This is a genomic window from Vibrio coralliilyticus (assembly GCF_024449095.1).
In the GTDB taxonomy this organism is placed as follows: domain Bacteria; phylum Pseudomonadota; class Gammaproteobacteria; order Enterobacterales; family Vibrionaceae; genus Vibrio; species Vibrio coralliilyticus_A.
This window is the reverse complement of sequence record NZ_CP024628.1, coordinates 634,387-749,729: the sequence shown is the minus strand read 5'-3', so window position 1 is coordinate 749,729 and position 115,343 is coordinate 634,387. Positions and strand designations below refer to the sequence as shown.

100 protein-coding genes, 3 tRNA genes and 1 pseudogene (2 of these 104 only partly in view) are annotated in these 115,343 nt (G+C 43.9%); 52 read left to right on the top strand and 52 right to left on the bottom strand.

Annotated elements, in window-relative coordinates; translation table 11 throughout:
- Positions 1-962 carry the 5' portion of a cobyric acid synthase gene (locus CTT30_RS18970; protein ID WP_252037535.1) on the bottom strand. 502 nt of this gene lie to the left of the window's left edge, so only the first 962 of its 1,464 coding nucleotides appear in the window; its start codon is at positions 960-962; the stop codon falls past the left edge of the window.
- Between the two features lie 167 nt (positions 963-1,129).
- Between CTT30_RS18970 and CTT30_RS18965 the strand changes: the two genes are divergently transcribed.
- On the top strand, positions 1,130-1,498 hold the full coding sequence (locus tag CTT30_RS18965; protein ID WP_239838945.1) for a YgiW/YdeI family stress tolerance OB fold protein: 369 nt from the start codon (positions 1,130-1,132) through the stop codon (positions 1,496-1,498).
- A gap of 97 nt (positions 1,499-1,595) precedes the next feature.
- Positions 1,596-2,114 carry a hypothetical protein gene (locus CTT30_RS18960; protein WP_239838944.1) on the top strand — a complete coding sequence of 173 codons (519 nt, stop codon included), beginning with the start codon at positions 1,596-1,598 and terminating at the stop codon, positions 2,112-2,114.
- A 34-nt stretch (positions 2,115-2,148) separates the two neighbouring features.
- Here the strand turns inward: CTT30_RS18960 and cra are convergent, their stop codons facing one another.
- Entirely contained in the window at positions 2,149-3,129 is a 981-nt protein-coding gene (gene cra, locus CTT30_RS18955; RefSeq protein ID WP_252037533.1) for a catabolite repressor/activator, read from the bottom strand.
- Positions 3,130-3,398: 269 nt separating this feature from the next.
- Between cra and fruB the strand changes: the two genes are divergently transcribed.
- The 5 genes from fruB to glgC all read left to right on the top strand — a co-directional run bounded on the left by fruB (position 3,399) and on the right by glgC (position 10,747).
- Entirely contained in the window at positions 3,399-4,535 is a 1,137-nt protein-coding gene (gene fruB / locus CTT30_RS18950) for a fused PTS fructose transporter subunit IIA/HPr protein (RefSeq protein ID WP_252037532.1), read from the top strand.
- 9 nt (positions 4,536-4,544) lie between these two features.
- Positions 4,545-5,495, top strand: a complete 951-nt coding sequence (pfkB, locus tag CTT30_RS18945; protein ID WP_252037530.1) for a 1-phosphofructokinase — start codon at positions 4,545-4,547, stop codon at positions 5,493-5,495.
- A gap of 17 nt (positions 5,496-5,512) precedes the next feature.
- The gene (gene fruA / locus CTT30_RS18940; protein ID WP_239874666.1) at positions 5,513-7,249 is read left to right on the top strand and encodes a PTS fructose transporter subunit IIBC; all 1,737 of its coding nucleotides are present in this window, start codon (positions 5,513-5,515) and stop codon (positions 7,247-7,249) included.
- A 233-nt stretch (positions 7,250-7,482) separates the two neighbouring features.
- Positions 7,483-9,384 (top strand): GGDEF domain-containing protein, encoded by a 1,902-nt coding sequence (locus CTT30_RS18935; RefSeq protein ID WP_252037528.1) that lies wholly within the window; start codon positions 7,483-7,485, stop codon positions 9,382-9,384.
- 100 nt (positions 9,385-9,484) lie between these two features.
- Complete coding sequence (glgC, locus tag CTT30_RS18930; RefSeq protein ID WP_255906946.1) at positions 9,485-10,747, top strand: glucose-1-phosphate adenylyltransferase; 1,263 nt, start codon at positions 9,485-9,487, stop codon at positions 10,745-10,747.
- Between the two features lie 170 nt (positions 10,748-10,917).
- Here the strand turns inward: glgC and CTT30_RS18925 are convergent, their stop codons facing one another.
- Entirely contained in the window at positions 10,918-11,805 is an 888-nt protein-coding gene (locus CTT30_RS18925; RefSeq protein WP_239874669.1) for an AraC family transcriptional regulator, read from the bottom strand.
- Between the two features lie 185 nt (positions 11,806-11,990).
- Between CTT30_RS18925 and CTT30_RS18920 the strand changes: the two genes are divergently transcribed.
- On the top strand, positions 11,991-13,139 hold the full coding sequence (locus tag CTT30_RS18920) for an iron-containing alcohol dehydrogenase (protein WP_252037524.1): 1,149 nt from the start codon (positions 11,991-11,993) through the stop codon (positions 13,137-13,139).
- Between the two features lie 72 nt (positions 13,140-13,211).
- Here CTT30_RS18920 and CTT30_RS18915 read toward each other — a convergent pair whose 3' ends face one another.
- Together CTT30_RS18915 and torS are read right to left on the bottom strand one after the other, a co-directional pair.
- Positions 13,212-13,736: a GNAT family N-acetyltransferase gene (locus CTT30_RS18915; protein ID WP_239838935.1), complete on the bottom strand. Its 525-nt coding sequence runs from the start codon at positions 13,734-13,736 to the stop codon at positions 13,212-13,214.
- Between the two features lie 8 nt (positions 13,737-13,744).
- The gene (gene torS / locus CTT30_RS18910) at positions 13,745-16,612 is read right to left on the bottom strand and encodes a TMAO reductase system sensor histidine kinase/response regulator TorS (RefSeq protein ID WP_252037523.1); all 2,868 of its coding nucleotides are present in this window, start codon (positions 16,610-16,612) and stop codon (positions 13,745-13,747) included.
- Between the two features lie 80 nt (positions 16,613-16,692).
- On the opposite strand from torS, the gene torT reads away from it, so the two are divergent.
- The 5 genes from torT to CTT30_RS18885 all read left to right on the top strand — a co-directional run bounded on the left by torT (position 16,693) and on the right by CTT30_RS18885 (position 20,428).
- A complete protein-coding gene (gene torT / locus CTT30_RS18905) occupies positions 16,693-17,694 on the top strand; it encodes a TMAO reductase system periplasmic protein TorT (protein ID WP_252037522.1) in 1,002 nt (333 codons plus the stop codon).
- Positions 17,695-17,716: 22 nt separating this feature from the next.
- Positions 17,717-18,172: a methylglyoxal synthase gene (locus tag CTT30_RS18900; protein ID WP_252037520.1), complete on the top strand. Its 456-nt coding sequence runs from the start codon at positions 17,717-17,719 to the stop codon at positions 18,170-18,172.
- Between the two features lie 284 nt (positions 18,173-18,456).
- Positions 18,457-19,083 (top strand): bifunctional 4-hydroxy-2-oxoglutarate aldolase/2-dehydro-3-deoxy-phosphogluconate aldolase, encoded by a 627-nt coding sequence (locus CTT30_RS18895; protein ID WP_252037518.1) that lies wholly within the window; start codon positions 18,457-18,459, stop codon positions 19,081-19,083.
- A gap of 330 nt (positions 19,084-19,413) precedes the next feature.
- Positions 19,414-20,175 carry an IS5 family transposase gene (locus tag CTT30_RS18890; protein ID WP_012126577.1) on the top strand — a complete coding sequence of 254 codons (762 nt, stop codon included), beginning with the start codon at positions 19,414-19,416 and terminating at the stop codon, positions 20,173-20,175.
- A 58-nt stretch (positions 20,176-20,233) separates the two neighbouring features.
- On the top strand, positions 20,234-20,428 hold the full coding sequence (locus CTT30_RS18885) for a hypothetical protein (protein ID WP_252037516.1): 195 nt from the start codon (positions 20,234-20,236) through the stop codon (positions 20,426-20,428).
- A 25-nt stretch (positions 20,429-20,453) separates the two neighbouring features.
- Here the strand turns inward: CTT30_RS18885 and CTT30_RS18880 are convergent.
- The 4 genes from CTT30_RS18880 to CTT30_RS18865 form a co-directional block, all read right to left on the bottom strand.
- Positions 20,454-20,527: transfer RNA gene (locus tag CTT30_RS18880), tRNA-Cys, on the bottom strand.
- A gap of 152 nt (positions 20,528-20,679) precedes the next feature.
- Positions 20,680-21,036: an MmcQ/YjbR family DNA-binding protein gene (locus CTT30_RS18875; RefSeq protein WP_239838929.1), complete on the bottom strand. Its 357-nt coding sequence runs from the start codon at positions 21,034-21,036 to the stop codon at positions 20,680-20,682.
- A 44-nt stretch (positions 21,037-21,080) separates the two neighbouring features.
- Positions 21,081-21,425, bottom strand: coding sequence for a HopJ type III effector protein (locus CTT30_RS18870; protein ID WP_252037514.1), 345 nt, complete (start codon positions 21,423-21,425; stop codon positions 21,081-21,083).
- Between the two features lie 210 nt (positions 21,426-21,635).
- Positions 21,636-22,409: a substrate-binding periplasmic protein gene (locus CTT30_RS18865; RefSeq protein ID WP_239864122.1), complete on the bottom strand. Its 774-nt coding sequence runs from the start codon at positions 22,407-22,409 to the stop codon at positions 21,636-21,638.
- 335 nt (positions 22,410-22,744) lie between these two features.
- Here CTT30_RS18865 and msrB point away from each other — a divergent pair, with 335 nt between their 5' ends.
- On the top strand, positions 22,745-23,881 hold the full coding sequence (msrB, locus tag CTT30_RS18860) for a peptide-methionine (R)-S-oxide reductase MsrB (protein ID WP_252037512.1): 1,137 nt from the start codon (positions 22,745-22,747) through the stop codon (positions 23,879-23,881).
- 51 nt (positions 23,882-23,932) lie between these two features.
- Here the strand turns inward: msrB and dbpA are convergent, their stop codons facing one another.
- On the bottom strand, positions 23,933-25,309 hold the full coding sequence (gene dbpA / locus CTT30_RS18855; protein WP_252037511.1) for an ATP-dependent RNA helicase DbpA: 1,377 nt from the start codon (positions 25,307-25,309) through the stop codon (positions 23,933-23,935).
- 111 nt (positions 25,310-25,420) lie between these two features.
- Positions 25,421-26,074: a GTP cyclohydrolase I FolE gene (gene folE, locus CTT30_RS18850; RefSeq protein WP_239838924.1), complete on the bottom strand. Its 654-nt coding sequence runs from the start codon at positions 26,072-26,074 to the stop codon at positions 25,421-25,423.
- A gap of 262 nt (positions 26,075-26,336) precedes the next feature.
- On the opposite strand from folE, the gene moeA reads away from it, so the two are divergent.
- Genes moeA through CTT30_RS18835 form a run of 3 tightly spaced genes read left to right on the top strand, consistent with a single transcriptional unit; the run spans position 26,337 to position 29,215 of the window.
- Complete coding sequence (gene moeA, locus CTT30_RS18845; protein ID WP_239874677.1) at positions 26,337-27,572, top strand: molybdopterin molybdotransferase MoeA; 1,236 nt, start codon at positions 26,337-26,339, stop codon at positions 27,570-27,572.
- A gap of 11 nt (positions 27,573-27,583) precedes the next feature.
- Positions 27,584-28,333 carry a molybdopterin-synthase adenylyltransferase MoeB gene (moeB, locus tag CTT30_RS18840; protein ID WP_252037508.1) on the top strand — a complete coding sequence of 250 codons (750 nt, stop codon included), beginning with the start codon at positions 27,584-27,586 and terminating at the stop codon, positions 28,331-28,333.
- Between the two features lie 51 nt (positions 28,334-28,384).
- On the top strand, positions 28,385-29,215 hold the full coding sequence (locus CTT30_RS18835; RefSeq protein ID WP_370689730.1) for a sulfurtransferase: 831 nt from the start codon (positions 28,385-28,387) through the stop codon (positions 29,213-29,215).
- A 47-nt stretch (positions 29,216-29,262) separates the two neighbouring features.
- On the opposite strand, the gene CTT30_RS18830 is transcribed toward CTT30_RS18835, so the two are convergent.
- Positions 29,263-29,682: a RidA family protein gene (locus CTT30_RS18830; protein WP_252037504.1), complete on the bottom strand. Its 420-nt coding sequence runs from the start codon at positions 29,680-29,682 to the stop codon at positions 29,263-29,265.
- Positions 29,682-29,972 carry a putative quinol monooxygenase gene (locus CTT30_RS18825; RefSeq protein ID WP_239864134.1) on the bottom strand — a complete coding sequence of 97 codons (291 nt, stop codon included), beginning with the start codon at positions 29,970-29,972 and terminating at the stop codon, positions 29,682-29,684. Before CTT30_RS18825 ends, CTT30_RS18830 begins: the two co-directional genes overlap by 1 nt.
- 113 nt (positions 29,973-30,085) lie before the next feature.
- Here CTT30_RS18825 and CTT30_RS18820 point away from each other — a divergent pair, with 113 nt between their 5' ends.
- On the top strand, positions 30,086-30,985 hold the full coding sequence (locus CTT30_RS18820; RefSeq protein WP_239864135.1) for a LysR family transcriptional regulator: 900 nt from the start codon (positions 30,086-30,088) through the stop codon (positions 30,983-30,985).
- Between the two features lie 47 nt (positions 30,986-31,032).
- On the opposite strand, the gene CTT30_RS18815 is transcribed toward CTT30_RS18820, so the two are convergent.
- On the bottom strand, positions 31,033-32,013 hold the full coding sequence (locus CTT30_RS18815; protein ID WP_252037502.1) for a sugar-binding transcriptional regulator: 981 nt from the start codon (positions 32,011-32,013) through the stop codon (positions 31,033-31,035).
- 453 nt (positions 32,014-32,466) lie between these two features.
- Here CTT30_RS18815 and tal point away from each other — a divergent pair, with 453 nt between their 5' ends.
- The 8 genes from tal to CTT30_RS18775 all read left to right on the top strand — a co-directional run bounded on the left by tal (position 32,467) and on the right by CTT30_RS18775 (position 41,221).
- Positions 32,467-33,417, top strand: coding sequence for a transaldolase (tal, locus tag CTT30_RS18810; protein WP_239838917.1), 951 nt, complete (start codon positions 32,467-32,469; stop codon positions 33,415-33,417).
- 82 nt (positions 33,418-33,499) lie between these two features.
- On the top strand, positions 33,500-35,491 hold the full coding sequence (tkt, locus tag CTT30_RS18805) for a transketolase (RefSeq protein WP_252037501.1): 1,992 nt from the start codon (positions 33,500-33,502) through the stop codon (positions 35,489-35,491).
- Positions 35,492-35,954: 463 nt separating this feature from the next.
- Positions 35,955-36,398, top strand: coding sequence for a PTS sugar transporter subunit IIA (locus CTT30_RS18800; protein WP_239864137.1), 444 nt, complete (start codon positions 35,955-35,957; stop codon positions 36,396-36,398).
- A gap of 16 nt (positions 36,399-36,414) precedes the next feature.
- Positions 36,415-37,815: a PTS mannitol transporter subunit IIBC gene (locus CTT30_RS18795; RefSeq protein ID WP_255906873.1), complete on the top strand. Its 1,401-nt coding sequence runs from the start codon at positions 36,415-36,417 to the stop codon at positions 37,813-37,815.
- Between the two features lie 48 nt (positions 37,816-37,863).
- Complete coding sequence (locus tag CTT30_RS18790) at positions 37,864-39,135, top strand: zinc-binding dehydrogenase (RefSeq protein ID WP_252037499.1); 1,272 nt, start codon at positions 37,864-37,866, stop codon at positions 39,133-39,135.
- Between the two features lie 58 nt (positions 39,136-39,193).
- Entirely contained in the window at positions 39,194-39,712 is a 519-nt protein-coding gene (locus CTT30_RS18785) for an MltR family transcriptional regulator (protein ID WP_239865367.1), read from the top strand.
- A gap of 10 nt (positions 39,713-39,722) precedes the next feature.
- The gene (locus tag CTT30_RS18780) at positions 39,723-40,457 is read left to right on the top strand and encodes a nucleoside/nucleotide kinase family protein (RefSeq protein WP_252037497.1); all 735 of its coding nucleotides are present in this window, start codon (positions 39,723-39,725) and stop codon (positions 40,455-40,457) included.
- Positions 40,458-40,474: 17 nt separating this feature from the next.
- Complete coding sequence (locus tag CTT30_RS18775; RefSeq protein ID WP_252037495.1) at positions 40,475-41,221, top strand: phosphatase; 747 nt, start codon at positions 40,475-40,477, stop codon at positions 41,219-41,221.
- Between the two features lie 60 nt (positions 41,222-41,281).
- Here CTT30_RS18775 and CTT30_RS18770 read toward each other — a convergent pair whose 3' ends face one another.
- Positions 41,282-41,752, bottom strand: coding sequence for an Lrp/AsnC family transcriptional regulator (locus tag CTT30_RS18770; protein WP_239835143.1), 471 nt, complete (start codon positions 41,750-41,752; stop codon positions 41,282-41,284).
- A gap of 151 nt (positions 41,753-41,903) precedes the next feature.
- Between CTT30_RS18770 and CTT30_RS18765 the strand changes: the two genes are divergently transcribed.
- Complete coding sequence (locus tag CTT30_RS18765) at positions 41,904-42,866, top strand: hypothetical protein (RefSeq protein ID WP_252037494.1); 963 nt, start codon at positions 41,904-41,906, stop codon at positions 42,864-42,866.
- Between the two features lie 29 nt (positions 42,867-42,895).
- Here the strand turns inward: CTT30_RS18765 and CTT30_RS18760 are convergent, their stop codons facing one another.
- On the bottom strand, positions 42,896-44,458 hold the full coding sequence (locus tag CTT30_RS18760; RefSeq protein WP_239864144.1) for a methyl-accepting chemotaxis protein: 1,563 nt from the start codon (positions 44,456-44,458) through the stop codon (positions 42,896-42,898).
- A gap of 240 nt (positions 44,459-44,698) precedes the next feature.
- On the opposite strand from CTT30_RS18760, the gene CTT30_RS18755 reads away from it, so the two are divergent.
- The 7 genes from CTT30_RS18755 (at position 44,699) to cqsA (ending at position 53,626) form a co-directional block, all read left to right on the top strand.
- Positions 44,699-46,228, top strand: a complete 1,530-nt coding sequence (locus CTT30_RS18755; protein WP_252037493.1) for a sensor domain-containing diguanylate cyclase — start codon at positions 44,699-44,701, stop codon at positions 46,226-46,228.
- Positions 46,229-46,338: 110 nt separating this feature from the next.
- The gene (locus tag CTT30_RS18750) at positions 46,339-47,034 is read left to right on the top strand and encodes a substrate-binding periplasmic protein (RefSeq protein WP_252037491.1); all 696 of its coding nucleotides are present in this window, start codon (positions 46,339-46,341) and stop codon (positions 47,032-47,034) included.
- Between the two features lie 284 nt (positions 47,035-47,318).
- Complete coding sequence (gene ylqF / locus CTT30_RS18745; protein ID WP_239835148.1) at positions 47,319-48,263, top strand: ribosome biogenesis GTPase YlqF; 945 nt, start codon at positions 47,319-47,321, stop codon at positions 48,261-48,263.
- A gap of 94 nt (positions 48,264-48,357) precedes the next feature.
- Entirely contained in the window at positions 48,358-49,335 is a 978-nt protein-coding gene (locus CTT30_RS18740) for a CobW family GTP-binding protein (protein ID WP_239836350.1), read from the top strand.
- 404 nt (positions 49,336-49,739) lie between these two features.
- Positions 49,740-51,140 (top strand): H(+)/Cl(-) exchange transporter ClcA, encoded by a 1,401-nt coding sequence (gene clcA / locus CTT30_RS18735; protein ID WP_252037489.1) that lies wholly within the window; start codon positions 49,740-49,742, stop codon positions 51,138-51,140.
- A gap of 118 nt (positions 51,141-51,258) precedes the next feature.
- Positions 51,259-52,227 carry a TDT family transporter gene (locus CTT30_RS18730; protein ID WP_239864148.1) on the top strand — a complete coding sequence of 323 codons (969 nt, stop codon included), beginning with the start codon at positions 51,259-51,261 and terminating at the stop codon, positions 52,225-52,227.
- A 217-nt stretch (positions 52,228-52,444) separates the two neighbouring features.
- A complete protein-coding gene (gene cqsA, locus CTT30_RS18725) occupies positions 52,445-53,626 on the top strand; it encodes an alpha-hydroxyketone-type quorum-sensing autoinducer synthase (protein WP_239864149.1) in 1,182 nt (393 codons plus the stop codon).
- 37 nt (positions 53,627-53,663) lie between these two features.
- Here cqsA and CTT30_RS18720 read toward each other — a convergent pair whose 3' ends face one another.
- The 4 genes from CTT30_RS18720 to CTT30_RS18705 form a co-directional block, all read right to left on the bottom strand.
- On the bottom strand, positions 53,664-55,721 hold the full coding sequence (locus CTT30_RS18720; protein WP_252037488.1) for a hybrid sensor histidine kinase/response regulator: 2,058 nt from the start codon (positions 55,719-55,721) through the stop codon (positions 53,664-53,666).
- Positions 55,722-55,840: 119 nt separating this feature from the next.
- Positions 55,841-58,882 (bottom strand): SbcC/MukB-like Walker B domain-containing protein, encoded by a 3,042-nt coding sequence (locus CTT30_RS18715; protein ID WP_252037486.1) that lies wholly within the window; start codon positions 58,880-58,882, stop codon positions 55,841-55,843.
- 9 nt (positions 58,883-58,891) lie between these two features.
- Positions 58,892-60,022: an exonuclease SbcCD subunit D gene (locus CTT30_RS18710; protein WP_252037484.1), complete on the bottom strand. Its 1,131-nt coding sequence runs from the start codon at positions 60,020-60,022 to the stop codon at positions 58,892-58,894.
- An 83-nt stretch (positions 60,023-60,105) separates the two neighbouring features.
- On the bottom strand, positions 60,106-61,194 hold the full coding sequence (locus tag CTT30_RS18705; protein ID WP_252037482.1) for a ketoacyl-ACP synthase III: 1,089 nt from the start codon (positions 61,192-61,194) through the stop codon (positions 60,106-60,108).
- Between the two features lie 175 nt (positions 61,195-61,369).
- Here CTT30_RS18705 and trxC point away from each other — a divergent pair, with 175 nt between their 5' ends.
- Together trxC and CTT30_RS18695 are read left to right on the top strand one after the other, a co-directional pair.
- On the top strand, positions 61,370-61,804 hold the full coding sequence (gene trxC, locus CTT30_RS18700) for a thioredoxin TrxC (RefSeq protein ID WP_252037481.1): 435 nt from the start codon (positions 61,370-61,372) through the stop codon (positions 61,802-61,804).
- 196 nt (positions 61,805-62,000) lie between these two features.
- Positions 62,001-63,161 carry an MFS transporter gene (locus tag CTT30_RS18695; protein WP_252037480.1) on the top strand — a complete coding sequence of 387 codons (1,161 nt, stop codon included), beginning with the start codon at positions 62,001-62,003 and terminating at the stop codon, positions 63,159-63,161.
- Positions 63,162-63,168: 7 nt separating this feature from the next.
- Here CTT30_RS18695 and CTT30_RS18690 read toward each other — a convergent pair whose 3' ends face one another.
- Both CTT30_RS18690 and CTT30_RS18685 read right to left on the bottom strand, forming a co-directional pair.
- Positions 63,169-63,558 carry a nitrous oxide-stimulated promoter family protein gene (locus CTT30_RS18690; RefSeq protein ID WP_239864156.1) on the bottom strand — a complete coding sequence of 130 codons (390 nt, stop codon included), beginning with the start codon at positions 63,556-63,558 and terminating at the stop codon, positions 63,169-63,171.
- The gene (locus tag CTT30_RS18685; RefSeq protein WP_252037478.1) at positions 63,558-64,073 is read right to left on the bottom strand and encodes a GNAT family N-acetyltransferase; all 516 of its coding nucleotides are present in this window, start codon (positions 64,071-64,073) and stop codon (positions 63,558-63,560) included. Before CTT30_RS18685 ends, CTT30_RS18690 begins: the two co-directional genes overlap by 1 nt.
- Before the next feature lie 104 nt (positions 64,074-64,177).
- On the opposite strand from CTT30_RS18685, the gene CTT30_RS18680 reads away from it, so the two are divergent.
- Both CTT30_RS18680 and CTT30_RS18675 read left to right on the top strand, forming a co-directional pair.
- The gene (locus CTT30_RS18680) at positions 64,178-64,615 is read left to right on the top strand and encodes a DUF4174 domain-containing protein (RefSeq protein ID WP_239874699.1); all 438 of its coding nucleotides are present in this window, start codon (positions 64,178-64,180) and stop codon (positions 64,613-64,615) included.
- A gap of 206 nt (positions 64,616-64,821) precedes the next feature.
- Entirely contained in the window at positions 64,822-67,152 is a 2,331-nt protein-coding gene (locus tag CTT30_RS18675; RefSeq protein WP_252037476.1) for a cytochrome c peroxidase, read from the top strand.
- Positions 67,153-67,196: 44 nt separating this feature from the next.
- Here CTT30_RS18675 and nirD read toward each other — a convergent pair whose 3' ends face one another.
- The 13 genes from nirD to CTT30_RS18610 form a co-directional block, all read right to left on the bottom strand.
- Positions 67,197-67,523 (bottom strand): nitrite reductase small subunit NirD, encoded by a 327-nt coding sequence (nirD, locus tag CTT30_RS18670; protein ID WP_252037475.1) that lies wholly within the window; start codon positions 67,521-67,523, stop codon positions 67,197-67,199.
- Entirely contained in the window at positions 67,520-70,003 is a 2,484-nt protein-coding gene (nirB, locus tag CTT30_RS18665) for a nitrite reductase large subunit NirB (RefSeq protein ID WP_252037460.1), read from the bottom strand. The genes nirD and nirB overlap by 4 nt, the downstream gene beginning before the upstream one ends.
- Before the next feature lie 10 nt (positions 70,004-70,013).
- On the bottom strand, positions 70,014-70,856 hold the full coding sequence (locus CTT30_RS18660; protein ID WP_252037599.1) for an ABC transporter ATP-binding protein: 843 nt from the start codon (positions 70,854-70,856) through the stop codon (positions 70,014-70,016).
- Between the two features lie 12 nt (positions 70,857-70,868).
- Positions 70,869-71,837, bottom strand: coding sequence for an ABC transporter permease (locus tag CTT30_RS18655; RefSeq protein ID WP_252037458.1), 969 nt, complete (start codon positions 71,835-71,837; stop codon positions 70,869-70,871).
- 61 nt (positions 71,838-71,898) lie between these two features.
- Positions 71,899-73,272 (bottom strand): CmpA/NrtA family ABC transporter substrate-binding protein, encoded by a 1,374-nt coding sequence (locus tag CTT30_RS18650; RefSeq protein WP_006960860.1) that lies wholly within the window; start codon positions 73,270-73,272, stop codon positions 71,899-71,901.
- A gap of 261 nt (positions 73,273-73,533) precedes the next feature.
- Positions 73,534-74,115: an ANTAR domain-containing response regulator gene (locus CTT30_RS18645; RefSeq protein ID WP_252037456.1), complete on the bottom strand. Its 582-nt coding sequence runs from the start codon at positions 74,113-74,115 to the stop codon at positions 73,534-73,536.
- Positions 74,116-74,208: 93 nt separating this feature from the next.
- A complete protein-coding gene (locus CTT30_RS18640; protein WP_039951997.1) occupies positions 74,209-75,165 on the bottom strand; it encodes a glycosyl transferase family protein in 957 nt (318 codons plus the stop codon).
- Positions 75,162-76,043 carry a uroporphyrinogen-III C-methyltransferase gene (gene cobA / locus CTT30_RS18635; RefSeq protein ID WP_006960857.1) on the bottom strand — a complete coding sequence of 294 codons (882 nt, stop codon included), beginning with the start codon at positions 76,041-76,043 and terminating at the stop codon, positions 75,162-75,164. The genes CTT30_RS18640 and cobA overlap by 4 nt, the downstream gene beginning before the upstream one ends.
- Before the next feature lie 11 nt (positions 76,044-76,054).
- Positions 76,055-78,652, bottom strand: a complete 2,598-nt coding sequence (locus CTT30_RS18630) for a nitrate reductase (protein ID WP_252037454.1) — start codon at positions 78,650-78,652, stop codon at positions 76,055-76,057.
- Between the two features lie 405 nt (positions 78,653-79,057).
- Positions 79,058-79,131 (bottom strand) — tRNA-Cys (locus CTT30_RS18625).
- Positions 79,132-79,143: 12 nt separating this feature from the next.
- Positions 79,144-79,230: transfer RNA gene (locus CTT30_RS18620), tRNA-Leu, on the bottom strand.
- 285 nt (positions 79,231-79,515) lie between these two features.
- Complete coding sequence (locus CTT30_RS18615) at positions 79,516-80,163, bottom strand: HAD-IA family hydrolase (protein ID WP_252037453.1); 648 nt, start codon at positions 80,161-80,163, stop codon at positions 79,516-79,518.
- A gap of 229 nt (positions 80,164-80,392) precedes the next feature.
- Positions 80,393-80,893 carry a flavodoxin gene (locus CTT30_RS18610; protein ID WP_239864180.1) on the bottom strand — a complete coding sequence of 167 codons (501 nt, stop codon included), beginning with the start codon at positions 80,891-80,893 and terminating at the stop codon, positions 80,393-80,395.
- Positions 80,894-81,042: 149 nt separating this feature from the next.
- Between CTT30_RS18610 and CTT30_RS18605 the strand changes: the two genes are divergently transcribed.
- Positions 81,043-81,513: a CreA family protein gene (locus CTT30_RS18605; protein WP_239835173.1), complete on the top strand. Its 471-nt coding sequence runs from the start codon at positions 81,043-81,045 to the stop codon at positions 81,511-81,513.
- A gap of 110 nt (positions 81,514-81,623) precedes the next feature.
- Positions 81,624-82,928, top strand: coding sequence for an inosine/guanosine kinase (locus tag CTT30_RS18600; RefSeq protein ID WP_239864181.1), 1,305 nt, complete (start codon positions 81,624-81,626; stop codon positions 82,926-82,928).
- Between the two features lie 35 nt (positions 82,929-82,963).
- Here the strand turns inward: CTT30_RS18600 and CTT30_RS18595 are convergent, their stop codons facing one another.
- Positions 82,964-83,569: a beta-phosphoglucomutase family hydrolase gene (locus CTT30_RS18595; RefSeq protein WP_252037452.1), complete on the bottom strand. Its 606-nt coding sequence runs from the start codon at positions 83,567-83,569 to the stop codon at positions 82,964-82,966.
- Between the two features lie 139 nt (positions 83,570-83,708).
- On the opposite strand from CTT30_RS18595, the gene CTT30_RS18590 reads away from it, so the two are divergent.
- Positions 83,709-85,472 carry a methyl-accepting chemotaxis protein gene (locus CTT30_RS18590; protein WP_252037451.1) on the top strand — a complete coding sequence of 588 codons (1,764 nt, stop codon included), beginning with the start codon at positions 83,709-83,711 and terminating at the stop codon, positions 85,470-85,472.
- Positions 85,473-85,532: 60 nt separating this feature from the next.
- Here CTT30_RS18590 and CTT30_RS18585 read toward each other — a convergent pair whose 3' ends face one another.
- The 3 genes from CTT30_RS18585 to CTT30_RS18575 all read right to left on the bottom strand — a co-directional run bounded on the left by CTT30_RS18585 (position 85,533) and on the right by CTT30_RS18575 (position 87,632).
- Positions 85,533-86,795: a DEAD/DEAH box helicase gene (locus CTT30_RS18585; protein WP_252037449.1), complete on the bottom strand. Its 1,263-nt coding sequence runs from the start codon at positions 86,793-86,795 to the stop codon at positions 85,533-85,535.
- Between the two features lie 36 nt (positions 86,796-86,831).
- Positions 86,832-87,407 (bottom strand): acyl carrier protein phosphodiesterase, encoded by a 576-nt coding sequence (locus CTT30_RS18580; RefSeq protein WP_252037448.1) that lies wholly within the window; start codon positions 87,405-87,407, stop codon positions 86,832-86,834.
- A 102-nt stretch (positions 87,408-87,509) separates the two neighbouring features.
- Complete coding sequence (locus CTT30_RS18575; RefSeq protein ID WP_006960927.1) at positions 87,510-87,632, bottom strand: hypothetical protein; 123 nt, start codon at positions 87,630-87,632, stop codon at positions 87,510-87,512.
- A 355-nt stretch (positions 87,633-87,987) separates the two neighbouring features.
- Between CTT30_RS18575 and CTT30_RS18570 the strand changes: the two genes are divergently transcribed.
- Positions 87,988-89,193 carry an aromatic amino acid transporter gene (locus CTT30_RS18570; protein ID WP_252037446.1) on the top strand — a complete coding sequence of 402 codons (1,206 nt, stop codon included), beginning with the start codon at positions 87,988-87,990 and terminating at the stop codon, positions 89,191-89,193.
- Positions 89,194-89,353: 160 nt separating this feature from the next.
- On the opposite strand, the gene CTT30_RS18565 is transcribed toward CTT30_RS18570, so the two are convergent.
- Genes CTT30_RS18565 through CTT30_RS18555 form a run of 3 tightly spaced genes read right to left on the bottom strand, consistent with a single transcriptional unit; the run spans position 89,354 to position 90,696 of the window.
- Complete coding sequence (locus CTT30_RS18565; protein ID WP_239874712.1) at positions 89,354-89,767, bottom strand: GFA family protein; 414 nt, start codon at positions 89,765-89,767, stop codon at positions 89,354-89,356.
- A 19-nt stretch (positions 89,768-89,786) separates the two neighbouring features.
- Complete coding sequence (locus CTT30_RS18560) at positions 89,787-90,182, bottom strand: GFA family protein (RefSeq protein WP_252037444.1); 396 nt, start codon at positions 90,180-90,182, stop codon at positions 89,787-89,789.
- Between the two features lie 10 nt (positions 90,183-90,192).
- Positions 90,193-90,696: a GNAT family N-acetyltransferase gene (locus tag CTT30_RS18555; RefSeq protein WP_252037442.1), complete on the bottom strand. Its 504-nt coding sequence runs from the start codon at positions 90,694-90,696 to the stop codon at positions 90,193-90,195.
- Between the two features lie 211 nt (positions 90,697-90,907).
- Between CTT30_RS18555 and dsdA the strand changes: the two genes are divergently transcribed.
- The gene (gene dsdA, locus CTT30_RS18550; RefSeq protein ID WP_252037597.1) at positions 90,908-92,215 is read left to right on the top strand and encodes a D-serine ammonia-lyase; all 1,308 of its coding nucleotides are present in this window, start codon (positions 90,908-90,910) and stop codon (positions 92,213-92,215) included.
- Between the two features lie 86 nt (positions 92,216-92,301).
- On the opposite strand, the gene CTT30_RS18545 is transcribed toward dsdA, so the two are convergent.
- From CTT30_RS18545 to CTT30_RS18535, 3 genes are all read right to left on the bottom strand, one after another.
- A complete protein-coding gene (locus CTT30_RS18545; RefSeq protein ID WP_252037440.1) occupies positions 92,302-95,454 on the bottom strand; it encodes an efflux RND transporter permease subunit in 3,153 nt (1,050 codons plus the stop codon).
- A 10-nt stretch (positions 95,455-95,464) separates the two neighbouring features.
- The gene (locus CTT30_RS18540; RefSeq protein ID WP_252037439.1) at positions 95,465-96,583 is read right to left on the bottom strand and encodes an efflux RND transporter periplasmic adaptor subunit; all 1,119 of its coding nucleotides are present in this window, start codon (positions 96,581-96,583) and stop codon (positions 95,465-95,467) included.
- A 102-nt stretch (positions 96,584-96,685) separates the two neighbouring features.
- Positions 96,686-97,246 carry a GNAT family N-acetyltransferase gene (locus CTT30_RS18535; protein ID WP_239835186.1) on the bottom strand — a complete coding sequence of 187 codons (561 nt, stop codon included), beginning with the start codon at positions 97,244-97,246 and terminating at the stop codon, positions 96,686-96,688.
- Between the two features lie 264 nt (positions 97,247-97,510).
- Here CTT30_RS18535 and CTT30_RS18530 point away from each other — a divergent pair, with 264 nt between their 5' ends.
- Positions 97,511-98,638 carry a fatty acid desaturase gene (locus tag CTT30_RS18530; RefSeq protein WP_239835187.1) on the top strand — a complete coding sequence of 376 codons (1,128 nt, stop codon included), beginning with the start codon at positions 97,511-97,513 and terminating at the stop codon, positions 98,636-98,638.
- Between the two features lie 355 nt (positions 98,639-98,993).
- Here CTT30_RS18530 and CTT30_RS18525 read toward each other — a convergent pair whose 3' ends face one another.
- Entirely contained in the window at positions 98,994-100,571 is a 1,578-nt protein-coding gene (locus CTT30_RS18525; RefSeq protein ID WP_239835188.1) for a BCCT family transporter, read from the bottom strand.
- 414 nt (positions 100,572-100,985) lie between these two features.
- On the opposite strand from CTT30_RS18525, the gene CTT30_RS18520 reads away from it, so the two are divergent.
- Positions 100,986-101,462, top strand: coding sequence for a MarR family winged helix-turn-helix transcriptional regulator (locus CTT30_RS18520; RefSeq protein WP_239835189.1), 477 nt, complete (start codon positions 100,986-100,988; stop codon positions 101,460-101,462).
- A gap of 78 nt (positions 101,463-101,540) precedes the next feature.
- Positions 101,541-102,590: a GGDEF domain-containing protein gene (locus CTT30_RS18515; protein WP_252037437.1), complete on the top strand. Its 1,050-nt coding sequence runs from the start codon at positions 101,541-101,543 to the stop codon at positions 102,588-102,590.
- Here CTT30_RS18515 and CTT30_RS18510 read toward each other — a convergent pair whose 3' ends face one another.
- Positions 102,591-103,046: an Lrp/AsnC family transcriptional regulator gene (locus tag CTT30_RS18510; protein WP_239835191.1), complete on the bottom strand. Its 456-nt coding sequence runs from the start codon at positions 103,044-103,046 to the stop codon at positions 102,591-102,593.
- A gap of 143 nt (positions 103,047-103,189) precedes the next feature.
- On the opposite strand from CTT30_RS18510, the gene CTT30_RS18505 reads away from it, so the two are divergent.
- Entirely contained in the window at positions 103,190-104,113 is a 924-nt protein-coding gene (locus tag CTT30_RS18505) for a DMT family transporter (protein ID WP_252037431.1), read from the top strand.
- A 388-nt stretch (positions 104,114-104,501) separates the two neighbouring features.
- Positions 104,502-104,810, top strand: a complete 309-nt coding sequence (locus CTT30_RS18500; protein WP_252037429.1) for a cysteine-rich CWC family protein — start codon at positions 104,502-104,504, stop codon at positions 104,808-104,810.
- A gap of 13 nt (positions 104,811-104,823) precedes the next feature.
- Here CTT30_RS18500 and viaA read toward each other — a convergent pair whose 3' ends face one another.
- Positions 104,824-106,269 carry an ATPase RavA stimulator ViaA gene (gene viaA, locus CTT30_RS18495; protein ID WP_252037428.1) on the bottom strand — a complete coding sequence of 482 codons (1,446 nt, stop codon included), beginning with the start codon at positions 106,267-106,269 and terminating at the stop codon, positions 104,824-104,826.
- Between the two features lie 11 nt (positions 106,270-106,280).
- Positions 106,281-107,945 carry an ATPase RavA domain-containing protein gene (locus tag CTT30_RS18490; RefSeq protein WP_252037426.1) on the bottom strand — a complete coding sequence of 555 codons (1,665 nt, stop codon included), beginning with the start codon at positions 107,943-107,945 and terminating at the stop codon, positions 106,281-106,283.
- A gap of 270 nt (positions 107,946-108,215) precedes the next feature.
- Here CTT30_RS18490 and CTT30_RS18485 point away from each other — a divergent pair, with 270 nt between their 5' ends.
- Both CTT30_RS18485 and ltaE read left to right on the top strand, forming a co-directional pair.
- A complete protein-coding gene (locus CTT30_RS18485) occupies positions 108,216-108,740 on the top strand; it encodes an NUDIX hydrolase (RefSeq protein ID WP_239864208.1) in 525 nt (174 codons plus the stop codon).
- 11 nt (positions 108,741-108,751) lie between these two features.
- Complete coding sequence (gene ltaE / locus CTT30_RS18480) at positions 108,752-109,756, top strand: low-specificity L-threonine aldolase (protein ID WP_252037424.1); 1,005 nt, start codon at positions 108,752-108,754, stop codon at positions 109,754-109,756.
- Here ltaE and CTT30_RS18475 read toward each other — a convergent pair.
- Complete coding sequence (locus CTT30_RS18475) at positions 109,719-110,003, bottom strand: hypothetical protein (RefSeq protein ID WP_252037423.1); 285 nt, start codon at positions 110,001-110,003, stop codon at positions 109,719-109,721. The genes ltaE and CTT30_RS18475 overlap by 38 nt on opposite strands.
- Before the next feature lie 349 nt (positions 110,004-110,352).
- Here CTT30_RS18475 and CTT30_RS18470 point away from each other — a divergent pair, with 349 nt between their 5' ends.
- A complete protein-coding gene (locus CTT30_RS18470) occupies positions 110,353-112,905 on the top strand; it encodes a glycosyl hydrolase family 18 protein (protein ID WP_252037421.1) in 2,553 nt (850 codons plus the stop codon).
- A gap of 38 nt (positions 112,906-112,943) precedes the next feature.
- Here CTT30_RS18470 and CTT30_RS18465 read toward each other — a convergent pair.
- Both CTT30_RS18465 and ppiC read right to left on the bottom strand, forming a co-directional pair.
- Positions 112,944-114,280: pseudogene (locus tag CTT30_RS18465) on the bottom strand (IS4 family transposase).
- 103 nt (positions 114,281-114,383) lie between these two features.
- Positions 114,384-114,662, bottom strand: coding sequence for a peptidylprolyl isomerase PpiC (ppiC, locus tag CTT30_RS18460; protein ID WP_239836236.1), 279 nt, complete (start codon positions 114,660-114,662; stop codon positions 114,384-114,386).
- A gap of 192 nt (positions 114,663-114,854) precedes the next feature.
- Between ppiC and CTT30_RS18455 the strand changes: the two genes are divergently transcribed.
- On the top strand, positions 114,855-115,343 hold the 5' portion of the coding sequence (locus CTT30_RS18455; protein WP_252037419.1) for a chemotaxis protein. 447 nt of this gene lie beyond the right edge of the window; 489 of the gene's 936 nt are visible here — the first part of the coding sequence; the start codon lies at positions 114,855-114,857; its stop codon lies beyond the right edge, outside the window.

The following is a 115,343-nucleotide window of genomic DNA, read 5'->3' as shown; positions in this document are numbered from 1 at the left end:
CTTGCAATGTCTTTGTCCCAACCTTGGCTGCGTAGATACTCCAGATCCGCTCTTACAGATTTACTCCCCGGTAAAATAATGAGATCGGCTTTATCAAGCTTCTCGCCTTTACCTACATAACGAAAGTGAATATCCGGATTCTGCCTTAGTACATCAAAATCGGTATGATTGCTGATTCTGGTTAACACAGGGACAACCACATTCAACTTTGCCGATTCACTAGAAGACTGCTCATTATTTATCGCATCCTCCGCCTCTAGGTCGAAACCATGCAGATAAGGAAGCACGCCAAGTACTAGCTTATTGGTTCGTTGTTCTAACCAATCTAACCCCGATTGAAGCAAAGATATATCACCTCTAAATCGATTGATTACAAAACCTACAACTCGGTTCTGCTCAGATTCAGAAAGAAGATCTAATGTGCCAACTAAGTGCGCAAACACGCCGCCACGATCAATATCGGCGATGATAATAACAGGTACATCGGCTTCTTCAGCAAACCCCATATTAGCGATATCGTTTTCACGAAGATTAATTTCTGCGGGGCTGCCAGCCCCTTCGATCATAACAGCCTCAAATTGTTCTTGAAGCACTGAAAACGATTCAAGCACAGTCGGCAAGGCCATTTGCTTATAATTCTGATAGCCAATCGCCTCCATATTACTTAGAGCCTTACCTTGTAATATGACCTGTGCACCTGTGTCTGAGTTAGGCTTGAGCAGAACAGGATTCATGTGCACAGTAGGAGCTACTTTAGCAGCCTTAGCTTGAACCGCTTGAGCTCGACCTATCTCACCGCCATCGGACGTAACAGCACTATTCAGTGCCATATTTTGTGGCTTAAAAGGAGCAACTTTTACCCCTTTTCTTGCCAAAACACGACATAACGCGGCCACGAGTACACTTTTCCCGGCGTCAGATGTGGTGCCTTGAACCATTAGTGCTTGTAATGCTGATTGCATAATCTATTAATTTTACGAGTCTTTTTTCGGTATTCTTTAATCATAGCCTCTTTGGCTTTGTTGACTCAATAAATGAATCGAATATGAATACTCTCCTCAGAGGTTATTCAAAATAGCTATGGCTTAATAGCACCATCAACAACGAAACTTTTCCAAAAGGAAATCATATGAAAAAAGTTATTTTGGCTACCGCTACTGCTCTAATTCTTTCACCTACTCTGGTACTCGCAAAGGCAGATCATACTTCATCTGGCATTCAGTTTAATGGTCCCGTTGATCTGTCAACTGTGGACTCTTTACTCGCAGACAGCAACATGTTTACAGAGAAGAACGTGGTCGTCGATGGAAACATTGTTCGTCAAGTTAAAGGCGATACGTTTGTGTTTTCTGATGGAAAGAGTGAAATTCAAATTGAGATCGATGATGATGTCCGACTTAACCAGGCGATAGATGCGACAACAAACCTGCGTATTTTTGGTGAATTTGAAGGTGGAAATACTCCAGAAATTGAAGTCGATCGTATTCAACTGCTTTAAAGATAAAGTAATTTATCTCCCACTGCGTTAAGATTTGGCTTGCTTATTGCAAGCCTTTTTTATAGTCAAAAACTTGATGCGAGTCGGAGTACTACCCTTGAAAAAGATCATCCTAACCAGTGCGTTCATCTGTGCTGGTTTCGCTGGCGCGGTAAATGCGAACAACTTTAACTATAACTTCTTTGAAGTACGCACAGCGGTGAACCCTGAAATGAGCGGTGTTGAATTCAGCACACTCTTCACTGACAACTCTCATTTTATCCTGAGAGCGGATACACAGTTCGACAACGACTACGATTTGGCTGGCGGTATTGGCTTTAATGGACCAATCAGTCAGTTTGCTGACGTATATGGTCAATTACTTGTACACCAAACTAAATTTACTGAAGAAGCTGGCGGTGACACCGATACTGTTGCAGAAGTCAATATTGGCTTTCGCATGTGGCTTGCTGAGCAAATTGAAGCAACAGGCCGCATTGGGCGCAATGATGACAGTTCTGTATTCCACGCCGGTGTACGTTTTCATTCCACGGAGCAGTTGTCTCTTTCCGCGGAAACTCGCAATAATGGCCTCTACGGACCTCAGATCACTATGTCAGTCCGCTTCCAGTATTAGCACAAAACTAAGCTCGGTCATTTACCGGGCTTACCTATTGTCTCACTATGATTTTTCTCGGCACCAGTTCAATCCCAGGTTGATAACGTTTGGCTGTGGCATTCAATGCCAAAGCAAGAGCACTATCAGCGATCAGTTCAAACTGCTGCGGTAAGGAATTGATTTTGAACGGCAAGAAATCCAATAACCTATTATCACCAAACGTCGATAGTTTCACGTTCGCCATAACGTCAGGTCTTTCCAGAAGAACATCTAACACTCCTTCTAGAAGCGTGTATGAGGTTGTGATGATAGCCTGAGGCACGTTACCTTCGGCAATCCAGCCTTCGAGAACTTTTCGACCATCTTGACGATAAAAATGTTGACCATACCCAACAACGGTATCTATTTGTGCTTTCTGAGCCACTGATTGAAAACCGAGTTCACGCTCTCGAGAAATATTCAGCTCAGGTAGTGCCCCGATCAATCCGACCTTAGTTACACCGTCACTTAAAACCGACGAGGTCAACTCATAAGCTGCACTAAAATCTTCACTAATGACACATGAAAAATGTTCATCATCCAAAGGTCGGTCTATTGCAATCACTGGCGTGCCTTTATTTTGCAATTCGAGATAAAAGTCACTGGCTTCTGGAATAGCACTAGCTACAAAAAGAGCATCTACTTTACGGCTAACCAATGCCTGAACAACGCTTTTTTCCGTCACCGGATCATCGTCCGAACAAGCAATAAGTATTTGGTATCCCGCCGCACGCGAGTTTTGTTCTAATAGCTTAGCCAAGCGGGCATAACTGGTGTTCTCTAAATCAGGAATAATCAAGCCAAATGAGCGACTCTGCCCTGCTCTTAACGTACTTGCAGCGAGATCTGGTCGGTAATTGTGTTCATCGACAACAGCCATGACCTTCTTTTGTGTCTTCTCACTGATTCGATACTTTTGTGCCTTGCCATTAATGACATAACTGGCTGTCGTTTTCGATACCCCAGCCAATTTGGCTATTTCATCAAGTGTCATATGAGCCTACTTATTCTGTGCATTGGATCAAAAATCCTAAATGATGATCCCAACAATATTTGCATTATAAACTGAAACGATTCAGCATAAAAGCTGAAAGGATTCAGCAAAATCGAAAATTTGATAAAGATTTGAGTTTTGAATATCACAGCAAGATAAAGCGACGCTTTTTGATTTGCTGAATTTTTTTACCAATTTGCTGAAACGATTCAGCTTGAAGTTGAAGTTAAGGACAACTGAATCGTATTAACAAACGAATTGAGGCGCATATGCTTAAACTAACAAAACACGATATCGCACTACAGCAATCGTTCTCGGATAAAAAAAGTGCCATTAGTTTTCTGGCTGAGTCACTGACTAATAAGGGTCTAGTCGATAATGGTTACGTTGAAGGAATGCTCAACCGCGAAAACCAGAATTCAACATTTCTCGGTAACGGCATTGCCATCCCCCACGGTACAACTGACACTCGCTCTCTTGTAAAAACAACAGGGGTAACCATTGCACACTTCCCACAAGGTGTTGACTGGGGAGACGGCAATACGGCCTACGTGGCGATTGGCATTGCGGCTAAATCTGATGAACATCTAGGCATCTTAAAACAACTTACCAAGGTGTTATCAGCCGATGGCGTAGAGGAAAAGATAAAACATGCTAAGAGTGAAGAAGAAATCATTGCCCTTCTCAATGGGGAAGCGCAGTTAGACATTGATTTTGATCCTTCATTGATTCAGCTTAACTTCCCAGCGAGCGATATGGTTCAAATGTCTGCGGTTGCAGGTGGGCTGCTGAAAAATACCGGTTGTGCCAATAGTGAGTTCGTGGCGAGCTTAGTGACGACTCCCCCTACTCATCTTGGCAATGGCCTTTGGCTAGTCAGCTCAGACCGCTCAGTTCTCCGCACAGGTATGGCTTTTGTTTCCACTGCCAACCACTGCGAGTACGAAGATAAGAATGTAAAAGCATTAATCGCATTTGCAGCTTGCAACGATAGTCATAAACCTCAATTAAACACTATTAGCCACATCGTGTTTGAAGGTAAGCAAAATACGTTAACAGAAGCGACGGCAGACCAATTACTCGCTTTATTCAAATCGAACGACATAGACTCCCAGCCTGTAGCGGATAGTGATAATAGCGCCGTCTTTGTGATTAAGAATGCTCACGGATTACACGCAAGGCCAGGCGCTATGCTTGTGGCCGAAGCGAAAAAGTTTGAATCCGCCATTAAGGTTTCAAATCTAGATGGTGATGGTTCAGCCGTGAATGCGAAGAGCCTGATGAAAGTCATTGCGTTAGGAGTAAAGAAAGGCCATCACCTTCAATTCACCGCAGAAGGTAGTGATGTAAAGCAAGCTTTAGCTTCAATCGGTGCAGCCATTGAATCCGGCTTAGGCGAGAGTTAAGGAAACGTCATGACAAATAAAGTTGTTACTATCACTCTCAACCCAGCTCTTGACCTCACTGGCAGCCTTTCGGGCCTTAAGCAAGGTTCAGTAAACCTTGTTCACGAAAGCTCATTCCATGCAGCAGGTAAAGGTGTCAACGTTGCAAGAGTATTGTCAGATTTAGGAGCTGACGTCACGGTCACTGGTTTCCTCGGAAGAGATAACCAAGAGATGTTTTGTCAGTTATTCCAAGATATAGGAGCTGATGATCAATTTATTCGTGTCAACGGTGCAACACGAATTAACGTCAAACTCGTAGAACAAAGCGGTGACGTCAGCGATATCAACTTCCCGGGAATAGCTATCGATGAATTGGCATTGAGTCAATTTGAAGCAAAACTGGAAGAGCTTACAGAACATCACGATTATTTTGTACTAGCGGGCAGCCTACCCAAAGGGGTCACTCCTGAGCGTTGTGCTTCTTGGATTTCCTACTTACAAGGAAAAGGCAAAAAAGTCCTATTTGACTCAAGCCGTGAAGCGCTTAAGGCTGGAATAGCGGCCTCTCCATGGTTAATAAAACCTAACGATGAAGAGCTATCTGATTATGTCGGCCGCGTTTTGACCTCCACACAAGAATGCCAATCTGTGGCAGAAGAACTGAACAAGCTTGGAATCGAGAATGTCGTCGTGTCGATGGGCGCTGACGGTGTGATGTGGTTAAACCAAGATGAATGGTTCCAAGCGCAACCTCCTCACATGGACGTTGTTAGTACTGTGGGGGCAGGAGACACGCTTGTTGCTGGTTTGTGCTGGGGACATATGGCATCGCTAGAGAAAACAGAATTACTGTCTTTTGCTACTGCACTATCCGCCTTGGCTGTGAGCCAAGTCGGTGTTGGTGTGCCAGACATCGAGCAAGTACATACCCTACAAAAACAAATCAAAATCAACCCGCTTTCTAAACCGAAAGCTTAAGGACAAAGGTCGAGATTATGAATATTGCAATCATTACCGCCTGCCCTAGTGGTGTCGCAAACAGCATCATTGCTGCAGGGCTATTAGAGAAAGCCGCTGATAAACTCAAGTGGAATGCGAAAATTGAGTGCCAATCAAATGTTATTGAAACTCAAATGTTAACTTCTGAGGAGATAAACTCCGCTGAAATAATAGTCATTGCGGCCAATACACAGGTTGATACATCACGCTTTGTCGGTAAAAAAGTATACCAAGCGTCAATTAATGACGTGACTGAAGACGCCGTGGCTTTTCTACAATCAGCAACAAATAAAGCCGTGCTCCTCAGCGCTGAGGACATAGTGTCAATCAACACCTCTACGACCAAAGAATCGAAAAAGATTGTCGCCATTACAGCATGCCCTACCGGTGTCGCACACACTTTCATGGCAGCAGAAGCACTTGAAGACGAAGCCAAGCGTCAGGGACACCAGATCAAAGTCGAGACACGCGGTTCAGTAGGTGCCAAAAACCAGCTAACCGACGCAGATATATCCGCAGCCGATCTTGTTATTGTCGCAGCCGATATCGAAGTTCCGCTTGACCGATTTAACGGCAAGTTGATGTATCGAACGAAGACAGGCCCTGCACTAAAGAAAACCGAACAAGAGATCAACAAAGCATTGGCTGAAGCAACGGTGTACCAGCACACAGGTTCAAGCGATAGTAATCAGATAGAGGAAAAGAAAGGCGTCTATAAGCATTTGATGACCGGCGTTTCTCACATGTTACCTGTTGTAGTGGCTGGAGGCCTGATCATTGCTCTGTCATTTGTCTTTGGTATTGAAGCGTTCAAAGAGGAAGGCACACTGGCTGCAGCCTTGATGACGATAGGCGGTGGCTCAGCCTTTGCGCTTATGATCCCTGTGCTTGCTGGCTTTATTGCCTTTTCCATTGCGGATCGTCCGGGTTTAGCACCTGGTCTAATTGGAGGCATGCTTGCGAGTTCAACGGGTGCAGGGTTCCTGGGTGGGATCGCTGCGGGTTTCATTGCGGGGTACTCAGCAAAATTGATTGCGGATAAAGTACACTTGCCTCAGTCAATGGAAGCCTTGAAACCGATTCTGATCATTCCCTTCATTGCTAGCCTGTTTACTGGCTTGGTAATGATCTACATCGTAGGCGGACCGGTTGCTGGCATTATGGCTGCGATGACTGAGTTTTTGAATAACATGGGTTCAGCAAACGCGGTTTTACTCGGTGTTATCCTTGGCGCAATGATGTGTTTTGACCTTGGTGGCCCTATCAACAAAGCGGCTTACACCTTCGGCGTTGGTCTACTGGCTTCCCAAACTTACGCACCTATGGCAGCGATTATGGCAGCCGGTATGGTTCCCGCACTGGGTATGGGGCTGGCCACATTCCTTGCAAGAGATAAGTTTGAAGCTAGTGAACGTGAAGCAGGAAAAGCATCATTTGTCCTTGGGTTATGCTTTATCTCAGAAGGTGCCATTCCATTTGCGGCAAAAGACCCAATGCGCGTTATTCCTGCATGTATGGCCGGTGGCGCATTAACCGGTGCTCTTTCAATGCTGTTTGGAGCAAAACTCATGGCACCACATGGTGGGTTATTTGTACTGCTTATCCCTAACGCTATAAGCCCGGTTCTTATGTACTTACTCGCCATCGCTGCCGGTACTGCGTTAACAGGATTTGGCTACGCATTCTTGAAAAATCGCAATAGCGAAAAGAAAGCCGAAACCGCGACCGCTTAAACAGAAACTGTTTAGCCAGTCCCCCCAATATCTGGCTTGGCGCTAGCCCTACTCTATGAGTAGGGCTTTTTTAGTTTTGCTTTTTAAGTACTTACAATAACCAAATGCATCATATTGCTCAGCATCAAAGTCGATATCATAGGATATTCCACACGGCTCACAGTAAAATTCATAAAAGCCCATATAATTATTCACAAAATTATTAGATAAATTTGTGACTTCGTTGGGGCGAAATGTTCAAACTAAATTTCCGCATTCTTCTACAATTCGCTCTCGTGTTTATCGCCCTAGCCTTTGTGCCAACACTTTACTTTGCCAGCGAACTATCAAAAGCAGAGGAAGAGGCTAGCCAACAAGTGGATCGTCTAACGCAAGCTAAGCTTGAATACGCTCGATTAGAGTTAAAGTCCCATTCGACCAAAATCTTAAAATCCGTCAAAACACTCTCTAGTAACAGCATCTTCCGCCGCGCTATTCTTGAGCCAACCCCAATAAATACAAGTGCATTACAAGACTTTTGGTTATTAGTTGCCCGCACGCAAGGCTACTTTTCTCAACTGCGCTATTTAGATAACGATGGACAAGAAATTGTACGTATCACCCACAATCAAAGAACCAGCGCTGTCACTTCTCCAAAGCTTCTGCAAAACAAAGCGCATCGAGACTATTTCTCTTTCGCTAGACAGCTTCCTACCAATACTATTGGCACCTTCGGGATTGATTTAAAAAAAGAGAACAATGAAATAGTAAAACCCTTAACGCCAAGTCTGCGTATCATTGTGCCAGTTGATATCAATGCCAAACGTCATGGATATTTTATTGCTAATCTTGACTTTAAATTTCTATACCAACGACTAACTTACGACAAATTTAATAATGAATTGCCTGATGTCTACAATGCTCAAGGCTATTATGTGATGTCTAAAAATATGACCAATATAATGGGTCATATCGCGAAGGAAAATTCCCAATACAAACTAAGCAAACTCTACCCTAATTTATGGCGTGAAATTCAGTTGAATCAACATGGCACGATTTTCGAGCAAGGAAAATGGCTCTCCTATGTTAAGACGGCTCTCAACACGCTCGACAGACCACTTCACTTCATTCTCGTGGCAGAAGTTTCCCAGCATGACGCAGATCAGTTGTACCTCTCGCGTAAAGATGAACTCGCAATCAAAGCCATATCGGTTTACATCATTATTTTACTCATTACCTTTAGTTTTATAGTTTGGAACTATAACCACACTAAAAACAGTATGGACAGTCAAATTGCTCGAGCGGCCATGAATGGTATGTCTGCCATGTTAATCACCGACCGGCAAAACAGAATCATTAAAACCAATGAAGAATTCACTCGGGTGAGCGGTTATACCTTTGAGGAAGTTAAAGGAAAACAGCCTTCATTTTTTGCGGCCAATAAGCATGAACAAGAGTTCTACATTAATATGTGGAAGATCCTTGAAAAAGATGGCTTATGGGAAGGTGAAGTGGTCAATAAGCGTCGTGATGGTTCACATATAACTGAAATATTACGCATCCAGACGGTAACTGATAAAAATGGTGTGATTCAATTCTACGTCGCCTCATTCGTTGACATCTCCCACCGCAAGGAGCTTGAAAATCGTTTGCGAGAAATGAGTGAGAAAGACGCCATGACCGGATTGTGGAATCGACGTAAATTTGATCAGGAAATGGCGGCGCAATGCCTACGCACTAAACGATATCACGATGCAGAGCCCACTTGTTTTGCGATTGTCGACATTGATCACTTCAAGCGCGTTAACGATCAATTGGGTCATGATGAAGGCGATAAAATAATAAAATCTGTTGGAGTTGTCCTCAGCGCTCACCTTCGAGAAACTGACTTTATTGCTCGTATTGGTGGCGAGGAGTTCGCGATCATCATGCCGCATACACGTCTTCAGGAAGCTGAAATTGTCACCAACCGACTTCGTACTTCAGTATCGCTCGAACACAGCGAGAAAATTACCGTCAGTGTTGGAGTTACCGATATGGATGGCTCCATTGAAAACACTTACAAACGTGCTGATGTCGCACTTTATGAGTCAAAGTCTTTAGGTCGAAATAGCGTCTCGATCCTAGCATCAGACGAAATGGACACGGTTGCCTGATTTTGGTGCAATGCCTTCTCTTGGTGCAATGGCCGTGAGTTAGAATTCTTACATTCCGTATATAATCAACAAGTTGGATATTGGCTCGAAACTTGTAGCTATTCCCTTAGGAAGCCATAAAGCGCACTCATTCAGGGAGAAAGGCATGCAAGATACACTAACGGTAGTCCTCGCCGGTGGTATGGGGTCACGACTAAGTCCTCTAACGGATGATCGAGCCAAACCCGCAGTCCCATTCGGAGGCAAGTATCGAATCATTGATTTCACGCTCACGAATTGCTTGCACTCTGGGTTAAGAAAAATTCTTGTATTAACTCAATATAAATCCCACTCCCTGCAAAAACATTTACGTGACGGCTGGTCTATTTTTAACCCAGAACTTGGCGAGTTTATCTCCGTTGTGCCTCCACAAATGCGAGGTGGCGGCAAATGGTATGAAGGCACTGCCGATGCGATTTATCACAATTTATGGTTGTTATCGCGAAGTGATGCTCAGTATGTGGTTGTGCTATCAGGTGATCATATCTATCGCATGGACTACGCCGCCATGCTCGAAGAACACAAGCAAAATAATGCTAAGCTCACCATTGCTTGTATGGACGTAAGTCGCGAGGAAGCCACCCAGTTTGGAGTCATGGATATTGACGATACAGGCATGATCACTTCTTTTATCGAAAAACCTCAGGATCCTCCATCTATACCGGGTCGGCCTGATCGCAGTCTTGCCTCGATGGGCATCTATATCTTCGATATGGATATGCTGCGCAATGCTTTGGATGACGATGCTGATTGTGCAGAGTCGAGCCATGATTTTGGTAAAGACATCATCCCTAATCTTATAGATACACAAGGTGTATATGCTTACGACTTCTGTAACGACAAAGGACGAGTGGCAAAAGATTGTTACTGGCGAGATGTCGGCACATTGGATTCTTTCTATGAAGCGAATATGGATTTACTCGAGCCAGTCCCTCCGATGAACTTATATCAACCCGATTGGGCCATAAGAACCTATGAAGCTCAATGTCCTCCTGCTCGAACAGTCTCATCTGCTACTGGCAATGAAGGGATTTTCATTAACTCTATTATCGCTAATGGCGTGATTAATTCAGGTGGCTCAGTGCAACATTCCGTTGTTTCACCAAATGTGCGTATCAATGACAGCGCAACGGTTGTCGACAGTATTCTTTTTGATGATGTCGAGGTAGGAGAAGGCTGTCAATTAGTCAATTGCATCATTGACAAGCATGTAAAAATCCCACCAAACACACAAATTGGCTTAAATAAAATTGAAGATGCTAAGCGTTTTCATATTTCTGAGAAAGGGATTGTCGTTGTTCCTGAGAGCTATCAGTTTTCATAAAAATAGCCCTCTTAATGTCTTAAGAGGGCTAATCTAAGAGACTGACTAGATCTCCTATAGGGGGATATAAAAAGAGTAAGGTGTTTTGTTCTTTTTACATAGCAAAGTATGCCAACACTAACGCTTTAAAAAAACAGTAATTTTTTAACCTCTGATTTCCTCTTTTCTTACTAGCTGGCCAACTTCAAACCTGTCGGTGTTTCGTTGAAGTGACGTTTATACTCACGAGAAAACTGGGAAGCACTGTTATAACCGACGAGCCTCGCCGCATCATTGACTTTCTTTCCTTCGAGCTGAATTAACTCTTTCGCTTTGTTCAGGCGCACTTTTTTGATGTATTGAATCGGTGACTCTAACGTAATCTGGCGAAATGCGCTGTGAAAAGCAGACATACTCATATTAGCTTCTTCAGCCAAATGTTGCACTGAAAGTGCTTCACTGTAATTCCGGTGAACCTTATCCAGAGCTTTCGCGACTCTGGCATATTGCCCCTCATGATGAGCTAAATCAAACAGCACATGCCCCTCACTACTAGTTAATGCACGGTAGGTAAGCTCCTCTTTAAGCGCATCACCGAGTAGTGCTAACTCTACCGGATTACAAAGTGCTTTCATGATTCGTATGCATACGTCCAACATAGAGGCTTCCATGCTGACCGATCTCAACCCACAGGTTTGATGCATATTATCTTTTCTCGGAGAAAAGCCCAATTCTTCTAGCTTATTCACTTGGCGGTGGAGCAATTGAGAGTCAATATCTATCGTTAAGCCCATTAACGGTTCACCATCAGTTGGAATGGCTTCACATTCAAGTGGCATAGGAACTCCAACAACAAGGTAATCGTTAGGCCCATACTGAACAGGTTGATTACCAATATGGATATTCTTATGACCTTGGCCTAGAACAATCACCCCTGACTGATAAACAAAAGGCTTACGAGAGTTACCTTTACTGCTGCGATAGAACCATATGCCGTCTAATTCGGTCTTCTTTACCCCCTCAAGGTCATTTAAGTTATGAGTATCAACATACTGTTGCATTAATTGAGCAAGTGTCATCTTACCTCCTACACCTTTTCTCTCAGAATATACAAAAAGTAGGATTAGGCAATAAAAACAGAGGAATCGATATTTTTAAAACCTCTTTTCAACACTAATATGCATAAAACAATGAAGCATCTCGAATCACGGAATGCTAAATCAGTCAGCCTAGCAGGCAATAAACTGAAGCAAGAGGAATGACAATGCAATTTACTTACGCTAACCCTACCCAGATTCTTTTTGGTCAAGGTCAAATCAGTTCTATCCAATCATCTGTTCAGCCAAAAGATAAAGTATTGATCATCTATGGGGGCGGTTCGATAAAACGTAACGGTGTTTACGACCAAGTTATTGACGCTCTAAAAAGCCACCAATGGGTTGAGTTTTCTGGCGTCGAGCCTAACCCAACAAAAGAAACCCTTGATAAAGCCGTGTCTATCGTAAAACAGCAAGGCATCGATTTTATTCTAGCGGTTGGTGGAGGCTCAGTGATTGACGGATCAAAATATGTAGCAGCAGCAGCGAAGTACGATGGTGATGGCTGGGATATTCTCACTGGCAAACATCAAGTTTCTGAAGCAACACCACTAGGAGCAGTGTTGACACTTCCGGCAACAGGCTCTGAATCCAACATGGGCGCGGTGATCACTAAAGCGGAAACACAAGACAAACTCGCATTCATGAGTCCATTCGTTCAACCGAAATTCGCGGTAATGGATCCAGACGTCATGAAGACGCTGCCAGAGAAGCAACTGATCAACGGTATTGTGGATGCTTGGGTGCACGTTTGTGAGCAGTACTTAACAACCAACCATGGTGCTATGGTACAGGATGGCTATGCGGAAACTCTACTTCGTACATTAAAATCGCTGGGTGAAGATTTTGACAATCGTGATGACGATGCTTGGCGAGCAAATCTAATGTGGTCTGCAAACCAAGCATTAAACGGTTTGATTGGTAGCGGAGTGCCACAAGACTGGGCAACTCACATGATTGGTCATGAACTGACAGCACTTTGGGGTGTAGATCATGCACGCTCACTCGCTATCGTTCAGCCATCACTGCTGCGCAACCAAATGGCACATAAACGTGCCAAGCTTGAGCAAATGGGGCTTAACGTGTTTGGTCTAGAGTCAGGGGAGGATTTAGCTGAGCGCACTGTAGACGCGATTGAAAGCTTTTACCAAACCATGAAAGTCTCTACTCAGTTAACTGAGCATGGTAGCAATAAACAAAGTGCTATCGATTCTGTGATTGACCAACTTGAGCAACACGGCATGAAAGCGCTAGGCGAGAATCAAACGATCACTCTCAAAGAGAGCCGAGAAATACTCACACAAGCGATCGCTTAACTCCCCCCTAAATAAAACAAAAAGCAGCAATTTTGCTGCTTTTTTCTTGGGGAATCTATTCGATTGATCAAATCAAACATGAAAGCGATAGATTAAATCGTCATAAAGTTTACCGCCAATCTGATAAGCATTTTCTTCGCGCTCTATTAGCTCAAACCCAGCTTTCTCCAGAACCTTACATGAAGCAATATTTCCGTCCGTCACGATCGCATTAATGTTCTTAACCGCTGGCAAGGACTGTTTGACGTGATCAATCAATGCTAGCAGTGATTCCGTGCCAATCCCTTTACCGTGAAATTCCGGCAGCAACAGATAACCAATCTCAACAGAATCATCCGATTCATCTTCAATGCATAGCCCCGTCACACCCACCGCCTTGTTATTGGTGTTATCTCGGATCACTAAACATAACCAATGTGCACTTCCCCATTGCCAAGTAGGAAGTCGAGATTCAAAGCGTTGACGAATGTCATTCAGCTCGGGCTGATCAAATGCGTAACGAATGACGTCTTCTTCTTGGTGCAAACGAAGAAACAAGGGCCAGTCGGTTTCTGTAATCTGACGCATTGAGAGTCGAGGAGAAGCAATTTCTATCATAGTGATACCTAGTCAACCAATTTATTGAGCGCTTGTTTTGATTCATCAATGAGTGTTTGAAGCTGAGCTCGGAAAGCCAAATAATCCTTTACTGGCTGCTGAGACTTCTCAATGTTTAAACAAACGTCGAACAATGCTAGCAGACCCAAGCTTCCTGCTGAACCTTTCAACTTATGCGCGAGTTGTTTTATTTGATTCGGGTCATCTTGCTCAGCGGCTATTTGCATAAAATTCAATGCTTCATTAGCCCCTGCAATAAACAGGTTAATGATTTCTCTCATTTTTTCACTACCTAAAACGAGGGAATCTTCTTCAACTACATTCGGATCAATCAGAACTAGAGGGGAAGTTTTCTCGTGCTCAGTTGAAACCAAACTCAAAGCTCGCCCTTCTAGGCTATCTTGGATCACATCACTAAGCGCATCTTTATCCAGTGGCTTCGGGAGATAGCCATCAAAACCAGCAGAGAGGTAACTTTGAACTTCCTCATTATAAACATGAGCAGAAATAGCAATCATAGGTGTGACAGCGTCACCATTTAAACACTTTAGCTCGTTCAATAATTCGACACCATTACAGTCGGGTAAGTTAATGTCGAGGAGAGCAATATCAAAATGGTAATCCGAATAAAGCTTTTGAGCCGTTAACCCATCCGTAGCAGTCATGACCTCGTGGCCTAAGCTTTTCAGGAACCCCTCGGCTACCATACAGTTTACAGGGTTATCCTCCACCAGCAGAACGCTTGCTTTAAGTGATTGACGAATGTTCTGTTCTTTGGGCTGAACTTCCGCACCTTGGCTCAGCGGTATGCTAAAGCTGAACTGACTGCCTTGGTCAAGCTCAGACTCGAGCATCAATGAACCTCCCATGGCTTCAACAATACGCTTACTGATCGCTAACCCGAGGCCTGTACCACCTTTAGAATGAAGTCCACCAGACGCTTGGGTGAATGCTTCAAATAACGTGCCTTGTTCGTCCTGACTGATCCCAATCCCGGTATCGGACACTTCAAACAATACATTCTCGGGGTTGTCTGGATCGTTGGTCACATAGATATCGACATGGCCTTGCTCAGTGAACTTGACCGCATTGCCTACCAGGTTGGTCAATACTTGATTAATACGAGTTGCATCTCCAAAGAAAAATTGAGCCACATCGCTTTCTATCAACACATTGAGCTCTATTTGCTTTTCCTTTGCCCGTCCTTCTAGCAGCTGCTTGACATCATCAACCATGTCATAAAGATTAAAATCCACGGCTCGAATTTCAAGGTGCCCTGCTTCGATTTTGGAATAATCAAGGACATCATTAAGTATGGCGAGCAATGTATTACCACTGCGATTAATGACATCTACGTAGTGTGCTTGCTGTTGATTCAATCCCGTCTCTTGAAGTAATCGAGCAGTCCCAAGAACACCATTCATAGGCGTTCTGATCTCATGACTCATCGTAGCTAGAAACGCAGATTTAGCTCGGTTGGCTTGTTCTGCTTGTCGACGTGCTTTAGCGTGATTTAACACCTCATGATTTAGACGCTTGTTGGTATCTTGTAACTGGTGAGTTCGCTCCGTCACGAGTTCTTCGAGGTGTTCTTTGTGTTCTTGTAGCTCCTGTTTCGCTTTCGTTTCACTTTCAGCGACCACCTTTAATGCTTGAGCGGTATTCCTGGCCGTGATGATCGCTTGCCCCATATGAGCAAGCTCATCGTTCCCTTTTACCGTAATGTCGACCTTAAGTTGACCTTGAGCAATAGAAAGCAAGGCGGATGAATACTCAGCTAAACGCTTAAGCACTGAAACATAAACCACTTTCCAAACGATCATAACCACGATCAACATCCCAAGCACAGTGATCAGTGTCAGGCTAAGTTGAGCATAATCCAGTGTTGTTTTTAACTTCTCGACTGCACGTGTTGTTGCTTGGTTAGAATCATCAACCAGCTTATTTACTGTGGTGTTCAAAGCCGTAAACTGTGTCAACGTGTCTTGCATCAGTTGTTGGGCTGTTTTCTCGTTTTGATAACGTTGTAGAAGAACGTCAAAAACCCTTTCACCATGCTTGAGCTGAATAAGCAATTCTTCCATTTGGATAGAACGGGTAGGATCTTCTACACCACGAACTCGGCGCTTCATGATGTCAAGATTATCCATGAACTCTTCTCGAACCGTTCGAATTCGTTCAATATCAGAAATCGTTCGCGTCTCTTCAATGTGGTTGAGCATCTTAAACGCGAGAAGGTGTAATTCATGCAGTCGCTCAGCGAGGTCCAAATCGACCTCAACCAAGGTATCTAAGGCTTGATATGCTTGCTCTGTTCGCTTCTCTTCTAGCAAATCATAGATGTGAGTCACATTGGCAACAGCGATAGTACTGGTATTCGCCACCTGAGTGCGTGTCAACTGTTCGAGCTCTGACGCCAACTCCCGCAATTCTGTGGTTGTCACAGCCAGTTGGTGATTAAGCTGTAGTCTTTTCTCTACCACAATACCTAGCTCCACTAAAGTATTGATCACTGTCTGGACATCCGCTTCCAATCGAGTCAGAAGTTCAGAGTCAAATGAGTCAGAGCCAAGCTGCTTAATATGTGTGAGCAAACTTTCCAATTGCGAAAACAATTCTTTGCCTGATTTCTGGCGTTGCACTTCAGTTTTGGCATTCGATAAGCTTTGTACGGAGGAAATAATTTTTGCACTCAGCTCAGAGACTTGACGCGCTTCGATCATGGAAGGAATGGCGGAATTTACAACGTTTCTTTCCGTTTTAGCGACAGAAGAAAAGCCAAACACGCCAATTAATGCAGAAATACATACCAGCAGCGCCATGGCAAGAAACGCGAACAGCAACTTTCGACCGATACTGGCTTTGGCAAGTAACATTAAGTAACGACACTTCTTTGCACTGAGAGAATACGCTATATTTTGCAGTGTTTACGTAACGATTACCAACGATATACCTCATGCTTTCAGCTTTCTCAGCAAAACGATTATTGATCTCAGCCATTGTAATTAACGCCTTTTCACCAATTTATGCATATGCGGAACAGGCTCCCTACCGACTGTGTGCTTTATACCCGCACCTTAAAGATTCGTATTGGTTGTCCGTTAACTACGGTATGGTTGATGAAGCCAAAAACCTTGGCGTCAATTTACAGGTCTTTGAAGCTGGTGGGTATCCGAATCAATTTAAGCAAAAAGAACAGCTAGGTAAATGTCTAAGCTGGAACGCTGATGCCATTATTCTCGGTACTGTAGCACCAGATTTATACATGAATAGCCTGCGTCAATACGCAGGAGTAACCCCTGTCTTCGCCAGTGTCAATCAGATGATCCTCGGTAGCCAATCACAAAAACTGCTTAAAGGAGAAGTCGGGGTAGATTGGTATTGGATGGGGTTCTACACCGGCCAATACCTTAAAAATAAACACCCGAAAGGCTCTGGTGAGATAAAAATCGTTTTACTACCCGGCCCTAATTCCAGTGGTGGGACAAAACCTGTGATTCGTGGCTTTCTTAGCGCTATCGAAGATAGTGACATTCAAATTGTCGAAACCTACTGGGCCGATAATGATAAAGAGCTTCAGCGTAATCTAGTACAAAAAGCGATTGAAATAGAAGACATCTCTTACCTAGTCGGCAGTGCTGTGGCCATTGAAGCTGCGATTAGTGAGCTAAGAAACGCAGGGAAAACAGAGAATATCGGTTTGGTCTCTACTTATTTGAGCCATGGTGTCTATCGAGGGCTACTAAGAAATCGCGTAGAATTTGCGCCTACTGACAAAATGGTTAAACAAGGTCGCTTATCTGTCAGACAAGCGGTAAGCTATCTGAAAGGTCAATCGTATGAAACTATTGAAGCTCCGATTATCGAAGCACTGACACCCAAAAACTTAAAACCAAAAGTTATAGCTGAATCCTTGTCACCATCGGAATACAGACCTACGTTTTACGTAACTAATTAAAAATATTAGGGAAAAATCAATAATGCAGAAAACAACTCGCACATTGCCTGCACACAAACATGTTGCTCTGGTTGCCCATGATAACTGTAAACCAGAACTCCTACGCTGGGTCACTGAGCATAAGGAAAAACTTCAACGTCACTTTCTTTATGCAACAGGAACCACAGGCTCAATGCTGAGTAAACAAACCGGACTCGCGATTAAGAGTATGATTTCAGGCCCTATGGGTGGTGACCAACAAATCGGTGCTCTCATTTCAGAAAAGAAAATTGATATGCTGATCTTCTTCTGGGATCCGCTCAATGCCGTGCCGCATGATCCTGATGTGAAAGCCCTACTTCGAATTGCAAGTGTCTGGAACATCCCTGTTGCAACCAACCGTGCTACGGCTAATTTCTTAATTGAGTCTGATTTAATCGAGTCTGAAGTAGAAATAGAAATCCCAGATTACGAAGCTTATCTCGCTGGTCGTACCTAAACCTTTATTGAGGGCTGATTCAAAGCCCTCTGTTTACTCTTTATCATTTAAAATTAGAACTATTCTAAACTTGCTTCATCCCCCTCAGTTTATTGACATTAAATCTAACCTGTCCAAAGTAGATATGATTTATATTAGTGGAATAGTCTTGCGATATTATCTGACGAAGATAGAGCCAACTTACTGACTCTGCTAAAATCCCTGCGAAGCAATTTTCGTCCTACTTTATGGCCACAAGACGATAATCACTCAGTACAAGCTGCGTATGAAGATAAGGTAAATCGATGTCACTTATTAACAAACAACTACACAAACTAAAAGTCATCCCTGTTATCGCGATTGACGATGCGAAGGACATTGTCCCTCTTGGTAAAGTTCTCGTAGAAAACGGATTACCGGCGGCTGAAATTACGTTCCGATCTGAAGCTGCCGTGGAAGCCATTCGTCTACTAAGAGAATCCCAGCCAGATATGTTAATCGGTGCTGGGACAGTCTTGAATAAAGAACAAGCAATAGCAGCCAAAGAAGCTGGCGCGACGTTCATCGTTTCACCAGGGTTTAATCCAAACACCGTTAAAGCTTGTCAGGAAATTGGTATTGACATTATCCCCGGAGTTAATAATCCAAGCACGATTGAAGCAGCTTTAGAACTTGGCTTAACCACTCTTAAATTTTTCCCAGCAGAAGCGTCTGGTGGTGTGCAAATGGTCAAATCACTCTTAGCACCTTACTCAGATGTTCACCTTATGCCAACGGGTGGAATTAACCCTAAAAACATTAAAGACTACCTTTCTATTCCTCGCGTTTTGGCGTGTGGCGGAACATGGATGGTTGAGAAACGCCTTGTTGAAGAACAGAATTGGCCAGAACTGGCAAAACTCACTCGTGAAGCGGTCAAGTTAGTAAGCTAAACTGAAAGTGAAAAGCTCCTCATATACATAGAGCAGCGTTTCACTTATAGCTTTTCTTCTAGATCTGTTTGTTTATAAAACAAGCCATAAATTTTATGAATTCACTCTCATAGTTAACGAAAACCATCCAAACAAAGCATATTTGAAAGAGTATTCAACTAGAATGTCATCGTATACAGATATTCTGGCTATTTGCATTATTAAACAATAATAAAAAAACCTTAGCTATAGAACATACCTAGGGTGTGTTGATCTTTCGTGAGTATTTTTTGAACAACATGGTAAAGAGTTATAATTTGCTTCGCCAAAAGTAAAACCATAACCAATACCATGCCAAGAACAATGCTAACTGATATTCGATGGGAACTGCTACTTCAAATTATGAAAAGTACAGGTCGTATTTACGATAAAACTGAACATCGAATGACATTTGAAGGAATACTTTATCGAATGAGAACAGGTATTCCTTGGCGAGATCTACCCTCTGAGTTCGGAGAGTGGAGTACCGTTTACAGACGATTTAATCTTTGGTCAAAGAAAGGGGTTTTAGATAAGCTTTTCAGAAGCTTATCTAGCATGGCTGATTTTGAATGGGTCTTTCTTGACGGCTCTATAGTTCGAGCGCACCAGCATAGTACAGGCGCAGCTACTGAAAGCTCAGAGCAAATAGGAAAAAGTTGCGGGGGCAACTCAACCAAAATTCACTTAGCTGTGGATAGTGGTGGCTTACCGATTTGCTTTGATTTATCAGAAGGTCAACGCCACGATATATTGCATGCCAAAAGCTTAGTTGAACAACTCGATGAAGTTAATACCATCGTTTGTGATAAAGGATATGACAGCGAAGCTTTCCGTACTTTTGTTAAGGAACATGGCGGAGAAACGGTAATTGCTAAACGCAATTATGGGCAAGATATAGACAAAACCAGTATGGATTGGTGTCTATACAAGTATCGTCATCTGGTTGAAAATGCCTTTGCGAGAATTAAGCATTATCGAGCTATTTCAAGTAGATATGACAAGTTAGAAAGGAATTATGCCAGCATGTTATCGCTGGCATTCATGTTAATGTGGTTACCGATGTATTGCTGAATACGAAATGTACAGCAAAGATCAACACGCCCTAGTTACTTTTGCTGCTGGAGCTTTCATGGAATCAAATCAAGACGACAAAGTATTGTGTTGCCTGCTGTGCGGCAGTGAAGAGTATTTTCTATCAGAAGCAGATAGTATGTTGTGCGCTCAATGCGGGGCTTTTTTTGAGGATATTAAACAAGTGGTTGTGACACAACCAATCGTAACGTCTAAGTTAGACAATTACGCCATTACAAAGTTAGTCATATAAGAGTATTCTAGCAGAAGAGGTCGAATGGAGGCGCGTCCCGGAGTCGAACCGAGGTCCACGGATTTGCAATCCGCTGCATAGCCACTCTGCCAACGCGCCTTTATTCTCGCGCTTTAGCTACCCACCGCCACGCTCAACGCACACTTTACGGATTGCAGAGAGAGAGTCAAATCAAAATATCCATTTTCTATTTGACTGCTGGTATTTACACCAAGTGGTTGTTTATTTGATCGATTAACTAGTCTTAAGATTCAATCGTAACCTAGTTGGACTCTTTGCCCTTTGGGCAATTTACTCACGACCAATTCATAGGAGCGCTCACAGAGATCCTGAATCAAGCCATCTTCAACGTCGCCAGGATAGTAAACCGTTACCCAGTGCTTTTTATTGGTATAGTAACCAGGTGTAATATCATTAAATTGACCAGTCAGAACCTCACCATCTTCCGGTTTTACCTTGACAGTGACATATTCACGCCCTTCTCTCTCGGATAAGATTGCAAACATTTTTCCTTTCACTTTATACACTAGAGCTTCAGGGCCAAACGGATGGCCCGATTCAACACTCATAAAAGTATCAAGATATTCAATAAGCTGTTTGTTGTTCATAGTTCTTTACCCATGAAAAAAGGAGCAATGCTGCTCCTCATTAATCATCGACGAATAAGCGCTTCTGACTCAAATTTGATGCCTTGCCAGCCCGAATTCATGAAGTTGCGAATGTTAGCATGATCATTACAATCAGGGTTTTGCAGCACATCTTCCCTATAAAAACGGCCAAAGCAGGCTAAGGTGGCTTGTTCTGACAACTGGTTAAGTTTCGCGAAAGCAAATATCTTGCATGAGCCGTTATTCTGATTGGCCTCATTCTCACTCTCACCATTTGTAAAAGCCGTTGGCGTAAAAACATAATGTGCGTCTATAACTGCCATCGTGTGTTCAAATTCAATCGACTCAGGGGCACGGCTTAATTGTTCAATGAATGTATTCAGATCCATTTGCTTAGTCTCAACAGTAAATATAGAGGTAGTCTATGGTATTGATTAATAATTACAATGATCTTTGCTCTGTTTGCAAAGTTCGCAAAGCAATCCATCAGTTAATTGCAACTGGTCTTTCAACACTTGATCGGAAGGAATATCAAAAGGAAAATTTAAAAGTTTTAAAATAACAGGCCGACCCTTTGCGAGTCGACCCATGTTTGGATGTCATTTGATAAAGTCATTCACTATTTGATCGACTTCACCACTCTCTTTCATTTCAGACAAAATCTTATGATATTGTGCTTTAAAATCCTCTTTATAGGGGAACTTGGCACCATCAGTCACGAAGCCTAAGAACCCTTGCTCCGAGCTGATAGTCGCGCCTTCAACAATACTTTGACCATCATACTTGCCTTCATTCTGCAGTTTTTTGAGTTCCCACTGGATTGAAAGAGCATCATTCATATAGCAATCGACACGGCCAGCAATAAGCTTAAGAAGGTTTTTAGGCGTGCCTTTGGTTTCGTTGAGTTTGATCTTGCCTGCTTTTACCGCTGCTCTAAATTCATCGCCACCCGCGGAAAACCCAGCGTTATTACCTATCGTAAGGCCCATATAGTCACCCGGCCAATTTGGTCTAGGGTTACTCAATACAGACTTCTGACACACAACGACAAGCTTTTCATCAAGTATTGGCATATCGTATTCCATGTATGGCCGCTGCTCCGGACGTTTGTACGGAGGATAAAGAGCGAAGATTTTTCCACCTTCAGCTTCAGATAACCCACGCTTCCAAGGCACACCTTTTATAGTCACGTTATAGTCCGGCATTTTAGAAAAAATTCGTTCAAGAATAACTGTATAAATACCTGTAACCCTGCCACTTTCGACATAAGAATAAGGAGGGTATGAATCGTCACCATAAACAGTGACATCGTTTTTTGCAAAGACCGAGGCAGAAGCCATAACCGCACAGAGCAAAGTTAAGGTTTTTTTCATAGTGATAACTCCAAACACTGTTCCATCAGTATTAAGTTGATGTTATCGGTAAGTAATAGTGCAAGACACTATTAAGTCAAGCTACTGCTATGAGTGAACGATTCCGTTATCTTGAACAAATTAAACTTAACTTATTAAAATTAAAGCAATTGTTAAACCAGTAATCAAACATATAAAAAGGAATCCTATGATGGGAAAAAGGTGATATAGGCACTCGTTTAATGTGGAAATATCCCTGTCATCGAAGAAAGTTTTCAAAAAATCAGATCTCATGCAATTTTTTCCTCAACTGGCCTTTCTTATTAATCAAAGACAAAACAATCGAAGAGGTTGATATGAAAATGAAGTCGAAGATAATTTTTTCCGCCATCATTCTGGCTGCTGCATTAGCGTCATTTTTTAGTACAGCAGGCAGCGATATGACGAAAAGCTCGACTCATGGAGAGTATCAGGTAGCAACGCTGGCAGGTGGTTGTTTCTGGTGTACTGAATCTGATCTAGAGAAACTACCTGGCGTCCTTGATGTTGTGTCGGGTTATTCTGGCGGTAAATTAGAGAATCCAACCTACAAGCAAGTTGCATCAGGTAAAACGGGCCACATTGAAGTCATCGAAGTGAAGTTTGATCCACAGGCCGTTAGCTACGAGCAGGTTCTTGATCAATTCTTCCGTCACATTGATCCTACTGATAACAAAGGATCATTTGTGGACCGTGGCCCGCAATACCGCCCTGCCATTTTCTATCATAACGATGAGCAAAAACGCATCGCTGAAAGCTTTATGACTGAAATCGAAGAATTAGGGATCTTTAAAAAGCCGCTCAAGACCGAACTCATTAAGTTCACTAAATTCTGGCCAGCAGAGAACTATCATCAGGACTACTACAAGCGGAATAAAATCCGTTATAACTACTATCGCTACGCGTCTGGCCGTGATCAATATTTAGATGACATCTTCGGTGATGATAGAGAAGAAAACCCGAAGACACTGCGTCAATTGATTGATGCACATAAGGCAGTAGCCAACGTAAAGCCATATAAGAGACCTTCTGAGCAAGAAATCAAAGCAAAACTAACAGACCTACAGTATTACGTCACGCAAGAAGAAGGGACAGAACGCGCGTTTAACAACGAGTACTGGGATAACAAGCAGCGTGGTATCTATGTGGATGTAGTATCAGGTGAGCCTTTATTCTCTTCTACTGATAAATACAAATCAGGCACAGGCTGGCCAAGCTTCACCAAACCCATTAATGAAGCCTACATTATCACGAAAACCGACTATCACTTGGTGTACCCAAGAACCGAGGTCAGAAGTCGATTTGCGGATTCTCACTTAGGTCATGTTTTCAAAGATGGACCGGCACCAACGGGTCTACGCTACTGCATGAATTCAGCCGCGATGAAGTTCATTCCCATCGATGAGCTTGAAGAAAAAGGCTATGGAGAATATCTGTATTTATTCGACAGTTAATCCATCCAACATGTCGAGATAAAGCCAGCCAAGTCAAAGGCTGGCTTTTCTTTATTTCATAACTCGAGCTTTAAAGTTTCGTCCTTTCATTTTACCCGTTTGAAGCTGCTTTAAAGCGGGCTTGACAATGTCATGCTCCACCGCGACGTAAGAAACCATTGGCAGAATATTTATCTTACCAATCTTGTTTCCGTCCAGACCTGCCTGTTTAGTGAGAGCACCCAAGATATCACCTGCGCGTACTTTCTGCTTCTTACCACCAAGGATCTGAATAGTTTGCATTTTAGGATAGAAAGGTTTCTCGATTGGCTTTTCAGGCAGCATCGCAGGAGAGATGGCAATGTCCATGTACTCATCAATTCGTGCGACCCGGTATTCCTCTTTCTCACTATAGAAACTGTATGCCACCCCTTTCGACCCGGCACGGCCAGTACGACCAATACGATGAACATGAACTTCTGGGTCACGAGATAACTCAAAGTTAAACACAGCATCAAGGTTATCAACATCAAGGCCACGCGCTGCAACGTCGGTCGCAACAAGAATCGAGACACTTTTGTTAGCAAACATAGTCAATGCCTGTTCGCGTTCACGCTGCTCCATATCACCATGAAGTTCGACAACGCTAAACCCACTGTGGCTTAGCTCATCGGTCACCTTCTGGACTTCTTTCTTGGTGTTACAGAACACAACTGACGACTCAGGTTTGTGGGTCAGCAGTAAAGCTTCCAGAGCCTCATCACGCTCTTCTGCTGTATTGAGTTTATAGAATCGCTGCTCGATGGTGGTTGTCTGATGCGTTGATTCCACTTTGATCATTTGAGGATTACGCATCACTTTAGATGCTAATGACTCAATGTTTTTCGGGAACGTCGCACTAAACAATAAGGTTTGTCTGTCTTGAGGTGCTTCGTCAATGATGGCGTCAATCGCCTCTTCAAAGCCCATTTCCAACATTCGATCAGCTTCATCCAGAACCAAAGTGTTCATCTCAGCTAGATTGATACGACCTTTAGAAAGGTGATCTAGAATACGCCCAGGCGTACCCACCAAGATATGCGCGCCATGCTCTAGTGAGCCAATTTGAGGCCCCATCGGCATGCCACCACACAGCGTGAGAACTTTGATGTTGTGAATACCACGTGCCAGTGTACGAACCTCTTTCGCTACCTGATCGGCGAGTTCGCGAGTTGGACACAGTACCAAGGTCTGAACACGGAAGCGTTTAACGTTCAGATTGCTTAGTAACCCAAGTGTAAACGCCGCAGTTTTACCCGAGCCAGTTTTACCCTGTCCAATCACGTCTTTGCCTTCAAGAACGATCGGCAACGCCTGTTGTTGTATCGGCGTCATTTCCGTGTAGTTAAGGCTATTCAGCGTCTCTATCAATTCACTTCTAAGATTCAGACTCTTAAATGAGGTTGTCACAAGTGTATCCTTCAAGGATGGCTAACGAATGTGGATCCGTCAGCAGTTAAAAAAGTAAAAACCGCTTCAACAAGGAAGCGGTTTTGAATAATTCGTAAATCGACTGACTGTCTAGCGAATTCCGTGAAGGAACTCGTGGCGCGTAGCTGGGTTGCTCTTAAAAATACCACCTAACGCAGTGGTGGTGGTTTCGCTTGTTGCATCCATCACTCCACGAGATTTCACGCAATAGTGCGTCGCATCAATAGTCACAGCAACATCATCAGACTCTAAGAGAGTTTGTAGTGCGACTAAAATTTGTTGAGTCATGCGCTCTTGCACCTGAGGGCGCTGCGCAAAGAAACGGACGATGCGGTTAATCTTAGACAAGCCAATGATTTTTCCGCGAGGAATATACGCTACAGTCGCACGGCCATCAATCGTTACTAGGTGATGCTCACAAGTGCTTGTGAGTGTGATGTCTTTAACACGCACCATTTCACTCACATTCATCTTGTTCTCAATCACTGTAATTTTAGGGAAGTTCGCGTAATCAAGCCCCGAGAAGATTTCGTCAACGTACATCTTAGCAATGCGATGCGGTGTTTCTTCGAGACTGTCATCAGTAAGGTCAAGCTCGAGTAGAGAAAGAATTTCACGCATATGGTGCTGAATCTTTTCCTTTTTCTCTTCGCGACTGATTTGGTTCGGTGACATTGGCGTCTCCAAACCACGGCTTTCTAGCGCATCTTTTACCAACTTCGCGGATTCGCTAAGACCTGACATTCCACTTCCTCTTACATCAACTTGCCGTACATGCTTCAATCGATTGAATTTGACTGAAGCCTCGACAAACTCTGGCTCAGTACTGAACAACTCAAAACACCCAGAAATCGAGGGATTTACCTCTTTCGGATGGCTGACAAGGATACTCGGATTTTTGAATAATTACACCCATATTTTATCCGTGGTCATTATTGCGACTACGATTTCTGTGATAAAGTGATGTTCATTAAACGCTAATATAATAATGATTTAGGACTGTATTATGGGTTGCTGTGACGCTCCTGGCCTGATGCCAATCGAAGATGCGATGGAACAAATGCTGTCGCCAATTAAACCAATCCAAACCACCTTACAACTGCCTCTTGCCGAAGCCATTGGCTATGTTCTTGCTGAAGATATACTTTCCCCTATTTTCGTTCCTCCTTTTGATAACTCAGCCATGGACGGATACGCAATTCGTATTGCCGACTTAAATAACAATAATGTTCTGCCTTTAGCGGGTAAATCTTTTGCAGGCCAACCTTTTGAGGGCGAATGGCCAAAAGGCACATGCGTTCGCATTATGACTGGCGCTCAAATTCCTGAAGGCTGTGATGCCGTCATCATGCAGGAAAACACTGAGCAGACTGAACAAGGCGTGCAGTTCAATCAGACCGATGTGAAGCCGCAGAACAACATTCGTCCTACAGGTGATGACATTCGCAAAGATGACGTCGTATTACCTAAAGGAGCGCGCCTTACCGCCCGAGATATCCCAATGATCGCAACTTTGGGTATTAGCCACGTCACTGTCGTTCGTAAGCCTCGTGTTGCCTTCTTCTCAACAGGTGATGAGCTAAAGCCTCTTGGAGAACCACTCAAAGCTGGCCAAATATACGACAGCAATCGTTATGGCATAAAACCACTGATCGAGAACTTTGGTTGTGAACCTATTGATCTTGGTATTATCCCTGACTGTCCTGAAGAGTTAAAAGCCACCTTTGAAAAGGCGCAAACTTTAGCTGACGTCGTCGTTACTTCGGGCGGTGTGAGTGTCGGGGAAGCTGATTATACGAAAGATATTCTTGAAGAACTGGGCCAAATTGGGTTTTGGAAGCTTGCTATCAAGCCTGGCAAACCATTTGCCTTTGGCAAATTATCGACCGCGTGGTTCTGCGGCCTTCCGGGTAACCCCGTTTCAGCGGTATTAACCATGTACGTTCTGGTTCAACCTATGCTAGCCAAGCTTGCCGGACATACTGAATGGACAGCGCCTGAATCTATACCGGCAACAACCCGCACTGCGTTTAAGAAATCGCCGGGGCGTACAGATTACCAGCGTGGTGTTTACACCATCGAAGATGGCAAGTTTGTAGTAGAAACGACAGGCAACCAGAGTTCTGGCGCGTTCCGCTCGATGAGTTTAGCCAATTGTTTTGTTGTTTTGGAGCGTGAGCGAGGCCGTGTTGAAGTCGGTGAAACCGTGAATATCCAGTTGTTCAATTCAACCCTTTACTAGGAGTGAACACATTGGAGATCCTTTCCGATCAAGAAATGCTGCGCTATAACCGTCAGATTATACTCAAGCAATTTGATTTTGACGGTCAAGAAGCATTGAAACGAAGCTCCGTGCTGATTCTCGGGGCTGGTGGCCTTGGTTGTGCATCAAGTCAATACTTAGCGACCGCTGGGGTTGGCTCGCTGACCTTAATTGATGATGACGTTGTCGAACTGTCTAACCTACAACGCCAAGTACTTCATCATGATGTCGACGTTGGCAAAAAGAAAGTCCTGTCAGCTGCTGAATCTCTTCAGCAGCTGAACCCTCACCTGCAAGTGCGTACCATAGATCAACGCTTGAGTGATGAGGATTTAAAAAAGGAAATTGAGCAGCATACGCTGGTGCTCGATGCATCGGATAATGTAGAGACTCGCAATCAACTTAATCGCCTCTGCTATGCGTTAAAAATACCGCTGGTTTCCGGTGCAGCAATACGAATGGAAGGACAAGTCAGTGTCTTCACTTATAAGGATAAAACACAACCTTGCTACCAATGCTTAAGTGCCCTTTTCGGCTCTGCAGCATTAAGTTGTGTGGAGGCTGGAGTCATGGCGCCAGTTGTAGGCATCATCGGCGCGGTGCAAGCAATGGAAGCGATTAAAGTTATCGCCAAGTACGGACAGGCAAAAGAAGGTAAGATTCTTATTCTTGATGCGATGACCATGTCATGGCGAGAAATGAATCTCATGAAAATGCCTGATTGCGCCGTGTGTAGTTAGAGGCAAACTGAGCCGATTAAATCTATAAATCACATAGACTTATAAGGAAATATCATGTCACCGCTTATCTCTCCAGCAGAACTTATTGAACTGGAAAAATCCGGCAAGTTGGTAGTTTTAGACACCAGTATTGAATTTCAGATCCCATCCGAAACAGAAAAAGATCAGCATAACTTGCTCCCTAATACCATCCGCTTCGATTATGACAAGGTTTTTTGTGACCCAGACGCTTCACTGCCACATATGATGCCTTCACAAGACCGCTTCAATCAGTTAGCAAGAAGCATAGGTCTTAATCAAGACTCTATTATCGTGGTGTACGATAACAGCGGTACCTTTGCCTCTCCGAGAGCGTGGTGGATGTTAAAAGCGATGGGTCATAAAGAGGTGTACATTCTAAATGGTGGCCTCACTGAGTGGAAACACGCTGGCTTCAAAACAGTAACATCTTACAAAGAGTCGATATCTGAAGGCAATTTCGACGGTCAGCTCAACCCATCTTACTTTGTTGATTCTCAATATGTTCTAGAACAAATAGACAATCTCTCTAACCAGACGGTTGATGCTCGCTCTCATGCTCGATTTAATGCGCAAGTGCCTGAGCCAAGACCGGGCATACGTGCTGGACATATCCCCAGCTCTGTTTGCCAACCATTTACAGAGCTAATGGAGGGTCACAAACTCAAGTCAACCGACGAGTTAACATCTATCTTATCAAGATCATTAAGCCGCGATAAATCTCAATACATATTTAGTTGCGGCTCAGGGGTTACTGCAGCGATTGTACTGTTAGCCGCGCAGCTTACAGGATACAAAAACCTCTCTATCTATGATGGTTCATGGACAGAATGGGGGGCGAGTGACCATTTGCCCATTAGCTAAATAGCAAACAAGGCAGCGACAAACAGCTGCCTTTGTTGACTTTGTTTTCAGAAATTTCCAAGTACTTCACTTATCTGAAAACGTTTTGCAGCCTCTGCTTCAATTTCTACTTTCCAGTTTTCATCAAATAATCCATTTACAAACAGTAAAGTAGTCGGCAATCCACCTACTTCAAAAGGAATACGTGTTTTAGCTCGTTGATATTCCGATAAATCTTGTCGATTTACCATGTAAATTCGAACGCTAATCAGGTCTTGTATGTCCATTCGATTCGCTTGTAGAACTCCTCGCAGATTCTGCCATGCCAAAACCATTTGTTCTTCTGTACTAGTCGGCACTTTACCATGCTCATCGATGCCAAGCTGCCCTGCTATATGTAACCGAGTCGAGCCAGAAGGTATCATTGCACATTGATGGTAATTAGCAGCTGGTGGTGGAACCGTCGCTGGACTCCAAATAATATTCATTACACTTCCTTGGAAAGCATGCTAATAGTTGGTGTATCCGTAAGCATAGTGCCAAGCTGGTCAAAGTCACCGATCTCTTTACGCCACGAAATGTACTTATCAAAATGTTGAGGCGTCTGCCATTCTTCAAGTAACACCAATTCATGCTGCCCCTGAACCTTTTCATACAAGTGTGCCGACAAATTCCCTGCAAATGTTCTCGTATCGGGCAAGATTGCTGTAAAGAAGTCTTTGATAGACTGGGTGTTTTCCAACGAATGGTTAAGTTTAAATTGAACTAGAATGCTCATCACTCTCCCTTTTATTCCTTTTTTAAATTCATAGGAGAGTTTAATTATTTAGATTTAATGATAAATTAAGTAAAATCCAACAAATAATCTCATTAAATAGAACAATAACGCTTATGAAATCTGACCTTCACCGTATGCAGGTTTTTGCTCAAATCGTCGAATCAGGATCCATTACCAAAGCAGCAGATGAGCTCGATGTTTCTAAGTCTGTACTAAGTCACCATTTGCAGAGCTTAGAAAAACATTTAGGTGTAAAGCTACTGACTCGAACGACACGGCGACAATCTCTCACCGAAGCAGGACAACGTTATTACCAACGATGCTTGGAGATGAAAAAACTGATGTCTCTGGCAGAAGAAGAGGTGCGCGAATCGAATACCGACCTCGCAGGTACAGTGACGGTTACCTCTCCTCATACACTAATGACACACCTTATCGGCCCATCTATGTGCCGGTTTGTGAAGAATCATCCTCGTATAGAGCCTAGACTCCTTGCCAATGACATGCGCCTCAACTTGATCGATAAATACATCGATCTTTCCATAACGGTGGGGGAGCTGCCAGACTCCAGCTCCCGAGCGACCAAAATTGGCGAATTGGAACAAGTGTTGTGCTGTTCACCGGAATACATGAAAAGTCGCGACATTACACTGCCTGTTACCTCAACCGAGCTACTCGAATATGACTATATTGCGAATCAATGGGAGGGCATAAATGTTGAGCGAAAGTTCTCGGTGGGAAAACAAAGTATCAGTTATCGATTCCATTCCACTCGCATGGGAGACAGTATTCCGACCATTCGCCTGATGACCTTGTCAGGACTGGGGCTTGCTTGTTTGCCTATCCTGGCTATTAAAGAAGAGCTTGAGCGAGGTGATTTAGTGAGATTAACGGCTGACGGAATGGCATTGAAAGCGCCTGTATGGGCAGTGCATAACTATGGCTTACAGATGCCAGCCAGAATACGCGCCTTTATTGATTTCATAAAAGAGAACGCTGAAAACACTCTTTAAGAGCAAGCACGAGCAATCTCTCGTGCCTGCAGATGACCATTTTTTCGTTATTTCATTTGTTCATCCAAGTTTAAAACGGTTAGCGCATTGCTCACACTAGTTGCAATAACATCAATGACGCCTGTTCTTAATGCACCAAGCATGGCTAATGGTTTGCTATTTTCTGCGGCAATCGCAATTACCTCCGAAATAGGGCGAAACTCTTCAATACTGAGACCAATAACACGATCACTCATGACCGTCTTAGCCGATTTTCCCTGAATATCAAAGAAGTCATAACCTGCAAAGTCCCCGACTACACCTTGATTCATACGAGATTGCACCACTTCATCCGCAGTAAACCAGCCTAAGTCAACCATATAGCTGTTTTCACTCATGTCTCCGATACCGACGAGCGCCACATCAGCTTTACGGGCAAGATCCAACGTTTGCTTCACGGTTGCATTCTGCATAAATGCATGTTTTTGTTCATGATTTTCTGCATAGGCTGGTGCATAAAGAGTTTCAGAGGTACCACCATAGCTTTTCGCAAACTGGCGACATATATGATCGGCATTAAACATACCCCCTCTCGGGTGGATACCACCGATACCACAGACGAATTTGACATCACGCTGAGGTATCACTCCTACGTGATGAGCTACAGCAGATACGTTACGCCCCTGACCAACCGTCACCACCGAGCCATTTTGAATAGAGCTAGCCATGTATTTAGAAACCAAACCCGCCACTTGCAGGCGCTGTTGCTCTTCATTCGGTTGATCAAGTGCGACCAAGGCTCGCTTGACCCCAAATCGCTCTATTAACCTTTGCTCGATCTTCGCACTAAATACAGGGTGATATTTAACGGTGATCTCGACAATGCCTTCATCACGTGCCTGCTTAAGCATTCGGCCTACTTTCGCACGGGAAACAGAAAACTTCTTCGAGATTTCTTCTTGAGTTGCCCCATCCTGATAATACGCAACGGAAATTTCAGTAAGGAGATCAGCGCTGTCATCAGACATATCTTGTTGCGATTTGTTCATTTTGCTACAGCTCCTGTATAGGAATATACATATAACATCTGCTCAATGCCGTAGCATATGTTATCACTATAGATAAATGCAACATTTGCTCACTACCGGGACAAATTCTCAGGCTATTTCTTGACCCTATTAGAGTATTACAAACCCTTTTCATTACTGGGCAAACGTTTAATTCGAATAACCCATCAAGGCAACTGGAGAAATACTTGATGAACATCACTATAACCTTAAATTAGCAATTGACATTCTGTGTAGATGAGATAAATATGAACCCATCATTTACTCATCGTAAGAGCAAATGTTCACAACAAATGTTCTCACGCTGAAAATAATTCCGGTTAGTTGATTTGATGGACTCGGAAAGGGTTGAAAGACAATTAGCTAACTCGATTGCAATTGCACCACTCACATTAACTGTTTTGATGTGAAGGCCCATTAAATAGGATGATCGAAATGAGCAACAAATTAGAGCAACTTCGTAAACTAACGACCGTCGTAGCAGACACTGGTGAAATCGATGCGATTAAAAAGTACCAACCAGAAGACGCAACGACTAACCCTTCTCTGATTCTTAAAGCCGCTCAAATCGAAGAGTATGCACCTCTAATCGATGCCTCTATTGAATACGCTAAAGCGCAAAGCTCTGATAAAGCACAGCAAGTTCAAGATACTTGTGACATGCTTGCAGTCAACATCGGTAAAGAAATTCTAAAAACCATCCCGGGACGTATCTCTACTGAAGTTGACGCACGTCTTTCTTACGACATGGAAGGCAGCGTAGCTAAAGCGCGTCAGCTAGTGAAAATGTACAACGATGCCGGCATCACAAATGATCGCATCCTGATCAAACTGGCTTCAACTTGGGAAGGCATCCGCGCAGCAGAAATCCTAGAGAAAGAAGGCATCAACTGTAACCTGACTCTACTATTCTCTTTTGCCCAAGCTCGTGCTTGTGCTGAAGCCGGCGTATTCCTAATCTCTCCATTCGTTGGTCGTATCATGGACTGGTACAAGGCAAAAGAAGGCCGTGACTTCGAAGCTCAGGAAGATCCAGGTGTGCTATCTGTAACTAAGATCTACAACTACTACAAAGAGTACGGCTACAACACAGTTGTAATGGGCGCAAGCTTCCGTAACATTGGTGAAATCCTTGAGCTAGCTGGCTGTGACCGCTTAACGATCGCTCCTGCTCTTCTTGCTGAGCTCGAAGCAGCGGAAGGTGAAGTGGTAGAAAAGCTAGTTGACTCTAAAGGCGCAGCAGAGCGTCCGGCACCAATGACTCATGCTGAGTTCCTATGGGATCATAACCAAGATCCAATGGCAGTTGAGAAACTGGCTGAAGGTATCCGCAACTTCGCAGTAGACCAAGGCAAACTTGAAGCAATGATTGAAGCTAAGCTTTAATCCATCGAATATCTAGAGGGGAACGTTTGCGTTCCCCTCTTCACATCCTTTCTAAGAAACAATCTAATAATCGGTATTTATTATGGATCGCAAACATCTAGCAAATGCAATTCGTGCTCTTAGCATGGACGGCGTACAACAAGCAAACTCTGGCCACCCAGGCGCACCTATGGGGATGGCGGATATCGCTGAAGTTCTTTGGCGTGACCACCTAAACCACAACCCAGCTAACCCAGAGTGGGCTGACCGCGACCGCTTTGTGCTTTCAAACGGCCACGGCTCTATGCTGATTTACTCTCTGCTTCACCTAGCAGGCTACGAGCTATCAATCGACGATCTGAAAAACTTCCGTCAGCTGCACTCTAAGACTCCAGGTCACCCAGAGTACGGTTACGCACCGGGTATCGAAACAACCACAGGTCCTCTAGGTCAAGGTATCACGAACGCTGTAGGTATGGCGCTAGCTGAGAAGACTCTAGCAGCACAGTTTAACAAAGAAGGTCACGACATCGTTGACCACTTCACTTATGCCTTCATGGGTGACGGCTGTTTGATGGAAGGTATCTCTCACGAAGCATGTTCGCTAGCAGGTACACTAGGTCTGGGTAAACTGATCGCTTTCTGGGATGACAACGGCATTTCTATCGATGGTCACGTGGAAGGTTGGTTCTCTGACGACACACCTAAGCGTTTTGAAGCGTACGGCTGGCACGTAATCCCTGCAGTAGACGGTCACGATCCAGAAGCGATCAATGCCGCTATTGTTGCAGCGAAAGCTGACCCTCGTCCTACTCTAATCTGTACTAAAACTATCATCGGTTTTGGTTCTCCAAACAAGTCTGGTTCACACGACTGTCACGGTGCACCACTAGGCGCTGACGAAATTGCAGCAACTCGTAAAGCGCTAGGTTGGGAACACGGTCCGTTTGAAATCCCAGCAGATGTATATGCACAGTGGGATGCAAAAGAAGCAGGCGAAGCTAAGGAAGCAGCGTGGAATGCGAAGTTTGACGCGTACGCAGCTGCGTACCCAGAAGAAGCGGCAGAGCTTAAGCGTCGTCTAAACGGTGAATTGCCAGCACAGTGGGAAGAGAAAGCAAACGCAATCATTGCTGACCTTCAAGCAAATCCTGCGAACATTGCATCACGTAAAGCATCTCAAAATGCACTAGAAGCGTTCGGTGCTATGCTACCTGAATTCCTAGGCGGCTCTGCTGACCTTGCACCTTCTAACCTAACCATGTGGTCTGGTTCGAAGTCGGTATCAGCTGAAGACGCGTCTGGTAATTACATCCACTACGGTGTTCGTGAATTCGGTATGACGGCTATCATGAACGGTATTGCTCTACACGGTGGTTTCGTACCATACGGTGCAACTTTCCTAATGTTCATGGAATACGCGCGTAACGCAATGCGTATGGCGGCTCTGATGAAAGTGCAGAACATCCAAGTGTACACGCACGACTCTATCGGTCTTGGCGAAGATGGCCCAACTCACCAACCAGTTGAGCAAATGGCTTCTCTACGTCTAACGCCAAACATGAGTACATGGCGTCCATGTGACCAAGTGGAATCGGCAGTGGCTTGGAAACTGGCAATCGAGCGTAAAGATGGCCCAACATCGCTAATCTTCTCTCGTCAAAACCTTGCACAGCAAGAGCGTAGCGAAGAGCAAGTGGCAAACATTGCACGCGGTGGTTACATCCTGAAAGATTGTGAAGGCAAGCCAGAGCTTATCCTTATCGCAACCGGTTCTGAAGTTGAGCTAGCGGTGAACGCTGCGGCTGAACTGACTGCTGAAGGTAAGAAGGTACGCGTAGTATCTATGCCTGCAACAGACGCGTTCGACAAGCAAGACGCTGAGTACCGTGAAGCCGTACTGCCTTCTGACGTAACAGCTCGTATCGCTGTAGAAGCGGGCATCGCTGACTTCTGGTACAAGTACGTTGGTTTCGACGGTCGTATCATCGGTATGACAACCTTCGGTGAGTCTGCACCAGCAGGTGAACTGTTCAAGATGTTCGGTTTCACAACAGAAAACGTAGTGAACACAGCGAAAGAGCTACTAGATTAATCTCTACATCTCGATAATCAATGCCCCGCTATCTTAGCGGGGCATTTTTTTATACACGAATTGGAGCAAAAAACTTAAAGAAAGTGAGCAACCAAGACGGCTTAATAAATTTACACCGTGATAAACTTCACACCGCCCCATCTATCAACTCTCTAATTCCTTTCCAAAAGACCAGTAACAAATCACAAATAAACACCAGTCAACTAACAAAACAAGAGGATAATCACAATTCACAAACTTAAAAACAAAGATGAAATTGAGATAAACCCCACAAAATACATGTTGACTTGTAATAAAAACAAAATATGAAAGAAAAAATCAGCAGTAAATTGTGAGAGTTAGCAAAATAAAATACTTGACGCAAGATTTAATGTCGATCTGATCACAAAAAAGCTTCTATTCCCAAATAACCGGCCTCTAAAGATAATGTATCTATCAATAACGCAATACATGGGAAGCTAACATGCTGTATGACCTAATCGACCACGACCTTATCGATGTCATCGATCATCAAGATTACCAATGGGAGGACGCTGTTCACGTTACTACTCGATATCTTGAAAGAAAAGGTTATGTCACCGCAGATTACTCAAAAGCAATCATTCAATCAACGGTTGATAATGGCCCATACTACGTACTTTGTCCAGGTATTGCCATGCCTCACGCTCGCCCTGAGGCTGGAGTGCTAAAGACAGGGTTAGGGATTCATGTATTTACTCAACCCGTAGATTTTGGATCTGAAATGGGGCCAGCCAACGTGCTATTAACACTAGCCGCTAAAGATTCAGACACCCACATCGAAGTTATTCAAGCACTTAGCGAAATGCTCGTTGACGAAGCAAATATCGCTAAACTTGCTGCTGCATCTTCTAAACAAGATGTACTAAATATTATAAAAAACTACTAACCCGAAGGAACATAACGTGACAACAAATGTAAGAGCTAAAGTGCAAGCTTTTGGAGGTCATTTGACCGCCATGGTGTTGCCAAATATTGGAGCCTTCATTGCTTGGGGCTTTATAACGGCACTATTTATTCCGACCGGTTGGGTACCAAATGCTTATTTTGGTGAACTTGTCGGCCCAATGATCACTTATCTACTGCCTTTACTTATTGGCTACACGGGTGGTCAGATTGTAGGAGACAAACGTGGGGCCGTTGCTGGCGCTATTGGTACTATGGGTGTCATTGCTGGTGCAGAGATTCCTATGTTCGTTGGTGCAATGATCATGGGTCCCCTAAGTGGCTGGGTAATTGTCCAGATAGACAAAAAACTGGAAAATAAGATTCCATCCGGTTTTGAAATGGTCGTAAACAACTTCTCATTAGGTATTTTTGGCATGGTCATGTGCCTCTTTGCCTATGCGATCGTGGGACCTGCGGTAACTGCTGCTAACCTTTTTGTAAAATCTGGCATCGAAGCACTTGTTGCAACGGGTTTCCTTCCTTTACTGGCTGTTATTAATGAACCAGCTAAAGTGTTGTTTCTCAACAATGCTATTGACCAAGGCATCTACTATCCATTAGGCCTGCAAGCTGCTGCGGAAACAGGTAAGTCAATCTTCTTTATGGTGGCATCTAACCCAGGTCCAGGCCTTGGTATGCTGCTTGCGTATGCGAAATTTGGCCAAGGGCTAAGTAAGCGTTCTGCTCCAAGTGCGATTATTATCCATTTCTTTGGGGGTATCCATGAGCTTTACTTCCCATATGTATTAATGAAGCCAATTATGATCGTTGCCATGATTGCCGGCGCAGCAACGGGTATCGCCACCTTTAACCTTCTTGATGGTGGTTTGGTTGCAGGTCCAAGTCCTGGCTCTATCTTCTCTTATCTAGCATTGACGCCAAAAGGCAGCTTCATCGCAACCATTGCCGGTGTGACCACAGCAACGATTGTATCTTTCCTTGTTGCCAGTGCCATTCTAAAAATGAGCAAGAACGAGGAATCAGAGAAAGAATTCGAACAGTCAGTGACCGACATGAAAGAAATGAAAGCGGAAGGTAGTGTCACTACGGCTAACGCTCAAACAACTGTCGAAACGAAGAAAATCAAATTTGTTGCCTTCGCTTGTGATGCGGGTATGGGTTCAAGTGCCATGGGAGCATCCACCTTCAGGAAAAAACTGAGCGATGCTGGTTATGACATTGAAGTGAAGAACTTTTCGATTGAAAAAGTCCCAGCACATGCTGACATAGTGGTGACCCACGAAAGCCTTGAAAGTCGAGCCGTAACTGCAACTGGATTGCCAGTCATCACTATCAAGAACTTCCTTCATGATCCAGCGCTCGATGACCTAATCAACACCATCAGTCAACAAGCTTAATTTTTCAAATTTGCTGGGGCCCCTGGCCCCAATACCCGGGAGAAAACCATGGTTCAAACTACCGCAGCTGTTATTTGTGGCGAGAAAGATGTTCGTTTAAGAACGTTTGATCTTCCAAAGATTAAAGATGACGAGTTACTGGTCAAAAATATTTCGAATAGTATCTGTCTCTCGACATACAAAGCCGCTCTTCTTGGCAGCAACCACAAACGCGTACCAGATAATATTGAACAAGTTCCAGTCATGACTGGGCACGAATACGCGGGTATCATTATCGAGGTCGGCGCAAATCTACGCGACCAATACCAACCGGGCCAACCCTTCGTATTACAACCAGCCATGGGGCTACCAACAGGTTACTCTGCCGGTTACAGTTATGAAACGTTTGGTGGTAATGCAACTTATTCAATCATCCCTAAGGTTGCTATCGAACTCGGCTGCGTATTACCGTACCAAGGTAGCTATTTTGCCAATGCCTCACTCGCCGAGCCTATGTCCTGTATCATAGGGGCTTACCATGCTAGTTATCACACCACCCCTTATGTCTATGAACACCAAATGGGTATTAAGCCTAATGGCTCACTAGCCTTACTTGCATGTGCAGGACCGATGGGGATAGGCGCTATTGATTATGCTATCAACGGCCCAGTAAAACCTCGCCTGATTGTGGTCACAGACATTGATGAGCAGCGCTTGGCACGGGCTGAGAGTCTCATTCCCGTCGATACCGCCAAAGAAAATGGCATTGAACTTCATTACATTAACACCGCCAAACTTGACGATCCCGTTGAGTATTTAAGGCAACTTAACCAAGGTGAAGGTTATGATGATGTGATGGTTTACGCAGCAGTCACACAAGTCCTTGAGCAGGCAGACGAATTGCTTGGCAATGATGGCTGCCTAAACTTTTTTGCAGGGCCGACTGATAAGCAATTCAAGGTGCCATTTAATTTCTACAACGTGCACTATGAGTCAACCCACATCGTCGGGACATCAGGAGGTTCTACCGGCGATATGATCGAGTCGATTGAGCTATCAGAGCAAAACAGAATCAACCCATCGTTCATGATCACTCATGTCGGTGGTCTAGAATCGGCTCCGCATACTATTTTAAACCAGTTAGATATCCCAGGAGGGAAAAAGCTGATTTACCCCCATATTGATATGCCGCTAACAGCGATCGATAACTTCCGTTCACTGGCTGACGTGGACCCATTCTTTGTTGAACTAGATGCCATTTTGGCCGAGAGCAACTACGTTTGGAATGAGCACGCAGAAAAAGCGTTACTTGAGTTTTATGATGTCAGTCTTACCGTTTAGGCAAGACGTAGCGTGTGGTAGCCTTGAGCTGCCACATTCTAAAAAGGTTAATCAACGTTTGTCCCGAGAAGAAGAATTGCTTGATGCTATGGAGCAGTGTGAAACCGCTACCTGCTTTCTTCAAGTATCAAATAAGATTATTAACTTAAAGCTGAAGAGCTTACTGCCTAACGTCTTCGTTCAAGATGAGTTTGTCATGCAGTATGCTGTCGCACCGCTAATCAAAGAAGACGGTCCACTGGTTACTACCGATGTGGTTTCTAAACTCGTATTTGCGATGGGGAAAATATCCCTCGAAACATACGCCGATATTGGCTTGTATGACCAAATGCTCGACTATGCGCTCCAACAGCCAACTAAACTGCGATTTGACGATGACATGGTATACGACTTCATCACCAATCAATCGACCCTAACTAAAGGTGAAGACAGTTTTTATCTGGACTCCATCAATCAGCTTAAGTTTTCTTCATTCGAGTCTTTCTCACAAATGCGTTATGAGTCTCTAATAAAAACGGTACTCAAACTCTCTTGTGAGATGCTACTCGAAAGAGTCGAGAAAGAGATTTTAGAATAAGGCTCCCGCTATGAAAGTCACATTGAATGTGAGTGGCTTCGACACTCACGCCGTTTTTCCTGACAGTGATGTCTCACTCGTTCACAAGCCATTAGTTGAAAAGTTCACGCGCTTATATCAACAAAAGCAGGAACGCGTGGTCGTGTTTTTAGTTGCCCCTCCCGGTAGCGGAAAATCAACTCTAGCAGCATTTTGGGAGTACCTTTCATACCAAGATTCGCAACTTGAACCTATTCAGGTATTACCATTTGATGGCTTCCACTACCCCAATGATATTCTGGATAACAATATGACTGAACGTGATGGTGAGTTAATCCCATTACGTAAAATCAAAGGATCCTATGAAACGTTCAACCTAACGGAACTGATCGGTAAATTAAAACAGCTCAAAACAGGTGACCCGCTTTGGCCCTATTATGATCGTAACTTACATGATCCAGTCGATGATTCTATCCACGTCAAAAACAACGTCATTATCGTTGAAGGTAACTGGTTATTGCTTGATGAGCCGGTATGGAATGGACTACACGATTTAGCTGACTTTACCATTGCTATAGATACCGACCCAGTCTTTCTTGAACAGCGACTCATTGACCGTAAGGTCCGTGGTGGCAGTAGTCTTGAAGAGGCAAAAGCCTTCTATCAAAGCTCTGATTCCATCAATGTGAATAAAGTTCTCTCATGTTCGGTACCGGCCGATCTGACTTTATACATGAACCAAGACGGTTCGTTTGAAATCAATTAACTCCTTAAGGAGGCAGTATGAACATCGTTGTTGATAGCCACACTCATACTATCGCAAGTGGTCATGCTTACAGCACAATCATCGAAAATGCCCTTGAGTCCAAAAACAAGGGGCTAAAACTTCTTTGCACCACGGATCATGCTCCTGAAATGCCAGGTGCCCCCCACTACTGGTATTTTAATAATCAAAGAATTTTGCCCCGCTTTCTTCATCAAGTCGGTATCTTGCGTGGCGTCGAGGCGAATACACTTAATATTGAAGGCGATCTCGATCTCCCCCCTAGTTCATATCAACATTTAGATTGGGTAATCGCGAGCTTTCACGAGCCTGTCTACAAACCGGCAACCACCCGTCAGCATACTCAAACTCTGATCAATGTTATTGAGAGTGGTAAAGTCGACGCGCTCGGCCACCTTGGTAATCCTAATTACCCATTTGAACTCAGAACGGTCCTTGAATGCGCTAAGCAACATAACGTTGCAATTGAAGTAAACAACACTTCCCTAACAGGCAAAAGCCGTAAAGGCAGTGACGTACGTTGCAGTGAAATTGTTGAGTTAGGTTCACAAGTAGGTGTCTATTTTACAACGGGCTCTGATGCTCACTTTTGCCATGAAATCGCAAGGCTAGATTTAGCAAAGAAGTTACTTCAACAACACAAGGTTGCTGAAGAGAAAGTCATTACAACCTCAACTGCAAGGTTCTTAAACTTTCTCCTTTTACGTGGCAAACCACGTATCGAAGAGTTTAGTTCACTTTATTAAAAACCAGACATATAACACAACCTACATTCTAAAAGCCCAGCTCAGTAAATGGACTGGGCGTTATTCAATCTCTTCGACATTCACTTCGGTACTAAATTTGACGGTGCGAGTAGAGACAGACGTCTGAAACTTTCGAATATTTTTATCTTGATGTAACACGCGTTCAATGAACTTCTCATAAGCACTAATGTTTGGCACACTCACAACCAACATAAAGTCGTATCCACCCGTAATCTGATAACATTGAGTCACTTCGGGGGCTTTCATTACTGACTGTCTAAAAACACTGTATATATCAGGTCTATCCCGCTCCATTTCGACGGAAACAATCAAGTTCATCTTATTTCCAGCCAATTCAGGGTTGATGATCGACACATCACCAATAATCACCTTTTCCTCTCGCAGCCTCTTTACTCTTTTCAAACAAGCGGGTGGAGACAAGCCAACTTCCTCTGCCAACTCGACATTCGCGATGCGATTATTCTTCTGTAAAATCGCTAAAATCTTCCTGTCTAAACGATCAATTTCCATAATTTCTTAAAAAGCCATTTTTGGAAAACTTTAACACGAAAGTTAAATAATAAAGAAATTTTAACTTACATCTACCTAGAAAATTGAACTCCAAATTTCTTTTAAGTCTATTAGCATTTGAGCTATCTAATTATTCTAAGCGGAACTTATCATGGAAAGCGCACGCAAATTCTTTCGCGATCTCCTTAAAGAAATATTCGATGTCACTTGGACACTTTACAAAGTGATGATTCCTATCATCATCGTCATTAAAGGAATAGAGGAGCTCGGCGGTATTGCTCTGCTAAGCGAATGGCTTAGCCCTTTGATGAACCTTATCGGTTTGCCCGATGAAATGGGGCTGGTTTGGGCAACAACTTTACTGACCAATATGTACGCCGGATTGTTGATTTTTATGGGCACTAATAGTGAGCTGACCGTTGCTCAGGTATCGATTCTCGGTTCTTTAATGCTCATAGCCCATTCGATACCAATTGAAGCTGCAATAGCCAAACGAGCAGGAGTAAGCCTAACGATCACAACACTGTTCAGAGTGGGTGGTGGTTTGCTCTTTGCTTGGCTTCTTCATCAGCTTTACCAGTTTGGAGATCTACTGAACACACCTGCACAAATCGTTTGGAACCCCGAGATTCCACCAGAACAAAGTCATCTAGAATGGGCATGGTCTCAAGTGGAAAATTTACTCGCCATCTTCGTTATCATTGCCGTATTACTCTTCTCTTTGAGAGTTTTGAAGCTACTAGGCGTTGAAAAGTTAATGGCAGTCGCGCTGAAACCGATACTTTCAGCACTTGGCATCAGTAGAGAAGCCACCAACATGACCATTATTGGCATTACTCTGGGCATTTCTTTCGGGGGTGGCCTGTTGATCAACGAAGCCAAACGCGGGCATATAGCCGCGAGAGATGTCTTTACCGCTGTCATGCTACTCAATCTCGCTCATAGCATGATTGAAGACACCATCCTTGTGCTCCTAATTGGCGCAGATTTTATCACTATATTCTGGGGAAGACTGGCCTTTGCATTGATCGTAGTCGCCATCATTTCACAGCTCCTTAAGCGAGTCAGTGAGGCAACGTGTCAACGATATTTGTATAAAAGCGTTCAGCCATGACTATCGCCCTGCTGATTAGCAGGGCGCTTTTATTTCTCTTCAAAACGCTGGGCCAACTGATAAAACTCTCTAACTTGATTCCGCAATTCTTGTGAGTGCTGATTTACAGAGTGTGTTGCTGCTAAGTTCTGCTCAGCGGCGGAGGCAATTGACTGAATGTGTAGATTGACATCCCCAGACAGCTGGCGTTGTTTATTCGCTGCATCTTCAACTGTGCTCATTAAGTGATTCATTGACTGCATCATGGTTTCCACTTCAGATAAACGCTTAGCGCTTTCTTCTGCAACTGCACCACAAGCTTGCGTTTGTTCACGGTTAGTGATGATGTCACGTTGCCAATTCTCTATAGTGGTCAGCATAGTTTCAATGCTGTCTTTAATTTGAACTGTCGCATTTGAAGTTCTGCCAGACAGTGCTCTCACTTCGTCTGCAACAACAGCAAAACCTCTCCCCTGCTCACCAGCCCGAGCCGCTTCAATCGCTGCATTAAGAGCCAATAAGTTCGTTTGTTCCGCAATTCCACCAATTTCTTGCATCATCTGGCTAACATTTTGAGCCTGCTCACTCAGTTGATAAGTGGTATTCGTCGCTTTCTCTGCTTGCACGCTTAGTTGCTCGAGGTTGTCATGTGTTTTATCGATCGTATCTTTTGCCAATAAGCAGGTTTTTAGTGTCACATCAATAAGGTCATGTGCCTCATGTGTGCTGGTTGACACCTCATTGGCCGACGCTTCCACTTCTTCAGTTGCCTCACGTACTTGACGAATGTCTTTAGTCTGCTGCTCCAACGCTTGGGTGACTTGTAATGTTGTTGCACTCAAACCGTCCGACAAATCCTGAAGAGGCTTAGCTGAGTCCGTCATACGACCTAACACAGTGCGAATACGTGCAGACAGTAATTTAATATGGAAGTCAGCGATAGAAAATTTGCTGCTCCCGGAGTAAATCAAACGACTAACACTGTCGTACTTAGACTGGAGTTCTTTCAGTTGCTTTGGCGTGTCAATTAACTCCTGTCTAAAGAGCAAAGCAACGACAGAAAGCGGTAGGAAGCTAGACAACCAGCTTGCGCCACCTTCCAGTGACAGTAAATTCGCTATAACAGGTGCTGAAAGAGAACCCAGTAAAATGGCATAACGAAGTGAGTCGCCGATTTGCAATGACCAATTTCTTCCTGAACGTTCTGCCTTTAGCAATGATTGATAGGCTTTGTCTGCGACCATAACCCACTCTCGCTTAGGCTTAACGCGCACAGATTGATAACCAGTCATTTCTCCATTTTCGTAAATCGGGGTAACATAGGCATCCACCCAGTAGTAGCCACCGGATTTAGTACGATTTTTTACAATTCCGCGCCAAGCTTTGCCTTGCTTAAGATTTGCCCACATGTCGGCAAATGCCGCCTTTGGCATCGTATCATGGCGTACAATATTGTGATTTTGACCCAGCAGCTCATCCTGAGTGAATTCGGCTATACGACAAAAGGCTTCATTACTGTAGGTAATAACGCCGTTAAGATCGGTTGTTGAGACAAGTTGTTCGTTGGTATCAAGAAGAGTTTCACAGTCTGACGAAGTTTGGTTAGCACTCATGAGGGTAAACTTTTGTTGTAGTTATATGGCACGGAAATATAAACAATAATTCAAATCATGACAAAATATTAAAGTGATCTCATGTAACACTTTTGGATTATTTGATGAGTTTTTTTGTTTTAAACACAATCACTTCCTCTCTATTTCAACTAACTAATCTGTTAACTACTGGCTCAAATAGAAAATGATCTCTACAATAACGGTGCAATTTTGCTCAGTTTCTCAGGTAACCCTTTATTAGTGTATAAATTAAAACACTTCAGTCTCAAACAGCTTACCATTCTGGTTTCTATCTCTGTCGTTCTCTTATTTCTAATGTTTTACTTTTCTTTTAAGGCATTATGGAGTCACGAGCTTGCGATAGAGGCATCACAGAAACGGCAACGCCTCGAAATTGAACGCGTACAAACTGTTCTAAAAATGGAAGAACTTGAACTGAGGGCTTCCTTAGAAGATTACGCTGCCTGGACAACATTAGCGCAATTCGTTCAAAATCCGAATGACTCATTTATCCAAGATAGTATTGGGCCCCACGCTTTTGAATCTAAGCTGCTTAACGGCATCATCATTTTTAATGATCAGCTAGACGTCACATGGAGCGCTTTGTACGAAGATGGTCGCATCCGTTCAGAGCAGTTTATTGCTCTCAATGACCCTGAAGTTGTGCGTAAACTGCTTGAGCAATCGATTAATGCCTCAAGCGCTAAGGTTGCCTCACATATCCAGTATGCGGTATATAAAAATTCGCCTTATATACTCGCCTCAGCTCGAATTTGCTTGAGCGATGGCAAGTCATGCAATTTTGGCTATATCGTCTTTATTCGTAAAATTCGTGATGATTTTATCTCTGAAATAGAAGCTGCCACGGGTGTAAAGATTACTGTTCATCCACTTAGCGAGCATGAATCTGTCCACAGTACCCTGCCAAATAACGTATCCATTATATATCGCGATGACTTTCTTGATGGTGATAATATCGCTATCGAAATCACTCACAGTGAAAAGCATCCTGCTTTTCTCACTTTCTCAGAAGCCAGCGTACTCGCTTGCTTTGCGCTGGTCATGTTTGCGTTTAACCTAACCGTAGTTTCCAAATTGATCAAACCACTTGGAAATGCACAAAAAGCGCTGCGTCAATTTCAAAAATCCGGTGACATGCTGCCCAACGAAGCGACTTTTATTTCTAAGGAGATGAGGGGCTTCGCTCGTGACATCAACAACTTAATTACAGAGCTTGATGAAAAACGGGAATTGCTCAGAAAACAATCTATCATCGATCCATTAACAGGGATTGCAAACCGTCGTCATCTGTACGAGATGGCCAAACACTTCATTGAAGAATTAGGCTATCACCAAATCGGTGTCATACTTGTCGATGTTGATCATTTCAAGCAATACAATGATAACTACGGCCACATGGCAGGTGATCATGCGTTATGTCATATTGCCGCAGCACTAAATACCGTCGAATCACCCTATGAGCATTTAGTCAGCCGATACGGTGGTGAGGAGTTTTGTGTGATTCTTGCTAGTGACGTGGAGTTGGATCTTAATGGATACCTTAATCAACTAGTTCAAGCAATCAGCAGTTTGGCTATTGAGCACGCATACTCACCGACAAGTCCATTTATTACTGTAAGCGCGGGGGCGACCTCAAAGCAGATAACGTCATATGAACACTTAACAAGTTTATTCCAGTTTGCGGATCAAGCCCTTTATATGGTCAAGCAGGAAGGAAGAAACGGCTATCGTATCATGGCGGCAAGCTAAGCCTTCTTCTGACTCAAGTTAAAAGTAAACACATATTGGAGTGCCCTTCATTTAACTTCCATTCTAAATGGACTATATAAGTGGTATACCCATAAGAAGCGATCTCGATAATGCTTACCAAGTTTTTCTCTTATTGTTGGTTAACCTCCCTCCTGCTTTTTATGCGCCCGGTTCACTCAGAACCTGTCGTTATCGCCATTGGTGAAGTTTACCAAAGTAAGACGCTGAATGAGGTCGTGGGCTTCACTCTAGTGGATGACTTAAAGCAGATTTACAACAAATTGGGAATCAATGTCGAGTTTGCTTACTTACCCAATGAAAGAGCCATACGAGCAGTCAGTGAAGGACGATATCAAGGGTTAGACTTACGAATTTCAAATCTCGCCAATGATGCAAATATGCTCAAGGTAGACGTTCCTCTCTACTACATCAGCATTTACGTGTACGGGTTCGAAGGCCAGTTTTATAACCGCCTAGAAGAAGTATCCGGTAAAATATTAGTCTCTCAACTAGGAATGAGATTTGTTGACAAGGTCAAAGACTACAAACGTCTATTTCTAGTCGAGAATGCCGAGCAAGCCGCTCTAATGGTGAGCAAAGGTCGCGCTGATTTGTGGCTAGCACCTGAAGCTGTTTACGATGTCCTGAAATCAAAATATCCCGATATAAAACCGGTAAGCAGCGCGGTACTCTATGAACCTCTCTACCACTATATTCATATCTCCAACAGGCATTTACTCCCCCAACTGGAACAAGCGGTAAGAGAATTAGTCGCAGACAGGCAGAAGAAGCAACTGCCATTATGAAGTAACTAAACCAGTATCTAATGCATTGGCCGTCATAATAATAAACCGACTAGTTTGCCAGACTAAGCCTTCTTCCTCCGTTGAGCGGAAACAAGCGCTCAGAAATACAAGTTGGTTTATCTAGGCCTTTGTTATGAGAAAACTCCGGTCAGTGATAAGATTGCGACCAAGTCAATCTGCTAGGCGTAAAGTTTGGCCTCTTAAGCTTGTGATGTGCCAATGCTTTGTTATTTTTAAAATCACACAGCAGATTAAACCATTAAATAAAAAGGCAATATTTTCAAATGGTTAACAATACAATTCAATGGTTTCCTGGGCATATGCACAAAGCCCGCAAAGAAATTGAAGAAGCGATCCCTCAAGTGGATGTCATTATCGAAGTGCTGGATGCCCGCATCCCATTCAGTAGTGAGAACCCAATGATTTCTGAAATCCGTGGTGAAAAGCCTGTCGTAAAAGTACTAAACAAACGCGACCTTGCTGACCCAGAGCTAACACAATTATGGATTGATCACTTCGAAAAAGAGCACAACGTCAAAGCTATGGCCATTACCACTTCTAACACACAAGAAGTGCATAAAATCCTCGAGCTTTGTCGTAAGTTAGCCCCACACCGTGAAGAAATTGGTAAAAACATTCGCACCATGATCATGGGCATACCGAATGTAGGCAAATCGACCATTATCAATACGCTAGCGGGTCGTACGATTGCCGTGACAGGCAATCAGCCAGCGGTAACTCGCCGCCAACAACGTATTAATCTTCAAAATGGTATCGTCTTGTCTGACACACCAGGAATCTTATGGCCTAAAGTTGAAAACCCACACAGTGGATTTCGCCTGGCGGCAACCGGAGCGGTTAAGGACACGGCGATGGAATATGAAGAGGTCGCCTTTTACACTGTCGAATACTTAGCAAAAGCCTACCCTGAACGTTTGAAGGAACGCTATCAGATCGAAGAAATGCCTGAAAGCGACATAGAGCTGATGGAAGAGATTGGTCGCCGTAGAGGAGCTTTACGTTCGGGTGGGCGAGTTGATCTACACAAGTGTTCAGAAATTTTACTTCACGAGCTACGTAATGGCACATTAGGACAAGTGACGCTTGAGCTGCCCGAAATGATCACTAAAGAGCTTGTTGAAGTCGAAATCGAAGCGGCGAGAAAAGCCGAAGAAAAAGCCAAGAAAAAAGAAGAACGTAGAAAACGTTACCTCAAAAACAAAAGATAGACAGAACAACGGCGGTATCTACCGCCGTTTTTTATGCTCGTTTCCACACATCTTTTGATATAGTCAATGCAGTTTTATCCAAGAGTGTTGCATGATGAAAATTCCAACCAATATCATTACTGGTTTTCTAGGTACCGGAAAAACCACCGCTATTCTAAACCTTCTAAAAGAGAAGCCAGCCGATGAGAACTGGGCTGTACTGGTTAACGAGTTCGGTGAAATCGGTATTGATGGGGCGATGTTGACCGAGCAAGGAGCGATGATCAAAGAAGTGCCCGGGGGCTGCATGTGTTGTGCCGCTGGAGTTCCTACCTCTGTCGCAATCACCGCTCTACTTCGCACGCAACCAGATCGACTTATTGTGGAACCCACAGGTTTAGGCCATGCACATAAGATACTTGCAACTCTGACATCTGTTCAGTTCAGAGATTACATTGATCTCAGAGCGACAATTGGACTCGTCGATCCTCGTAACCTTTCACGCCCTAAATATCTTGAAAATCAGAATTTCATTGACCAGCTCAGTATTGCAGATATCGTCATCGGCAATAAAGTCGATGAGTGCCATGTCAGCGATGTGGATGCGTTTAACGATTGGGTGGCGGATCAAAATCCACCCAAAATATACAGCCAGTTAGTCAAACAGGGGCGCTTCCCTATCGAACTTCTCGATAACCCAAGACGAAACCCAACGACGTCCGACAATATCGAGGCTCACCATCATCAACATGCAGAAGCTGAGCCTCAGTTTGCGCTCGCTCCTGATCAAACCATGATGCGTAAAGAAAACAAAGGGCAAGGTTACTTTAGCTGTGGCTGGCTGTTCGGAGCAGAAGTTACGTTTGATTTTGATGAACTGTTTTCAATGCTTTCTGATTTAACAGCAGAGCGAGTAAAAGGCGTCATGAATACCGATAAAGGTTGTTACTCATTTAATGTCAGTAATGGTGTCGTATCGGTGAACCAAATGTCACTGGAAGGTTTTGAAAGTCGACTGGAAGTTATTGATACCGAGCTTTTGCCATGGGATCAATTAGAAACCGTACTCAAACATATCGCAAAGCTAGGCTAAGCCCTAGACGACAAAAGGCGCACTATTAAGTGCGCCCTATCCCTCGTTACTCAATCGTGAGTCTGCGAATCAAGGCCATCTGTGGCTGCACCCTGATAATAAAACGAGGATCACAAAAAGATTTGTTGAATCCATCCAAATTGTAGGTAAGGCTGCAAATCCTCCATGCGGGTCGGTTCAGATTGCCTTACCCCTTAACTATGGTTCAAAACCACCAAAGTGCAAGGTAAGAAACGTGATCTCATGCCAATTCTTATCTATTTCTCGATCTTGGTATTCCCTCCATATTTGAAAATCAAATTTTCATTCTTGACGCTATAGTTAAGCCTGCACAAGCGTATAATTCTTGCTGAAAACATTATTTTTTCTAATGGCGAAATAAATCGTACAAGGGTGCAACCTATATGACTAAAAGAGAGAAAATTAAGCAGTCCCTGTTAGCCAGCATGCCAAAAGACGCTATCAACCAGTTTCTCTCAAAAGATAAAACGCCACTCTCCGTTCTTTTCCTTTCTTTGATCGTGGGTCTCTTAGCTGGAACCGTAGGCACCTTCTTCGAAATAGCGGTGCACTTTGTCTCCGAAACTCGAACTGACTGGCTAAAGCAAGCCATTGGTCGTGCGCTGCCACTCTGGCTCTCTGCCTTCCTAATAAGCGCCGCGCTTGCTTTTATTGGTTACTATTTGGTTCATCGTTTTGCTCCTGAAGCCGCAGGTTCAGGCATCCCCGAAATTGAGGGCGCGATGGACGGAATCCGCCCTGTCCGGTGGTGGCGTGTTCTACCGGTTAAATTTTTCGGAGGAATGGGCGCACTTGGCGCAGGTATGGTGCTTGGCCGAGAAGGACCTACAGTACAAATGGGCGGGGCCATTGGCCGTATGGTGACAGATATTTTTCAGGTTAAGAATGACGACACTAAGCACTCCCTACTGGCTTCCGGTGCAGCTGGAGGTTTAGCCGCCGCTTTTAATGCTCCTCTCGCAGGAATCATGTTTGTCGTCGAGGAAATGAGGCCTCAATTTCGTTATTCGCTCATCTCAATACGAGCAGTCATCATTTCAGCCATTACAGCCAACATTGTATTTCGTGCCATTAACGGACAAGGCGCTGTCATCACAATGCCTCAATACCAACCACCAGAACTTGCAGCCCTTTGGCTATTCCTACTTTTAGGCGCAATGTTTGGCATGTTCGGGGTTGTATTCAATCGTCTTGTCACATTATCCCAAGATCTCTTTGTGAAGCTACATAGGAACGATCGGAAGCGTTATCTCATTACAGGTAGCTGTATTGGTGGCTTCTTTGGCATCATGTTGCTCTATTTGCCAGAAGTGACAGGTGGAGGTATTGATCTTATCCCAACCATCACTAATGGTGGCTATGGAGCGACAGTTCTCTTAATGCTGTTTGTCGCACGTATTTTAACCACTCTGATCTGTTTTGGATCGGGGGCACCAGGCGGTATTTTCGCCCCTATGCTCGCGCTAGGCACTTTATTTGGCTATGCTTTCGGGCTGATCGCTAAAGGGCTAATGCCTGAGCTGATGATCTCGCCAGGGATGTTTGCCATAGCTGGAATGGGTGCACTGTTTGCTGCAACCGTTCGTGCTCCGATTACCGGAATCCTTTTGGTTATCGAAATGACTAACAATTACTATCTTATTTTACCCCTGATCATCACCTGTTTAGGGGCGGTGATTTTCGCTCAATTATTAGGTGGACAGCCAATATATAGCCAACTGTTACATCGAACATTAAAAAATGAGAAGTTGAGACAGGAAGACCTTCCCTGCGACACCAAATGATAATTGCGCAGTCACCAACTGCCTTGATATGATCCTGAGCCTTAAGATATTTGTAGCATAGAGTATTACTCTCACTCATCGCCTCATCATCAATTTCAAGCTAATCAGGAATAAGCAGTTGAACTGGAGACGCTTCATACAATTTCAAAGTGTGCCACCATCACAAGCCGCACTGGCATTAGGGATGATTGGCCTTGGACATGCATGGGCATTATACCTTCCTGAAATTGGTGTGTTTATACGTCCCTACTTAGCCGCAGGTGGCGCTGTCTTGTTGTTTCCTGTATTGATAAAGTATTTCAGTAACTACAGAACCTTTATCCATGACATACGTAACCCTCTCAGCGGTAGCTTGATGGCTCCAATGAGTATGGCATTACTTATCTTATGTGACTATCTGGCAGTGATATCCCCTTTGATTGCTTACCCATTATGGTTTGCCGCTTTATTGCTGCACATCACCATGATGGTTCTTTTCTTCTTTTTCCAGATAACTCGATTCAAAGTGTCCAACATTGTTCCCAGTTGGTTTCTCTACCCCGTTGGGCTAATCAGTAGCTCACTGGCAGGAACCAAGTTTGGACATACTGTTTTTTCAGAAACTCTCGTCAGTATTTGTATCACCATCTACTTCTTTATGCTGCCACTGGTGTTATATCGATTGATGTTTGAAGGAATGTTGCCACGTCGAGCAAGGCCAACTTTGGCCATCATGGCTGCACCAATAAACCTCTCCTTAGCGACTTATTTGGTTAATTTCCAGAAGCCCGATCCTATATTGACAGGAGCATTAGCTGGAATTGCAATCACAATGACACTGACCATTTACCTCTGCTACTTCCGGCTGATGAGATTAAAATTTCAGCCTTCTATTGCTGCAGTGACTTTCCCCTCCGTGATTAGTGCGATTGCCATGCATAGACTCACCAGCTTTTTCGAGCAATATCATCCACATTGGCACTGGCTTCACAAATTTGGATTTTTCGAGCTCAGTGTTGCCACAGGACTGGTAGCTTGGGTTTTAGTTGGCTATATCAAAATGTATTGGCCAGAAATTTTTGTCACACGCAAAAAAGAAGATTTATAAAAATAGCATTTCGTACTGAATAAATAGCAAAAAATACAATTAAAAACAAAGAGTAAGCTGGATCAGCGTATAGATAGATTTCATCAGTTATTATAGTTGATGATTTTATTTGCAACAGACTCCAAACTAATAAATATTGGGTGTCGAAATTATATCCATTTTGGTTCATATATCCCATTGTCAGCTGGCACTGGTTTATACAAAAAGGATATTTATTATGAATACGCTTAACCATTACCCACCCTTGCCAGATTTTATAAGTAAAAAAATAGAACACTATCTGGATGATCTTGTCCGTAAAAACAAAAACGGAAAACACTTAGTTTTAGGTGCTAGGCCAAGTAACAATGACCTCGTGTTACAGAGTAATGATTATCTCGATTTATCCAATAACGCTGAAATCATTGATCATCATGTAAATTCAATATTGGCGCGTAAAAACAGCCCCTTCATGTCAGGGATATTTCTCAGAGACGAAGCGTCTCAACCCAAAGTAGAGAAAAAATTGGCCGAGTATGTGGGGTTTAAGTCTTGCTTGCTCTCTCAGTCTGGTTGGGCTGCCAATACAGCACTACTACAAACTGTTTGTGATAGCGAGACCAATGTCTATATTGATTTCTTTGCACATATGTCATTGTGGGAAGGAGCAAGAATTGCGGGGGCAAATATCCACCCTTTTATGCACAATAACGTTAAGCATCTGGATAAGCTGATTAATAGACACGGACCTGGTATCGTTCTAGTTGACTCTGTATACAGTACAATTGGAACCATGGCACCCCTTGTTGACATTGTCTTACTGTCCAAAGAGTATGGCTGCGCAATCGTCGTTGACGAATCACACTCTTTAGGCACCCATGGCAAGCAAGGGGCTGGGCTGCTTAAATCGCTTAAGCTAAGCCACCAAGTCGATTTCATGACCGCGAGTCTCGCAAAAACATTCGCTTATCGAGCTGGGGCGATTTGGTGTAATAATCAGGCTAATGATTGTATTCCCTTTGTCGCTTATCCTGCTATTTTCAGTTCGACGATGTTGCCACATGAACTGGACAGATTAGATAAAACGTTGGACGTCATAAAGAAATATGACAATGAGCGGGATTACCTTCAAGAAATAAGTCGTTATTTAAAAACGAACTTATCAAGTATAGGTTTAACAATTCGTAGCGATACACAAATAATTGCTCTTGAAACCGGTGACGAAAAAAATACAGAGCGAGTACGCGATTTTCTTGAGTCTCACGGTATTTTTGGTGCTGTATTTTGTCGACCAGCCACAACAGCAAATAAAAATATAATTCGATTATCTTTAAATAGCTCCACCACTAAATCGGATGCAGATCAGATAATAAATACTTGTAAGCTGGTTAATGAACAGCCAGATATGTATTTTATTTAGACAACATAAAGGCTAACCTCAGCCCTTGAGCTTAGCCTTAAATCCAATTAGAGATTTTATCTAGCAATACCTCAGTTCCCGCTGGCTTAATAATATAATCATTCATCCCCGACTCATGGATTTTATCAATAGCGCCAGATGTTGAATCCCCGGTGTGCCCTAAAATAGGAACATTGGCATATTCACGATCAGAAGAGCGAATCGCATTGGCCGCATCTAGCCCATTGAGTTGTGGCATTTCAATGTCCATAAGAACTAAATCAACCAAATTGTTCTGTAGTTTATCCAACACCTCTTGACCATTTTGCGCCTGTATCACTTCAAATCCTTGCTGCTCAAGCAGGATTGATGTGTAAGTACGTAAAGAGTGATTGTCATCGGCAATAACAATAGTTTTACCAACACGTACCTCTTTACGAGGGAGCAGATTTCTATCCGGTTCTGGTGACTCAAAGAAGAGTTCATCCAAGACACGACCAGGCTCAAGCAACATGCGATGTTTTTCTACTGGGTAAATAGTTAAATGCCTTTCAATATCATTGTGGTAACGGTTGTTTTCATCATATAGGAATACAATCCGTGCTTCGGTAAAGTGAAGTTTATTTTCTAAAGCTGCCAACTGATTTGGAGACGTAATCACAGCATCCAAATCAATAAAGATGAGATCATATTCAAACTCGTATTCTTCCCGGCTATTGGCGAGCTCAATATCAACAGTATTGAGTGTGAAGCCTTTATAGAATGATTGCTCATTAAGAAGACGAGAAATCACGCTGGTATCACCAACATAGAGTGCTGATTTAGATTTCATCAGATCCAATTTTATATGGTCAACTTTTTCTGATTGGTACTTTGGAAAGGTCAAAGTAAACTCCGTCCATTCATTAAGCACCGACTGACAGCTGATTTTACCGCCAACTGCTTGCATCACTTTGCGACAGAACGGCAAACCTAATCCATAGCTCCCAGATTTACCAAAGGTATAGAAGTCCTTAAAAATATTCTCTAGCACATCCGGAGCAATACCAACACCATTATCCCGAAAGGTCATGACATTGTATTTTTCATAACACCTTAATTCGATATTGATTCTAAAATCTTCACCACTTTGATAGTAAAAAGCATTTTTTAGCAAGTTGTATAATGCGTATTTAATGAGGGTATCACTGCCAAAAAAAGCGGCGTCCTCTTCACAGTGAAACTGGACAGATTGCTTATCTTTAGAGCTTTTATAGGCAAAGCTAGCGAGAGAATCTTCTATTACCCTCTTGAGTGATTGCTTTTTGAACGTCGAGGTAGAAACGCGATTTTCATCAATTGAAGTCAGCAATAAGTCTATCGTTTCGTTACCGTACTGTATGACCTCATCAGCATCACTCAATACTTCTCTAGCGATAGTCAGCTCCTGATGAGACATTGGGTAAAAGTCTGAGTACTTTGACTTATCATCAGGTAGAAGAGAGCTGAGAACATCAAAAGAAGCCTTTAGAGCGCTGAGAGGGTTTCGCATCTCGTGCGCGATGCCAGCACCAAAAGATTTCGCGATTGATACTTTACTCTCATGCTCTACTTGGTTTCTGAAGTAGAACAAATTACCAAAGACATAAGTAAACAAAAAAATGGGTATGTAAGGCCAAACAACCTGTTCGATGGCGTAAGAAAAATCGAACCCATAAACAGCGAAAAACGCAATCAACAGTGAAAATACGGCTTGCAGTAACATCAAACGTGTCTGGTGAACCAATAAGATATGGAGAAATATAGACGCCATAAAAGACATCGCCCATATCGTAGACCACTGATTCATAAACATCATGAAACTAAAGAAACAAGGCAAACAAAACGCGATAGATACTAAATAGTATTGAGGCATGTACTTTTGCAGATACTTAGGCAACGAGTGCCTAAACGCGATCACCGCAAACAATGCGGAGCAAAGTAATCTTAAAGCAAGGTTTTCATAGGGTTGTGGAAATAGATACGACCAGACATAGTAATAGGTCGGAAAGCCAAGCAGCCCCATCCATCCCACTAGCGTTAAGTTGGGCTCCGCATACTGGTATACCTTACGTACTGATTCCAGAACTGCTGTCATGAGTGTTCCTGGTGCCAATCAAAATGCACTGAGTTAAGTTGAGTCCTACTTTTTAGCTTTTAACTAATAACTAGCACACTTAATGATAAGCCACCAGAATATCAACAGTAAATGCTAACTCATGCAGCATTTACTGTTATCGTACTTCCCGCTCGGTCTGACTGAACATCTACACGCAGTGACATCTGCTCTTTTAGCTCACTGACATGAGAAATCAGCCCTATCGTTCTTCCAGTCTGTTGCAGATCAATTAACGTTTGAATGGCAAGATCTAATGACTCTGGGTCTAAGCTCCCGAAACCTTCATCAATAAACAACGTATCTAAGCGAATACCACCACTGTATGACTGAACAACGTCAGAAAGACCGAGTGCTAAAGATAAGGCGGCCATGAAGGACTCTCCCCCTGATAACGTGGCTACATCTCTACTTTTGCCTGTGTAACTGTCTTCCACAACCAGATCAAGCCCACGGCCAGCTGAACCTTTGAATCCATCCTTTTTGCGGGAGAGAATATAACGTCCCTTACTCATTATGCTGAGTCTTTGAGAGGCCTGTATTAATACATCGTCCAGTAGCACGCCTAAAACAAATCGGTGCAGACTCACACGGCTACCAGTTTTACCGCTCGCAACATCATAGAGCGTTCCGTACACTTGGTATTTAGCTTCCAGCTCGGTGTTCTTCTCATGCAGTTTAGCGATATCTCTACACACCTTTTGATAGCGTTCAAACTTGGAGCGAATCGTATCTAGCTGATTCCTCGCCTCCACATATGCTTGGCTATGTAGGGCGACTTGTTTATCTAACTCCTCTAAATCAGGCAATGACTGATTTTCGAGCGAGTGTTTCAAGTCCTCAATGGTTTGCTTAAGCTTCACCTCAGTGTGTGCATAGGCATCCAATGACGTTTCCCAGTGCTCGATTTGCTCTTCTGTGGCTTTACTATCTAAATAATGCTGTTCGTTTGTAAACGGCGTACTCTCTATTGAGATATGCCATTCAGTCTGAGCTTTATCTAATTGTCGATGTGCTTCTTCCAACGATTCAATATTACTTTGCCTTTGACCCTCAAGTGCCGATTGCTGTTTAGCGAGTGTTTGCTGAGTCTCATTGGCCTTCTCAAGCTGTTTTTGAACTGACTCGATGGATGTTTTGATCTGCGTATACTCTGCTTCAACAAGCTCAATAGATTGGTATTTTTCACCTATAGATTGAACCAGCATATCTAACCTTTGTCGGAGGGTGTTCTCTGTGGCAACATGTGCTGATATTTCTTCCTTGAGCTTGTTAATCTCGCTTTCACCATTGTCACAACGTTGATTGAACGCTGTCACCGTCGCTTGCATTTGTTCGAGGTTGATGGCCACCAGCCTCTCGAGTTTAAGTTTTAACTCTGCATGCTGTGTTGTAACTACATGGAGTGACAGAGCTGAGTGCTCTCCTAACTCGGCTTGAAGCTCATTGAGTTGACTCTTTTGGCGCTCAATCAATAACTTTTGCTGTTCCACCAATTGAGTTTGCTCATTCAAAGCTTGCAAAGATTGGCGTTCTTGATGACGCCATTGCTCAACCTGCTCTTTAGTGACTTCTTCCCCTTCAAATGAAGTCGGATTTGGGTGTTCTTTGCTGCCACATACTGGGCATGGCTGATCTTGTTGTAGCCTTTGTGCAAGAACAGCTGCTTGAGCATTATGCCAACGTATTTCACCTCTATCAGCTTCATTGCGTAACTTTTCCCATCTGGTCTTAAGCTCAGATTGACGAGAAAGCATTGGCTTGAGTTCAGCGTCAAGCACCTCTAGATCTTTCGAAATATTCTGCTTCTTAGTTAAATCCTTGATTAAATGGGATAAACGCATCAGTTCAGATTCAAGGGCTGATTTGTCCGTCATAGCCAACCTTGCCGCTTCAAACTCTTGTTGCGCTTTAGTGGCTTCTAATAAAAGTTTTTCTTTGTGTGCCTGATACTTAGACAAAGTCTCATCATAGCTTTTCTTTTTTGCTGTAGAGTCTTTTATTTTTAGCTCAAGCTCGCGCTTTTCCAATAACTTGGCTTTGATATCATCCAAGAAGTAAAGCTTATCCGTTTGCTCAGGGAGTGCCTGAGCTTGTTGATTTACGCTGTCCAGGATCTGTTTATGTTCTTCAAGCGCAAGATTTGAAGCTCGAAGCTCTTTTTCAAGCGCATTACCTTTTTCCGTGGTATCACGAACTAGCTTTAAAGCCGATGACCAATTCGCATAAGGAAGGTCTAACTTGCTTGCCTGTCGCGCAATCGTTAGGTTGTGCTTAATCTGCTCATTAGCCTCTCTTTGTTGAGCATGCTCAGACAACGTACGTTCAGCTGTGGCTAACCTTTCAAACTCAGTTTTGAGCTGAATTGCCTTCTGTTGATTCAGCTTCGATTGGTTCAGCTTCTCTAACTGCCCCTTTTCACTTAAAGTAAGCTCTTCAAACTGTTTAGAAAGCAAGTCGATATGCTCGGTAAGTTCTGCTTCACTATTCACTCCCGCAACCTGAAGCGCACCGCGAATTTGATTATCAAATTCATCTTTCGATTTGATGATGGTGCTTGCCTTTTCCTTGAGTGCAAACTCAATTTTCTTGTAAATATCGGTTTGAAATAGCTGACCAAATATTTCTTCTCGTTCTTTAGAGCTCGCGAGTAAAAGGTCACGGAATTTTCCTTGCGGTAGCACCATTACCTGTCGAAATTGCGTTTCATTCAAACCAATCAAATCCGTGACTTCCGTCTTTACTTGAGCCGTTTTGCTTGTAATCAGTCGTTCTTGATACGTAATTTCATACAAAGAGGCTGTGTGCTTACGTGTTGTTGTTCCTTCGCCTCGTGCTTTAGGCACAAGTTGATCAGGTGATCTCGTGACTCTGTAGTTCTTACCCTTAAGTGCGAATTCGAACACCACTTCGGTCGGTAACGAAAGCGCAGCCATATCGCAGCGCATCTGCGTCCCTTCTCTTTCATTGCCCGTTGTCTGGCCGTACAAAGCAAAACAAATGGCATCTAAAATTGAAGTCTTACCTGAACCTGTTGGGCCGTTAATCAAAAACAGCGGATTTGAACCAAGCAATGTAAAGTCGATAGTTTCAGTGTTAGCAAAAGGACCAAATGCCTGCATTGTTAGTAAGAGTGGTTTCATCACTTATTCCTATTGCTTCGTTAACTGATTAATGATGTCATTGATGGCATCAGTTTGCGCTTCGGTAAGTTCACTGTCTTGTGCTTCGAGGAAGAAATCTTTGAACATATCCACTTCACTTCGTGCCAGTTTGGCCTGAGCCATTTCTTGCTCGACACCCATTAACATGCCAGGCTTTTCAATATGTAGAACATTGGGGTAAACGGTACGAAGCTTTTCCATAGGGTTGAGAATGGCGTGTTTATCCAGCAAACGAACCAACAAGTAATCGTACTGGTTAGGATCAGTCTTTCCCTTTGCAATGATTTCATCTAGCTCACCTTCAATAATTCGCATTTGGTGAGGTGCGGTTAGATCAATATGAGTAGCAGATTGAAAGCCTTGCTTAGTGATTTCAACCAGCGTTACACCTTTCTTTTGGAACTGCTCTGAGAAGCTGTACTTCATTAAAGAACCTGAATAACGGATATACTCCTGCCCTTTTTTTTGTGGCTGGTGCAGATGCCCCAAAGCGACATAGTCAAAATCGACAAAGTGTTCATGGCTAACCCTATCTGAGCCACCAATGGATAAAGGTCGCTCTGAATCTGATTCAATAGCCCCATCTACAAAGCAGTGACTTATCAACACATTCTTTTGGTTAGGTTTAAATTTGGACTTAATTTCTTCACTTAGCAGTTGATGAGCATCATCATGGGTCGAAACTGGCTGACTAAAATGATGCCGCACCAATTCAGGGTCATTGTATGGCATCCCATAGAAGGCGACTTCTCCGGCGTCAGTATTCAGAACAACCGGTTCCAACATCTCTTCAAAATTTGCAATGATGTGCAATCCCGCGTTTCTCATCTGTGAAGCGCCAAAGCCAAGCCGTTGCGCGCCATCATGATTACCGGGAATAAGAATAACTGGCAACTTCAGTTCACCACACACTTGGCTAACGAATTCATTCATTACTTCAATCGCAGCGGTTGGAGGAACAGAGCGATCATAAATATCGCCAGCGATCACTAGAGCATCGACAGGGTGTATTTGTATATATTCGATCAATTGGGTAAGTACCGCTTTTTGATCATCAAGGAGAGAAACGTTGTGAAACTGGCGTCCGAGATGCCAATCAGAGGTGTGAAGAAACTTCATTTAAGCCCTGCGTTATTCTTATCGTCTAGGGCTAGATAATACCATTCTGGACAGCCTCCTATCCAGAATGGCGTTAAGATTCGCTAATTAGGAGCGTGCTGCTTACAGAATCTGATCGCTTCGTCGAGTAATTCGAGAGCAGACTTATCATTTTCAGGCAATGCTGCATCGCTTTGACCCAAAGGTGTTACGCGGTCACCCCACTTGATATGACCAGCTCCCCATGTCAAACCTGCACCAAACGCTGCAAGAAGCAGGTTATCGCCAGGCTTAACAAAACCTTGCTCCATAGCTTCACACAAGGCTAATGGCACAGTCGCAGCAGAGGTATTTCCATACTTCTGGATATTAACAAACGCTTTATCTTGGCTAATACCTGACAAATCACAAAGCGTTTGAATGATACGGATGTTCGCCTGATGAGGAATAACGACATCAACGTCATCCGTCGAAAGTTGACTGCGAGATAGTACAGTTTGTGCTGCAGAGCCCATGCCTTTGACTGCACGTTTGAAAATTTCTTTACCTACAAAATTAAAATCCCAGTAGCCGTTATCTGCAGCAAAACGATCCATAGACGTGCCAAATTTAGGTACAGATAGAATATCGCGCCCTTTTGAGTCACAGCCAAGCTGAGCATGTTGTAAGCCCACAGGTTTATCTGTTTTGCTCAGTACTACGGCACCGGCACCATCACCAAATAACACAGCCGTATCGCGCATTGTCCAGTCGATAAAGAAAGAGAGACGCTCTGCACCTATAACCAAGGCATTTTGGTAGCTGCCCGCCTGAATCATACGAGTCGCTGTCTCTAGGCTATAGAGAAAACCTGTACACGCAGCATTTAGGTCAAACGCTGTAGTGCCAATCATGCCGAGGTTTTGCGATACTTTGGAGGCAATATTTGGGATGAGGGAGTCTGGTGAACACGTTGCAACAATCAGTAGGTCGATATCGCGCGCTTCAAGGCCTGAACATGCCAGTGCGTGCTTAGCAGCCACTGTGGCTAAGTCAGACGTGTTCACATGGCTAATACGGCGATTTTCAATCCCCGTGCGCGTGCGAATCCATTCATCTGAAGTCTCAAGAAAGGTGCTTAAATCATTGTTAGAGAGCGTTGTTGGTGGTACACATTTACCCCAACCTGTAATTTCTGCATAGAATGTGGTCATTCGAAGCCTTTTATTTTTATTTGAGTTAGCGGTCCATTCGATCTGTTCAGTCCGACTGAGAGAACTCTTGGGAAAATACTATTTTCAGAGTATAACTAGCGAATATCTGTGGTGTCACCTAATTGGTTAAATGGACGTCACACTTGCGTAGAAAAACACAAACAAGAGAAAAGTCATGTCTACATTCAATACACGTTGTCCTTCTTGCTCAGGTGTCAATCGTGTCCCTAATGAAAGAGTGTCTGAAAGCCCGAAATGCGGCAAATGCCAGTCGCCTTTACTGGATGGCGCACCCGTTGAAGGAACCGAACTCAACTTTGATGCAATTTTAAACAGCCCCCATCCTGTCGTCGTCGATTTTTGGGCACCTTGGTGCAACCCTTGCGTTGGCTTTGCACCTGTTTTTTCAGATGTCGCCAAAGAGCGAGCAAATAATGTTCGATTTGTAAAAATTAACACCGAAAGCCAGCAAAACCTTGCAGCTAGATACCAAATTAGAAGTATTCCGACGATTATGGTGTTTAAAAGCGGTGAAAGAATCGATGTAATTAATGGTGCCTTACCTAAAGGTCAATTTGATCAATGGCTTAATGAAGCATTACTGAAATAAAAATATCGAACATTTCAAATTAACAGACCGCTTTTATGGATTATGAGCGGTCTTTTTACTCATAATAAACAATCGTATCGAAAAATGATTTTTATCGACACGACCAAAATTATTCGTTTTACCCTGCCTTAAAACCACCTCATAGTCGCGCCCAAAATACGTTCCACTTTATTAATGAACTCAAGAGGCTACGACGTTGGAAAACATTCTTGCTCCTGCACCAAAAGCTCGCATCACAGTCCCTGTGATTGCGCTGGCTCTTTATGCGGTTGCTTCAGGCTACCTAATGAGCCTGATACCACTGATGCTATCGGATTACGGGCTAGACAATTCGTTGGCCAGTTGGTTAGCCAGTGTATTCTATGCAGGTCTTTTAGTCGGTGCGATTGCGATTGAACCTTTAGTCACTAGGCTAGGCCACAAAAATGCGTTTGTTCTTTGTTTGGGCCTATTCATCGCGACTATTTGTACATTACCTATATTCCCTAGTTCAACCTCTTGGATGTTAGCACGCTTTTTTGCTGGTATCGCTGTCGCTGGTGTGTTCGTTATTGTGGAATCTTGGTTATTACATGGCGATGAAACAGCCAGAGCAAAGCGACTTGGCCTGTACATGGCTGCATTATATGGTGGAAGTGCGCTTGGTCAGCTAGGGATTGGTATATTAGGTATCCATGGCGGCGTACCTTTTATTGCAATTTCGACCTTGTTACTTCTCGCAATCGTGGTGCTGTGGTTTGGAGAAAGCGACCAGCCAGAGTCTGCACATACAACCAATCTATCACTTAAACAGATCACCAGATTGAGCCATGCAGCCATTATTGGCTGTATTGTTTCTGGCCTGATCCTTGGCGCGATTTACGGCTTAATGCCGCTAGAGTTAGCTAATCAAGGGGTTGCCCATGACGACATAGGTGGGTTAATGGCTTTAATTATACTCGGTGGTATGGCAGTTCAGCCATTGGTTCCATTGATGTCAAAGTACTTTGGCCGCACTTTATTAATGGCCTTCTTTTGCTTACTTGGTGCTGCTTCTAGCAGCATGATTCTGCTAGACGATACTATTCGAGTATTAGCCGTCGGGGTATTTCTGCTTGGCGTTGCGGCTTTTGCTTTATACCCAATTGCGATAAACCTTGGCTGCGATAAATTGGAACAGCATTATATTGTCTCAGCGACCCAAGTCATGCTTTTCAGTTATAGCGTAGGTTCTGTATTCGGGCCTATCGTTGCTGGCTGGTATATGGCGAGTGACCATGGACTGATGGGATACCTGTTCGCGATTCTACTCGCTACTTGCTTATATATGCTCGTTGCGAGTATTAAAGCAAAACACCAAGCTGTCGCTGGAGAATAACCTCCCATCACTTCTGCTTCCTTCTATGCCGGTTAGACGCTCCACTAACCGGCCTATCTGGCGCTGCTCTTCGCTCATGAATCAAATGCCGAACCGCAAGAATTGGATGAGGTAGCAACATTTTTGGTCCGGAGTAACGCATGACTTGCCGCATTTTTTCTTTGGGTTCAGGCTTATAGCAGTGGATCGGACATTTATTGCAGGTCGGCTTGCCTTGACCATACGGGCAGCGATCAAGCTTCGCCTCTGCATACTCTTTCAGCTCTAGGCACGAATGACACAAACAACCGTCTGGCAATCCATGATGATCGCGGCAATAAATCGCAATCATTGCACTGACCGTTTTGAGCTCCGTCAGCAAATTACCTTGTAAAATATTCGAATGAGTAAATTTCATTAGTCTGTGAATGACAATTGATACAGAAGTAAGTCTACTTTATCGCTTATCTGATTTTGAACTTTGACGTAGGTAAAACCGAGTCGACTTAATAGGGCCTTACTGCCTTCATTATCCGAAGATGTGATCGCAACTAATTCATCAATATCACGACGCTGTTGTGCATATTTAATAATGGCTTGCCCTGCTTCTAACCCATAGCCCTGCCCATGTGAATCCGGCATAAAACCATAACCAATATCATAAGCCTCTAAATCGTCTCTCTTTATCAGGCCGCAAACACCAAGCGGCTTGCTATCTGATTTATTTTCTACGATTAACAAGCAGACACTTTTTTCCCTTCTCATCGCTAGGATATTGTTGCGAATATACTCAGTGGCATCACTTCGGTTTCTAATCTGTTTGTCACCAACAAAGCGTAGAAAACCGTCGGTGTTATAGAGTGACTGAATAAAAGCGGCATCATCTTCTGTTGGTAAACGCAGTATCAAACGATGAGTTTCTAGATTTTCCATATCAAGTGCTTACACATTACTTAGGTTAGAGGTGAGCTTACCACCTACACTTAACGTAGAAAGTGATTGAGGTTTGAAAGCCAAATTTTCTACGGAGGCCAAACATGCGTAGCTTTATTCTCGTATTATTGCTTGTTCAGAGTATAGGCTTGGCGTGGAGTTATCCTGCCCACTCACACAAATGGTCTCATAGAAGTGTCATTTATTTCGCTCCAACCAATGATGAACATGTGAAGCAATTCTTGCTCGAAACCTTGATCAATGAGTGTGAACTCTCCGATCGTGACATTATTACTCTGGTTATAACCCAAGACGGCTTTACCATTCCATCTTGGGTTAAAAACGAATTTAATCTACTGAGCATGTTCAGAGCCTACGGTATCGAACCGGGTACACACACGGCAATACTAATAGGCAAGGATGGTTCCGAAAAACTTCGTTGGGGTAAAGAAACAGATTGGGAAAATATTAAGCAAACCATTGATTTGATGCCAATGCGTCAACATGAAATAAAGCGGAGGCCAAGCCCATGCTCTGCATAGAGCCAGAACTAAATCCCCATTGACATTCCTTCATCAATTAGAGTAATTAATCAACAAACAGGGCCAGATATAAATATCTAATAGATCCTTGCCATTGCACATTCTCAAATAATCACTTACATTCCTCAATCCAATAGTTAATAACTATAATAATCATTATCATTTAAGTGCAATCTAGTATGTTTATCTCTTTTTCTAGAAGCAAAATGGCTATCGCTTTGTCAGTCGTTTTCGCCTCACTCACTACCGGTTGTTTAGACGACGGACTCAACACCACTCCTGATTCAACCACAAGCCTCCCTACAGCAACAATGCGTGACATCTCAGTGAATGCTCAAGTTGACAGCACAGACGCTGCAGGCAGCTTATACACTATTCGACAACTCACCACGAACTTGTTAATTCAAGGCACGGTAGCTGATGATGGAAGTATTAACGAAACTATCCCTGCTGGAGCTAATCTCAACGAGCCATTGCAGATCAGTGTCGACATGACCAATGACACATACAAATCGTTAACTGACAATGTAGCCACACTTGAGGCAATCAATACTAACCAAGCCTCGTCACAATCCACACGAACTCTAACGACTCGTGAAGATGACGACACTAGATCGACAACACCTCCTATCAGTATTTCACTGCGCACCACAGCAGAATTTGCCTATGCAGATAAAGACCAGAATGGCTTACTATCGGATGACGAAATCAAACAAAAAAACTTGGATTCCATAAGCGCAGATTACCTGGAAGAAGTACAGGATTTAATGATTGCTGCCGATGTCATTCAGCAAAATCCAGGGAAGCTGTACTACAAATCGACATACGAGATGATGACTGATTTTCATAATGACGAATCAGCCAAGAATGCTTTTTTCGCCAGCAACAGTGATTCAGTACGTGACGCGCGTGCCAACCTGTTTAACGAAATCGAACCAACTAACCCAGAAGTCGTGGACTTTCTACGTCTAGACACTAATGGATGGCCGCTGAAACATCAGTCTCGATCGTATGAACAAACGCCTTGGGCTTGTGCCGATGATATTCGCCGAGTTTCTCTCCGCAACTACGGAACAAGGCTGTGGCACTTTGATCGCACCAAGACAGGCAATATAGACAACACAACCGTGAAGAGGCTTATTGCATCCGCTAATCAAGCCCAACTGTGTAAGAAAGCGGGGTGGCGATTGCCATCTGTAGCTGAACTAACCACCCTACTTGATGGTGGCGATAGTAAGTTTCCTAATACTTTTCCATTTCTATCACCAGATTCCAGCTTCTGGGCCACTGATGATGAAGAAAACACGACACTGGTGTCCTTCTCTACAGGTAGCGCAGTGCTAACAGCCCCGAATGAACGTTCATCCGCTGTAGCAATATTACATAATTTTGAGCCTTATGATGTTTGGTTTAACATATCGCCAACAGAAACTCCCGTCGATCTCGCAGTACTAAGAAGCCAATACTCTCAAGCGCCTGAAAACTGGCCGCAACCAACAGTGAATGACGGAGTGGAGTGGAAAGAACTAGGCCTGAAACCTGCTGTCCCTTTTCCAAGCGATAACCCATATTCGAAACAAAAAGTGGCATTAGGTAAGGCATTATTTTTCGATAAGCGCTTGTCAAAAGACGATACCATCTCTTGTGCAAGTTGCCATGATCCGAGCAAAGGTTGGGCTGATGGGCTCAGAACCGCGGTAGGTATCAATGGGCAAACCGGAAAAAGAAATACGCCAACCATTCTTAACACAGCTTACTATGAGACTCTATTCCTAGATGGACGTATTTCTTCTCTCGAAGAACAATCATTACACCCTATTTCAAACCCGATTGAAATGGGCCTCCCCCATGATGAGATGTTAAATAAGCTGGATAACATTAACGAATACAAGCCATTATTTACCGCCGCGTTTGGCGATAACCAGATCACTCTAGATCGAATTGCTAAATCAATCGCAACGTTTGAACGAACCATCATCAGCCAGAAAAGTGCCTTTGACCAGTTCCTTGAAGGCGACCACACTGCCATGACTGATCAACAAATTCATGGCCTTCATTTATACAGAACCAAAGCTCGCTGCATGAATTGCCATAGTGGTCCATTAATGACCAACAACCAATTTGAAAATATCGGGCTGACTTATTATGGTCGAAGTCTCGAAGATCGAGGACGCTACAACGTAACAGGAAATCCATCTGACATGGGTAAGTTCCGAGTGCCTATGCTTCGAGATATAAAATCTACCGATCCGGTAACGCACCTTGGTTTATTTGATTTAAGTATCGTTACGGGCAGCGGACGCATTTTCGGCCTTCTTGCTATGTACAACAACGGTATGACACGAAATCGTAGTGGTAATTTCCCCCAATATGCCAACAAATATGACAAAAAGTTCCCTGAGGTTTCACCACTGATTGAAAGGCTTGGGATGACTACAGAGGAATTACTCGCTCTTGACTCATTTATGTCAGCGATTTCAACACAAGTGCGAGATGACAGCGCAAGTGAAGCCGAACTCGGCCTAACATTCCAATAATAATGAGGGCTGATATCCTTCAGTATCAGCCCTCTTTTCCATATTTAGATTAATACTAGATATGGAGTTTCTTCTTCCACCGGCCAGCATTTGAGCTTTACGTCTGGTTGTTCAACACATTGACCTGTTTTTAGGCTGAAATGCTGCTTATATAGGGGAGAAGCGACGCACACCTCCCCTTTCACATCACCAACGATGCCACGATTTATCACGTAAGCTTTACCTATCGGGTCCCAGTTTTGTATCGCAAAAACCCCTTTATCAGGAATTCGGAAAAGCGCCACTTGTTCGCCGTCAATTAATGCAGCCCTACCTTCGTAGGGTACTAAGTCATCCAATCGGCATATTTTTAGTTTCTGGTCGGTAATCATAGCTCCTCCTTAACTGGAATTCGCTGCCCTCTGATTCGCTGGTAAGGGAGCGCTTGGCTCGTAGAGTCATCATTGATGAACGGACGGAATTTGCTGAGCTTATCCGGATTTTCCAGTGTACTCTTCCACTCACATTGGTAGGTTTCGACAATATGCTGCATTTGGCTTTCGAGTGAGTCACACAAGCCCAATGAATCCTCGATCACCACTTGTTTCAGATACTCAAGGCCGCCTTCAAGGTTTTCCATCCACACTGAGGTTCGTTGTAATCGGTCAGCAGTACTGACATAAAACATCAGCACCCGATCAATGAGTTGTACTAACTGCTCTTTAGTCAGGTCTGAAGCCAAGGTATCAGCATGTCTTGGGCGCATCCCCCCATTACCACACACATAAAGGTTCCAACCTTTTTCTGTAGCGATAACGCCAATGTCTTTGCTTTGCGCCTCTGCACATTCTCGCGTACAGCCTGAAACCGCGAACTTGATCTTATGTGGCGCTCGCAAGCCTTTGTATCGGTTCTCCAATTCGATAGCTAACCCTACAGAGTCATCAACGCCATAACGACACCATGTTGAACCTACACAAGATTTTACTGTGCGAAGTGACTTCCCATAGGCGTGACCCGTTTCAAAGCCTGCATCGATCAGTGTTTGCCAGATCTCCGGTAGCTGCTCCACTTGTGCACCAAAAAGGTCGACTCGTTGACCGCCGGTGATCTTGGTGTACAAATCAAACTTCTGCGCAACTTCACCAAGTACAATGAGCTTCTCCGGTGTAATCTCACCACCCGCAACCCTAGGGACGACCGAATATGAGCCGTCTTTCTGTAGGTTTGCCATGAATGCATCATTCGAATCTTGGAGCGCACTGTGTTGAGGCTCCATGATGTGTTCGTTCCAAAGCGAGGCAAAAACTGACGCTGCGGTTGGTTTGCACAGATCACATCCTAAGCCTTTGCCATGCTTGCTCAATAAAGTGTCAAAGTCTTTGATTTGCTCGACCTGACAAATATGAAACATCTCCTGTCGAGACATTTCAAAGTGTTCGCAGACATGATTATTGACTTCAACACCCATCGCCATCAGCTCAGCATCCAGTACTGTCTTAACCATATTGCTACAGCCACCACAGCCTGTCCCTGCCTTGGTTTGAGTTTTCAGGGTATCTAAATCATGTGCACCAGCCTGAATGGCCGACACTAAATCGCCTTTGGACACGTTGTGGCAGGAACATATGATCGCTGTATCGTTCATTTCTCCTTGCAGCATACCAGTATCAAACAAGAGATTGGCAGCGTGATCAGGAAGTTCAGTTTGATTAAGATAACATTGCAGTAGCGCATCGTAGTCTGAGTTGTCACCCACCAAGATAGCCCCAAGTAAAAATTTACCCGTTTCATCGACAACTAGCTTTTTGTAAACACCGGACACCGTATCTTGCAGGGTCACCTCCTGTGCGCCTTCCGTCGCTTTGTGAGCATCACCGATCGACGCTACATCAACACCAAGCAGTTTGAGCTTAGTGCTCATGTCAGCGCCCGTAAATCCTACCGTTTCTCTTGTTGTGAGCTTGTCTGCTACTACCCGCGCCATAGCGTATCCGGGGGCAACCAGCCCAAATATCTTTTGTTGCCACAACGCGCACTCGCCAATGGCGTAGATGTTTGCATCGCTTGTCTGACATTCATCATCAATCACAATGCCACCTCGCTCCCCCAGTGCAAGCCCAGCTTCCCGACCAAGTGCGTCTTGTGGTCGTATGCCTGCGGAAAACACAATGACATCCACTTCCAATGGCTCAGCGTCTTTGAACACCAAACGATGCCGAGCGGTTTCGCCGTCGCAGATCTTTTCTGTGATCATTGAGTTGTGAACACTCAGCCCCATTGCTTCGATTTTTTCTTTTAGCACAGTGCCCGCTCCGTCATCGAGCTGGACAGGCATCAAGCGCGGCGCAAATTCTACAACGTGGGTCTTAACTCCAAGCAGTTTTAACGCATTTGCGGCTTCAAGACCTAGCAATCCACCGCCAATAACCGCACCTGTTTTCGCCCCTTGGCACGCTTGTTTGATCTGAGAAAGATCTTCCAAAGTACGATAAACAAAGATGTCTTCTCTGTCTTTGCCTTCAATCGGCGGAACAAAAGGATACGAACCTGTCGCAAGCACCAACTGGTCGTAGCCAAGAATATCTTCGCCATCCAGTACGATACGTTTAGCCTGCTTATCGATAGAAGTGACCCGACTACCCAGAACCAACTCAATCCCGTGTCTCTGATACCATTCCTCACTACTTAGCATTAGATCCTGATGAGACTTTCCCGAAAACAAAGACGACAATTGAACTCGGTCGTAGGCAATAAACCTTTCTTCACCAATCACGGTGATCTTCTTTTCCAAATGCGCCCCACGCTCGACGAGCTGTGCGACAAGGTGGTGGCCGACCATGCCATTTCCGACAATCACTACATGTTCCATACTCACTTCCTTATGCTGTCTTCGCAGGTACAGGTTTACTGTTTACTTTTTTCTTATCTGCTGGCGACTCTTGTTTCGATTGTTTTTCGTACAGGAATTTCAAAACAGATTGACGATAGCGCTGATACACAGGGTTTTCAGCGAGTTCCACGCGATTTCGTGGGCGAGGAAGTTCAATTTCCAGAACTTCACCAATGGTTGCCGCGGGCCCGTTGGTCATCATGACTATCTTGTCTGAAAGCAGCACAGCTTCATCAACATCGTGAGTTATCATAATCACGGTATTGTTTAGCTCCGCCTGAATGTTCATTAATGAGTCCTGAAGGCGTGCGCGTGTTAGTGCATCCAACGCGCCAAACGGCTCATCCATAAGCAAGACTTTTGGCTTGAGTGCCAGTGCTCTAGCGATCCCAACACGTTGTTTCATCCCTCCAGAGATTTCATCCGGTTTTTTGTCTGCGGCTTGAGTCATCTGAATCAGGTCAAGGTAGTGCTCAACTTGCTCGCGAACCCAGTGCTTACCTTTACCACCCGCCACCTGCTTTACCGCCAGCTCAACGTTTTGATATACCGTTAGCCAAGGGAGTAAGGAATGATTCTGGAACACAACAGCCCTATCAGGCCCTGGCCCGCTCACTTCACGGCTATCGACAATCACGCCACCATCAGTGGGTAGATGTAGCCCTGCGACAAGGTTGAGGACCGTTGATTTACCACAGCCAGAGTGGCCAATCAGCGACACAAATTCGCCTTTATTAATTTGGAGGTTGACGTTTTTCAGCGCGATAAATTCACCATTGGGTGTCGGGAATCGCATTCCGAGTTGCGTCAAATCTAATAGTGGTTTTGACATCATTAATTCCTTTTATCGCAATGCTTGCTGTTTGTTCCATGAAAGCCATTTCTGAAGCTGCAACATTCCTCTATCGAGCATCAGTCCAATAAAGCCAATCGTAATGACAGCGACCATAATGCGCCCTAGTGACGCTGAACTGCCGTTTTGAAATTCATCCCAGACAAATTTCCCTAGCCCTGGGTTTTGCGCCAACATCTCGGCCGCAATGAGTACCATCCATGCAATACCTAGCGATAACCTGAGGCCGGTGAAGATCATCGGAATAGCTGAAGGCAGAACAATGGTTCGGATATGCTGCCACCAAGAGAGCTGCAGTACCTTGCTGACGTTAATCAGATCTTTGTCGACACTCGTAACACCTACAGCAGTATTAATTAAAGTCGGCCATAAGCTACACAAAGCCACCGTCAGTAGTGAGTTAATAAAAGACTTCGCAAACAAAGGATCGTCACTCACATAGGTGGCGCTCACTACCATGGTGACAATAGGTAACCAAGCCAATGGCGACACTGGTTTTAGTAATTGAATGATTGGGTTAAATGCTTGATAAAGCCCTTGGTTTAGCCCTAGCATTATCCCGAGTGGGATGGCAATCAGTGTCGCCAACAAAAATCCGGCTGCCACCGTAATTAGGCTGGTGATGATCTGGTCAAAGAATGTCGGCTTTCCTGTATAAGGCCTTATTTTCACTTTTGCTTCAGGGTTCTTTGCCAACTTGGCTGCGTTGCGCTTTTCCTGACGTTCGATAAAAGCTTGTTCTTTATCTCTCTCTTGCCAATGTTCGTTAACCAGATTACTAAACTGATGATATGTCTGAACTGGCCCCGGCAATGTGCCGAGTGATGTTTCGACCTGACGCGCGCTTAAGTGCCAAAATATGAGAAACATCAGAATGCCGATCAGAGGGAACAGAATCAGTTTACTTTTATTAGCCACCAGCTTAGGGCTGGAAACTAGCGATATGACATTGCTAGGCATACTTACTCCTTTACTTCTTAATTCCTTTTAAAGGAGAGCAGATTGCTCCCCTTCATTGCCTCTAAACCTTGTCTTTACCTTTCAAACCAATACTGAATTTCTTGAGGTAGGCATTAGGCTCGCGGCCGTCGTAAACAATGTTGTCGATGAAATGGGTTTGAGGTGCTCGAAAGCCATCTTCCTTAGCAAAATCCGGGAAATCTTTCGTTGCCAAAACACCGTCCTCTATTAGCGCATCGGCTGCTTGCTGGTAGATATCTGGTCGGTAGACTTTTTTCGCGATGTCCATGTACCAGTCATCTGATTGTTCCTGAGAGATTTGACCCCAGCGGCGCATTTGCGTCAGATACCAAATGGCGTCGCTGTAGTAAGGATACGTTGCGTTGTAACGGAAAAAGACGTTGAAATCCGGCACAGCTCGCTTGTCGCCTTTTTCGTATTCAAACGTTCCTGTCATTGAATTCGCGATCACTTCTGCATCTGCACCAACGTACTCGCTTTTCGCCAGCAGTTTGACTGCTTCGTCTCGGTTCGCGTTGTTATTTTCATCCAACCAATGTGCCGCTCGAATTAAGGCTTTCACAACCCGTATGTGGGTATTTGGGTATTTCTCTGCCCATGACTTCGACACACCGAATACTTTTTCTGGGTTGTTTTTCCAGATTTCATAATCAGTGACGACCGGCGCGCCAATCCCTTTGAATACCGCCTGTTGATTCCAAGGTTCACCTACGCAGTAACCTTTAATGGTGCCTGCTTCCATAGTTGCTGGCATCTGTGGTGGTGGTGTTACGCTCAGCAATACATCTGCATTGACTTGTCCGCTGTTATCACCTGTTTCAGGTGCGTAATAACCTGGATGTATCCCGCCTGCAGCTAGCCAGTAACGTAGTTCGTAGTTATGTGTGGATACTGGAAACACCATACCCATGTTGAATGGCTTACCTTCATCAAGATAGCTTTCGACAACTGGCTTGAGTGCATCCGCTTTGATCGGATGAACAGGTTTGCCATCAGCCTGTTTGGGGATGTGTGGCTTCATCTCTTCCCAAGTATCATTAGAGACCGTGATCGCATTACCATTTAGGTCCATGCTAAACGCAGTGATCACTTCAGCCTGGGTACCAATACCGATGGTTGCACCCAAAGGTTGACCAGATAACATGTGCGCGCCGTCAAGCTCACCGTCAATGACACGGTCAAGCAGAACCTTCCAGTTAGCTTGCGCTTCCAACGTGACATAGAGACCTTCATCTTCAAAAAAGCCTTTCTCATAAGCAACCGCGAGCGGTGCCATATCAGTGAGCTTAATAAAGCCAAACTTGAGATCTTCCAGCTCAGGCTCACCGAGTTCAGCCCAAGCCGAAGGTACAGAGACCGACAATGCAAGGGGAAGAGCCAATAGTGATTGTTTAAAAGTTGACGTCCATTTCATTCGCTTTCTCCAAATAAAAAGCGCTACTGCTCTTTCGAGCAGTAGCGCCGTTGCATTCCTTCATTACCGCCGTTGGTAACGTTGAATCGCGTGTGAACCAAATTTCTAAAATATGTATTCCAAGTTACGTGCCAATACTATTTTTCTTTTTATTTCATAACCTTAAAAACCTGAAGCATTTAGTCAAAATGATTGATGCTATTAAGTTGTGCATACTGCACCATTACGGAAATTTATACCTAACCCCAAAGAGGTAGTTCGCTATTTCAAGGTTTCTAAAGTGATCAATATGTTTTTCGCCACTTGAGCCAAGGTCTGGCTCGACTGCATTGCAGATTTTCGCATCGCTTTATAGGCAGACTCTTCATCCACATTATGCATTTTCATCAGCAACCCTTTGGCTTTTTCTATCATTTTTCGCTCTTCCAGTTTCCCTGCTAAGGATTCAATTTCAGACTCCATCGCCAGCAACGATGCCCTCGCAATAGCGGCATGTTCGAGCCAAGGTTTAAGGCTAAGATCAGAATCGGCAGGTAACAAAACGTAATCCATACACTCTGGTAAACGATTAATATCATTGGATAAAAACTGCTTAATCACGACGAGTAATGGCCGCTGTTTCTCGCGACAAACATCAATGATTAAACGGAGTTCTGCACTGGGCTGTTTCCAACCCGCTACAACATTGGCACCCGGCTCACGTTGCAACAAGGCTTCAAATTGGCTTAGCTGACATCCAATGACATCGTCATAATCCTGAGCCAATAAGGTGGTCAGCCTTGCTTGTTCTTCCAGCGAATCGCAGCAAACAATGGTGGGAGTTTTAGAGATTTTCTTTTGCATAACATTCCTTGTTTTATCTCTTTGCTTGTAAGAGACATAACAAGGAATGTGCCAGAGTGATTAAGTCAGCTTAGGAAGGGGCTCAAAAAATGCTTATGAGCGAGACTCACAATGTTTTGACCATAGCTGATACGCTTGTTCAAAGGATTTGTCTTTATCGCCCGTTTCAGCAAACAGAATGCTAGCCATTGTGGTAACAACGGTGTTTGCCATCATATTCAGCTCTTCCTCTGGCGTACATAACGGGCACTCATCAGGCAATGGAATGTCTGTGAGCATTTGTTCCGTCCAATAGTGCGATTCCACACCGGAAGGCGTACTCATCCAAACCGTTTGACTGACCTTAGGGTTATATTCGGACTCCCCAGATTGGCCTTTGAAGGACACAACCGCATGACGAGTCAGCCCGATTTCACTCTCTACCTCGGCATGCAACTGCTGGAATCCGGGGTGAAAGCTGCCACGAATGCCAATCTTGGCACCACCTGGGTTTAGCGCTCTCACCACGGTGTTAATCGGGGTACGTAAACCATAGCGATTTTTCCAACCAATCATGGTTTCAGCTTGAGGCGCGAAATACTTGAGTGGTAAGTATGCAATGTTGCTTTCTTGGAGCACATTCTTGGCGTGCTCAGCGGACTCAACCTTTTTGACATCCAGCACACTCAGGTAATCTTCTGCATGCTCTCGCCCAGCGGGCCTATCATGATATCCGTGCAAGAGCACTTTTCTGCCACTATCAGCCAGTATTTTCGCTGCCAACAGATGCCATGGTTTACCCGCGGCTTTTCTTTTACCTGCGTAACATGGCCAATCAATATCGGCGCCAATGTTAGGCACGCGAGATTGAAATGCTTTTACGAAGCCAGCAATTTCCTGACGAGTTTCATTTTGCACTCGAATCAGCATCAGCAGCATAGCCATCTGATCATCGTCGCATCGTCCATCAAGGTAATCATCCATGACGTGAAAAGCTTGATCAAACGTCAGTGGCTTACGGCCTCGTTCACCTCGACCCACCGTTCGAATACATTCCTGAATTATGCTCATGTTACCTCTTGAGAAATCACCGACTCTACGGTCGCGTTAAGTTGTTCACGAAGTGTGACGACTTCCCCCAAGATAATCAATGCCGGACTCACACCTTTCAGCGCTTCTGACAGACTTGCTAGGCGGCTTAAGCTTGATACATGGACTTTCTGCTGAGAGCTACACCCGTGTGTTACTACCGCTAAAGGAAAGTCATCTCTCATACCGTGACAGAGCAATCCATCTTGTATCTCACTGGCCTTTTCCAATCCCATATAAAACACCAACGTTTGCCCAGACGATACGAGTTGAGCCCAAGCAGGTAGCGCGCCTGATACGACTTGCCCCGTCACAAACGTCACGCTTCGGGCCAACGCTCTGTGCGTCAATGGTATGTAGGACGCCGCTGCACAACCAATTGCGGCGGTGATGCCAGGTACTACTTCATAATCAATGTTGTTTTGCGCCAGCAGTAGCCCTTCTTCACCACCACGACCAAAAATAAAAGGATCGCCTCCTTTAAGCCTCACGATCATGTAACCAGACTCTGCTAAATCCACCAAAATCTGACTGATTTCTTCCTGTTTTAAACTAGGCTGACCACAGCGTTTACCTACATAGATCAGTTTCTCGGCCTTTTCTGCTAGATCTAAGATCTCTCGATTGACTAAGCGGTCGTAAACCACCACATCAGCCTGCTTAATTAGTTTTAACGCTTTGACGGTCAGTAAGTCAGGGTCATTTGGGCCAGCGCCAACTAGATAGACTTTTCCTTTTGTTCGATAGCGGTCAAGTTTGTGTAGCTTACAAGAATCGTTATACAGTTGACGGTGTTCGCTGAAGCTTGCACCATTCAAATCTGAATATGAACCTTCCCTTAGATTGATATCGTATTTCATCTTATGCCCCTTTATTTCATCACTGCTGTCTTAGCACTATGCTTATTCACTAACGCTTCAACCTGAGGAATACACGAGCCGCAATTAGTGCCGCATTTGAGCTGATTTTGTAATTGGGAAACATTGTGACAACGACCGCTCTCCAAAGCAGAAGTAATCTGTTTGTCGCTAACTCGAAAACAGCTACATACCAGTTGGCTGGACTTCTCACTCGAAGCAACCGCAATTAGCTCAGCAAATGACAGTGGTTTACCCATCAAATCAATCAGTTTGGTGTAGTCAATTTCAACAGGCTTAGGGGAGACAACAAGGATAGAAGTGACAATACGGCAACTTGAGGTCTCTTCATAATCAAAAGCCAGCCAGCCTACTGGCAGATCAAGCATGATCCTCTGTTGGTTAGATTTCTGACCATAAGACTTGGATACGCGTTTTGTATTAGCAAATCGCCAAATGCCAGACTGCTTTTCCGCCTGAAATGCACAGTAAGCAAAAGACTCTTTAGAGAACTGAGCACCAATGTACAAACCGTAGCTAGCAATCTTCTCTGGCAATACTTCAACACGACTGGACTTAAAAGCTGGCTGCCCAGAATGAGGGTCGACTAAGCGGCTTACCACCGCATTAACTTGACTATTTCCAGCATAATCTCCAGCCCAATGCATCGACATATACAGCTGTTTTATCGGCAGGGTGTCTTCAATCGTGGCTTTAGCCAGTATGCTGTTGTCACCGTTCACGACCCTAACCAACTCACCCTTTTTAGCACCTAATAGATCGGCGGATAATTGGCTCATATAAACTGTAGGCTCCAATTCGCTGGCAGCCAGATGAGCAATGTGCCCTGTTCGTGTCATTGTATGCCACTGGTCTCGCTGCCTACCTGTATTGAGCCACCAGTGCGGATCTTGAGCTTCTGGCAGCTGGTCACTGACAACAAATTTTGCCTTGCCATCAGGAAAGCTAAATTTTCCATCTGAAAATGGCTGGTCTTTACCCCACTGTTGCGGCCGCCAGTCGTCATATTCTTGTTCGGAGATATCTGCATGTTCAGAGAGATCAAGCATCAGCGATGAGTCTTGATTTAATCCTGTCATGGCGGAGAACTCTCTAAATACTTCCACCTCATTGGAGAAACCAAATCCGTTTGCTATTTCCATTCGCTCACAAAGCTTCTTGCCCACTTCACAAATCGCTTGCCAGTCTGGCTTAGCACACCCAGGTGGTTGAATAAATCGACGTTGCCGAGTTATGCGTCTTTCTGAATTGGTGACCATGCCCTGCTTTTCTCCCCAGCCAGCGGCCGGCAAAAGGAGATTGGCGTATTTCGCAACATCCGAATCAGGCGTGATGTCAGAAACAATGACCGTTGGGCAGCGTTCCAATGCTCGACGGACGTAGTCATGATCCGGCATGGATACCACGGGATTCGTCGCCATGATCCAGATAACCTTGATATCACCACGTTCAACTGCTTCAAACATCTCTACTGCTTTCAATCCCGGTTTGGTCGCAATATCAGGTGAGCGCCAAAACGCTTTGATAACGTCAATCGATTCTTGGTCGAAGCCGCGATGAATCGCCAGCTGATTGGCCAGCCCGCCAACTTCACGCCCACCCATGGCATTGGGCTGGCCAGTAATCGAAAACGGTCCTGCGCCTTCCATACCAATAGAGCCAGTGGCTAAATGCGCATTAATGATCGCATTACCTTTGTCTGAACCAGTTTGTGACTGGTTTACACCCTGACAAAACACCGTAACTACTTTACGCGTTTCGCTGAACCAGCGATAAAATGTCAGCAGTGATTGTTTATCAATACCGAGCGTATCGCTCAGTTGAGCGAGAGTGAATTTGGAGTTTTTCAGCTTTTCCGCTAACTGGTTGAAGCCTGAAGTGTTCCGCTCAATAAATTCAGTATCCAAGCAACCAGTGTCAATACAATGCCTTATAAGTCCGTCGAAAAGCGCGATATCAGCATCGTTGGGGATAGAAAGATGAAGATCCGCTTGTTGAGCCGTTACCGTTTTTCGAGGATCAATCACCACGAGTTTCAGCTTTGGGTTCTTTTCTCTTGCTTGTTGGATACGTCTAAAGATAACTGGGTGCGTCCATGCGGTATTCGCGCCGCATATAACAATGAGCTCAGCTTTATCTAGGTCGCTATAGTTGACCGGCACCACATCTTCCCCAAACGCACGATTATGTGCCACTACCGCGGAAGACATGCAAAGCCGTGAATTGGTATCAATGTTTGCACTGCCAACGAAGCCTTTCATCAGCTTGTTTGCGACATAATAATCTTCAGTCAGAAGCTGGCCCGATACATACATCGCTACAGAATCAGGACCCTCCGTTTGTATTGAGTTGTTCATGGCTTCTGCAATCACATCTGTCGCTTCATCCCAACTGATTTCTTTGCCATTGAACTTAGGGTAAAGCAAACGAGACGGCATATTGAGGCTCTCAGCTAATGCTGAACCTTTCACACAAAGTGCACCATTATTTGCCGGATGAGAATTGTCACCTTGTATTTTTCCTTGTTTCACCTCGATACCACAGCCAACTCCGCAATAAGGACAAGCTGTGTTAATACATTCCATTGTCATCACTCACTCCTTGAAATAAAAAAGCCTCCTCCACTGCTTTAGTGAAGGAGGCTTCTTTGCCCATGACGTTGTTGTTTTCCAATCAGCTCTACAGCAAATGTAATGCCATCGAATAACATCATAATTTTCAGGTAGTTAATTAGGTTACCATACTAAGTCTGCACCAATGCCGTGCAGTTTATGACCATTGTGGTTCGATTTTTCAATCAGTCACCGTAAAAGGTAACTTTTATATTACGAAGAGGCGGATAGGTTGGAACTACCAACTATAAGTAATGAGCCAAAGAGACAAAGCTAATAGGAAAACAATCATCCGATAGCAATACGCTACTCTCTAAAATGAGCTTTTCGATACGCAGATACAAAAAAACCAGCCTAAGCTGGTTACTGTATTCTCAAAGAGAATGGAGGCGCGTCCCGGAGTCGAACCGAGGTCCACGGATTTGCAATCCGCTGCATAGCCACTCTGCCAACGCGCCTCATTTTTTATATGGTGCCCCGGGCCGGACTTGAACCGGCACAGCGCGAACGCCGAGGGATTTTAAATCCCTTGTGTCTACCAATTCCACCACCAGGGCAACGCAATCATGCGATGGTAACACCATCTCTCACCGGCCTGTGCCGTGAGAACGAGGCGTACTTTAACGGATTGAGATTTGAGATCAATAAAAATTTTGTCTTTTTGATTCAAACGGTTAAAAACCAGACTTTACGGGATAATTGACGAGCACTTTGAGCAAAAGGCGTTCGTTATGCTCGTTGTTCAAGTCACACTGGAAGTTAGGTACTCGGTATTAAAAACGCCGTTAGCAAAGAGACGAGAAGACAAACAAAACATATTTATGCCTAACTGCGTGGCTCCACTAGAGCAAAGTTTCTAACTCTTTTAGAGTCTTAATCCTCACAATATTTTCTGAATGAACCTTATTGTTAAGGCCGACTAGGTGGATTGTCTTAACTCCTGCTCGTATCCCTGCTTCCAACCCTTTTGGCGTATCATCGACATAGATGCATTCGTTGAGACTAAATCCCATATTCATCGCACTATAATGGACTAAGTCAGGTTCAGGCTTCCAACTATTGGTATCAAACGCTGAAAAGATCTTGCCCTTGAAATAGGGCAACAGACCCGTGATTTGCAGTGTTTTTTCAATTTTTGTTTTTGGACCATTTGAAGCGACACAATACTCGATGCCTTTTGCTTCTAAGTATTGAATAACATCAAATACTCCTTCCATTGGCTTTAAGTCGGCCTCAAACCGCTTTTCCAGAGACTTTCTATATATTGGCTCGAGTTCGTCCAATGAAACATTCAGGTCTAACCGATCTCGCATATCGGTAAGAATATCGGCCAGTTTACCTCCCTCAAAATGCTCTATTGCCGTCTCTAAAGACAAGTGAACGTCGTATCGATTGAACACATCGCAAAGTGCCTGACAACAAAGCCTTTCACTATCCACTAAGGTTCCATCACAATCGAAGATCACACATTGAGTCTGAGGTTTACCCATTCCAGTTTCCTTTCTATAAGGTACTCGTCAAATACTATGCGAGGTAACTGAGATTGGAATGATGGGGTTAACACTTCAATCAAATACCACTTAGTTGATGATAAAAATACCGGACGTGTCACTAATTGATATGCTAATTGCATGAATTCAATACTAATAACACCAAGTGGACTAAAAAGAAGCGTTAATTGGTATGCGGATAACCGTGTCTATACTATCGTTATAGGCTTTATGATTCGATGTATATATTCGAGAATAGTGATGCTTCTACGCTGGGGTGACCCAGTAAAGAGGCAATAAATGCAGTAGGCTCGCTAGCACATGACACCACATCAGAAATCAATAATGTGTTGTCTAGTTTGGTTACAATAGCTGCAGCAGTGGGCTCTCCATTTTGAAAACCTACATAAAGATCGCATGGCTCTGAGAAGATAATTTGGCTCAAAAACTCAACTATCAGCTCTTGATCCCGCAGCTGTTCCCACCTTTTCGACTGAAGTAAAGAGAACATCACCGTCAGACGATGAAAGTCCACCTTATATATATCTTGCGTAACGAAATCAGTACCAGCATCAAGCTTATCATCCAGTTTTTTGAACTGACTATCTGCGCTTTTTTCTAGAAACAGAGCTCTCCCCGCAAGGCTTTCTTGAGTCGGAAACTCCACATCGACGTGCTGACTTAGCCATTGGTTCTTGACCTCAACAATTGGATTCACACTTTCGGTCATACTGGGTGACTACTGTATTTTATGTGTCATTACCGTGAAGCTTAGCGATAACGATCTGATGTCTCAAGTATTTTAAGGATATCTGCTGTCATCTGTGTCAAACTAGGCAAGTTCACAAACGGAATTCAATCATTAGGACAACTCACATCATGTTCAAAAAAATCGCGACCGTATCATTGCTGGCCTTAGGTTTAACAGCCTGTGACAATAGCGAAGTTGGCGATGTCAGCCTAGGCTTGTTCACACTAAAAGACATCAAACTGAATCACCTCAAGGATCCGGTGGTTACAGGTGTTACCTGCCATATTGCCTCTATTGAAGCCGACCTGAGCCTCGCAGATCCAAGTGATAGTTCAATTTCTTGTCGTCAAACAGGGGAAATTACCCCTGAAATGTTAGCGGCCATTGATAAATCAAAAAGTGGCGAAGTGGTATTTAAGAAGTCGAAAAGTATTTTCTTTAAAAGCATGAAGGTACGTCGAATTTTTGATGCCGAAAACCAAACACTGATGTACTTGTCATATTCGACGAAAGAGACATCTGGCAGCTTCAAGCATAGCCTTTCAACCGTGCCATTATGGGGCACAAAGGCATACGGCATCCACACTACGAAAAAGTAGACGAAAAAGAGCCAAACGTTTCAGTTTGGCTCTTTTTTGTGTAACAAAAATGAAAGCAATCTTATTTTGATGTGATATGATGCGCGAAAATTTCTAACCGCACTCTTAAAATGAAGTTTCCCGGACAGCGCAAATCTAAGCACTATTTCCCGACTCACGCTCGTGATCCTCTTGTCAACCAAATGAAGCAAACACCTAAGCTTTACCGACCAATCATCGTTGGTGTTGGTCAGACAATCGTTGATATAGAAGCTCGTGTGGACGACGATTTCCTCGCTAAATACGACTTGAGTAAAGGGCACTCTCTCGTGTTAGAAGAGAGCAAAGCGGATGCTTTATATGATGAACTGGTACAGCGTGAGCTAATTACACACCAGTACCCTGGCGATACTATTGGTAATACATTGCACAACTACTCAGTACTTGCCGACAGCAAGTCTGTACTCTTGGGTGTGATGTCAAAGAACATCGAAGTCGGCTCTTTTGCCTATCGTTACCTATGCCGTACTTCTTCACGTATGAACCTTAATCACCTGCAAATGGTAGAAGGCTCTATTGGTCGCTGCTATACGCTCATTTCAGAAAATGGCGAGCGCACTTTCGCCATTAACGAAGGCCACATGAATAAGCTTCGTCCGGACAGCATTCCGGAAGATGTCTTCGACAAAGCCTCTGCTTTGGTCGTTTCGTCATACCTAATGCGCGGAAACCCTGAAGATCCAATGCCTCAAGCTGTGGCTCGAGCAATCGAAATTGCTAAATCTAAAAATGTCCCTGTCGTATTGACTCTGGGTACAAAATGGGTGATCGAAGGAAATGCGAAATGGTGGCAGGACTACATTAAAGAAAACATTTCCATCGTTGCAATGAACGAGGAAGAAGGCGAAGCATTAACTGGTGAGAAAGATCCGCTTCTAGCCGCAGACAAAGCGTTAGAATGGGTTGACTTGGTACTGTGTACTTCTGGCCCTGTTGGATTATATATGGCAGGTTACACTGAAGATTCAGTAAAGCGCACAACAGAATTGCCATTACTACCGGGTAACATTCCTGAATTCAACAAATATGAGTTTAGCCGTGCTATGCGCAAAAAAGATTGTGCTACACCGGTGAAAGTCTATTCTCATATTGGCCCTTACCTTGGTGGTCCTCTAGAGATTAAGAATACCAATGGCGCAGGAGACGCGGCACTGTCGGCACTTTTACATGATATGGCGGCAAACAGCCATCACCAAGTCAACGTACCGAACTCATCCAAGCATGATCAGCCATATTTGACGTATTCATCGCTATCTCAAATTTGCAAATACGCTAACCGAGTCAGTTATGAAGTGTTAACTCAGCATTCCCCTCGTTTGGCTCGTGCTCTTCCTGAGCGTGAAGATAGCTTGGAAGAAGCGTACTGGGACAGATAAGTTCTCATACTGAAAGAGCCGCTATGCGGCTCTTTTCACTCTGCTGAGCAAGGATAAAAAACCAACTCAGCCCCTTCCACCATCACACAGTCCATGTTTGCTGCATGGGCAGCTTTTTTGCCCAATTCAGTATCTTCAAATACTATACATTGATTAGGTGTGAGTTGAAGTTGTTCAGCCGCTTTTAAGAAAGTGTCAGGGTTTGGTTTGTGATTGACGACGTCAGTTGCCGTAACCAAGGTATCTAGCTTATCAAGGATTTGGCTTTCTTTAAGCAACCTCACAGCACTCTCTCGCTGACTGCCTGTGCCTACCGCGATTTTTTTTCTACCATGGAAATAGTTTAAAATGTGGTTGGTTGAATCAATTGGTAGACCAAAGTCATTAAGCCCTGCAAATGCCTTCATTTTGAATTTCGATACCTCCATAGGATCTAACGACAATCCATGCTTTTTGTTTACTTCAGTCGCGATTTTATAGCTTGGCATACCTCCTAAGCTATGTAGCCAGTCTTGCGTAAATGGAAATCCAAATTCACGTGCTGTCACCGCCCATGCCTTAAGGTGTGCTGGCATGGTATCGATTAAAGTTCCATCCATATCAAAGATTAAACCTTGATATTGCTCCAATTGTTTTAACATTTTGATATTCACCGCTCTAAGCATTGATAGCATCTATCATTAGTCATCAAAGATTATATCAATTGATATATATATAAATAGCAACTACTCTTCAAAAAGAAGTCAACAAACTAACCGCTCAATTAACTCAGGTAGTCCCATGAATATCAAGAATAAACTGTATTCATTAGGTGCAGTCGCCATTTTAGGGGTTGTTTCATTACTTTTAGCAACCTCTCAACTTGCCCAAACCACCAATCAACTTAATAAAGCAAATTTACTCGTGGCGAAGCTGGAAATTCGCCTTCTCAATCTAAGGAGAAATGAAAAAGACTTTCTTCTTAGGAAAGATATGAAATACCTCGATAAGTTTAATAAGAATATGGATATCTTTCTTGATCTCGAATCTGAGTTAGCTCCTATTCTTGACGATAACGATTTACCTTCAAGCTCACAAGTAAGACAAGATATTTTGAAATATCAAAATGGGTTTACCCGCCTTGTTAATGCTTTTGATGCTCTTGGGCTCAAGCCAGAAGAAAAGCTTATAGGACGCTACAATGCCGAGCTTAAAACATTAAGGCGTTCATTATCGAGTGATCAGTTAGTCGATCTGTTTGAATTTGATGCGCTCGTGGCAAAAGGTGAAGTTAACGCCCAGTTACTACCAAGTAATGCTAGTCAGCTAGCTAGCGCTGCCAATCAAGTGATAGCCCAAAAGAAAACCATTGGCCTAAAATACAACGAAGGCTTACTCGGTGAAGCTCGAGGTTTATCCCATGCTGTAGAAACACAGTTCGAGACTTTCTCAGGAGCACTGGATGAACAAAGTGAGATCACTAGAAAAGAGCTCAACCTGATCAAACAAGGGGTCAGTATTGCCGTTGTACTCTTCATCCTTGGCTTCATCTTCCAAATATCTCGCTCTATCAACGTGCAAGTTGCCGCTCTACTTTCAATCATCCAAGAAATTGCCCGAACGAACAATGTCGCCCTGCGCTCCCAGCTTTCTGGTAATAACGAACTCGTTTCAATCGGCAACTATTTCAACCGCTTGCTAGATAAGCTGGAAGAGCTGATCTCAGGGACACAATCAAAATCTTCAGAATTGTCCCAAAGTACGCAAAGTATGCACAACGAGCTTCAGAGCGTTATAGAGCAATTCCATGTTCAAGCGGACCACACATCAACTATGGCAACATCTGTACAAGAGATGGTTTCGACGATTAACGAAATCTCAGAAAGTACCGCTGTAGCTGTCGAAGGCGTTCAACAAGCTTCAGTCAATGCTCAACATGGCCGAGAAGTTGTGGAAGAGACGGTTAAGAATATTAGCCAACTGTCGCAAATTTTGTCGGACAGTCAGGGGTCAATCAGTTCTCTAAACGATCATGTTGATAAGATAGGGGATGCCGTCAACATCATTCAAGGTATCGCCGAGCAAACGAACTTGTTAGCACTAAACGCAGCAATAGAAGCAGCACGTGCTGGTGAACAAGGACGCGGTTTTGCAGTCGTCGCTGATGAAGTTCGAGCCCTTGCAAGTCGCACTCATCAATCAACCGAAGAGATAACCAAAGTGGTCACGGCTATTCAAACTCAAATGGCCACTGTGGTTACTAATATCGATCAATGTAACGATCAAGGACAACAAACACTAGGTGCATCTGAAACATTGGATGAAAGTTTAGGTCAGATTATCACCGACATGACAAACATTCAGGCCAACTCTGAACGTATTGCCTCTGCGATTGAAGAGCAGGGTATCGTAATGAACCAAGTCAGTGAGTCAATTACTGAGCTCAACACTATTTCAGAGGGTAACATGCACTCAGCGCAAAATTGCCTCTCTGAGGTCGATAGAGTTTCGCTACAAGCCAGTGAAATGGATAAAGCCGTTGCTGAATTCCAGACCTCTAAATAAAAGTGAGTTTGATATAACAACGAACAAGCGCTTCATAACGAAGCGCTTTTTTATTCGAGCTTATTTCTTCTTGCCACGATGCGCGTGGATCTTCAGCTTTGCTTTCATTTTTCTCTTTTCTGAGGAACGGCTTTGTCGCCTTCCACCTCGCTCTCTTTCAGATTCCACTGGCTCATTCAAGCTAGGCTCAAAACCTTCTAACCACTCTTGGGGCAAACGTGAATCCAACAGCCGCTCTATTGCCTCTAATAAATACTCTTCATCTTTGCTCATAAGAGAGACAGCAAGTCCCTCTTTACCCGCGCGACCTGTTCTCCCAATGCGATGGACATAATCTTCAGCTTTATAGGGCATATCAAAGTTAACCACTTGTTCCAACTGACTAATATCTAATCCTCGCGCAGCTACATCTGTGGCGATCAGAGCTCTGATGGCTCCAGATTTAAAATCATCCAACGCTTTTTGACGAGCACCTTGGCTTTTATCTCCGTTGATTGATGCTGCTTTAATACCATCCAACTTGAGCTCTTTTGCCAGCGCGTCACTACCCTGTTTAGTCTTCGTAAAGACCAAAACCTGTTGCCAATTTCGTGAACCGATGAGATACGCCAGCAGCTCAGCCTTTCGCTTCTTGTCGACAGGATAAACCATTTGTTTAACGGTCTCGGCAGTACTATTTGAAGGTGTGACTTGGATTTCAACAGGGTCGTTCATCAGCTTGTAGGCAATGGTTTTAATACGCTGATCAAAAGTGGCGGAAAAGAATAAAGTCTGACGTTCAGGCTTAAGCTTTTTCAATATTCGTTGAATATCAGGCATGAACCCCATATCCAACATTCGGTCTGCTTCATCCAATACCAAGTAGTCTGTTTTTCTGAGATTGATATTTTTACAGTAAAGGTGATCCAATAAACGTCCAGGCGTTGCAATCAAAACATCGCAGCCTTGTCTTAAGTTTTGCGTCTGAACATTCATACTAGTCCCCCCATAGGCGGTCACAATATTAAGCTCAGTTGTACTCGCATAAGCCGTTAAGCTGTCAAATACTTGCTGCGCCAGTTCACGTGTCGGCACCACGACTAGGGCCAAAACATCATTTGATTGTGGATCACGAACCGTTTGTTCATTAAGCAATTTGCTTAACAGCGGCAATCCAAACGCGGCTGTTTTCCCCGTTCCGGTTTGTGCTCCGGCAAGGATGTCTTTCCCCTCAAGTACATGAGGAATCGCCTGCTCCTGAATAGGTGTAGGTGTGTTAAAACCTAATTTCTCTACGGAAGAAATAAGTGTTTGAGGCAGGCCAAGCTGTTTAAATGAGGACATGGTGACTTTCCAAGTGAAACTGGGCTGCCGATTCTATCAGAATCTTTTTGCAGCGTTTAGTATCTCTGGGTACAAGCTATGGAAAATTTCTTTCAATGGTTGATAACGCTGCTCTAACGTAGCAAAACAACGCGATAGCTCCCCCATTCTTGGTGAACGAGTCGACATTCTTTGCAGAGCGTACTCGATGTTCTCAAGTTCCTGATAGGATTCAAGCCACCTGCCTTGCCACATCGCTTGGCTGACTATGACAAAACGCTCAGGCAGTACTTCTGGGGACTCTATTCGCACCACACGCTCTGCATCATCACAGAAATCTTTCAATCTGTGCTTATGGTATCGCGGCCACTCTGAAGCAAGGCAATGATCCCAAAACATATCCAGTGCAATGCCTGAAAAGCGTCGGCTTTTGCCGCCAAAGTATTGCCTTGCCAGCCGCATCAGAGCGTGGCTGTCTGTCGTGCTGTCAACAAATCGATGAAGCTTGATGCCTTGAACTATTCGTGGTGAATACCGATGTGCAGGGTTCCCCTTGACAAAGTCTCCAAGCAAATTCCCTAATAAACTCGACTGGCAATGCTGAGCAATATGGAGGTGGGCAAGATAATTCATGACTCTGCTTTGTTGGATACGTTAACTCCATAAAAGCACAAAGCCAGCGCATTTGCACTGGCTCTTTCTGGAATCAACTTGAATGTTGATTTAAACGAACGACTATTTATTGAAGATTTCTTCAGCTAGCTCTTCGATTGACTGCTCATAATCTGACAGTTCAAAACCAATCTCCATAGCATCCAGCAATTCAAGGCATTCTTCGTTCAATGTTTGGTCACTCATTCTGACCTCCTTAATAGCAAACAATTTTATAGACCTGTTTTCAAGTCTCAACATGAATATAAGGCCTATTGCTCCTTTTTAAACCACTTATATGACAGTTTTTTGAAAGAACAAAGTAAATAATCATAGTGATATGAGTTTTATCGCAAGTAATCGTTTGCATCTTTATTACACAGACACAACTACCAACAATGTATAAAAAAATTTACAGCTTTGGATATATATATGTACAAAGAACTTGAAGTACTCTCTTAAATTCTACAAAATGGCTAAATACTAGTTTTTCAATAATGAAATTGGTGCTTAACATAGTTTTTAGCACTAAGCCACCTCAAAAACGTAAAGAATAACGTACATGACTAATTCAAAAGTTCTGGGTAGCACTTTGATCATCGCAGGCACGACAATCGGTGCTGGAATGCTCGCTCTACCACTTGCTTCTGCTGGAATCGGCTTTGCTACCTCTCTAATCATTATGGTCGCGCTTTGGGCATTAATGGCTTATACCGCTCTCTTGATGGTGGAACTCCACCAGCACGCTGATTCAAGTGCGACTTTACACACTCTTGCAAAGCAGTTCCTTGGGCAAAAAGGTAAGTGGGTTGCCAGCTTTTCTATGCTGTTTCTGTTTTACTCACTTTGTGCTGCGTACATTGCAGGTGGCGGGGCTCAATTTGGCGAGCGTCTTGCGCAGTTCACCGGCCTTGAAATCACAGGGACAGCATCAACGGTGATCTTCACCATTGTGGTCGCTTCAGTCGTTACCATAGGTACGAGTACCGTCGATAAAGTGAATCGTGTTTTATTCACAATCAAGCTTGTCACGATGGCTATGGTGCTGACATTTCTTGCACCAAACGTAACAGAATCATACCTGCTTAATATGCCTATTGAGCAAGGACTTATCGTCGCATCTATCCCTGTTATTTTTACATCATTCGGTTTTCATGGAAGCATTCCCGCTATCGTCAACTACCTTGATGGGAACACCCCATCACTGCGTAAGGCAATTGTAATCGGCTCTTCTATCCCATTGGTCATTTATGTGTTTTGGCAAATCGTTACACTGGGTGTAGTTAGTCAGGATGCACTGGTGGACAACCAAGGCCTAAGTGGGCTGATTTCGACACTGTCGAATAAAGTCCACCAATCAGGTCTTGGTCAGACTATCGGTGTATTTGCGGATTTAGCGCTGTTAACTTCTTTCCTCGGTGTCAGCTTAGGGTTATTTGAGTTCTTGGGAGACAGCTTCAAGAAGAAAAACGCTTCTTCTAACAGAGCTATTGTCGGTGCCATCACCTTTGTTCCTCCAATGGGCTTCGCCTTGTTCTATCCTCAGGGGTTTATCATGGCACTTGGTTATGCTGCGATTGCACTGGCAGTTTTAGCCATATTCTTACCCATCATGATGGTGAAAAGGGCACGCATTGCAGAGAACACGCAAGACAGTTACCAAGTTTTTGGTGGTAACGCAGGCCTTATGATTAGCGGCACCATTGGCTTTGTTATTGTGGCAGCCCAACTGCTCATTACCATGGGCGTTCTGCCGTCACTTGGTTAAACGCTCTGTCAATTTCTAAAGGAAATTTTAGCTTTCTCTTCACATAAAATCCCCAAACATTGGCTTGGGGATTTTTAGCTCACTGAGCTCTGTGACTTCACATTCAGCATCTGAATTCGTTCATAGATAAGAAAGCAGGTAAATGAGCACAGCTTCGGAATTAAGGCTGCTTATCAAAACATGCAACGCCCTTGGGAATGTACACCCAATCTTGCTTTTCACTTAGCCAAACATGCATTTCTGGCTCAAAGATAGCGTTATATTCGGCACCTACAGGTTTCAGCTTGAGTTTAATGGTCGCCATATCATCCGGGTTGTAATGGTAAACACGATTGCCACACCCCTGACAAAATTTGGCAAAGTTTTTGTTGCCACTCTCAGCGATGCGATGCCATTCACTCAATTCCCCTTTGAACTTGATATCTTGGGTTCTAACCATTGCCGTCACACTGTATGGGCTAGTCGATAACTTTTGACATTCTTGGCAATGACAGGCGATGACCTTTAAAGGCGCAGCGCTAAGCTGGTAAGAAACCTGCCCACACTGACAAGATGCATTGATTGGAAAGTTCATGATAGTTCCTCATTTTATGTTATCGATCAGCCGGATGATTAACCCCATCGTGAGTGACAATCTCACCCAATTCAAAGGGGTTCACACCTTCTAAACACCCTACATTGAACCCATATTCAGATGGGTCTGAGCGACGCTGATGGTGGGTGTAAATTCCGCACTCAGAACAAAAGTAGTGTTTTGCCGTCCCCGTATTAAACTGATAAAGCTTTAGCAGCTCTTGCCCTTTCACTATTCTGATCCCATCGAGCTTCACCGACGCAACAATCGCCCCTTTTCTTCGGCAAATCGAACAGTCGCAGCGCCGAGGTTTATCGATACCCAAGGGAAGGTGTAGCTCCATTTCAACCTTGCCACAGTGGCAAGTCGCTTTATGATACTCTTTGATCTTGGTTTGACCTACTTGCTTAATCATTCATTGTTCCTCAAGTGATACGTAACTGAAATTCAATACAGTCTATAGGCTCTCCATTCATCTCTGCGTAATGATTTACTACCTTATTCTGCTTGAACCCATTAGCTATCAATACTTTCTGAGATGCTACGTTCTCAGTCGACGCATAGGCGATCAACGTCTTCACTCCGATTTCTTCAACAACTTGAATAATGTTGGACACTGCGAATTTTGCTACACCACGGTTCGTAAAAGATTTACCCACACGATAGCCAAGATGTGCAACCTTTTTTCGGCGGTTAATATTGGATACATTCACGCGCCCGAGAATTTCACCATCCTCAACAATCAACATCGGAATCAGTGTCTTCGCAGTAAATTCAAGCAGGAACATCTGGATGTGTTCTTGAACACCTTTCTGTGAGTAAAAATCCATCTCGCGAGGAGGGATGTTGGCTTCAAACCACTCTCTGTTTTGAAGCTCGAACTCAAGAAGTTTCTCCCTGTGACCTTCTTTAAGTAATTCAAGCTGCATATCAAGTCCTTTATGGTTAATGCCTGCAACCAATATATCGCTCGATATTAGTTAATCCCATGTTTGTATTAGTATTTTGTTAATCATGTACAAAAAAGTTTGCCAATCCTATTTCGACAGCATTATTCACACTTAGTGAAAAAGTATTATTTGCCAGCCAAAGAGTTCAAGCGTTACATTGAGTCATGATTTCTTACCTGTTGCTTACTCTATGGATGACCTCTTAGTTCAGTACCCTCTCATTAACCGTTTAACTCAATATGAAGAAACGAGCTGGTTTAACCCCAATATCACCAGCACAAAAGAAGCCCTCCCCTTTGTGGGTTTAACACAATCAGATTCACTGGATGCTTCACAGCGATTACAACGCTTTGCCCCTTATTTAGCGAAAGTCTTTCCTGAAACAGCAAAGACTAATGGCATTATCGAATCCCCCATTTATGAAATCCCTGCCATGAAGTCTCAGTTGGAAGCGACTTATCAAACCCAGATTGCTGGTCAACTTTTGATGAAAATGGATAGCCATTTGCCCATTTCAGGCTCGGTCAAAGCAAGGGGTGGTATCTATGAAGTCTTGACCCATGCCGAGCAACTCGCCATGAGTCATGGTTTACTCCGTAAAGATGAAAGTTACCAAATACTCGATACTCAACCATTACGCGACTTCTTCTCTCGTTTTAGTATCGCCGTTGGCTCGACAGGGAACCTGGGACTGTCCATCGGTATCATGAGTGCTCGCCTAGGCTTTCAAGTCACTGTGCACATGTCATCGGATGCAAGAGAATGGAAGAAGACAAAGCTTCGAGAACATGGTGTGACTGTACGAGAATATGATAGCGACTACGGCGTTGCCGTCGAACAAGGACGCTTGGAAGCCGAGCAAGATCCCAATTGCTTTTTCATTGATGACGAAAACTCCAAAACACTGTTTCTTGGCTACTCGGTAGCGGGTGAAAGGGTCAAAAAGCAATTTGAAAATATGAATATTCCCGTCGATGAACAGCACCCTTTATTTGTCTACTTGCCTTGCGGTGTCGGTGGAGGCCCCGGAGGGGTGGCTTTTGGCCTTAAGCTGGCATTTGGCGATCATGTGCACTGCATTTTTGCAGAGCCAACACACTCGCCATGTATGTTACTCGGAGTACATACTGGACTACACGATCAAATTTCCGTTCAAGACATCGGTCTAGACAATATCACCGCAGCGGATGGTTTGGCAGTTGGCAGAGCATCAGGGTTCGTCGGTAGAGCAATGGAGCGCATGATCGATGGCTACTACACTGTTGCGGACGATACACTTTTCGCACAGTTAAAGCTGCTAAAGAAAACAGAGGGCATTGAACTTGAACCTTCTGCGCTCGCTGGCATGAAAGGCCCAATCATTGCTTGCAAGGATCGCGAGTATTTGGCTCGATTGAGCTTATCTGAATCCGCTTTGGGAAACGCGACTCATCTCGTCTGGGCAACAGGTGGCGGTATGGTTCCACAACATGAGATGGACAAGTACCTCACAGAGTAAATACCTATAACGACACTGTAATTTTAGGACTAATATCAAAAATCCCCTTAGCTTCTGCTAAGGGGATTTTGCATTATTTCGTTGGCTTACTCATCATCTAAGGGAAGCCGTTTAGTATTACCACCATGGACTTTTTCACGTTGACGCTGAACAAGCGCGTAAAAGCCTGGGATCAAGAAGGTTCCCGCAAGCAAAACACACAGCAGACCGCCAATGAGAGAGATACCCAATGAGTTTTGACTTACATGACCTGCTCCCGCAGCAAAAATTAACGGGAAGATACCCAAAATAAACGACCAAGATGTCATATTCACTGCCCTAAATCGCAGTTTTCCCCCCTTCACGGCAGCCTCGGCAATTGGCGCATCTTTATCTTCTCGTTCAACTTTTGCAAATTCAACAATCAAAATTGCGTTCTTAGCTGCGAGAGCGATCAAGAGAACCAAACCTATCTGAGCATAGAGGTTAAGTGGTGTTCCAGTCAGGTTCAGAGCTAAGAACGATCCTAAAGTGGCGATTGGCACCACCAGAATGATAGCTAGAGGAATACTCCAACTTTCATACTGCGCTACCATAAACAGGTAAATAAAAATCAAAGCCAGCGCAAAGGCAAATATTGCTTGGTTGCCTGCAAGCACTTCCTGATAAGCCATCCCCGTCCATTCGTACTGATAGCCTTGAGGTAATATCTCAGCCGCGACACGTTCCATAGCTTCAATTGCATCACCGCTTGAGTACCCCGGTGCAGGTTGCCCCTGAATAATCGCACTTCGATACATATTATAACGCCATGCCACATCCGGCTCGAATATCTGCTCATAGCTTACTAATGTACTAAGTGGAATCATCTCTCCAGCTGACGAGCGCACGTGAAAGCGCTCTAAATCTTCCATTCCTGTGCGGTACTCTGCATCAGCCTGCATCGTCACGCGGAAGTTCTTACCAAACATCGTAAAGTCATTGACATATAGCGACCCTAAGTTGCCCTGTAGCGTTTGAAAAATGCTCGACAGTGGAATCCCAAGTTGCTGAGCCTTCTCTCGATCAATATCAACGTAGTAATGTGGAACGTTAGCTCGGAACGTACTAAAGCTACGTGCAATTTCCGGTTGTTTATTCGCTTCAGCAATGACTTGATCCATCACAACAGCAAGATCACTGCGACTTCTGCCAAGCGTATCTTCTAAGACGAATTCAAATCCAGATGCAGCTCCCATCCCCGGCACTGCAGGCGGGCCCATAGCAAAAACTACCGCTTGCGGAAGCTCAACTACAGCTCGACCATTGATTCTGTTGGCGATGGCAGCCGCTGAGTGTTCACCATCCAGCCCATTTCGAGTCTCCCAATCATGAAGTTTGATAAAGAGCGACGCCCCATTGGAAGCGGCGGCTCCCGTCATGAATGAGTACCCATTCGCGACCGTGATACCGTCAATGCCCGGCTCCTGTTCAATCATCTTAGCCAATTGAGCCGTTGTAGACTCTGTGCGGGATAATGATGCAGAATCAGGAAGTTGAACGTTAACAAGCAAAATACCTTTATCTTCCTGAGGTACAAAAGCTGTAGACGTCGTTTTGGCGAAGAAACTCACAGCTGCTACCGCAACAACGAAAAACACCACCAGCAATAGTGACTTCTTGACCAGATAGCCGGCAATTTGACCGTAGCGTGTGGTTATTCGCTCAAGGCCACTATTAAATGCCTTAAACCAGCGTGCCGTATTGCCACCACCTTGTTTTAGTACTAAAGAGCAAAGTGCAGGAGATAATGTCAAAGCATTGATCGATGAAATAACCACAGAGATACAAATCGTGAGTGCAAACTGGCGATACATGATGCCAGTGATTCCCGGAAGCATCGCCACGGGAAGGAAAACAGCGAGAAGCACGAGTGTTGAGGTAATGATAGGCCCCGTCACCTCTTTCATCGCTATCAATGTTGCTTTACGTGGACTAATGGACGGATCTTTCGCCATTGTTGTATCAACGTTTTCAATCACCAGAATAGCGTCATCAACCACAATACCAATTGCCAATATTAATCCAAACAACGTTACTGTATTTATCGTGAAACCCGTTAACTGCATGATGGCAAAAGTACCTATCAGAGAGACCGGGATAGCAATAACCGGTATTAACGTGGCGCGAGCACTACCAAGGAACAAATAGGTGACAGCAATAACCAGCAAAATCGCTTCGACTAAGGTTTTGACTACGCCTTTAATCGACTCCGCAACGAACACTGTAGTGTCATAACTCGTCTCGTAAGCCATTCCTTCTGGGAAGTTAGCGCTGAGACTATCAAGTAGCTCCATCACCGCCCTTCCACTTTCTAGGGCATTCGCATCAGACTGGAGTGACAGCGTCACTATTGACGCATCCTGTCCGCGGAATTTTCCAGTCCCGTCATAGAATTTTTTGCCTAGCTCTACCCGTGCAATGTCTTTAAGGTAGACCGTTGAGCCATCACTATTGGATCGTAATACAACGTTTTCAAATTCATCAACACTTTCCAATCGACCTTTAGTCACAAGGTTAAACTGCACTTCTTGCGCACTGCTGTAAGGCGCTGAACCAATTCGTCCTGCTGCAACCTGAACATTTTGCTCTGCCAAAGCAGAGTGAACATCACTGGTGGTTAAATTCAGATTTGCCATTTTCTCTGGGTCAAGCCAGACACGCATAGCAAACTCACCACCACCTAATACGTTAACTTCACTGATCCCTTTAACACGCGCTAGCTGGTCTTTCAGATTCAAGTTTACATAGTTAATTAAAAACTGATCATTGTACTTACCATTTGGTGAGTAAAAGTTCAGAACCATCAAAAGGTCCGGTGAACGCTTTTTGACAGTCACCCCAACCATACGCACTTCCTGAGGCAGCTTCGACTCGATCTGTGCGACTCGGTTCTGAACATTGACTTGCGCCATATCTGGATCAGTACCAACATCGAATGTGACATTGAGGCTATACGAACCGTCATTGGCACTTTTCGAAGACATATAAATCATGTTTTCAACACCATTGACGGATGTTTCTATTGGGTCAGCGATCGCCTGTTCAACCGCTTCCGCACTCGCACCGGTGTAGAAAGCGGTAACACTCACTGACGGCGGGCTAATCTTTGGGTATTCAGCAATAGGTAAAACGGCGAGTGATATTGCTCCAGCCAGAGTCAATATAATTGAGATGACCAGCGCAAATTTTGGACGCTGGATAAAGAAACGACTTAACATTTCAGCTCCTCTACTCAACGTCTGTGTTTTCATTTATGCGCACAGGAGCACCATTACGAACTCGCTGTAAGCCCTGAGTGATCACTTGATCCCCTATATTCACCCCACTGGTCACGATAATACCCTCTTCTAGTTGGCGACCCAGCTCAACATTACGGCGCTCAGCAATATTGCCTTCAGCTACTACCATAACAAAGTTTCCTTCCAAGTCGGCTTGCACCGCTCGGCGTGGAACCACAACCACATCTGTCGGTTGCTTTTCTCTAAGCTCAACACGGATATGCTGGCCAGGTAGGAGACGATAATCTGGGTTAGGGACTTGAGCACGCATAGCGATAGTGCCCGTGTTTAAATCAATGCGATTGCCAAGGAAATCTAGCTGACCCAAATGTTCAAAATGCTGACCATTCTCTAATACAACTTGCACTTCAACCACATCAGCAGAACCGCCACCTTTCATACGGTCTATACCCATTGCTAAACGCTCTCGCTCACTGATGCTAAAACGAGTATGCACTGGGTCTAAACTGACTAGTGTGGTTAGAATACCTGACTGAGGCGAAACCAAATCGCCCGTACTGACCTTGCTTTGACTGATACGACCAGAAAATGGCGCACGGATCTGCGTGTAAGACAAATTAACCTTGGCTAAATTTAACTGAGCATTACCCGCTTCAACTTGGGCTTTTGCGCCTAATAGCGCGGCATTGAGATTGTCGAATTCAGATTGAGAGATGCTGCCTTTGGGTAAAAGATTTTTTCCTCGTTGAAAGTCTAACTCAGCTTTTTTAAGTTCAGCATTAGCTTGTGCTAATGCTGCTTTTGCGCTGGCGACCTGAGCTTCAAATGAAGAAGGTTCAATAGTGAAGAGTAGCTGGCCTTTTTCAACCATCTGACCTTCTTCAAAATGACGGGATTTAAGATAACCGGTAACTTGTGCAGTAATATTTGTGTCTTCTACCGCTTCGACTCGCCCGATATAAGATTTGCTTTGCTGATAAGGAATAACCGATGCTTGCTCCGTGACGACAAGCGATGCTGGCATGTGTTTCTGTCCCTGATTTTGCTCCCCACATCCTGAAAGAAGTATCGCACTGGATAGTGCCGTAACTAGTAACGTTTTTTTCATTGAATAGACCGCTAGGTAAATTGAGAAACAGGCTGCCGCCAAAATACCTAACGATCTTGTGGGTATTGTCCGAGAATTATCAGGAGAACAGGCTTATGTGTTTCAACCTGTTACGACTTCTGTCGGAGTGTAACTTTGAATACTTTCAAGCAAATCAGCGCCAGATTTCCAAGCATAAACTAGCTCAGGGGTCTGGCTACCACATGGAGCATTCCATAAACGCTCCTCAACCAACTGACCACCAATACGCTCATAGAAGTCTACTGCTTGTTGATTGCCTTTGATGACTTCAAGATAAACGCCATTATCCGGAAAATGTTGAGTAATCCACTTTGCCATCTCTACGATAAGCTTCACGCCTAGACCACGACCACGATAATTATCATCAATATGTAACGCATCGATGATAGTGCCTTTTTCAAAGTCATGATTGCCAAAAGCACAGATAAAGCCACAGAGTAGCCCCCCTTCTTCCAACAAAAGAACGTGTTGGTTGAACGGAGGGTTGATCAATCTCGTCTGCCAAATAGCCATTCGTTCATCCTGAACTTCATTTTTGAGATAATCATCAGCAAGAAGCCCTTGGTAGAATGTCTTCCAACTTTGCGTATGCAGAGTGGCTATTCGCTCGTAGTCACTATATTCAGCTACTTTTAATTCCATTTGTAGTTCCTTATTACTTCCTGTAAGGATTGCTTATCTCTTCATACTATAAAACATTTAACTAAAAGCCAATCGTACTACGAGGATTCTAAGAATAATCCCCGCTAATCAGCTCAATTCCCCTTAAGCTTCTTTATTGATGATATTGTTATAAATTCTGACAATTAACCCTTCACTGAACTCACACGACATCTAACTTTCATTTGACTTACACATGTACGCTGATATTCTAGCGCACATCTGTTAGCTGAATGGAAATTTGAAATGTCTTTAAAGGAAAAGCCACCGCTGATATGGCTTAATGTCATGCTTTTTCTCTCTAGTTTTATTGTGGCTACCGTTGTTGCACCTTGGTATGGCTTCAAGTACGGATATGATGTGGAGCACTGGCTTTGGCTGTTGATAACTTTTTCTTTTTGTAACCTTTCAATCACCGCGGGCTATCACCGCTTGTGGTCCCACAAAACCTATGACGCTCATTGGTCGCTAAGACTAATCTTCGCTTTAGGTGGTGCGTTCGCTTTACAAAATAGTGCTCTACATTGGAGCTCAGACCATAGAGTCCACCATAAGCATGTCGACAACAATGATAAAGATCCATACTCCGCCAAACGTGGCTTCTGGTTCTCACATATTGGGTGGATGCTAAGACACTACAATCCAGCGACCTATTCTGATTACAGTAACTGTCGAGACTTACAAAAAGACAAAATTGTAATGTGGCAACACAAACACTACCTGTTGCTTGCCATTGTTATGAATATCGGAGTACCACTGTTACTAGGTGTTCTCTATCAGGATATCTGGGGCATGTTACTAATGGTTTGTGTGGTACGTCTGGTGTTAAGCCATCACTCCACATTCTTTATCAACTCTCTGGCACACATTTGGGGATCGCAACCCTACACTGATAAGAACACGGCACGAGATAATGCAGTACTCGCAGTGTTCACATTTGGCGAGGGTTACCACAACTATCACCATATTTTTGAAAATGATTATCGCAATGGCATTCACTGGTGGCAGTACGATCCAACAAAGTGGCTTATCAAGTCTTGTTCATGGCTTGGGCTAACCAAGAAGCTTCGTGTCACGCCCAAACTCAAAATAGAGAAAGCAATGGCAAAGCAAGACTTAGCCAAAGCATCTAAAAACGTCAGCAAACTTCCTAACGCCTCACTGCTTAATGAGGCGTTAAATAAAGAGTTTGATGCCCTAATGAACAAAATGTCCGACTACTACGAGCTGAAAAAAGAAATGCTTGAAAGTAAAAAGTGTGATTTAGCCAAAAAGTATGAACACTCCGTACTTAAAGTTCGCTATCAGCAAATGAAGCAAGAGCTTGAATCTCAGCGCAAAAGCTGGGAAATGTTAGTCGCACGTTACGCATAGACCCTTTCACAACCTCTAAGACACAACCCCTAAGATATCATTCTCGGGGATTGTCTATTCTCGCTCCACTCAATTCAATTGGCCCTCGTTTCAATCTCTTCGGAAGATTATATCCACCATTAACTCGCTATTTTGTCGCATATAGGCGGATTTCCATGTTCACTACTCTCATGTATTCAAAGTCAATAACGTCATCTTTATCAAACAAAGCCAACGGTTATTTGAAGCAGCAAACCATACTAAGCTTGCATCATTATAGTAATAACAACTTTGCATACTCCAATTAGAAAAGGCCTAGCTCGAAAGCTAGGCCTTTGTTAAATCATCGAAAGGGATGAAGTATCATCCCTTGCAATTAACGATCGTATTGTTCAGTGCGCATCCCCATCAGTAGGCTCACACACATCATTAATAGAACAAACGTGAAAGGTAATGCGGTTGAAATAGCCCCTGCCTGCAACGCTTGTACTGCTTCCGTACCACCAACCCATAGAAGTGCTACAGCAATAGCTCCTTCCATAAAGGCCCAGAATACACGCTGAAGAACAGGTGCATCCACTTTACCACCAGCAGTGATGCTATCAATAACAAGTGAACCAGAATCTGAAGAAGTGATGAAGAATACCAACACCAAAATAATAGCAATGATAGACAAAACAGTGCCAAATGGCAGTACATCAAACATCTGGAACATAGCCAATGAAACATCAGTCAGGCCGTTAGCACCAAGCTCACCAATATTGTTTACAACTTGGTCAATCGCAATGCCACCAAATACCGACATCCAAAGTAGCGTAACCACTGTTGGCACCAATAGTACCGCTGTCATGAATTCACGGACCGTACGGCCTTTAGAAACACGAGCAATGAACATACCAACGAATGGTGACCATGAAATCCACCAAGCCCAGTAGAATACTGTCCAACCTTGGAACCAAGCTTCATCTTCGCGGCCATGAGGATTACTCAGAGGAATGATGTTCTCGACGTAAGCCATCAAGGTCGTTCCAATATTACCAAATGCTACGGCATAACCTATCAGAGCAACTAAGATCAACAGCAGGAAAGCAACGATCATGTTGATGTTACTAATGACCTTGACGCCTCCATCAATACCGCGAACGACTGAAACTACCGCGAGCAAGGTTACAACCGTGATCACAATAATTTGTAGTCCCATGCCTGCGTCTAGACCAAAGACATGATGGATACCGCTTGCAGCTTGTTGAGCCCCTAGACCTAGTGATGTTGCAAGACCAAACAATGTCGCCAATACTGCCAGAATATCAACCACATGCCCAGCCCAGCCCCAGGCACGGTCACCGAGGATTGGGTAGAAAATAGAACGGATAGAAAGTGGCAAACCTTTGTTGTAAGCAAAAAATGCCAGAGACAGAGCAACCACACCGTAAATAGCCCAAGGATGCAAACCCCAGTGGTACATCGTCGCGCCCATCGCCAGCTTAGCCGCTTCCGCAGTATTTGCTTCAACACCAAGAGGAGTTTCATACCAACCTGTAAAATACGCTACAGGCTCAGCAACACTCCAAAACATCAATCCGATACCCATACCGGCCGCAAAGAGCATCGACAACCACGAGATAAACGAATAATCAGCAGTCGCATCTTGTCCGCCTAGGCGAATTTTACCTAGAGGGCTAACAATTAATGCCAAACAGAAAATAACAAAAATATTTCCTGACCAAATGAACAACCAGTCAAAGCTTCCGATGATTTGAAACTTTAAACCATCCAACATCGATTTTGCAGATTGAGCGTCCATCACAAGAACTGCAAATAGGAATAAACCAATAAATCCGGCACTTACTCCAAATACAGGGTTATGAACGTCAAACCCCCACTTCTGTACATTATCTTGACCGACAGTGTAATCGGTACTATCGATACTGTACTTATCAATACCTTTAGTCATCTTTCCTCTCTATGGATAAATACTCTTCCCTAATCCAGTCTTCAGATAGAAAATCGTTAGTGATAAAAACAATTTAGTCTATATCAAGACTTGATCAAATCACCACTATTGTACGCTGAGATACAAAACATTCCAGTAAATCACTCTCACTCGGCTACTTTTTCGGCAAACCAAGATTAAGTCGTCTATCATTTATACAACAATCAACAATCCATTAACAGGCACTAAATTCGACTTCTAAACATTTGAGAACATCACATTTACACTAGAAAATTTCTCGTCAACTCTCATAACTATCAACATCCTCATCAATATGAGAGTTAAGTATGAAATTTATGACTTTTCAGACTTCATTTTGCGAGAGTTTTCATGTATTTTTTCGCCTCCAAACGCTTCGCTCACTAAGGATTTACATTGGAAAAGCACGAAGAAGTTCTTATCTCTATTCGACAGATTATCCGCGCCATCGATCTGCACTCGAAAAGGCTAAGTAAAGAATCAGGCTTAACGGGACCTCAACTGATTCTGATGCGCTCAATAAGAGAGCTGGGTGAAGTCACTATTCGCGAGCTTTCTAACCATACCAACATGAGTCAAGCAACAGCGACCACTATTCTAGACCGTTTAGAACGTCAAGAATTGGTTACACGCGTTCGCAGTGTGCAAGACAAACGAAAAGTGCATGCGCACTTAACTGAAAAAGGTTCTGCGGTGCTTGCTCAAGCTCCAATGCCTCTACAGCAAAACTTCATTAACAAATTCCAGCACCTTGAAGAGTGGGAACAGTCCTTGTTACTTTCTTCTGTACAACGCATTTCATCTATGATGAATGCCGAAGATATTGATGTAGCACCGGTATTAGAGATCGGCAGTATCACCAAAGCCGAGTAACTTTCTATTGTAAAATTGATTTAGCAACACTTTAGACTTACTTTTTAGTAAAGGCGTAAAAACAGTCAAGGGTGTTGCATGATAAAAGAAAAAACGCTTCCGACTCGTCATAGGAATACCCTACTTGATACCAAACAGCAGAAACACGTTTTAAAGCTTATCATTGCAATTACGCTTATTTTCTTTGTGCCACTCGGTATAAAAAACCTTCTGATAGGTGAGCTGATGCTTGGTGCCGTACTACTGGCATTTGAGATCACTTTGCTGCTCGAAATCACGGCGATCATCTACAATAAGTCAGGCTTCTTTGGGCATATAGTGCCGCTCTCTTTGTTGGTCATATCAAATATTATGGCGGTGAATATTTTTGGAACACTTGCAAGTTACTGGGTGTTCCCAATTGTAATCAGCATTGCTTTTTTACTTCCAACCAGAACCGCTTTAATGGCTAATGTCCTAATGTGTCTCGGTTGTGTTATTGCTCTCTTTCCACATCAAGAACTATCAGAAACTTCCCGATACGCCTTTTCTTTGCTTGCTACAGCAATTATTGTGCATGTTGTGGTTAAAGCCATCAAAAAGCTCCAGGCCGAGTTACGCTTTCTCTCAGTGAGAGATCCTATGACAGGAGCTTATAACCGACATCAATTACAAAGTTCACTAGAGAACATCCGCCAGTTATATACGACGTCTTCAATCGCATTGATTGATATCGATAAGTTTAAAACCATTAATGATCTCTATGGGCATGATGTGGGAGATCAAGTCATCAGCAAAGCAGTTGAAATAATAACTCAACATACTGAACGTACGAACATGTTATTTCGCTTGGGTGGCGATGAGTTCCTGCTGCTCTTCCCTCAAGTCGACCAATACACGGCAAAATCCGCGATGGAGCTCATTAATCAATCAATAAAAGAAGGCGATTACCCCATAAAAGTAAAAATCACCCTCAGCTCAGGTATTGCAGAGTCCCAACCCCTTGAAGCCATCGAAGACTGGGTAAAACGCGCAGATATCGCTCTCTATCAAGCCAAAAGACTAGGCCGAGATCGTGTCTCTCTCTTTTCTAAGCCAGACTATTTAAGCGAAGGCAGCCAAAGTACATATCAGCAGACAACCCGCTAACTACTTGAATATAGGTAGCTGGCTCGCTTCTTTAACTTGTCTGATAGCAAGGTGGGTGTGGATATCTTTCACATTTTCTAACCTTTGAATTTTTCGTGTGAAAGACTCATAACCTGCTAAGTCATGACTCACAACTTCTAGTAGGTAATCATAAGCTCCGGAAACCACGTGGCAACTGACAACCTCCTCCATGTCTTGCACCGCTTGCTCAAAATCCTCTATCGACGATGCCTGATGGTTACTCAGGCTAACTTCAACAAAGACCGTCATCCCTACTCCGATTTTAGCCTTACTCAAACTGGCTCGATAACTAGCGATCACCCCTTCTTCTTCCAATCTTTTAATTCTCCTGGCACAGGGAGAAGGCGAAAGCCCGACTTTATCGGCTATATCTGCGGTCGATTGACGCGCATCCTTTTGTAACAGCATTAAAATATGTTGATCGATTCTGTCCATGAAGCACGCTTCTTTATCGCTTAAAACAATGAAAGATTAGCGTTTTCAGCCAACCTATAATCTATTAATAGTTAACTTTGCCATATTTGGTCGCAAGAAACGACCCATAATTATCATCACCGAATTCAATTATTATTAATGTTATGATCTCAGGTTACTTGGCCATGGCCGCCACACTACTACTCTGGTCCGGCTTTTTCTTATCACTTCGTGACGGAGCACATTCCGACCTAACCACAGCGGATATCGCCTTAGTTCGATTCCTAATCCCCGCTATCGTGCTACTGCCTTTGGTTATCAAATCGAAATCCGTAATCAAAAGAGTACCAAAGCGCTACATAATGGGCATGTTTTTGGGTTGTGGCTTGCCCTACTTGCTTATCGCAGGTGCAGGAATGCAGCTTGCTCCCGTATCTGATGGTAGTGCACTGATTCCAGGAACGCTGCCATTGTTTGTTTCCGGAATTGCTGTCGTTTTATTTAAACAACCTTTGAGCTCACACCGCATTTTAGGGTTAACACTGGTAGTAAGCGGAATAGCGGCGTTTCTTTATCAAGGCTTTGGGCAACCAGATAGTCACCTGCTCAAGGGATACTTATTGTTTTTGATTGGAAGTTTGATGTGGGCGACATTTACTATCTGCGCCCGTGTTTCGAGCCTTAATCCACTTATCACCGCAGGGTTCATTTCGTTGTTATCAACGTTAGCTCTGCCCGCACTGATTTTCAGCGGCAACATAGACAGCTACTTATTCAAGACTAACGTTGCAGAGTGGCCTTGGAAGGAGCTGGCTGGTCATATTACTTTACAAGGTGTAGGTGCCGGTATAGTCGCTGCCTATACCTACTTACACGCGATCTCTGTACTAGGTGCAGAACGTACCGCCGCTTTTGGTGCAGCAACACCAGCCATTGCGACTTTGCTAGCAATAGTTGTATTTAACGAGCAGCCAAGCGTGCTTGGATGGTTCGCGCTTGGGTTAATCTGTATCGGTAGCCTAATAGCCAGTAATGTTTTCATGAAACAGGATACCTCTTTGCTCTATCAACCGCCTAAGTTTAAATAATCTTAGAGATGAGTGTAATGCTTGGAACAATGACACATAGAATGTAGATTTGCCGAGCCAATGGCTTATTGTCCATTTTAATTAAGAATGGCGATGCAATGAACATCGATACCAATACATGCAAGGCCAGGTTATGAACAAACTGTGCTAGCCCTAATGTAAATAGCAACCAAAAGACAATTTGCAGGTGAGAAACATAAATTTTAATTCCAAGCCCGACGATAAAGACTGAAACAGCAAGCAAAGCTATCATGAACAAATTACTTTTGATATTGATTATCATTTACATTAAATATTAGTGGGAATCATTATTAATGACAACTGATTTTTGTTGTTGTCGGCAGACTCCGGTATAGTCTGTGTCAGTTTTTTCGCTTGGATATCTATTTTGAAAACGCCCTGCATTGCTGCATGCAAAAATAATGGTGGGATCTGTAACGGCTGCCATCGAACTATAGACGAAATCATCAGTTGGAGAAACCTATCAGATAATGAAAGAGAGACTGTAATACAAGCTCTTCAGGGAAGCGTTACAAGTCACTTATGTCCTTCATGTGGGCAACCCGCTCAATGCGATATCAGTGCAGGGAAAAGTACGTGCTGGTGCTTTTCTGTCGAACAGCGTGACACCTCTTCCTTAACATCTAATGACACCTGTCTGTGTAGAAAATGTCTGAATGCGTTGCCGATTGTTTAAATATTGGAGAAAGTTACCACTTCTTCATTATCCTACCGACTAGGTTGGGATGATAAGCCCAACTATGATCAAACATAGACATAAGCTCAGGGTTACCGTATTTTGACAAACTGATCGCGTGAAATCGGTTCTTACTCTTTTTAAGCTGCGTAACTTTATCTTGGATTTCCGGAGATTGTTGGGGGGCGATAAAATCAGAAATCACCACCATATCGGCATTTTTGTATTTATCACCACACATCAAGTCAATAGACTTGATCAAAACGGGTTCTAAGTCCGTTCCACCATGGAAACTGTATGTAAGAAAGTCACTCGCTTCCCTCAAACCATCTTGCCTCGTCAGCTCATAGGTAATTTGTTCTGTGGAAAACAAAATAACAAAACAATCACGATCTTCGGCCAAAGCGATCTGCATGAGCGCATAAGCCATTGCTTTTGCACATTGCTCTGGGAACCCGCTCATAGAGCCAGATGCATCAACACAAACGATGAACGGGCCTTTTTCGACATCAACTTGCTTGTGCTCCGGCTTCTGCGCTTTCACTTTACGCAGAGTACGAGATTTACCTTGCATACGATAATTCATAAGCCGCTTGTCGACTAAGTGCTTATAAAAAACCACCTCTAACTCTGGGTAGGCCAAAAACATGGTCTCGTTCGGAAGTAACTTATTGAGGTCATCACTTTCGTGGATACCAACAATATCATCTGTTGCTTCATCCGATTTTTCTTCGACCATTTGCAATTCTTCAGTTGGAGCGCGATTTAAATCCGGATCGTCAACCTGACCAGCCATTCGCCCTAACTTTTCAACAATTTCCTGTAAGCCCTGATTCTTTTTCAGAAACTCGGCATGACGTTTCATTACTGATAAATCCGTTTTACTCAGTTTCGCAGAAGCCATATCCCACAGACGCCCAACACTGTTTTCATCGCCTTCCTCAGTGACTTTATCCATGTTCTTCATGGTTTCCATACGCTGATAGAGATCTTTCAGAGCTTTTTCTTTGCTTGCTTCCAGCTCACTCACCTGAGCCTGATGGATGGCATCTGACAGACTTTGATACCACTGGTCACAGAAGTAATGAGGAAACATTGGGTTGTTTACCCCTTTATTCTTCTCTATAAGTCGACGAGCTTGAAGATAAAAAGCAGAATGCCATTCCAGTTTCTTAATGACGTCAGGAACCTTTTCAAAAAACGTGGCTTCATCCCAATGAATCACCTCTTGATAGAGTCCCAACTCTTGCTGAAATCGCTCCGTTTCACACACTCGAGTAATTCGTTTCTTAACGCTCCCTCGCCACTTCAACAGATGGTTTTTAACTTTGGTTTTCACCCCTCTGTTTTCGGTGAGCGCCATCACTTGAGATCGCGCCATTAAATCATTCACTGCAGAGTCGATGATCCCTGAGTCTGCAATCATTAACGCGAGATTGAGTCCGTCGGCTCCTAACATTTATTTTTCCTTTAAGAGAAGAACTGGTTTAGGTTTCTAAAACGTAAAACCGTACGTCCACATTCAGTTTTGGTGGACTCAAGAACTTGTTGAATATGCTGGAGGCTTGCTTCCATCGCCCTAGGTAAGTCTTGATCAATAAAGCTGTGCGGTAATGCACCGTGGAAATTAGAGCGTACTTTCAATAAGTGATGCTCAGCATGTTCAAGCTGAGCGAGTGCTTGTTCTGATTTTGTCAGCCAACTTTGATATAAGCCTTCATCTAACCCTTTATTCGTCACGACCGACACCAGCACAGCCCTGTTGGCTATATCTTTAATGACCAGATTGTTCGCAGAATCAATATCAAATCGAAGCCGACACATATTGGTGTTCTGGTTCACGTATCCATAGACATCACCGTTCCCTTCTTTAATGACTCGCTCCAACTCATTCTTAGGCACGTAAACCCAGCGACTGTCGCCTTTCTCGGATTCAGATACCGACATATTACTCTGCAGTAGCACCAACTTAACCAAGTCGAAAGCACTGCCTACTTTGTAAGTTTTTGCATCCGAAATATCGTAACTATGAATTTGTTTTTTGAGTAACCCGGTTGTCGATTCCATCGATAACATAATGCCAAATTCAGACTCTAACTCTTCCTGAACTTCAGCCAATTCTTCTCGACATAGACTGATCTGCTGTTCAACCTCTTGTTGATCAAAAGCTTGTTTAAGAGCAAATTCTTTGACTACTCTTTGAACTACCTCTCGAGACTCAGGGCTGTTCCATAAACAATCCTGTAGAAGCAGTAAATCGAGCGGATTGACCGCATCTCTACCGTTAAAATATGCGCTCGCTTTGAGTAACTTAACCGCCTTTTTCCAACGACGATCCGATACGTACATGTCAGTATCTGCGATGTCAGCTCCAGTACTTTCCATGGCGGCTTGTTCTAACATCTGTTTCAGTTCGTAGAGCTTTTCGAACACTTCATCACTAAGCTGTAACTTTTCAAGCTCCGACTGCCACAGATGGTATTCTTCATCGGTAATAGCTAAACCTTCTGGGATCTGCGCTTCTTGAGGCGTCCCTACCGTTAACATCGACTTAAAGTTTTGCTTGTTTTGAATTCGATTAACAAAAATACGCACTAACATTCGGTCATAGAGGGCTTCTAGGCCACTGTCTTCATCCGGCAATTCATTGGAAGCCGAAACCAAAAGGCGCATAGGTACACGCTCTACGTCACTGCCATTTTTGAACGTTTTCTCATTTACTACCGTCAACAATGTGTTGAGAATGGCAGGCCCCGCCTTCCAAATTTCATCCAAAAATACCACTTGAGCTGTTGGTAGATACCCTTCTGTCAAACGAAGATAGCGGCCATTATCTTTCAGTTCTTGAATGCTCAGAGGCCCGAACACCTCTTCAGGCGTTGAAAAGCGAGTCATCAAGTATTCAAAATAAGAAGAATTGTCGAAGGCTTGAATAAGCCGTTTAGCAATAAGGCTTTTCGCAATACCTGGTGGACCTAAGAGAAATACGCTTTCACCTGCCAGCGCTGCAAGCAAACACATTTTGATGGTATCTTCACGCTCGTAGACCCCATCAGATAAGGCATGCGCTAATTTGTTAATTCGTTCAGAGAGTAACGCTTTTTGCGAGTGGGAGACTCTGGTAGGGCTAATCATTCTGCGCTCCTCTGACTTCGTTCAGAATTTATTGTATGTATATTTTTATACATTTGTTATCACTTTGTTACAAGTGCATTTTTTAGTTTTGACTCGTCTTTATAGCAGAAGCAATTTTGACGTAACTTGTTGAAATCAATGTTTGCAAATTTGGGAGACAAGTCACTGGGAGAGTGTCTCAAATTTGAGCCAATCTCTTTATTAACCTTTTATTCACTATATGTTGGCTGTAATGTAATCCGCATTAAAAATGAGTCACTTTAAGACGACATGGATACACCTTTGAATATTTTACATACATGGAAAGGCATTTCCCTTCAGGAAGAGCAAACTACCCTACCTAATGGTAAAACCATCACTCACACTACTATTTCTCATCCTGGCGCTGCCGTTATTTTGCCAATTGAAAACAATGGGAATATCGTTCTTATTAATCAATATCGTCCCTCTCTCAAGAAATGGCTACTCGAGCTACCAGCCGGAACACTCGAATCTAATGAACCCATTGAGCTTTGTGCAGTAAGAGAACTGGCAGAAGAAACTGGTTACAGCGCTGAAACCATGATATCTCTAGGGCAAGTCACACCTTTGGCAGGCTTCTGCGATGAGATTCAATACCTATTTGTCGCGAAAGGCCTCTCAGAGGTGACAAAATTTGCGTGCGATGAAGATGAAGTCATTGAAGTGGTGTCTCTATCAGTAAAAGAAATCGAACAAAAGATTATCGATGGAGAGCTCACCGATGCCAAAACGATCGCATGTTTGAGTAAAGCAAAGTTATGCGGATACATATAGGAGAAAAGCGCATGGATTTCCGTTCGGATACCGTCACCAAACCAACCCAAGCAATGAGACAAGCAATGGCCGACGCGTTAGTTGGAGATGACGTATACGGTGACGACCCGACCGTTAATTCGCTAGAAGCATGGGTAGCAGAGCGCCATGGCTTCGAAGCTGCGCTTTTCACCACCTCCGGCACACAAGCCAACCTGCTTGGTTTAATGGCGCATTGCGAACGAGGCGATGAGTATTTGTGTGGCCAACAAGCGCATAACTACAAATATGAAGCTGGGGGTGCTGCAGTGCTTGGGTCCATTCAGCCTCAGCCAATCGAAAACAACCCAGATGGCACACTGGATTTCGATAAACTAAAAGCCGCAATCAAACCCGATGATAGCCATTTTGCTCGTACTAAATTACTAAGCCTAGAAAACACCATCAATGGCAAAGTGCTTCCATTGTCTTACCTAGCACAAGCCCGTGAGTTTGTTGATCAACACGGCCTTTTACTCCACCTTGATGGAGCGAGAGCTTACAACGCGGCGGTTGCTCTCGATGTGGATATAAAAGAGATCGCCAAACACTTTGACTCAATGACAATCTGTCTGTCAAAGGGCCTTTCTGCACCTATTGGCTCATTGCTTCTTGGCAGCAAAGCTTATATCGCTAAGGCTCGCCGATTACGCAAAATGGTCGGCGGTGGTATGCGTCAGGCTGGTATTCTTGCTGCGGCAGGCAAACTGGCATTGACAGAGCAAGTAGAGCAACTCAAAGTTGACCACGCTAACGCGAAGCTTCTGGCGACAGAATTAAGTCAGCTTCAAGGCTTCCACGTCAACCCTGATTTCGTTCAGACTAATATTGTCTTTGCTAAGCTAGACGACAACGTCGATATCCACGCCATTGCAAGTAAATTGAGTGAAGATGGCATTACCATTTCACCAGGAAACCCAATACGCTTTGTAACTCATAAAGACGTTTCTAAATCTGACATTAAGTTGCTTGTCGATAAGTTAAAAACATATTTATAGTTTTAACCATAACTCTCTCTAAAAGCCAGTTACGAACGATGTGACTGGCTTTTTTATTAAGCATACGGCACTGCTCAACCAAGAGTTTTTCATTTCCATCTCTCCAAGAGTCCATTCTCAGCCACTTCCCCATCAGTATGACATGTAGTAAATGCTCGTACCATTTATGATGTTTTACAGTTAATGACTCTTCAATAAAGGTTTCTATGGATAAAATATATTCTCCTAGATAAAGAAACTTATCCAATCACTCCCTACTAATAATTTAATTCTTTAATAAGCATAAATTTTTGACATGTTTAAAACAAAAGAACACAGACGATAAAAACGTTAATTTTAAGCATGCGATTTTTAACGTTTTTGCCGAGGATATTTAGAATAAAAACACTAAGTTAACCTTCCATTTAAGCTTTATGAAGTCCAGCAATTATTTATGAAATAATATTAATTACTGCTTCTAGTTCCATCTTGAAAAGTTGCCTTTTTTCTCCTCTAAAAAAACCTTCTAAATTGAAAATGGATAGCCTGAAAAATAAGTTCCTTATTGAAGTTACTTTCAGGTTTCAACATAGGGTTGAATAAAAAGGAAATGTGCAATGAGCATAAAATACAATTGTCAGTTGGGTAAAAAAGGCATTTTAAAACCATTGTCTGCAATTATCGCACTCAGTTTAGGAACAGTTAGCATGGATGTATACGCTGCGCCATCGGCTGCAACTTTGGACTGGAATATGACTAGCGTGAAGAGCCAGTCATTTGTTGAGATTAACGGAGAAGCAGGCCAGCAATCTTACAAAAAGACCGTGGTAAGAAATGACCAAGTAACTTTCCCAGTAGAATGGGATGTTTGGTACAACAGCGGAACACCAGCAACAGAATGGCAAGTTCGCATAAATGATGAGGTCATCTTTTCTGAAGCGATCAATGGCCCTACAGGCTCTGCTTTTTCAGGCGAAACGCAAGTACAAATAGATAAAGCAGGCCAATACGACATGACCGTTAATATTTGTGACGCTAACGGGGAGTGCTCAACTTCACCTGTCCACGCTGTTTCGGTGACAGATACTGATGGCAAAGGCATGGCGCCACTGGAAATGAACGTCGACGGCAATAACCAATCTTTTCCCCCACAGCCAGATGGTACGGTTGTAGGGACCTATTTTGTCGAATGGAGCCAATATGACCGCAAGTTCACGGTGGATAACATCCCAGCGGACAATCTAACGCATATCATATATGGATTTGTTCCAATATGTGGCCCTAATGATTCGTTAACCGACCCGAACTCGCAAAGAGCCCTGCAACTGGCTTGTGGTGATTCTCAGGATTATGAAGTTGTGGTTCATGACCAATGGGGCGCATTTGGTTCAAACTTGCCGGGTACTGCGGATTCATCTATCAAAGGCACTTACGGTCAGATGATGGCATTAAAGCAGCGTTACCCAGACCTAAAAATTCTTCCTTCGATTGGTGGCTGGACATTGTCCGACCCGTTCTTTGGCTTCACCGATAAAAAGAATCGCGATACCTTCGTCGCCTCAGTGAAAGAATTTCTTCTGACATGGAAATTTTACGATGGCGTTGACATTGACTGGGAGTACCCAGGCGGAACCGGTGCGAACCCAGATCTAGGTGACCCAGAAAATGACGGTCCTGCCTACGTTGCACTGATGAGAGAGCTTCGTCAAATGTTGGATGAGCTGTCTGCAGAGACAGGTCGAACCTATGAGCTAACTTCTGCTATTGGCGCAGGCTGGGACAAAATAGAAGACGTTGATTACCCTGATGCCACTCAATACATGGATTACCTCTTCGTTATGACATATGACTTCTATGGAGCATGGGACAATAACCTCGGTCATCAGGCCGCACTATATTGTGGTTCTCACGTCTCTTCAGCCCAGTGTGAAGGAACGTTAACGCCGGACGACGGCCCTGAATACACAACCGATAATGCAGCTAAAGAGCTACTTAAACAAGGCGTATCGCCAAGTAAGTTAGTACTGGGGGCAGCCATGTACGGTCGAGGCTGGAAAGGGGTTACTCGCGATAGTATGTCCGATCCTGCAAACCCTATCACTGGTGTCGGTAATGGCCCCATTGCTGGCAGCTGGGAAGCAGGTGTCATTGACTATAAAGATCTTGCCAGTAATTACTTTGGCCAACCGGGCGTTGAAGAATTTTACGACGAGCCTGCAAAAGCGCCATATCTCTACAAAGAAGCGACTAGTGAAGTGATCACCTATGATGACGAACGTTCTGTTAAAGCCAAAGCTGCCTACGTACGATCTCAAGGTTTTGCAGGCTTGTTCTCTTGGGAAATCGATGCTGACAATGGCGATATCCTTAATGCCATGCAGCAAGGACTCCTTGATGGTGGAGAGCCAGGTAATCAGCCTCCGGTTGCCGATGCTGGTAATGACATCGTCATTGACACGGCTCAAAGCGTTCAACTCGATGGGTCTGGTTCACGTGACAACGATGGGAGTATTACCTCCTATCAATGGGAACAGGTTTCTGGCCCTAACTTGAGCATAACCGACCCAAATAAAGCGATCGCTACAGTGACAGTGCCAGATACAGGAACGAATGAGACTTACAGCTTCAAACTAACCGTCATGGATGATGAAAACGCAACGTCCTATGACACCATGAGTATTAAAGCTGAGTTTGGCAGTGAACCAGAAAACACACCGCCGGTTGCTGACATTAGCGGCCCAGAACAAGCTGAAGCTGGTAACAACGTTGTATTAGATGCTTCTGGCAGCAACGATGCTGATGGCGACAACCTGACTTATCAGTGGAGTTCATCTGATGTCACGCTCATTGAAAATGGTGACAACGCAAGCTTTATCGCTCCTGAGTTTACGCAAGATACCCATGTCACTGTCTCTGTCACGGTTTCAGATGGCAAGGCTTCTGATACGGCCAGCTTATCTATTCTGGTAAAAGCGAGTGATGACGGTAACCCTGGCGAGTACCCACAATATGTTGAAGGAACTCCGTACGAAGCTGGAGACCGCGTGACTAATGTAGGAGAAAACTACGAGTGTAAACCTTACCCATACTCAGGTTGGTGTTCAGGCGCGGCTTGGGCATATGCCCCAGGAACGGGCTCAGCTTGGAGTGACGCTTGGATTAAGCTCTAACTCGGCAAGAAAAACACCCCGCAAGTGCGCAACGTAGTTCACTTAAGAGGAGCTGCGTTGCGATTAACAGGGTATCGGGTCTTTGATATTTTTACCGCCCTAGGCCGATTTGGCTTAGGGCGTTTGTCTATAAAGAGGACAGATAAATCTCCTCGAAGGCTCTTTAAGCGTTTCGGCGTGTTACCTAAAGACACCGCTTTACTCATCATTTTGAGCTGGCTGGCTATAAATTGGCAAGCGTACTTAAAGCTGATTTCATTAGGTAAGCGTCCGTGTTCAACGGCAGCTTGACTAGCCTCTCGTCTCACCAAGTTATAACCAAGTAATAACCCCCACAGCTCTTGATAGACGAGTTCGACTGTTTTGCTTCTCAACACTAAAGCGTTGTGTTGCATTGAGCTCTTGATGTCACGATAACCTAATTCGATTTCCCATCTTTCATGATAAAGCTCTGCCACAGATTGAGCGTCATACTGCTCTCTAGGAAGCGAGGTAAACACCGTTTTGGATTTACCTTGAACCTCATAAGTGACGGCTCTGACTGTCCATTTTTCTGGAAGACGAGGATTCTTTTTACGAGCTTGCGGTGAGACCTTCATCTCCACAAGCATGTCACTGCTTTCTTTATCATCCAGTAGAGTATATTTGACTCCTTTCTTTGCAGGGAGAAGCCAGTGTCTATTTATTCCACTGTTTTGCAGAGAAAGGAGTAAATCTGCACCATAAAAACCTTTATCCAGTAACGTCACTGAGTTGTCTGGTAGAGCGTTGATGAAAGGCATCGCTAGAGGAATTTCACCTCGGCGATACGGGCTTATCGCCGCATCAACGATGACATGAGAGCGAACATTCATCATAGTCACAACTCTCAATACTGGATGAGGTGTTTGTCTGTTGCTAGACGTATTTCCAGAGCCAAAATGTTCCCTCAATTCTGGTGTGTCAGCCGTTCTAAAAAGAGCGCCATCGACAGCAAAAACTTGTAAGCCTTGCCATGCATCATCAGGGTATCGCTCAAGCCCCCACGTTTCCCACATTGCTTAAACAGCCATTCGGGTGCTGCTTTGCCTAAGCGTTGTCTTGCTTGGGTTAAGGCGCTCTTTGCCAATAGCTCTTCATCAGCCAAACCGTCAGCACAGACATTCATTCTTCGAGCGACTTCGGCAATGGGTTCATTGCGGAAAAAAGCCATACCCACAATCAGCCACAACACCATATCGCTCGGTAATCGGCGTCGACGGATAGTCGCTTTATCGGACAGTGAGGCTGCTTTAACTACCCACGCATCGGGAATGTGTTCAGAAAAGGTGGTGAGTTGGGCAACATCAACAGGGTTTTCTTCAAGGAAGTCGGCAAAGAAGTGTTGAATAGACATAAAAAATCGGAAACCTATAAACAGATTTCCGATTGTCTCTCATCAGAAGGATCGGTCAACCGATCCTTATCTGATCTACATTGCCCGCAAGTGCGGGGTGTTTTTATGTTCGATAAAGCACCTTAACTACGTGCCATCCGAATTTGGTTTTTACTAAATGAGGAACGAGCGTTTCACCTTGAAAACATACTTTATCGAATTGCGGAACCATTTGCCCTCGGCGAAACTCTCCCAAATCCCCACCTTTTTTGCCTGATGGACAAGTGGAATACTTCTTCGCCAATGTCTGAAACTTAGCGCCTTTCTTCAGCTGTTTGATAATGTCTTCAGCCTGTTCTTTATGCTTGACCAAAATGTGTAAAGCAGCTGCTGTATTTGCCATGTAAAACTCTTAACCTATTGGGCTTAACTATAAGGGCATATTTTAACGATTTACGGCAAGATCACCATCTCTCAGGAAAGTATCCATAAAAATTATCAAAGAGTCTGGGTTAATTGACCTATCTTAATTGAATAGCTCCACAGATCAGTTAACATCACATTTATAAAGTATCATATTTGAGAAACGTCCGTTATGGCAAAAACAATCAGTAAAGCAAATCAGTCTCAAGGCATGTTGATGTTCACTCTGACTAAAAGTGAACAACTTTTTGCTATTGGCACACTAAAGGTTCGTGAGATTGTCCCGTATCAACCGACAACTCAAATTCCCTACTCGCACCACCATGTGATTGGTACTGTTACGATTCGAGATAAAACCATTCCAGTGATTAACATGCCTGCGGCTATTGGCTTCAGACCTATACAACCGGAAGAGTATAACTCTTGTTATTTGATTGTGACAGATTGCCTAAGGACTATCGTTGCCTTTATGGTGCGGTCAATTGAAAAAATCATTGAATGTGATTGGCGCTCCATAGAACCATCTCCCCAATCTGCAGGCCGAAATGTCTTTGTGACAGGTATCACTCGTTTTGAAGATCAGATCGTTCAGATGCTCGATGTCGAACTGCTTCTGTCGAAAATCTACCCACAGTACGAATCCACAAAGATTCCAATGTTG

Coding starts and splice junctions, on each gene's coding strand:
- fruB (WP_252037532.1), top strand. CDS start 3,399: ATGCTTAAACTAACAAAACACGATATCGCACTACAGCAATCGTTCTCG.
- CTT30_RS18820 (WP_239864135.1), top strand. CDS start 30,086: ATGAAATCTGACCTTCACCGTATGCAGGTTTTTGCTCAAATCGTCGAA.
- nirB (WP_252037460.1), bottom strand. CDS start 70,003: ATGGAACATGTAGTGATTGTCGGAAATGGCATGGTCGGCCACCACCTT.
- cqsA (WP_239864149.1), top strand. CDS start 52,445: ATGAATACGCTTAACCATTACCCACCCTTGCCAGATTTTATAAGTAAA.
- CTT30_RS18570 (WP_252037446.1), top strand. CDS start 87,988: ATGACTAATTCAAAAGTTCTGGGTAGCACTTTGATCATCGCAGGCACG.
- CTT30_RS18545 (WP_252037440.1), bottom strand. CDS start 95,454: ATGTTAAGTCGTTTCTTTATCCAGCGTCCAAAATTTGCGCTGGTCATC.
- CTT30_RS18740 (WP_239836350.1), top strand. CDS start 48,358: ATGAAAATTCCAACCAATATCATTACTGGTTTTCTAGGTACCGGAAAA.
- CTT30_RS18555 (WP_252037442.1), bottom strand. CDS start 90,696: ATGCAGCTTGAATTACTTAAAGAAGGTCACAGGGAGAAACTTCTTGAG.
- CTT30_RS18830 (WP_252037504.1), bottom strand. CDS start 29,682: ATGAATATTATTTGGAGTCCAGCGACGGTTCCACCACCAGCTGCTAAT.
- CTT30_RS18595 (WP_252037452.1), bottom strand. CDS start 83,569: ATGTTAAAACAATTGGAGCAATATCAAGGTTTAATCTTTGATATGGAT.
- folE (WP_239838924.1), bottom strand. CDS start 26,074: ATGTCAGGTCTTAGCGAATCCGCGAAGTTGGTAAAAGATGCGCTAGAA.
- tal (WP_239838917.1), top strand. CDS start 32,467: ATGAGCAACAAATTAGAGCAACTTCGTAAACTAACGACCGTCGTAGCA.
- CTT30_RS18535 (WP_239835186.1), bottom strand. CDS start 97,246: ATGGAATTAAAAGTAGCTGAATATAGTGACTACGAGCGAATAGCCACT.
- CTT30_RS18865 (WP_239864122.1), bottom strand. CDS start 22,409: ATGAAAAAAACCTTAACTTTGCTCTGTGCGGTTATGGCTTCTGCCTCG.
- CTT30_RS18560 (WP_252037444.1), bottom strand. CDS start 90,182: ATGATTAAGCAAGTAGGTCAAACCAAGATCAAAGAGTATCATAAAGCG.
- CTT30_RS18915 (WP_239838935.1), bottom strand. CDS start 13,736: ATGATAGAAATTGCTTCTCCTCGACTCTCAATGCGTCAGATTACAGAA.
- CTT30_RS18815 (WP_252037502.1), bottom strand. CDS start 32,013: ATGAACAAATCGCAACAAGATATGTCTGATGACAGCGCTGATCTCCTT.
- msrB (WP_252037512.1), top strand. CDS start 22,745: ATGAAAATGAAGTCGAAGATAATTTTTTCCGCCATCATTCTGGCTGCT.
- CTT30_RS18610 (WP_239864180.1), bottom strand. CDS start 80,893: ATGACCGAAAGTGTGAATCCAATTGTTGAGGTCAAGAACCAATGGCTA.
- CTT30_RS18525 (WP_239835188.1), bottom strand. CDS start 100,571: ATGACTAAAGGTATTGATAAGTACAGTATCGATAGTACCGATTACACT.
- CTT30_RS18540 (WP_252037439.1), bottom strand. CDS start 96,583: ATGAAAAAAACGTTACTAGTTACGGCACTATCCAGTGCGATACTTCTT.
- CTT30_RS18900 (WP_252037520.1), top strand. CDS start 17,717: ATGCAGAAAACAACTCGCACATTGCCTGCACACAAACATGTTGCTCTG.
- CTT30_RS18775 (WP_252037495.1), top strand. CDS start 40,475: ATGAACATCGTTGTTGATAGCCACACTCATACTATCGCAAGTGGTCAT.
- CTT30_RS18935 (WP_252037528.1), top strand. CDS start 7,483: ATGTTCAAACTAAATTTCCGCATTCTTCTACAATTCGCTCTCGTGTTT.
- CTT30_RS18590 (WP_252037451.1), top strand. CDS start 83,709: ATGAATATCAAGAATAAACTGTATTCATTAGGTGCAGTCGCCATTTTA.
- CTT30_RS18645 (WP_252037456.1), bottom strand. CDS start 74,115: ATGCAAAAGAAAATCTCTAAAACTCCCACCATTGTTTGCTGCGATTCG.
- CTT30_RS18565 (WP_239874712.1), bottom strand. CDS start 89,767: ATGAACTTTCCAATCAATGCATCTTGTCAGTGTGGGCAGGTTTCTTAC.
- CTT30_RS18690 (WP_239864156.1), bottom strand. CDS start 63,558: ATGAAATTTACTCATTCGAATATTTTACAAGGTAATTTGCTGACGGAG.
- CTT30_RS18680 (WP_239874699.1), top strand. CDS start 64,178: ATGCGTAGCTTTATTCTCGTATTATTGCTTGTTCAGAGTATAGGCTTG.
- CTT30_RS18685 (WP_252037478.1), bottom strand. CDS start 64,073: ATGGAAAATCTAGAAACTCATCGTTTGATACTGCGTTTACCAACAGAA.
- CTT30_RS18580 (WP_252037448.1), bottom strand. CDS start 87,407: ATGAATTATCTTGCCCACCTCCATATTGCTCAGCATTGCCAGTCGAGT.
- CTT30_RS18615 (WP_252037453.1), bottom strand. CDS start 80,163: ATGGGTAAACCTCAGACTCAATGTGTGATCTTCGATTGTGATGGAACC.
- CTT30_RS18765 (WP_252037494.1), top strand. CDS start 41,904: ATGGAAAGCGCACGCAAATTCTTTCGCGATCTCCTTAAAGAAATATTC.
- CTT30_RS18655 (WP_252037458.1), bottom strand. CDS start 71,837: ATGCCTAGCAATGTCATATCGCTAGTTTCCAGCCCTAAGCTGGTGGCT.
- nirD (WP_252037475.1), bottom strand. CDS start 67,523: ATGATTACCGACCAGAAACTAAAAATATGCCGATTGGATGACTTAGTA.
- CTT30_RS18485 (WP_239864208.1), top strand. CDS start 108,216: ATGGATACACCTTTGAATATTTTACATACATGGAAAGGCATTTCCCTT.
- CTT30_RS18895 (WP_252037518.1), top strand. CDS start 18,457: ATGTCACTTATTAACAAACAACTACACAAACTAAAAGTCATCCCTGTT.
- CTT30_RS18575 (WP_006960927.1), bottom strand. CDS start 87,632: ATGAGTGACCAAACATTGAACGAAGAATGCCTTGAATTGCTGGATGCT.
- CTT30_RS18710 (WP_252037484.1), bottom strand. CDS start 60,022: ATGAAGTTTCTTCACACCTCTGATTGGCATCTCGGACGCCAGTTTCAC.
- ppiC (WP_239836236.1), bottom strand. CDS start 114,662: ATGGCAAATACAGCAGCTGCTTTACACATTTTGGTCAAGCATAAAGAA.
- viaA (WP_252037428.1), bottom strand. CDS start 106,269: ATGTTAGGAGCCGACGGACTCAATCTCGCGTTAATGATTGCAGACTCA.
- CTT30_RS18585 (WP_252037449.1), bottom strand. CDS start 86,795: ATGTCCTCATTTAAACAGCTTGGCCTGCCTCAAACACTTATTTCTTCC.
- CTT30_RS18715 (WP_252037486.1), bottom strand. CDS start 58,882: ATGAAACCACTCTTACTAACAATGCAGGCATTTGGTCCTTTTGCTAAC.
- CTT30_RS18640 (WP_039951997.1), bottom strand. CDS start 75,165: ATGAGCATAATTCAGGAATGTATTCGAACGGTGGGTCGAGGTGAACGA.
- moeA (WP_239874677.1), top strand. CDS start 26,337: ATGGGTTGCTGTGACGCTCCTGGCCTGATGCCAATCGAAGATGCGATG.
- CTT30_RS18770 (WP_239835143.1), bottom strand. CDS start 41,752: ATGGAAATTGATCGTTTAGACAGGAAGATTTTAGCGATTTTACAGAAG.
- fruA (WP_239874666.1), top strand. CDS start 5,513: ATGAATATTGCAATCATTACCGCCTGCCCTAGTGGTGTCGCAAACAGC.
- CTT30_RS18965 (WP_239838945.1), top strand. CDS start 1,130: ATGAAAAAAGTTATTTTGGCTACCGCTACTGCTCTAATTCTTTCACCT.
- ltaE (WP_252037424.1), top strand. CDS start 108,752: ATGGATTTCCGTTCGGATACCGTCACCAAACCAACCCAAGCAATGAGA.
- CTT30_RS18675 (WP_252037476.1), top strand. CDS start 64,822: ATGGCTATCGCTTTGTCAGTCGTTTTCGCCTCACTCACTACCGGTTGT.
- CTT30_RS18515 (WP_252037437.1), top strand. CDS start 101,541: ATGATAAAAGAAAAAACGCTTCCGACTCGTCATAGGAATACCCTACTT.
- CTT30_RS18630 (WP_252037454.1), bottom strand. CDS start 78,652: ATGACAATGGAATGTATTAACACAGCTTGTCCTTATTGCGGAGTTGGC.
- CTT30_RS18790 (WP_252037499.1), top strand. CDS start 37,864: ATGGTTCAAACTACCGCAGCTGTTATTTGTGGCGAGAAAGATGTTCGT.
- CTT30_RS18510 (WP_239835191.1), bottom strand. CDS start 103,046: ATGGACAGAATCGATCAACATATTTTAATGCTGTTACAAAAGGATGCG.
- CTT30_RS18650 (WP_006960860.1), bottom strand. CDS start 73,272: ATGAAATGGACGTCAACTTTTAAACAATCACTATTGGCTCTTCCCCTT.
- torS (WP_252037523.1), bottom strand. CDS start 16,612: ATGTTACTTGCCAAAGCCAGTATCGGTCGAAAGTTGCTGTTCGCGTTT.
- CTT30_RS18780 (WP_252037497.1), top strand. CDS start 39,723: ATGAAAGTCACATTGAATGTGAGTGGCTTCGACACTCACGCCGTTTTT.
- CTT30_RS18470 (WP_252037421.1), top strand. CDS start 110,353: ATGAGCATAAAATACAATTGTCAGTTGGGTAAAAAAGGCATTTTAAAA.
- CTT30_RS18825 (WP_239864134.1), bottom strand. CDS start 29,972: ATGAGCATTCTAGTTCAATTTAAACTTAACCATTCGTTGGAAAACACC.
- CTT30_RS18530 (WP_239835187.1), top strand. CDS start 97,511: ATGTCTTTAAAGGAAAAGCCACCGCTGATATGGCTTAATGTCATGCTT.
- pfkB (WP_252037530.1), top strand. CDS start 4,545: ATGACAAATAAAGTTGTTACTATCACTCTCAACCCAGCTCTTGACCTC.
- CTT30_RS18750 (WP_252037491.1), top strand. CDS start 46,339: ATGCTTACCAAGTTTTTCTCTTATTGTTGGTTAACCTCCCTCCTGCTT.
- CTT30_RS18925 (WP_239874669.1), bottom strand. CDS start 11,805: ATGACACTTGCTCAATTAATGCAACAGTATGTTGATACTCATAACTTA.
- CTT30_RS18870 (WP_252037514.1), bottom strand. CDS start 21,425: ATGGATCTGAATACATTCATTGAACAATTAAGCCGTGCCCCTGAGTCG.
- CTT30_RS18705 (WP_252037482.1), bottom strand. CDS start 61,194: ATGACCACATTCTATGCAGAAATTACAGGTTGGGGTAAATGTGTACCA.
- CTT30_RS18660 (WP_252037599.1), bottom strand. CDS start 70,856: ATGTCAAAACCACTATTAGATTTGACGCAACTCGGAATGCGATTCCCG.
- ylqF (WP_239835148.1), top strand. CDS start 47,319: ATGGTTAACAATACAATTCAATGGTTTCCTGGGCATATGCACAAAGCC.
- CTT30_RS18885 (WP_252037516.1), top strand. CDS start 20,234: ATGGAATCAAATCAAGACGACAAAGTATTGTGTTGCCTGCTGTGCGGC.
- dsdA (WP_252037597.1), top strand. CDS start 90,908: ATGGATGACCTCTTAGTTCAGTACCCTCTCATTAACCGTTTAACTCAA.
- CTT30_RS18720 (WP_252037488.1), bottom strand. CDS start 55,721: ATGACAGCAGTTCTGGAATCAGTACGTAAGGTATACCAGTATGCGGAG.
- CTT30_RS18505 (WP_252037431.1), top strand. CDS start 103,190: ATGATCTCAGGTTACTTGGCCATGGCCGCCACACTACTACTCTGGTCC.
- tkt (WP_252037501.1), top strand. CDS start 33,500: ATGGATCGCAAACATCTAGCAAATGCAATTCGTGCTCTTAGCATGGAC.
- CTT30_RS18800 (WP_239864137.1), top strand. CDS start 35,955: ATGCTGTATGACCTAATCGACCACGACCTTATCGATGTCATCGATCAT.
- CTT30_RS18920 (WP_252037524.1), top strand. CDS start 11,991: ATGCAATTTACTTACGCTAACCCTACCCAGATTCTTTTTGGTCAAGGT.
- CTT30_RS18605 (WP_239835173.1), top strand. CDS start 81,043: ATGTTCAAAAAAATCGCGACCGTATCATTGCTGGCCTTAGGTTTAACA.
- CTT30_RS18890 (WP_012126577.1), top strand. CDS start 19,414: ATGCCAAGAACAATGCTAACTGATATTCGATGGGAACTGCTACTTCAA.
- CTT30_RS18600 (WP_239864181.1), top strand. CDS start 81,624: ATGAAGTTTCCCGGACAGCGCAAATCTAAGCACTATTTCCCGACTCAC.
- cobA (WP_006960857.1), bottom strand. CDS start 76,043: ATGAAATACGATATCAATCTAAGGGAAGGTTCATATTCAGATTTGAAT.
- CTT30_RS18490 (WP_252037426.1), bottom strand. CDS start 107,945: ATGATTAGCCCTACCAGAGTCTCCCACTCGCAAAAAGCGTTACTCTCT.
- torT (WP_252037522.1), top strand. CDS start 16,693: ATGCTTTCAGCTTTCTCAGCAAAACGATTATTGATCTCAGCCATTGTA.
- trxC (WP_252037481.1), top strand. CDS start 61,370: ATGTCTACATTCAATACACGTTGTCCTTCTTGCTCAGGTGTCAATCGT.
- CTT30_RS18875 (WP_239838929.1), bottom strand. CDS start 21,036: ATGAACAACAAACAGCTTATTGAATATCTTGATACTTTTATGAGTGTT.
- CTT30_RS18760 (WP_239864144.1), bottom strand. CDS start 44,458: ATGAGTGCTAACCAAACTTCGTCAGACTGTGAAACTCTTCTTGATACC.
- cra (WP_252037533.1), bottom strand. CDS start 3,129: ATGACACTTGATGAAATAGCCAAATTGGCTGGGGTATCGAAAACGACA.
- clcA (WP_252037489.1), top strand. CDS start 49,740: ATGACTAAAAGAGAGAAAATTAAGCAGTCCCTGTTAGCCAGCATGCCA.